The organism is Ralstonia condita, from assembly GCF_958405655.1.
GTDB lineage: Bacteria > Pseudomonadota > Gammaproteobacteria > Burkholderiales > Burkholderiaceae > Ralstonia > Ralstonia condita.
In genome coordinates, this window is sequence record NZ_CATYWO010000005.1 from 55288 (window position 1) to 168042 (window position 112755).

Here is a 112755-nt window from a genome sequence, read left to right on the forward strand (position 1 = left end):
CCTGCTCGTCGCCATATTGCGCGGCGGTTTCGGCCTTGTTCAGGCCCGACAGCGCGCCGTAGTGGCGCTCGTTCAGGCGCCATTCGTTGCGTGTCGGGATCCACATCAGATCCATTTCATCCTGCACGTGCCACAGCGTGCGGATCGCGCGCTTGAGCACCGAGGTGTAGGCCAGGTCGAACGTAAAGCCGGCCTCGCGCAGCAGGCGGCCGCCTTGCCGGGCCTGGGCGATGCCCGTGTCGGTCAGGTCGACGTCGACCCAGCCAGTAAAGCGGTTCTCCAGGTTCCACGTTGATTCGCCGTGGCGGATAAGGACGAGCTTATGCATGACTGCCATGATGAGAAGTGAGAAAAACTGCGTGCCGGGCCTGCGCCGATGTGTGGAGGCTTTATCGTGTGGCCGTCGAAACCGACTATTTTATAATGCCGCCGGCGCGAGGCGCCCGAACCGTTCGGATGACGCCAGCCCGACTCCTCCAGGAAACCGATACCGTGAAGTTCTTCGCCGATTACAACAACCTTGCACTGCTTGCCGTCGCTATCGTTTCGGGCGGGCTGCTGGTCTGGTCGTCCGTCCAGCGCCGCATTGCGGGCGGCGGTGGCGCCAAGCTGAGCGCCTCCGCGGCAACCCAGCTCATCAACCGCCGCAATGCCATCGTGGTGGACGTGCGTGAAAGCGGCGAATACGCCGCCGGTCATTTGCCGCAAGCCAAGCATGCACCGCTTGGTGAACTGGAAGGCAAGGCCGGCAGCCTTGCAAAGAATAAAGAGACCCCCATCATCCTCGTGTGCCAGACCGGCCAGCGTGCCGGGCGGGCTCAAGCGGTCCTGAAGCGGGCCGGTTACAGTGAGGTCTATTCGCTCGAAGGTGGATTGGCCGCCTGGCAGCAGGCCGGTCTTCCGGTCGTCAAATAAGACAGCGAGGATTGATGTATGGCGCACGTGGTCATGTACAGCACCACCGTCTGCCCTTATTGCGTGGCAGCGGAAAAACTCCTGAAGCAGCGCGGTGTCGAGCAGATTGAAAAGATCCTGATCGACCGCGAACCCGGCAAGCGCGAAGAGATGATGACGCGTACCAACCGCCGTACCGTGCCGCAAATCTATATCGACGATCGCCACATCGGCGGCTTCGACGATCTGTCGGCACTGGATCGTGAAGGTGGGCTGGTGCCCCTGCTCGCCGTCTGATTTCGCGGCAGGGCACTCCATGAAAACGCCCGGCTTCGACCGGGCGTTGGACTTTTGGGCCGACTCGCGTGGTGGGCCCGATTGCGTCATGTACCATACGCGTTTCGCGCGCCGGGCAGGTTCCGCAGCGCACCGATCACACCCCTATTTCCAAGGCGAGTCATGAGCGACCAGCAACAGCAGCAACCGGGCCAGGACGGCCAGCCATTCTTCAACATTCAGCGCGTCTACCTGAAGGATCTGTCGCTGGAGCAGCCGAACTCGCCGCACATCTTCCTCGAGCAAGAGCAGCCGACGGTGGAAGTGCAGGTGGACGTCTCCGCCTCGCAACTGGCCGAAGGCGTGTTTGAAGTGACCGTCATCGGCACGGTGACGACCAAGGTGCAAGAGAAGGTTGCGTTCCTGGTGGAAGCCAAGCAAGCGGGCATCTTCGATATCCGCAATGTGCCGGCCGAGCAGATGGACCCGCTGCTGGGCATCGCCTGCCCGACCATCGTGTACCCGTACCTGCGCTCGAACATTGCCGACACCATCGGTCGCGCCGGGTTCCAGCCGATCCACTTGGCCGAGATCAACTTCCAGGCACTGTACGAGCAGCGCCTGGCAGCCGCCATGGAGCAGGCACAGGCCGCAGGCGGTAGCGGTCTGGTGATGCCGGACGGCTCGAAGGCGACCCATTAAGCACGAGGCGCCCTGCGCCAGAAGCCCGCGCCGGCCACACGCTTGCGCGGGCATTTTTTCGTCTGATCGATAGTGAACAAGCGCATGCGAATTTCCGTTCTGGGCGCCGGCGCCTGGGGTACCGCCCTGGCCAGCCATGCCGCGCAATCGCACGATGTCGTGCTGTGGGGCCGCGACGACAGTCTCGTCGCGCAGATGGCCGCCACACATGTCAATGCGACGTATCTGCCCGGCATTGCGCTGCAGGCGCCGCTGCGGTTCGATGCCAACCTGCAATCAGCGCTCGACCATGCCGCAGGAGACGATGCGCTCGCCGTCATTGCTTCGCCTGTCGCCGGGCTCGCGGATCTGACGCGTGCGATTGCGGCGCACAGCGGTGTGCGCAACGTGATCTGGCTGTGCAAGGGTTTCGATCCCGAGACTGGTGCGCTCCCGCACGCCATCGTCGCCGAGGTGCTGGCGCAGACCGGTCGCACCGACCTGGCCGTGGGCGTGCTTTCGGGCCCGAGCTTTGCCAAGGAGGTGGCGCAGGGGCTGCCGTGCGCGATGACGGTCGCTTCCACCAGTGAGGCGCTGTGCAAGCTCACCCAGCGCGCCTTTCACCATCACGCGATGCGCGTCTATGGGAGCGACGACCTTGTCGGCGTGGAGGTCGGTGGCGCGGTCAAGAATGTGCTGGCCATCGCGACGGGTGCGGCCGATGGCCTGGGACTCGGCCTGAATGCGCGCGCTGCGCTCGTCACGCGCGGTCTGGCGGAGATGACGCGCCTGGGGCTGGCGCTCGGCGGCCGTCCGGAAACGTTCATGGGTCTGACGGGCATGGGCGACCTGCTCCTCACCGCCACCGGTGATCTCTCGCGCAATCGCGCCGTGGGTATGCAGCTCGCCCAGGGCCGGACGCTGGATGACATCCTGCGCAGCCTCGGCCACGTTGCCGAGGGCGTGCGCTGCGCTCGGGCTGTTGCTGCGTTGGCGCGCGCAAGGGGCGTCGACATGCCCATCACCTTTACGGTGTGCGAAGTCCTGTTCGAGGGCCTCGCGCCGGCGCGTGCGGTTGAGCGCCTGCTGCAGCGCGACGCCAAGTCGGAGTCGGCCCGCTAGGACAAGTGGTCCGGCTGGAGGCGGGCGGCATCCGGCTCAGGCGCCGCCTGCGAACCCGTGTTGCCGCCAGGCTTCAAAGACCACGACCGCCACGGTATTCGACAGATTCAGGCTGCGGTTGTTGGGCCGCATCGGCAGGCGGATGCGTTGCGACGGCGGAAAGGATTCGCGGCGCGCTTCCGAGAGGCCACGGGTTTCCGAGCCGAACACAAACCAGTCGCCCGGCTGGAACGCCAGGCTCGCGAACGGTGTCGAGCCACGCGTGGTCAGTGCGAACATGCGTGCCGCATCCGGTTGCGCGTCGCGCAGAAACGCCTCCCAGTCGGCGTGCACGCGCATCGTTGCGTACTCGTGATAGTCAAGACCGGCGCGTCGCATGCGGGCATCTTCGAGCGGAAAGCCCAGGGGTTCGATCAGGTGCAACTGTGCGCCGGTGTTTGCGCACAGGCGGATCACATTGCCGGTGTTCGGCGGGATTTCGGGCTCGACGAGGACGACGTTGAACATGATGGCGGCAAGAGAGCTTGGGCGGCGAGCTTATCCAGATTGCAAAGGGTTGTCATCCCGCCACAGCCTTCCGGCAAGCCTGCGACACAATGCCGCATAAGCATGCAGTCAGGGCGTACGCAAGGCGACCACATTGGTGACGCATGCCGCGCCCGCGCGCTTGAGTTGCGTGGCGATTTCACCGAGCGTGGATCCCGTGGTCATGACATCGTCGACGACCCCGATGTGCTGCCCCGCCACGCGTGCCGGGTCTGTTACTTCAAAGGCGCCGCGCAGATTGGCCAAGCGTTCCGCCCGGTCCAGCGTGACTTGCGCTGGATTGTCGCGTACCCGGCGTAGCCCGTCTGCATGTGCAGGAATGCCAAGCCGCTTGCTCAAGCGGCGGGTGATCTCCCACGCCTGGTTATAACCGCGCGAGCGCAGGCGGGCTGCCGAGAGCGGCACAGGCAGGAGCAGGTCCGGCATGCGGCCAGGCGCGGCGACGAGCACGTCGCTCAAGCGCGCTGCCAGCCAGCTCGCAAGCGGCAATTCGGCCCGAAACTTCAATCCCGTGATGAGATGGTCCAGAGGCCAGGTGTAGTCGGCGATGACGACCGTAGTGTCGTAATCTGGCGCGCCGGCCAGGCATGTCGGGCAATGCCGGGCGCGCAGACGCGCTTCGAGGGGGGTGGCGCACTGCACGCAGCGGCGCCGATGCAGCAGAGGGGCGAGGTCCTCCGTACAGCCTGCGCACACCAGCTCTTGTTGTACCGCGCCGCACAGCGCACAGGCACACGGGAGCAGATGCCGCAGACGGGCGTGAAGCCACGCATTCAACCGGGAGTGGGGCATGGAAAAAGCCACTATCCAAGCCGGTTTCCAGCACTGGCGCCATCAGACAACGCCCAAAACAACCGGCCGGTATACTTGCGAGCCGCAGCTCCCGCCCTGTCTTGCTGATGTCCGATCCCATCCTCACCCGTCCTGCCGCTTTGCGGCGCGCCTTCGATCGTCGCGCCAAGCGCTTTGCCGACGTGGATTTCCTGCTGCGCGAAGTGGGGGCTCGGATGCAGGACCGGCTCTCCTACATCAAGATGGCGCCAGGGCGTGCGCTAGACATCGGCTGCGGCCTGGGGCAAGGGCTGGCGGTGCTGCGAGCCCAGTACCCGGACGCGCAGATCTGCGGTGTGGACTGGTCGGCCGCCATGCTGGCGCGGGCGCGGCAACTTGATCCGCAGCGAACCGATGCCGGCTGGCTTGGCCGGCTGCTCAAGAAACGGCCCGTGTTCGACTTCGTTCAGGCCGATTTTCGTGCCCTGCCGTTTGCCAGCGCCTCGTTTGACCTGCTGTGGTCGAACCTTGCGCTGCATTGGGACCCCGCCCCGCACGCGATCTTCCCGGAATGGCACCGTATTACGGCCGAGGGCGGTTTGCTGATGTTCAGCCTGTTCGGTCCCGACACCCTGCGCGAACTGCGCAGTGCACTGGCGGGTATCGACGGGGACGTTCACACGCTGCGCTTCGTCGACATGCACGACATTGGCGACATGCTGGTCCATGGCCGCTGGTCCACGCCCGTGATGGACATGGAACAGCTCACCATCACTTACGAGTCGCCGCAGGCGCTGCTGGCCGACGTCCACCTGCTGGGCGGCATGGCCGGCCTCACGGATGACGATGGCCGGAATCTGGCCGGCGCGGGCCTGCACACGCCGCGCTGGCGCCAGCGGCTATTCGACGCGCTTGACGCACAGCGCAACGCCGACGGTGTGATTCCACTGACCTTCGAAGTCGTCTACGGCCATGCCTGGAAGCTGGCACCCAGTCCGCGTCAGGCGCTGGACGAGCACGGCCGCGCCATGATTCCGGTTGATCAGATCGGACGCAAACCGCGCGCCTGAGGCGCATTTCGGCCCGGCAACGGCATCGGCGCCACCTTGTCAAGCCGGGACTTGCATAAAGGCGCTTCACCTTGTTTGGGGTCAATGGCCGTGCCTATAATGCGCCAGTTTGTCGCAGCAGTCCCCCAAAGGCCTTTCCCGTTTTTTGCCACGGGCGAACCGACCGGGTATGCATCCGAGGCAGGAGTGGTTCTATGCAGGACATTGGAATCGCGCTCCAGCCAGCATGCGGCGCCTCCACCATCCCGGAATCGCCGCGGAAGAACTGGCTCTTGAAGCGAAACTGTTCGCTTTCACCCCGCCAGGTCGGCTGGTTCTACCTCTCGATTGTCATTCTCTCGTTCGCGATCGCTACATTCTTTACGTGGCAGGGCGCGTGGTTTGTGCTGCCTTTCTCCGGACTCGAGGTGGCATGCCTGGGCTGGGCGTTGCTGTACCATGCCCGGCATGCCTCCGATTACGAGCACATCCGGCTGGACGCGGACAGGTTGGTGGTGGAACAGGTCTCTGCAGGCCGGAAGGCATGCCACGAGTTCAACGCACGATGGGTACGCGTTGAACTGAAGGGACCGCTGCGGGAGCAGGTCGCGCTGTGTTCGAGCGGCCGCGTCGTTCGGATAGGACGGTATCTCGATCCTGCCGGGCGGCGGCGGCTCGCAGACGAGCTTTCCCGGTGTTTGGGACTTGGGTCGCCACCCCATGTTCCGTGAGTCTCGCGCCGGGGCAGAGTGGAATCTGTAAATTGTGGGACAACGAAAAATGAAAATGTTGAATAAGACATTGGCAAGTTTGCTGGCGGCAGGTTCCCTCCTCGCCCTCAGTCAAACGGCCCTGGCAGTGGAAGACATGCCGGGCGGCCCCGCAGTGCGCCAACTCAATCTCGCGCCCCCGGTCACCAAGATCGCCGCCGAGATCCACTGGCTGCACTGGATGATGCTGATCATCTGCATCGTGATCTTCATCGGCGTGTTCGGGGTGATGTTCTACTCCATTTTCAAGCACCGTAAGTCAGTCGGTCACAAGCCCGCGACATTCCACGAAAGCACCACGGTTGAAATCATCTGGACCATCGTGCCGTTCCTGATCGTGATCGGGATGGCACTGCCGGCCACCAAGGCCGTGGTCGCAATGAAGGACACCACCAACTCCGACCTCACCATCAAGGCCACCGGCTACCAGTGGAAGTGGGGTTACGACTATCTGAAGGGCGAAGGCGAGGGCATTTCGTTCCTCTCTACGCTGACGACCCCCCGCGACCAGATCAACAATCAGGCGCCGAAGAGCAATACCTATCTGATCGAGGTCGACAACGAACTGGTCGTGCCGGTCAATCGCAAGGTGCGTATCGTCACGACTGCCAACGACGTGATCCACTCGTGGATGATTCCGGCATTCGGCGTGAAGCAGGATGCGATTCCGGGCTTCGTGCGGGACACCTGGTTCAAGGCCGAAAAGGTCGGCGTGTACCGAGGTCAGTGCGCAGAGCTTTGCGGCAAGGAGCACGCGTTCATGCCGATCGTTGTGCGCGTACTGTCCCAGGACGATTACACCAAATGGGTCGACGGCAAGAAGAAGGAAATGGCCGCCAAGGCGGACGACCCTAACAAGACCTACACGCTGGAAGAACTCAAGTCGCGCGGCGAGAAGGTCTACACCTCGAATTGCGCGGTCTGCCACCAGCCTAACGGCAAGGGCGGTGGTCCGTTCCCGGCGCTTGACGGCTCGAAGATTGCCAATGGCCCGCTGGCTGACCACGTCAACATTGTGCTGCACGGCAAGAACGCGATGCCGCCCTGGGCTTCGGCACTCAACGATGTGGAAATCGCCTCCGTCATCACGTACGAGCGCAATCACTGGGGCAACCACACGGGTGACCTGCTGCAGCCGACGCAGGTAAAGGATGCGCGTGGCGGCAAGATGCCCGAAGGCGGTGGCGCCAAGACGGCGGCCGCTGAATCCACTGGCAAGGTAACCGCCCAACAAGCCAATGCGGCCCAAGACCGCACCGCTGGCTGATTGATCGTCTGCGTGACGAAACGAATCCAAGGAGTTCTGCGATGAGCACCGCTGTTACGCACCCGCAAGATCACGCGCACGGTCATGGAGACGACCATGCGCACGACCACCCGCATGGCTGGCGCCGTTGGCTGTTTGCGACCAACCACAAGGACATTGGTACGCTGTACCTGCTGTTCTCTTTCACGATGCTGCTCTCGGGCGGTACGTTGGCCTTGTTGATCCGCCTCGAGCTGTTCCAGCCGGGTCTGCAGTTCTTCCGTCCCGAGCTGTTCAACCAGTTCACGACGATGCACGGCCTGATCATGGTGTTCGGCGCGATCATGCCGGCCTTCGTGGGCTTTGCGAACTGGATGATCCCGCTGCAGGTTGGCGCGTCCGACATGGCGTTCGCGCGGATGAACAACTTCAGCTTCTGGCTGCTGCCGCCTGCTGCAATGCTTCTCGTGGGCTCGTTCTTCGCACCGGGTGGCGCCACGGCTGCCGGCTGGACGCTCTACGCGCCGCTGTCGGTGCAGATGGGCCCGGGCATGGACATGGCGATCTTCGCGATCCACATCATGGGTGCATCGTCGATCATGGGCGCGATCAACATCATCGTGACCATCCTGAACATGCGCGCGCCCGGCATGACGCTGATGAAGATGCCGATGTTCTGCTGGACGTGGCTGATCACGGCGTACCTGCTGATTGCCGTCATGCCGGTGCTGGCAGGGGCGATCACCATGGTGCTGACCGACCGCCACTTCGGCACGAGCTTCTTCTCGGCTGCCGGCGGTGGTGACCCGGTGATGTACCAGCATATCTTCTGGTTCTTCGGGCACCCCGAGGTGTACATCATGATCTTGCCGGCGTTCGGCATCATCAGCCAGATCGTGCCGGCCTTCGCGCGCAAGCCGCTGTTTGGCTACAGCTCGATGGTGTATGCCACGGCTTCCATCGCCATCCTGTCGTTCATCGTGTGGGCCCACCACATGTTCACGACCGGCATGCCCGTGACCGGCCAGCTGTTCTTCATGTACGCAACGATGCTGATCGCGGTTCCGACCGGCGTGAAGATCTTCAACTGGGTGGCCACCATGTGGCGCGGCTCGATGACGTTCGAGACGCCCATGCTGTTCGCCATCGGCTTCATCTTCGTGTTTACGGTGGGCGGCTTCACGGGTCTGATCCTGGCCGTGGCCCCGATCGACATCCAGCTGCAGGACACGTATTACGTGGTGGCGCACTTCCACTACGTGCTGGTGGCCGGTTCGCTGTTCGCGCTGTTCGCAGGCTTCTACTACTGGGGTCCGAAGTGGTCGGGCTACATGTACAGCGAGACGCGCGGCAAGATCCACTTCTGGGGATCGATGATCACCTTCAACCTCACGTTCTTCCCGATGCACTTCCTGGGCCTGGCTGGCATGCCGCGCCGCTATGCCGACTACCCGCAGCAGTTCGCCGACTTCAACGCCGTGGCGTCGATCGGTGCGCTGGGCTTCGGCCTGATGCAGGTGTATTTCTTCTTCTTCGTGGTGCTGCCGTCGTACCGCGGTGGCGAGAAGGCCGCCGACAAGCCGTGGGATGGCGCTGAAGGCCTGGAGTGGACCGTGCCGTCGCCGGCGCCGTTCCACACCTTCGAAGAACCGCCCCAAGTCAAGTAATGCAGGGGTCGCGAGGCCGGTCATCCCCGGCCTCGCGCACTGCCGGACAACGATGTCGAATCCAGACAAAAACCCGACGCCCGAGCAACGTGCCGCGAATCGCCGCCTGGGATTCATCCTCGCGACCATCGCGTTGGTTTTCTTTCTGGGTGTGATTTTCAAACGCGTGGCGTTCGGCGGCTAGCTAGGTATGCCGCGCGTCGATCGCTAAACCGAGACCGTATATGAGCCAGACGCCAGCCGGGCCGAACACGACACAAGACGGCCGCGACGAGCAGGCTGCCGAGCGCGGCCTGAACCGGTCCATGCTCGGCAAGCTGGCCGTTGTGGTCGTGTTGATGTTCGGTTTCGGCTACGCAATGGTGCCGCTCTACAAGAAGATTTGCGAAGTCACGAACATCAACGTGCTGAATACGCGTGATGAGGACGGCGGCGCTTTGCGGAACACGCAGGTCGACAAGACGCGCACGATCACGGTGGAATTCGATTCGAACAGCCAGGGGCCGTTCCGCTTCCGCCCGGTGAAGAACAGCATGGACGTGCACCCCGGCGAGATCAACCAGATCGTCTACGAGGTGGTGAATAAGGAAGGGCGTACGGTGCAAGCGCAAGCCATTCCCAGTTACGCCCCCAAGCAGGCGACCGAGTTCTTCAAGAAGATCGAGTGCTTCTGCTTCAAGCAACAGACCCTGACGGCCAACGAATCGCGCGAAATGCCGGTGGTGTTTGTGATTGATCCGGATCTCCCCAAGGACGTGAAGACCATCACCTTGTCCTACACTTTCTTTGAAATCCACGCGCCGTCGTCCATTGCGCCGACGATGCCGGGCAAAGGAACGTGAGGACATGGACGAACTGAAAGACGCGACCAAGCGACGCGCGTCGTTTGCACAGACGATGAAGGCGGTGTTCTGGTCTTTTTTCGGGGTGCGCAAAGGGCGCGATCATGATCGCGACATGGCGCAGTTGAACCCTGTGCACGTGATCATCGCGGGCATTCTGGCGGCGGTGTTGTTCATCGTCACGTTGTTGATGATCGTACGCGCGGTGGTGGGTTGAGGAGACGGCCTACGCAGGACGGGCCGGGCAACACCGAATGGATTCCTAAAAAAATAGAGCTGGAGAAAAAGAGATGAGTGCGAATCGAGCGAACGCTCCGTACTACTTCGTGCCCGGACCGTCGCGGCATCCGATTACGGCCAGCATTGGTCTATTGATCGTGCTGCTGAGCGCTGCGGCGTGGGTCAACGCGCAGCCGTGGGCACCGTGGACATTCCTGATCGGCCTGCTGTGGTTCCTCTTTGTGCTGCGTGCGTGGTTTGCCGATGCCATCTCCGAATCCGAGGGCGGCAAGTACGGTGAACGCGTGGATGCTTCGTTCCGCTGGTCGATGAGCTGGTTCATCTTCTCGGAAGTGATGTTCTTCGCGGCATTTTTCGGCGCGCTGTTCTATGCCCGCACCATTTCCTTGCCTTGGCTCGGCGATCTGAACAACAAGCTGTTGTGGCCCGACTTCAATGCCATGTGGCCCAACGCGGGTCCGGCGGGTACCGTGGCGCCGTTTACCACGATGGGCCCGTGGCCGATTCCGACCATCAACACTGCGCTGCTCCTGACGTCCGGCGTGACCCTCACATGGGCACACCACGCGCTGCGTGAAGGCAAGCGGGCTCAGGTGATCCAGGGCCTGCTGCTGACGATCTTGCTGGGCGTCACGTTCATGGGCTTCCAGGCGTTCGAGTACATCCACGCGTATCACGAACTGAACCTGAAGCTCACCTCGGGCATCTATGGTTCGACGTTCTTCCTGCTGACGGGCTTCCACGGTTTCCACGTGACGATGGGCGCGATCATGCTGTCCGTCGTGCTGGGCCGCGTCATCAAGGGCCACTTCACCGCCGAGCATCACTTCGCATTTGAAGGCGCCGCGTGGTATTGGCACTTCGTGGACGTCGTCTGGCTGGGTCTGTACGTCGTGGTGTACTGGCTCTAAGGTGGTCGATGCGGGGTGGCGTGTCTTGCGCCCCGCAGTTCCTCAAAAATGCCGCAGTCGGGACACCGCTGCGGCGTTTTCGCTTTCTGGCACGGCGAGTGGGCCGATGGCGTTGCCGCGGCTAAGGACCTGTGGGAATGCCCGTACTGTGTATCCACCCCAGCCGGTTCGCTACCAGGATGAAGATGAACAGCGCAATCGAAAAGCCGACGCGGAACATCAGCGAGCGAACGGTGCGATTGCTCTGCCCCTTGTCCCGCATGAGAAAAAACAGCGCGGAGGCAAGGCTGCCGAGGATCAGCAAAAATGCGATGGCAACGAAGATGCGCATGGAGGGTTGACGGGTTGGAAGTCGATGCTGTGCATTATCTCACTCGGGGTGCGCAATGAACGCGCGGGTGCCACTGCGCCAATGGTTTGCGCCCGTGCCGATGCTGGCGGGCATCGTTCTGATTGCGCTGACGTGTTCGCTGGGCCGCTGGCAGCTCTCCCGGGCGCATGAGCGCATCGACCAGCAGACACGCATCGAGGCGTTGCAGCATGCGCCGGCGCAGCGAATCACTGCACAGCCGGTGTCGGCTGATGCCGTGCTGTATCGGCCGGTGATCTTGCGTGGCACCTTCGACGTGGCCCACACGGTACTGCTCGACAATCGACCGCACACCACGCATGGCGTATCCCGCCCGGGGTTTGAGGTGCTGATTCCGCTGATACTGGAAGGAGCCGGAGCGCGTGCTGTGCTGATCAACCGGGGCTGGCTGCCGCGTGACCCGATGGACCGCACGCACATCGCGCCGTACGCCACGCCGGCGGGCGAAGTCCAGGTGGAAGGGATCGCTGTGCCACATGCGAGCCGCGTCTTCAGCCTGGGTCGCCATGACGGCGCAGATGAAGTCGGCCACCGACTTAGGCAGAATATCGACCTTGACGGCTTCTCGCGCGAAATCGGCATGCCGCTCCAGCCATTCGTGGTCGAGCAGCAATCCGACGCGCCGGACGGTCTGGCGCGGGATTGGCCTCGCGCAGACCTGGGTGCCGACCGCAATTACGGCTATGCATTCCAATGGTTTTCGATGGCGGTGGCGGTGCTCGCGTTGATGATCTTTTATAGTGTGCGGCGCTATCGGCACTTGAGCCGCGCGGCCACCTCCTCCGACGCGGCCTGAACAGGAAACACACGTTGCGGCTTAGTGCCGCAGATGAAAGTATTAAGGATCACATGTTGAATCAGGAATCCGCGCCCGGCACGCTTCAGGCTGCAGTCGACCCGCGCATCGACGCACGCACCCGCCGGGGTCGCTTGATGATGTTGTTCCTGCTGCTGGTCTGCGCGTCGCCGGTGATCGCGTCGTATCTGGCGTATTACGTCTTCACGCCAGCCGGCGGCAAGGCGGCGTATGGCTCGCTTGTCGATCCACAGCGCCCGATCCCCGCCGGTTTGATGGTGCAGGACGAGCACGGCGCCGAGGTGCCGCTCGCCAGCCTCAAGGGCAAGTGGCTGATGGTCTCGGTGGATGGCAGCGCCTGCGCCGACAACTGCGCGCGCAAGCTTTTCACGATGCGCCAGTTGCGCATCGGCCAGGGGCCGGACCGTGATCGTATCGTGCCCGTCTGGCTCGTGACGGACCGCGGGCAGATCGATTCCCGCCTGACCACTGCGTACAACGACGACTACGCTGCCGTGCGTTTCTTGCGCGCGCCCGACCTGCCGAAGGATTGGCTTGGCGATGGCAAGACACCCGCTGCCGACCACATTTTCCTGATTGATCCGCTCGGCAACCTGATGATGCAGTTTCCGAAAGACCCCGACCCGAAGAAGGTGCGCGGCGACCTCACGCGGCTGCTCAAGTACTCGCGCATCGGCTAAACCATGTTGCTGCAACTCGCCTCCATCGGCATCCTGATCGCGCTGATTCCGCTCTGCTACGTGCTGGTCAAGGGAGATCGAAACAAGTACCGCAAGCTGGTGTGGATCACGGCGTTTCTCACGCTTGACCTGATCATGTTCGGCAGCTTCACGCGGCTGACCGATTCGGGTCTTGGCTGCCCGGATTGGCCCGGCTGCTACGGTACGTCGAACCCGTTCCATGCCCGTGACGACATTCATGCTGCGCAGGTGGCCATGCCCAGCGGTCCCGTCACATGGATGAAGGCATGGATCGAGATGACGCATCGCTACCTTGCGCTCGCACTGGGTGTGCTGATCATCACGCTGGTCGTTCTGGCCTGGGTCAAGCGCAAGGAGCTGAAGCAATCGCCTTGGTACGCCACGGCTGTGCTGGCGTTGGTGTGCGTGCAGGGCGCGTTTGGCGCATGGACCGTCACGCTCAAGCTCCAGCCTGCGATTGTGGTGACACATCTGCTGCTCGGCATGTCGTTGCTGGCGTCGCTGATCTGGCTCGGCAGCAAGAATGACGCACCGCGCATGGTCGACAGCCGAGGGGCGTCGCTGCGCACCGCCGCGATCATCGGGCTGGCGTTGCTGGTCGCGCAGATCGCACTGGGTGGCTGGGTCAGCACCAACTATGCCGTGCTGGCGTGTACGGATTTCCCGTTGTGCAATGGGCAGTGGGTGCCCCCGATGGACTTCGCGCATGGCTTCACCTTCTGGCGGCAGCTCGGCAAGACGGCCAGCGGCGATTTCATTTCGCATGACGCGCTGGTGGCCATTCATTGGACGCATCGCGTCTTCGCTGTGGTCGTGCTGAGTTACCTTGCCTGGCTTGGTGCGCGCGCGCGGCGCATTGCCGGCATGGGCGGTGTCGCGACCGTACTGCTGCTTGTGCTGGCGGTGCAACTGGCGACGGGCCTGTCGAACATCGTGCTCGGCTGGCCCTTGTTGGCCGCGGTGGCGCACAACGGCGGGGCGGCGGTGCTGCTACTGCTGATGGTGCGTCTGCATTACCTCATCGGGCTTGCGCAGGCACGCGCACCGATACCTGCGGCGGTGGCCGCCGTCTGATCGAATTTCTATGAATACCGTGGCTTCTCCCTCGACCTCTACTCAACTCTCGGGCTGGCGACATACGGCGTCGCAGTATGCGGCGCTCACCAAGCCGCGCGTGACACAGCTCGCGGTCTTTTGCGCTGTGATCGGCATGTTCCTGGCGACGCCGGGCATGGTGCCGTGGTCGGTTCTCATTGGCGGCGCGGTCGGTATCTGGCTGTTTGCCGGTGCCGCATTTGCCGTCAACTGCCTGGTCGAGCGCAAGATCGACGCAATGATGCGCCGCACCGCATGGCGCCCGTCGGCCAGTGGCGAGCTCGGTACGCGGCAGATTCTGTTGTTCTCGTTCGTATTGGGCGGCGCAGGCATGTGGACGCTCCACGTGTTCGCCAACGACCTGACGATGTGGCTGACGTTCGCCACCTTCATCGGCTACGCGATCATCTACACGCTGCTACTCAAGCCCGCCACGCCGCAGAACATCGTGATCGGCGGCCTGTCAGGCGCGATGCCGCCGGCCCTGGGCTGGGCCGCGGTGGCCAACAGCGTGCCGGCCGAGGCGTGGATCCTCGTGCTGATCATCTTTACCTGGACGCCGCCGCATTTCTGGGCGCTCGCGCTGTACCGCCGCGCCGATTACGCCAAGTCCGGCCTGCCGATGCTGCCGATCACACATGGCGAGAAATACACGCTGCTGCACATCCTGCTGTATACGCTCATCCTGATCGCCGCGACGATCCTGCCGTTCGTGTACGGCATGAGCGGCTACATCTATCTGGCCACGGCGCTGGTGCTCGGCTTGGGTTTTCTGGCCTATGCATGGCGCATGTATCGCAACTATTCCGATGCGCTGGCACAGAAGACCTTCCGTTACTCGATCGTCTATCTGTCGATCCTGTTCGCAGCGCTGCTGGTGGACCATTACTTCAAGTTCGGCCCGGCGATGCCGCAGGTCGCGGCGCTCTGACACACGCGACCGGCCGCAGTCACGTGCGGCTGGCGATACCCTACAGCGGCCTGTCTTCAACACGATGACCATGCATTCTTTCCGACATTTCCGCACCGTCCTGCTGGCCGCGTTGGCCGCCGCCGTCCTGATGCTGGGCGGTTGCAGTGACAAGCCCGCCTTCAACAATCTCGACATCACCGGTTCGAAGAGTTTTGGCACCGATTTCTCACTGACTGACCACACCGGCAAACGCCGCACGCTTGAAGATTTTCGCGGCAAGGTCGTCGTGATGTTCTTCGGCTACACGCATTGTCCTGATGTCTGCCCGACCACGCTGGCCGAGCTGCGCGCCGTGATGGACACGCTCGGCAAGGATGCCGACCGCGTGCAGGTGCTGTTCGTGACCGTTGACCCTGAGCGTGATACGCAAGACCTGCTGGCCAAGTACGTGCCGGCATTCGACCCGCGCTTCATCGGTCTGCGGCCGGCCAACGAGGGCGAATTGCAGAAGGTCGCGAAGGACTTCAAGGTGTTCTACAGCAAGGTGCCGGGCAGCTCGCCCGACAACTACACGATGGACCATACGGCCGGCAGCTACATGTTCGATCCGAAGGGCAACCTGCGACTGTTCATCAAGCACGGTCAGGGCCCGGAGCCGATCGCGCACGACATCAAGCTGCTGCTCGATTGATCCGTACGGTAACCGTCCAAAGAAAAAGCCCGCCGATTGGCGGGCTTTCTCATTCGATGAGGGCAGCTTAAGCAAAAGCCTGCAACGCACCCTTCATCTTCTTCATCGCGGCCGCTTCGATCTGGCGGATGCGCTCGGCCGATACGCCAAACTCGTCTGCGAGTTCGTGCAGCGTGGCGCCGCCCGATCCGTCATCGTTCACGTTCAGCCACCGGGCCTCGATGATGCGGCGGCTGCGGTCATCCAGCTTGGCGAGGGCGGTTTCGATGCCTTCGCTTTGCATGCGATCCTGACCGCGCGATTCCAGCACGCGCGTCGGCTCGTTATGCGTGTCGGCCAGGTATGCGATCGGGGCGAAGGACTCCTCGCCATCGTCCATCTGGCCTTCGAGCGCAATGTCGCCGCCCGAGAGGCGCGTTTCCATCTCGCGGACCTCGGCGCCCTTGACGTTCAGTTCGGCCGCGACGGCGTCGATCTCGTCTGACGTGAAGGTCGCCTGCGCGTCCTGTTTGTGGCTGCGCAGGTTGAAGAACAGCTTGCGCTGGGCCTTGGTGGTCGCCACCTTGACCATGCGCCAGTTCTTCAGGATGTACTCATGCATCTCGGCCTTGATCCAGTGCATCGCGTACGAAACGAGCCGCACGCCCTGGTCCGGATCGAAGCGCTTGACGGCTTTCATCAGGCCGATGTTGCCTTCCTGGATCAGGTCGGCATGCGGCAGGCCGTAGCCGAGGTACTGGCGCGCGATCGACACGACCAGCCGCAGGTGCGAAAGCACGAGACGGCGTGCCGAATCGAGGTCGTCGTGGTCGCGGTAGTTGCGGGCGAGGCGCTGTTCTTCTTCGGCCGACAGCATCGGCACCCGATTGACGCTCTGGATATAAGCGTCGATGTTCCCCAGGTTGCCAGGGAACGCCAGGGCCCATCCGTTGCCGGACGGCTGGGTGGCGATAGCGGAAGTGGTGCTCACGGGAATGACTGCGTTCACTCAGGACTCCTGTCGAAATCCAGTGGAGATTTGAAAAAGCATCTTAGCACTCCAACTGGAAGAGTGCTAATAAGACCTTTTGGGTCGATTGATAGTTCCCGTAAATCGCATGTGATGAATCAATAGTGTGATGTTTGCGCCGCAACATTGCCGGCATCGCACCTCTTCATAGACCGCTCATTCGGGGATGCGTTCGCTGCTAGGCAGCCGTGTCGCGCCCGCGCGATTTGGCCCAGTAGAGCGCGCGGTCCGCCTCCCGTAGCGCCACGTCGGCATCGCGGATGTCGGGCCCAGGACACGACACGCCAATGCTCGCAGTCACGTGCAATACCGCTCCGCCCGGCAGGGTCATGGGCGAGCGAATGGCGTTGACGGCCTTCTGCGCGATGCGCAGCGCATCATCGGGCGCATCGATTGGATCGAGCAGAATGACGAATTCGTCACCCGCGAGTCGGGCGACGGTGTCCGTGCGGCGCATGGCGCGCTGCAGGCGCTGGGCGACCTCGACCAGCACAGCGTCGCCTGCGGCGTGGCCATAAGTGTCGTTGATGTGCTTGAAGTGATCGACATCCAGATACAAGACACCCATGGCCGCAGGCAGGCGCGCACGTCGCTCCAGCCCGGCGCGCAGGCGCTCATAGAGCTCGTAGCGGTTGGGCAGCCCGGTCAGGGCGTCGAAGCGCGCCATGCGCGAAAGTTCCATCTCGCTACGTTTGGCTTCAGTCACATCCTGCACAAAGGCATAGACGCCGCAGCGCCCCGCAGCGGTGTCCACATCCGAGGTGTCCGGAACGAGCTGGCCCCGCAGATAGCGCGTACGGTCGCGCGGGGCGTCGGGATGCGGTCTTTCATACCACGGGGCGTTGATCTCGAAGTCCACTGATTCGCCTGCCACCGCGCGTGCCAGATACGGTGCGAGTTGCTTGTAAGTATGTGGGGTGAAGATGTCCTCGGCATGCTGCCCACAGACCGCCTCTGGCGGGCGCTGCAGCCAGCGCGCATGCGTGGCGTTGCAGAACGTGAAGACGCCATCCGCGCTGATGTGGGAGACCAGCAGCGGTGCATTGTCGAGCACCAGCTTGAGCGCACGTTCGCTGCGCGCCAGGGCCCGTTCGGCGGTGGTGCGCGCGGTCAGGTCTTGCAGTACCGAGAAGTAGCCGCGCAGGGTGCCGCGATCGTCGTAATCCGGAAAGTAGTGGCCGCTCAGGTAGCGCGGCGAGCCGGTGCGCAGGGAGGTGATCTCGAACTGCACCGGATAGCCGGCCAGCACCTCGGTCATGTAGGGCAGCAGCGTGCGGTAATCCTCGGCGGTGTAGATGTCGCGCACGTGATGGCCGAGCATCTGGCCCTCCGTGCGGCCGAAGGCTTCAAGCAGGGTACGGCTGGCGAAGCGGAGGATTCCGTCGGGGTCGACGTAGCTGAGCTGCGCGGGCACGTTGTCGGCTACCAGGCGAAGTTGCTCGCGGCTGGCGCGCAGGGCATCCCGGCGTCGCTCGAGGCTCTTGTTGGCGGTGCGCAGCGCACGCTCGGACTCGGCCAGGCGGTTGGCGAAAGGCCGCACCATCAGCCGGATCACGAGCACGCTTCCGATCATCAGGCAGAGGATGAGTGCGGCCAGCCGCTCGAACTGCGCGCGCATGGGGGCATACAGCTCGGCACTGGCGATCTTGCTGATCAGCGCCAAGCCCGTATCCCCGATGGGGGTGTAGCTGAACGACGTTGGCATGCCGTGGATGTCCTGCCACTGGCCAAAGCCTGACTGGCCGGCCAGTGCAAGGCGCGACGGTAATGGCCGGTGGTCGAACGTGAGACGCGGCAACTCGAACACGGAGGTATCGAAGCGTTGCGGGTACGACATTGCGCGCCCGTGTGCGTCAAAGCCGGACATTGCCAACGTCTCGGTCAGTCCAGCGCCGCGTGCGCTGGCGTACCGGGCCGTCAGATGCGCGAGCGGCTGCTCCGTGACGAGCCAGCCGAGCGGCACGCCGTCCGCCACCACAGGGGTTTCGGTACGCATGGCGAACCCGCCTACCCATTGCAGTTGAGTCCGTTCCGACGCACGACCGATATGCAGCGTGACCGCCAGGTCGGGCTGCAGCGCTTGCGTCCCCAGGCTGACGATGCCTTCACCCTTCAGCGTACGCAGTTGCAGGTACGAAAACCCTTGTGCACGGTAGGCTTCCAGCGCGCTGGCGCCCCGCAGACGGCTCGCATTGTCATCGGGGTGGCGCAGGAGATCCTGGATGCGGCTGGCAGCGGCAATCAGCCGCGGGCGCTCAGCGCGCAGGGTCAGCACCTGGTTGAACTCCTCCGCGTAGGCAGACAGCGCGCGCGACCGTGTGTTGCCGAACAGCTTGCTGGCACTGTCGACCTGGATGATGAACGCGGTGATGGTGGCGCCGAGCCCCGCCAGCACCACGCAGCCGCCGGTGATCCACACGATGGTGTCTTCTGGCGACAGCCGCAAGCGTAACGCCCCGGGATGCCTCGCCAGCGCCACGCACAGCACGCCTCCACCCAGCAGCAGCGTGCAAGCGGCTGCCACATCGGGGGCACGCCACGTCAGCCAGGCCGGGTACAGGTACTCAAGCGCCATGGCCTGGCCGAGCAGATCTCCGGCACAGAGCAGCAGCGCTGCACCAACGAGCGCCCACAACCAGTGCGCGCGACGGGGTGTCTCCAGCGTCGGCACGCAATAGAGCGCCATCGCAGCCATTGCGAGCGCCAGCGCGTGGCTCGCATGCATGCCACCGATCCATCCTGTCAGCCAATGGTGATCCAGCCACACATGCACCTCAGGAAAGTCGAGCGCAACCGGCCAGTCGGTGATCCACTCCAGCAGGCTCAGCGTGCAGAGTGCTGCGGTAACGCCTCCCGCCGCGCGCGCGATCCGGTCCGGCCAATGTGCCGAGGGCCGCAGCGTACCGAGCGCCAGCGCGCTCAAGCCGGCGCCCAGCAACGCCCAGTCCAGGCCGGTGGCGAACACGCTCGGCAGCCGGTCACTGCCCAGCCTGACCGCCCAAGGCCAATGCCGCAGCCAGCCGGCCATGACAGTCAGCCCGAGGAGCGCGAGAAGGGAGCCGATGCCGCCAGCAGCGGCGGCAAGCGGGCGGCGAGAAACCATGCAGGTGATGTATCCGTCGGGCCGTCCGGGACGAACATGTCCCATCCGGAAGATCGGCGTAAAAGCGCGCCGCTTGAGCGTTTTGGGGCAGGTGTGCACGCAAAATTGCCATGTCGCGCGTGCGATGTGACGGATGCATCGTGGCATGCGATGCACCGCGCACCTCACGTGGCGTCACGCAACTTGGCTACACTGCCCGGATATCGTCGAACCGCTATCAGGAGCCGCCATGACCATCGTCGTCAGCAAAGACACCGAGGGACTCTTCCGCCACAGGATCACGTTTCCGGAAGGCGTCGTCTATGCCGATGTACCCAAACCGGCCGGCGAGGGCAGCGCCCCCGACCCGCATGCCTACTTCGACGCCGCCTTGGCAAGCTGCAAGGCCCTGACTGTCTCGCTCTATGCCCGCCAGCGCAAATACCCGCTGGAGTCGATCGACGTGGCGGTCGAGCATGACGGCAGCCAGGAGCGCCAGGGCCGCTACAAGCTGCGCACGGTTCTCACGCTGCATGGCGACCTGACCGACGAGCAGCGCGCTGACCTCCTTCGCGTGGCGGGCAAGTGCCCCGTCCACAAGCTGATGACCGAGGTCGAGATCAGCATCGATACCGAACTCGCCGAACGCACCTGAGCGGGATTCACGCCATGACTTCGATCCAGCACATCATCGGCCCCCACGTCCGCGACCTGGGTGGATTCTCCGTCAAGCGCGTGCTGCCCTCGGCGGCGCGCCAGACGGTCGGGCCGTTCATCTTCTTCGACCACATGGGCCCCGTCGATTTCGCCCCCGGCGAGGGGATCGACGTGCGCCCGCACCCGCACATCGGGCTGGCCACCGTCACGTATCTGTTCGACGGCAGCATGGTCCACCGCGACAGCCTCGGCAGCGTGCAGACCATCACGCCTGGCGACGTGAACTGGATGACGGCCGGCAACGGCATCGTCCACTCCGAGCGTTCCTCGCCCGAGGGGCGCGAAAAAGGCGCGCGCGTGCATGGCATCCAAACCTGGGTGGCGCTGCCGAAGGATCAGGAAAAGGTGAACGCCAGCTTCGCCCATCACGCCGCCGACACGCTGCCCAAGCTCGAATGCCCCGGCGTGCAGGGCGTGGTCATCGCGGGGGATGCATTCGGGCTGACGTCGCCGGTGAAGGTGAGTTCGCGCACGCTGTATGTGGCGCTGGAGCTGGCGGCCGGTGCATCGCTGGTGATTCCGCCCGAGCATGCAGACCGTGGGCTGTATCTCGTCGAGGGCGCCGTCACCATCGACGGCGAGGCGCTCGACCCGCACCACCTTGCCGTGCTGGAACCCGGCGGCGACGTGACGCTTACCGCGCAGGCATCGTCACGCGTGATGCTGCTGGGCGGTGACCCGACCGACGGCCACCGCCACATCTACTGGAACTTCGTCGCCAGCGACAAGGCCGACATTGAAGACGCCAAGCAGCGGTGGGAGGCCGACGCCTTCGCCCACGTGCCGGGCGAGACGGAGCGGATTCCGCTGCCGTCCAAGTAAGACCAATCGATCAATCAGGCAGCCTGCGCCGGTCGTGCACAGCGCACGATCGCGCGGACCTGCTTGGCGATCGGCTCCGGCACCGGTTGCGTGCCGTCGAGCACCGCGTCAATCCACCGCGCTGTAGCCGCCACGTCCGTCCCCACAGGCAATTCAGGCGGCGCATCGCTCGAACCTTCCACCGCCTCAATCACGGTTTCATGCGCGCCGTCGTGCAGCCACTCTACCGCGCTGCCGCGCCGCGCATCGGCCACCGCCTCGCCTTCGGTGCCGCGCGCGAGCAGCACATTGGCCGGATGGCGCAGGAAGTAATCGGTGAGCGTGTCGCGGTATTCCGGGTGCGTATAGCTCACCAGCCGCAGCGCCTCGTGCGGCGCGTGCCCGCCGATGGGCTGCAGCATCTTCACCACCGTATGGGCCGAATTGCGTAGGCCGACGATCTCGCGCTTGTCCAGCAGCGACGCCAGCTCGGGCGAGAGCACGTCGATCGGCACGAACGCCAGGCGGTCGCTCTCCAACCGCTCGCGGGCGTCATCCATGTGTTCGCAGACGGGCCAGCCGAGCGCTTCAAAGAGCGCCGCCGTGGTGATGCGGCCGTCGAAGCGGCGGATGCCGTGCACCAGCACCGGCACCCCTTCGCGCGCCAGCAGCTTGGCCAGCAGCGGCACGAGGTTCGGCTGGCGGCGGGCGCCGTTGTAGCTCGGGATAACGACCGGCAGCGCGTGCTCGGGCGTGTCCGGTGCCGGCAGCGGCCGGCAGTGCGCATGCGTGGCTTCCAGCATGCCGTCGAGTTCTTCCGGGGTCTCGCCTTTGATGCGGTAGGCCATGAGGATGGCGCCGAGCTGCACGTCGGAGATGCGGCCTTCCAGCATGGCGGTGAAGAGCGCCCGGGCATCGTGCTTGACCAGTGCCCGCGCACCGTCTGCGCCGCGGCCGATCTCCTTGATGAAGCGGGCGGCGGGGAAGGGGCCGTTGGCGAGGGCGTCTTCAGTGGCGGTGTCGGGGAGGATGGGGGGAGCGGGCATTGTTCATGGCGCGGGTGATTGGCTTGGGGTTGATCATAGCGCCGTGGGTTGTGTGCTGGCGCCGTGGGTCGGTGCTTTTTTGGGACTGGTGGTGCATCCCTTGTTTCATCCCCTGCCGGGGCGGGCGGTTGTGGTCCATCCCTTTTTCGTACCCTGCCGGGCACGACCTACTTTTCTTTGTCTTGCCAAAGAAAAGTAGGCAAAAGAAAGGCGCGCCCGAGATGGCGACCCCTTCCTTGAATTTGTGTAAGCGGGCGGAGGCGGGGAAAACTCGCTGCGCTCAGACAGTTCCCCGCCTTTTTTCCGCCCGCTTACAAAAATTCAAGGCGCCATCAAGGGCAGGAACGTCAAAGGCCAAACACACAGCTTGCTGAGCTGAGCGCCGAAACTTGCGCCGAGTGCGGAGCGACAAACGGCGGAAACGACGGGTTCGGCGCGCAAGACGAAGTGCCGCCCAGGCAATAGATGGTTTGCTTTCCCCTTGCCCTAGATGGCGCCTTGAATTTCTGTTGCAGGGAGGAAAAAGAGGGGAGGCCTGTCTGAGCGCAGCGAGTTTGCCTCCCCTCCCTCCCTGCGACATAAATTCAAGGGGAAGTCGCCATCTCGGGCGCGCCTTTCTTTGCTTACTTTCTTTGGCAAGACAAAGAAAGTGAGTCAGCCCCGGCAGGGGATGAAACAGGGGATGGACCACCAAGCAAAAAACAACAAAGCCATCCCCACAGCCAATCAAGCAGCTTCCGCCACCGGATGCCTCTGCTTCCGATACAGAAAATCCAACACCGCCGTCCGACAAGCGTGATAAGTCGGGTCTTCCGCCAACGCCATCCGATCCCGCGGCCGAGGCAGATCCACAGTCATCACCTCACCAATCGTCGCAGCCGGCCCATTCGTCATCATGACAATGCGATCTGCCAGCAGCACCGCTTCATCCACATCGTGGGTCACCATCACCACCGTGCTGCCGGTCGCCGCAACGATCTTCAGCAGTTCATCCTGCAGATGCGCCCGCGTGAGCGCATCCAGCGCGCCAAACGGCTCATCCATCAGTAGCACCTTCGGCTCCATGGACAGCGCCCGCGCAATCCCGACGCGCTGCTTCATCCCGCCAGAGATCTCATGCGGATGCTTCTGCTCGGCATGCGACAAGCCGACCAGCGCCAGCGCCGCATGCGTGCGATCACGCAACTGCGCCTTAGTCTCGCTCTTGCCGAAGACGCGCTCGACGGCGAGATACACGTTGTCAAAGCACGTGAGCCACGGCAGCAGCGAGTGGTTCTGAAACACCACCGCGCGATCCGGCCCCGGCCCCGCAATCTCGCGCTCGGCCAGGATCAGCCCACCCGTGGTCGAACGCGTGAGCCCGGCAATGAGATTGAGCAACGTCGATTTGCCGCAGCCCGAGTGCCCGATCAGCGCGATGCACTCGCCGCGCGCAACTGTCAGGTCGATATCGCGCAGGGCGACGAACGGACCGCGCTTGGTCTTGAACGTCTGCCCGACGTTTTCAATGCGCAGGAATTTGTCTGTCATGGCGCTCCCCCCAATGTCCTCAAACCGCGTCGTACGAGAAGCGCCGCGCAATGGCCAGCAGCGCGTGCTCCAGCAGCAAGCCCACCACCCCGATCACGAAGATCGCGATGACGATGTGCTCGACCTTCAGGTTGTTCCATTCGTCCCACAGCCAGAAGCCGATGCCGACACCGCCGGTGAGCATCTCCGCCGCCACGATCACCAGCCATGCGGTGCCGATGGACAACCGCACGCCCGTCAGCATGTACGGCAGCACCGCCGGAAACAGCACGCGCGTGAACACCTTCCACTCCGACAGGTTCAGCACGCGCGCCACGTTCAGGTAGTCCTGCGGCACGCGCGTGACGCCCACGGCGGTGTTGATGACCATCGGCCAGATCGAGCAGATGAAGATCGCCCAGATGGCCGCCGGGTTGGCCGACTTGAACAGCAGCAGCCCGATTGGCAGCCACGCCAGCGGCGACACCGGCCGCAGCAGGCTGATGATGGGCGAGGCCATTGCATTGAGAAACGCAAACCGCCCGATCAGGAAGCCCGCCGGAATGCCGATGACCGCCGCCATGCCAAAGCCCGCGCCCACGCGCGCCAGCGACGCCAGCACGTTCCAGCCCACGCCCTGATCATTCGGGCCATTGCGATAGAACGGATCGGCAAACAGCGCGACCGCCGCTTTCCACGTCACCGCCGGCGTCGGCAGAGCGGGGATGGCCGTGGCGATGCCCTGCCATGCCAGCACAAACAGCACGAAGCCCAGCACGGGCGGAAAGCCGCGCACCACGGCGGCGACAAACCAGTCGCGCGCAACAAACCGGCGACCTTCATGGGCGGCATCGGACTGCACGCCGGACAACGTTTTGACGAGCGTGTTCATGTCGGACTCCATCGACGTGAGGAACCGCAATCAGAAATTCGGAAGTTCAGGAGGACAGCGGCGTCAGGCTTTCAGCTTGAAGCCGTCGGCATACGCGGCGGGGTTCTTCGCATCCCACACCACGCCGTCGATCAGCTTGGCCGTGCGCATGTCGCTCTTGGGCAGCGGCGTGCCCGTGGCGGCGGCCGCCTGCTTGTAGATGTCGATGCGGTTGATCTGCTTGGCCACGGCCAGGTAATCCGGATGCGCTTTCAGCAGGCCCCAGCGCTTGTGCTGCGTGAGGAACCACATGCCGTCCGACAGGTACGGGAAGTTGACTGCGCCGTCGTGATAGAAGCGCATCGGGTCCGGGTCGTCCCAGGTCTTGCCCAGGCCATTCGAGTAACGGCCCAGCATGCGGTCGAGAATGATGTCCATGTCGGTGTTGACGTAGGACTTGGCGGCGATGGTCTCGGCCGTCTTGCGGCGGTTCGACGCGGATGCATCGATGAACTTGCTCGCCTCCAGCACCGCAGCCGTGAGGGCACGTGCGGTGTTCGGATACTTCTGCACAAACTCCGCTGTGGTGCCGAGCACCTTCTCGGGGTGGTCTTTCCAGATGGCCTGTGTGGTCTCGGCGGTAAAGCCGATGTTGTCGGCAATCGCGCGCGCGCCCCACGGCTCGCCCACGCAGAAGCCGTCCATGTTGCCCACGCGCATGTTGGCCACCATCTGCGGCGGCGGCACGGTGATCGCCTTCGCATCCTGCAGCGGGTGGATGCCGTGCGCGGCCAGCCAGTAGTACAGCCACATCGCGTGCGTGCCGGTCGGGAAGGTCTGCGCGAAGACGTATTCGCGCTTCTCCTTGGTCATGACCGCACGCAGCGATGCGCCGTCCTTGACGCCTGCTGCCTTGAGCTTGTTCGACAGCGTGATCGCCTGGCCGTTGTTGTTGAGCGTCATCAGCACGGCCATGTCTTTCTTCGGGCCGCCAATGCCGAGTTGCACGCCGTAGATCAGGCCGTAGAGCACGTGCGCCGCATCCAGGTCGCCCGACGCCAGCTTGTCGCGCACGCCGGCCCAGGAGGCTTCTTTCGACGGCGTGATCTTGATGCCGTATTTCTTGTCGATGCCGAGCGTGGACGCCATGACCACCGAGGCGCAGTCCGTGAGCGGGATGAAGCCGACCTTCAGCTCCGTCTTCTCGGGCGCATCGGAGCCGGCGGCCCAGGCCCCGGCACGCACCAGCGGATCGATCAATGCCACGGCACTGCCTCCTGCAATCGTCGCCGCGGCTTTCATGATGCTGCGGCGCTTCGGGTTGATCGGGTTGACGAGAGCGTCGGTCTTGTCTGGCGCGGCCATCCATGGCTCCAAAGAAAAGGCGTCCCGACGCGCGCCATCGCCCATCGCCAAGGAAGGGTCGCAGAGCCGTGCGTCGGGACGCCGTTGTCCCATGCCGGTACCTACGTTGGCACCGGCTTCGCAGCGACACTTGCAAGGGGTATGCCAACGTTGAGCAAAGGGTTTCGGCGATCCGGATTCAGAACGCCACGCGCCGAGCTTTTTTCTCGGTGTTCCGAGCTCGGAGCTCGGCATGCGTGGCTTTTTGCTCGGCGAATGGAGCTCAGAGCTCGGCACGTGAGGCTTTTTGCTCGGTGGTTGAGGCCCAGAGCTCGGCGCGTGAGACTTTTAGCTCGGCGGTTGAGGCTCGGAGCTCGGCGCGTGAGGCTTTTTGCTCGGCCATTGAGGCTCGGAGCTCGGCGTGTGAGGCTTTTAGCTCGGCGGTTGAGGTTCAGAACTCGACGTGCGAGGCTTTTAGCTCGGTGATTGAGGTTCGGAACGCCGCGTGTGAGGTCCGGAACACCGCGCGCGACTGGTGCGTTTCCAGCGCCGGAGTTGTGCGGCGCACCAAAGCTGGGCGGTGGCCCGGCCGCTCAACTGGCCATCACATCGATCACCCGTTGGGCGGCTTCCACTAGCTTGATGTTGCGGTCCATCGCCATCTTGCGCAGGCGTTTGAAGGCATCGTCTTCCGACAGGTTCATCTGCTTCATCAGCAGGCCCTTGGCGCGCTCCAGCACCTTGCGTTCGGCCAGTTGCGTCTTGGCGGTGTCCAGCTCTGCGCGCAACGCACTTTCGTGCTCGAAGCGAGCATAGGCCACGTCCAACACCGCCTTGACGCGCGTGGGCTTGATGCCGTCCACGATGTAGGCGGTGATGCCCGCAGCAAACGCGGTTTTGATCCGCGTGGCGTCGTCGTTGTCGGTAAACAGCACGATCGGGCGCGGCGCATGCTGTGTGGCCACGCAGACGTGTTCGATGGTGTCCCGCGCGGCCGATTCGGACGCGACGATGACCATGTCGGGCTGGGTCTCGGCAATGCGCTCGGGCAGCGTCAGGTCGGCATCCGCGAGCCCCACATCGACAAAGCCCGCCTCAGCCAGACCGGCGCGGATCAACTCGAGGTTGATCTGTTCCGCATCGAGCGGATCGCGCACCAGCAGCACGCGCATCGGCGCGGCCGGGTGGGGTGCGGCGGGCGAGGCGGACGGGGCGGGCGATTTCGATTGCATGGCGCAAAGTGGGGCAGTGTGCACGCCACTCATGCAAGAACCGCGCCGGGCCGGTGCGGGTGTATTCTCGCAAACTCGTCGGTCGCCGGGGGGCGGTGGCCGCAGTGTCCCCACCTGTTCTGATCCAGCTTAGCCTCAGGAGACCCGCATGACCGAGTTCGTCGTCACCCCGCCCGCCGTCAACGGCATTCCCGTCCGTGGTGGGCAGGGTCAGTTTCCGGTGCGCCGTGTGTACTGCGTCGGCCGCAACTACGCCGCCCACGCCCGCGAGATGGGCTCCGACCCCGACCGCGAGCCGCCGTTCTTCTTCTGCAAGCCGGCCGACGCCGTGCGCTACATCCCCGACGGCGAGACCGGCCAGTTCGTCTACCCGACTGAAACCAAGGATTGCCACTACGAGATCGAACTCGTGGTCGCCATCGGCACGGGTGGCCGCGACATCTCCGTGGAAACCGCTGCCAACCATATCTACGGTTACGCCGTCGGCCTGGACATGACGCGCCGCGATCTGCAGAACGCCGCCAAGAAGGGCGGCCGCCCGTGGGAAACCGGCAAGGCGTTCGACGGCTCCGCGCCCATCGGGCCCATCGTGCCGGCCAAGGATGTGGCGCACCCGGACAAGGGCGCCATCACGCTGTCGGTCAATGGCCGCGAGCATCAGCGCGGTGATCTGTCCGACCTGATCTGGTCGGTGCCGGAAACCATTGCGTATCTGTCGCGCCTGTTCGAACTGCGCCCCGGCGACCTGATCTACACCGGCACGCCGGAAGGCGTTGGCCCGGTGGTCGTCGGCGACCTGATGGTCGGCAAGATCGACGGCGTGGGTGAGCTGCACGTGAAGGTCATTTGATAGACCCGACAGAAGAGTCAGAAGCCATGTCGATCAAGCTGTACAACTATTTCCGCAGTTCGGCGTCGTTCCGCGTGCGCATCGCACTGGAGGTCAAGGGCCTGTCGTACGACTATGCGCCGGTGCACCTGCTCAAGGGCGAGCAGATGGCGCCCGACTTCGTCAGGATGAACCCCGATGGACTCGTGCCCGTGCTGTGCGACGGCACCGACGTGCTGAACCAGTCCCTGGCGATCGTCGAATACCTGGAAGAGACGCACCCCGAGCCCACGCTGCTGCCCGGCTCGCCAAGCAACCGCGCGCACATCCGCGCGATTGCGCTCGCCATCGCGTGCGAGATCCATCCGCTGAACAATCCGCGCGTGCTGAAGTACTTGAAGAACACGTTCAACGTGGAAGAAGAGGCGCGCAATGACTGGTATCGCCACTGGGTGAAGCTGGGGTTTGCAGCGTTGGAGACGCGGCTATCACAGTCGCCGCTCACGGGCGCCTACTGCGTTGGCGACACGCCGACGCTGGCCGACGTGTGCCTGGTCCCGCAGGTGTTCAACGGCAAGCGGGTTGATGTGGCGGTGGAGAATTACCCGACGCTTGCGCGCATCTTTGAGCACTGCATGGCGCAGGAGGCGTTTCAGAGGGCTGCGCCTGGGGTGCAGCCGGATGCGGCGTGATTGAGAGGGCGGGGGCGCTAGCAAGTCCCCTGTCACTATCTGAACGCAGGAGCACGCTGGCCGGCTTCAGTTGCCGTTACTCCTGAATCTCGAATTGAAAGGGGACTTCCGGGTGCGTGAATCGCACTCGAACCTCTTTCTGGATTGGCACGAAACGCCGGCGCTCAAAGGTGTAATACGACAGCAGTAACCCTGTTCGGTTTTCTTGCTGTGCGTCGAGCAGATATGTGTTCTTCGGGAAGGCAATCTTCCCATCGTCGGTCACCCTGACCGCCCTGCACGACGAGAGCAAGCTCGGTAGGTGCAGGAACGTCGCTTTGCCTCGCAGCGACAATGGGTTGAGCAGCAGATAGATCTGTGTATGTCGGTTGGCTTCGCCTGAGCCTGAGCTTGCCCCTTCCACGCAAAGCGCGGCTGGATGGACAGTGGTCCTTGGAACCAGGAACACGCTTGCGCCCGGGGGATAGATGTCTGAGGGGTACTCTCCCGGGAAGGTCTTCGCTCGGCCAAAGCGATGGACGGCGCCATTGATGGTGATGCGATCTTGTGCAATTTCAACGCGCAAAGGCGTGCCTTCCAGAAACGCCCGAAGCTTCACATAGCTACCGGGTTGTCCCTGCACAGCATAGGTGGAGTTGTGATCGAATTCGATTGGCGCACCGAAAAGTCTGTGAGGTCGCGAGACGTAGAAGCTGTCGTAGTCTTCGAACATCTTGGCAGCGCTGGCATTCGTCATTACGGCAATCGCTGCCGTAGCCAAGATCACGGAAACTTTCATCGGTATGCCTTTGCCGCTGTGGCGCTGAACTGGGCTGGAACGTGAGGCGAATATCAGACGACTCACTGAGTGTTGATGGAGATGATCTTGATCGTCGGCTTACTTCGACCCCGTTCCGTGATGCCGCTGATCCAGACCTCGCCGCTCCCGATCATGATGCCCCGGTAGCTCACGAACACATCCTCAAATCGTTGTGCTTCGATCGCGTCCTTCACGCGTTGGTTGAAGATCGACGGGTGCTCCTTTCTAAATGCTGCCGGCGTCGCGATGCTGCTTGCTCCGTTTAGAGCATGGATGCGCAAGGGGTATTGGACGAGCCGACTGAGGGTATTCTTGTCATCGCGCTTGGTCGCGTCCTTCAAGCAGTCAAAGAATAGTTTTGCCTCGTCAAAGTCCAAGCCAGCTTGTTCGCTCAATGCTCTACGAAACACATCTTCCGCTGATCGCGATGGAGCAGAGAGTGAGGTTTCAGCTTCATAGCTCGGCTTGCCCGTGAGCAAGTGCGGGCAGCTGGCGTACGTTGTGCCGGGCGGTATTGCAAAAGACAGGGCTGTGATGGCTTGCAAATAGAGCAAGGGATGGGTGCGCAGATCCATAGCCATGTTTGGAGGAGGCGTCTTCATAATCAGTCCGTTGACGACGACGTGGGGTGCTGCTCAGCCCCAGATCTGATGCGGGCTGGCTGGATATCAAAATTCTGCCTGTCGATGACCCAGCCACGCCCCTTCTTGCACTGAATCTCGGTGTGGAGATAGACCTTCATGACCACGCTGCGCAGTGGGGTGCATGTGTCGCCGGGCACCAAGGTGAACAAGACCTGGTCTTCGGTGTCCTCTTCTGAGGCATAGACGGAGGTACTTTGCTTCGCTGTCCACACTGCAGCTGCATGTTCTCCTGAGCATGCGGTGGCTACCAGGGCATTCAGTAGAAGCATTGGGACAGAAATCCTCATGGACTCTCCTTGGCGTCAAACCGTTTTTCACCGTGCTTGACCGGATCTTTCGTCTCGAGAAGCCATAACTCCTGAATCTCGAATTGAGAAGAAGGAAAAATCCCGCTGAGAAGCGTATTTTGCTTTTATCTATGTTTTTATTTTGCCTCTTCTTTAACATTGCGACATTTCTAAAAGATTTTTAAGAAATGAATTTTGTGCCTTCCTGAGTTCATAGAGACATTCCTCATAAATTGCAGGATACATAGTTCCGTCTGAATTATTTTCCCATTTTGCGCCCGCATCTCGTTGTAGTGTGCAAAATTTCTCGGCGTGCGATTGCGAGGTCATGTATTCGTCCAATAGTCGAGCATGAGAATTTCCATGGGGAATTGATTTGGAAACGCTCTTGTAAATTCTCGCGTTCTCTTTGGTGAGATTAATTTTTAGTGCTTGGTAACATTGTGCATCCCCATATCCACCCCCAAGATGTTTCAGGCAATCGGATTTGTTATCCGAAGCCGAAAAAGCGAAACCCGATACGGTTACCACGATTGGTGCGATTATTTTAGTGAGATGCATCATAAACGCCGGTCGTGAAAAGTCGTGGCTCCGAAGCGCGCCTTGCGCGGACTCGGGTGTTGCTCCCGACGCGCTAGGTCGGCAAGAACGCCCTTCTTGTCACGTAGTCAGCCGCGGATGCGGCCGCTATATGCAGAACCGCGGAGGAGGGGAGCTTGCGCATTGAGGACAGCCAAGTTCGCCTATCTCTTGGTAGGCATGTCGCCGTCAGAGCAGCACGGGTTGGGGCACGCTGGCAAGATCGATATCTCGACTCGCCGTCCGTTTCCTACATCATCTGACCGGTAGACGCCGTAATGTTCATCCACCGGCACTTGGTTGAAGTGTTGGGTTTTCAGGATGGACACGACGGCTTGTAAGCGTGCTTTTGCCAGCGCACGCGCGTTACGCTCATGGTCTTCTGCCCGCCCATCGACCTGAAGCACCTCTTGCGTCGGATACTTGATGCGCTGATCTACCATCCAATTCGCTAGGCGAAGTATTTCCGACGAAGATACCGCAGCGGAATCCGAAGAAAAGTACACATCAAAATTCTGACCCGGCATGCAGGCATACGAGACGCCGGCACTCAAGAGCAGAAATGCCGCCAGCGTATTTCTAATCTTCATAGATGACATAACCGGCGATGCTATCGGCGTTATGGAGCGTGATCTCCGGGTTGGATTTCGCAAGGTCTCGGCACTTCCTCATGAAGTAAACAGGATCTCCGGTGTTCATGGTGTCGTGGAAGTGCGATACCTCATGAATTAGCGTAGATACCTGCGAGTCCATGCTGTAGGCGAAGTCTCGTAGCGCGCAGAAATCCAAATGAATGGCGATCGTATGTGTCGCCGTATCGGGTGCGCATACCTCTGCGACAACCCCGAGTTTTCTCTTTGAGTCTGAAACGCAGCCGACATGCGCCATGGCCACCCCAGAATAGCGAACAAAATTGTTTGGAGTTAGCCCAGCGAGTATATGACGTATGCGGGTAAGTCCACCGGCTAGATAGTCCCGCGTTACACCGTCGCTATTACCGAACCACTGGCCGACGCGAACCCGGGCGGCGGTAGACCATCCTGCTAATTCGGTTAGGCGCTTATCGATAAGCGACAAAGCTTTGTCTCGTCGCTGCATGACCATCTGAGCGAACTCCGCGTTACTCATGTTGGGGCAGATCAATTGGGGATCGTCTTCAAGCGTCGATTTCTGATCTGTCTCTTTGAGCGACGATGAGGGCAACGACACCCGGTTTTGGCCTCCCAGCGGCGCGGTGAAGGCTGATTTCGTACTCACCGAAACAGGCATTCCACTCCCCGCTCGATTCACCGCAACCCGAAACTTGTCCGTCGAAGCAATCGCGCGAGGGGGATTGGCGCATTTGCAGAAGATCCACGCACCTTGAATGGCGAGCTGGCGACCGCCCGGAAGCCCGAACGCTGGGTAGGCGTCATTGACTAGGCGGCCCATGGATTTGCAGGCTGGACAAGTTGCCAGATCCCCTTCCGCAGCCACCTCTTTGCCGTGGAACCGCATCCTGCCGGTGGCTATGATGACGCCACCCGTCGTTGTTAAGTCACCATGCCTGAGGCCGGGGCGCATGTCTTCCATGATCGGCCCCCTCAGATCACGCTGCCGGTCGCCGGCTCCGGACGGTACGCCGGGTCAAGCAGGCCGATGATGGGCGCGTCCGCCGGTTCATCGAAAGTCAGGGCCGTGATTGGCGACGAAACAATGGTGTCGCCGTTGCTCAGTGGGCTGCCAATAATCGCAACGGGACGATCGTCGTCCACCATCGCCATGCCCGCACCCGCGGTAATGGCAGCCACGCTGCCGTCTGGGTAGACAGCTTCATCGCCCACGAGCAGAGGAGCGTGTGTCCGCTATCTTGGATGCTGCAAGAGCCCTGAATGACCTCGCCGCCGTTGGCTGTCTTCGCGCCGTTGAACGCCGCAACGTAGACCTTGCCAGATTGTGTGTCTTGCATCTGCTATCTCCAATGGAGCACTTCGCTGAAGTGCTCCATTGGAGCAGCGCCATGCGCTGAGTCTCAATCAGACAATTCCAATTCAATGGGTGCTTGAAATCAGCGCAGGGTGCATGCTGGCCGGAGGCTGCTAGTTGAGCCTTAATACGCGCGAGGTGCTGGTAAATGCAGAGCGCCGACAGGTTCGGCCGCAAATAGAAACGCCCTGAACAATTCAGGGCGTTTCTGTGCAACAAGGTTTCGCAGGACGTTATCCCAACAGCGCATCCGCAAATTCACGCGCGGAAAACGGCTGCAGATCCTCCACCTGTTCACCCACGCCGATGAAGTACACCGGCACCGGCCGCTGCCGTGCGATGGCGGCCAGGATGCCGCCCTTGGCAGTGCCATCCAGCTTGGTGACGATCAGGCCCGTGAGGCCCAGCGCTTCGTCAAAGGCTTTGACTTGCGCGAGGGCGTTCTGCCCCGTGTTGCCGTCGATCACCAGCAGCGTTTCGTGCGGGGCTGTGGCCATGGCCTTGGCGGTCACGCGGCGCACTTTCTTGAGCTCTTCCATCAGGTGCAGCTGCGTCGGCAGGCGGCCGGCGGTATCGGCCATGACGATGTCGATGCCGCGTGCGCGTGCGGCGTTCACTGCATCGAAGATCACCGCAGCCGGGTCGCCCGATTCCTGAGCCACCACTGTGACGTTGTTGCGCTGTCCCCAGACTACGAGTTGCTCTCGCGCGGCGGCGCGGAACGTGTCGCCCGCGGCCAGCAGCACCGACTGGCCGTAGGTCTGGAAGTGCTTGCACAGCTTGCCGATGCTGGTCGTCTTCCCGGCGCCGTTGACGCCCGCGATCATGATGACCATCGGCTGTTCGCGGCCAAGCACCATGGTTTTTTCCAGGGGGTGCAGCAGCTCCACCAGCAGGTCGCGCAGGGCGGTTTTCACGCCTTCGGCGGTTTCGATGCGCTGGGCCTTGATGCGGCGGCGCAGTTCCCCCAGCAGGTATTCGGTGGCGTCGACACCGGCGTCGGCCATCAGCAGCGCGGTCTCCAGCTCTTCGAAGAGCGCTTCGTCGACCTTCACGCCAACGAACAGGGTGGTCAGACCCTTGCTCGTCTTCGACAGGCCGGAGCGCAGGCGCGACATCCAGCCCTTGCGGGCCTGTTCGATCACGGCGGGCGTGGGCACGGTCTCGACGTCGTCGGCTTGCACGTCGAGCGCGGGCTGCACGGCAGGTGTGTCCGGCACGGCAATGTGGGCCGGTGGTGCAGCAGGGGCGGGTGCGGGAACGAGGGCAGCGACGGGCTGGGATGCCGCAACCGGGGCAGGAACGGGCGCGGGGACAGGGATGGCAGCCGGGGCAGGTGCCGGCACGGCTTCGGGCGCCGCTGCGGGCGTGGGTTCGGCGGCCGGTTGGGGCTCTGCCTTGCGCTTCTTCCAGAAACTAAACATCGTAAAAGGCAGTCTATTCGCCGTTAGAATCAAGTGTCGAATTTTATCAGAAGGCCCTTATGCGCTCTTCCATGCGAAACGTTTCAAACCGGGCCCGGCCGGGTGCCTGGCAAATGGCCGCGATGGCCTTGGCGGCGAGCCTGCTGGCTGGCCACGTTGGCGCGCAGGAACTGGCCGCTGCGCCGGCCCCTGCGGCGACGACCCCGGCCACCGCCAAGGTCGGTGCGAGCCAGTCCGACACGCACGAGTACAAGCTGCCCAATGGGCTGCAGCTCATCGTCAAGGAAGACCACCGCGCCCCCACCGTGGCGCACATGGTCTGGTATCACGCCGGCAGCATCGACGAGCACAACGGCACCACGGGTGTCGCCCACATGCTCGAGCACATGATGTTCAAGGGCACCAAGGCGGTCGGCCCCGGCGAGTTCTCCCGCCGCGTGGCGGCCATGGGCGGCCGCGAAAACGCCATGACCACGCGCGATTTCACGATGTACTTCCAGCAGATCGAGAAGTCGCATCTGGGCGACGTGATGGCCCTTGAGGCGGACCGCATGGCCAATCTCCAGCTGACCGACAAGGAGTTCAAGCCGGAGATGAACGTGGTGAAGGAGGAGCGCCGCATGCGCATCGACGACTCCGCCCGCTCCACCGTCTACGAGCAGATGCTCGCCACGCTGTTCAACGCCGCGCCGTACCGCAACCCGACCATCGGCTGGCCGGGCGATCTCGACACGATGACGGTGCAGGACGCGCAGAACTGGTACCACGCCTGGTACACGCCCAACAACGTCACCGTCATTGTCGCGGGCGATGTGAAACCCGACGATGTCTTCCGCCTGGCGCAGCGCACCTACGGCAAGCTCAAGCCGCATGCACTGCCGCGCCGCTATGCGCAGGAAGAGCCCAAGCAGATCGGCGTGAAGCGCATCTGGGTCAAGGCGCCGGCCGAGAACCCGTACGTTGTGCTGGCGTACAAGGTGCCGCGCCTGATCGATGTGGAAAAGGACGTTGACCCGTACGCGCTGGAAGTCCTGTCGGCCGTGCTCGATGGCTATGACAACGCGCGCCTGTCGAGCCAACTCGTCAAGGGCGAAAAGCGCATTGCCGACGATGTCAACGCCGGCTACGACGGCCTCAACCGCGGCCCGTCGATCTTCCTGATGGACGGCACGCCCGCCGACGGCCACACCACCGCCGAGATCGAACAGGCGCTGCGCGCGCAGATCGAGCGCATCGCCAAGGAAGGCGTGACGGATGCCGAACTGAAGCGCGTGAAGGCGCAAGTCGTGGCCGCGCAGATCTACAAGCGCGACTCGGTGTTCGGGCAGGGCATGGAGATCGGCATGAACGAGATGAGCGGTCTGTCGTGGCGGTCCATCGACCGCCAGCTTGAGAAGATCAAGGCCGTGACGTCGGCGCAGATCCAGCACGTTGCGCAGACGTACTTCAGCGAAGACAACCTCGTCGTCGCCACGCTGCTGCCGCAACCGATCGATCCCAACAAACCGGCGCGCAAGCCTGTTCCGGGCATGCGCGAAGAAGGAGGGCTGCGTTGATGCGCGCCATGTCCCTGACCCTCAAGACGGCGCTGGTCGCCATTGTTGCCGCCGCGGCGCAGAGCGCACTCGCGGCGCTGCCCATCCAACACTGGACGGCCACCACCGGCGCGCGCGTGTATTTCGTGCCGAGTCCGTCGATCCCGATGCTGGACATCAACCTCGACGTGGATGCCGGCTCGCGTTATGAGCCGACGGCCAAGGTCGGCCTTGCGTCGCTGACGGCCGGCATGCTCGACAAGGGCGTAGCCGCGCAGGGCAATGCGCCCGCCCGTGACGAGGCGGCAATCGCCGATGCGTTTGCTGATGTAGGCGCCAGCTTTGGCGGCGGGGCGGGCGGCGATCGCACGAGCCTGCGCCTGCGCACGCTGTCAGACCCTGCCGAGCGCGGCCCGGCCATCGCGCTGATGACGCAGATCGTCTCTGCGCCGACGTTTCCCGACGCGGTGCTCGCGCGCGACAAGCAACGCCTGGTTGCGGCCATCCGCGAATCGCTGACGAAGCCGGGGGTGCTTGCCGAGCGGGCATTCGGGCAGGCCATCTACGGGACGCATCCGTATGGTCAGACGGCGTCGCCCGAGACGGTGGAGAGCATCACGCGCGATGACATCGTGCATTACTACCAGGCCAATTACACGGCCAAGCGCGCGGTGGTCACGCTCATTGGCGCGATCAGCCGCCCGGAGGCCGAGGCCATCGCCGAGCAGATCACGCGCGGCCTGCCCGCTGACGGCGCCACGCCGCCGGCGCTGCCCGACGTGAAGATGCCGCTGGCCAAGGCGGAGACGATCCGCATTCCGCATCCGGCGCTGCAGGCCACGATCATCCTCGGACAGCCGGGCATCGCGCGCGGCGACAAGGATTACTTCCCATTGCTGGTTGGGAACTATGTGCTGGGCGGCGGCGGTTTCAGCGCGCGGTTGACCAACGAAGTGCGCGAGAAGCGCGGCCTGACGTACAGCATCGGCAGCTATTTCGCACCGGCTGCGCAGCCCGGGCCGTTCGAGCTGGAGCTGCAGACGCGCAAGGACCAGACCGAGGAAGCGCTGACGGTGGTGCGCGAGACCGTTTCCAAGTTCGTCGCCGAGGGGCCGACCGATGCCGAACTCAAGGCGGCCAAGGACAACCTCGTCAATGGTTTCCCGCTGCGCCTGGACAGCAACCGCAAGCTCCTGGACAACGTGGCGAACATCGGTTGGTACAACCTGCCGCTCGACTATCTGGACACCTGGACGCAGCGCATCGCCGCTGTCACGCGCGATCAGGTGCGCACTGCCTTCCAGCGCGTGCTGCAGCCGCAAACCATGGCGACCATCGTGGTGGGCGGTCCTGCCAGGAAATGATGCGTCGGGCTCTCCCGTGAAAAAACCGGCGGTCGTCCGCCGGTTTTGCTTGGTGCTGGCTCTACAATCGCGCCCATGGCATCCCGAACTCCTAGCTCAAGAGGCCCCAAGGCCAAGACCGCCACGTCGCACGCGCGCGCGCCGCAGCAGGTGCGCATTATCGGCGGGCAGTACAAGCGTACCCCGCTGCCGGTGGTCGACGCCGAGGGCCTGCGTCCGACCAGCGACCGCGTCCGGGAGACCGTCTTCAATTGGCTCGGGCAGGATCTGACTGGCTGGCGTTGTGCCGACATTTTTGCTGGCACGGGTGCGCTCGGTTTCGAGGCCGCTTCGCGTGGCGCCGCTCACGTCACGCTGGTCGAGAGCCATTCGCCGGCCGTTCGTGCGCTGCATGCCGTGCGGGACAGGCTGGGTGCCAGCATGGTGGAGATCGTTTCCGGCGACGCGTTCACGTGGCTTGCTCGCCAGCCGGATCGCACATTCGATGCGGTGTTCATCGACCCGCCGTTCGCGCAGGATTGGACGCTTCGGGCGCTGGATGCTGCCATACGCATCGTCAAGCCAGGCGGAGTGATCTACCTCGAGGCCGCGAAGCCCTTGGTGGATGTGAGCACTGATTCACGTAACGAGGCTCCGGTAGACGGTATTTCATTGCCGGCCGATCTGGTGCTGCACAAACATCTGCGCGCAGGCGCGGTGCACGCCCATTTGTTGCTGCGCAAAAACGGTTAAACTACGCCGCTCGCAACCGGTGCATGGGCATCGGGCGGCACCTGCAGGGCAGGCGCTGGCCCGGCAATGCAGGTGGTGTGCAGGCGGCAGGCTCGGGATCTGCCGCGCTCGATAACGCAACGGTATCCGAACGCAGGAATGGCGCGGCCATGTCCCACGCCGCGCTGACGGATGCTCCTTTCCCCTTGGTGGAGGAACCATGGTGATCGCGGTTTATCCCGGCACTTTTGATCCGTTCACGCGCGGCCACGAAGACCTCGTGCGGCGCGCGTCCAACATCTTCGACGAACTCATCGTCGGCGTGGCGCAAAGCCCCAACAAGCGCCCGTTCTTTGCGCTGGAAGAGCGCATCGAGATCGCGCGTGAAGTGCTCGGCCACTATCCGAACGTCCGGGTGGAAGGGTTTTCCGGCCTCTTGAAGGATTTCGTCCGCAAGAACGGCGCACGCGTCATCGTGCGGGGTCTGCGCGCGGTGTCCGACTTCGAGTACGAATTCCAGATGGCCGGCATGAACCGCTACCTGCTGCCGGATGTGGAAACCATGTTCCTCACGCCGTCGGATCAGTACCAGTTCATTTCCGGGACGTTCGTTCGCGAGATCGCCGTTCTTGGCGGCGATGTCAGCAAGTTCGTGTTCCCGTCGGTGGAGAAATGGCTCCACGAAAAGACCGGCAAGACCGAAGGGTCTGAGAAATCGGCATAAAATGATGCTTTGGTGAGCAGTAGCCCGCCAGTCATTTCAAGGAAAGCATCATGGCGCTCATAATTACCGATGAGTGCATCAATTGCGACGTGTGTGAGCCCGAGTGCCCCAACGGCGCGATTTCGATGGGCCCGGAAATCTACGTGATCGACCCGGGCAAGTGTACCGAATGCGTCGGCCACTTCGACGAGCCTCAGTGCCAGCAAGTGTGCCCTGTGGAGTGCATTCCCAAGGACCCGGCCCACGAGGAAACGCACGAGCAGTTGATGCAGAAGTACATCCAACTCACCTCCACCCAACGCGCAGCGTAAAAAAAGAGACGGCCCTGGCCGTCTCTTTTGGTTGTGGCTGCCACCGCGTTCATCGGATGGGCAGCAGATCTTCCGGCCCTTCATACGCATAACCCGGCTCGCAGATGATGCGGTAGTGAGGATGATGCGGACGTGGCGGCCGCGGGGCGATCGGCGCGGGCGGCGCCACGGGGGCTTGCGCGAAAGGCCTGGAGCCGTTACCGGGCTGGCGTAGCGCGCCTGCCGAGGGTGCAGAAGGGTAAGGCTGCCGGATCACTGGCATCGGCGTCGGGTAGGGTTGTGTGTAGGGCGGAAACCCCACGTACACGCGGTGACAGTAGCGAACACCCTCCTGCCCAATCACCACCTGTTGGCGCTGCTCGCGGCCTGCCTGTTCGGCGATCTGCGCAGCCGCTTGCGCCTGGCGAGCCTCTTCTGCCGCCTGGGCCTTGCGGCGGGTGGTTTCCATCTCGCGCACCTCGGCGGCTTCGGCGCTTGCGCGTTCGCGGGCGGCCTGCTGGTCGGCGGCGCTTGGTGTGTTGTCAATCAGGGGCACCGGCACGGCGCGCGTACCGCAAGGGTGGTCCGAATACACCGTCTGCCCGTTTTCATTGCAGCGATAGACCTGCGCCTGCGCGGGCTGCGTTGCCAACAGCCCCAATGCCAGACACCCCGATGCGGCGGCGAGCAAGATGCGCGTGTCGAGCAGTGTCATGACGATGTCCTCGGTAGGTGGCGGATCAGCTCGCAGTGTGCAGCCGCATCATGGCTTTCTCCGCGTTCCCGGCAATCAGCTCTGGCAGAGCGTCCAGGCTCCGGTCGATGGCGCGGTCGATCAGTTCCTGCTCTTCCTTGCGCGGCGGTTTCAAGACGAAGTTGGCGACATCATGCTGACCGGATGGCGCCGTGCCCGGCGGCAACAGGTTGCGCGGGTGGCCGATGCCCAGCCGCAGCCGCCAGAACTGTTGCGTGGTCAGGTGTGCGGCAATGTCCTTCAGGCCGTTGTGACCGCCCGAGCCGCCACCGAGTTTGAGCTTGACAGCGCCGGGCGGCAAATCCAGTTCGTCGTGCACGACCAGGATTTCATCGGGCATCACCTTGTAGAAGCGGGCCAGCGCCACGGTGGCCAGGCCGGAGCGGTTCATGAAAGTCTGCGGCTGCAGCAGCCACACCTCGTTGCCCCACAGGCTGGCGCGGGCAGCGTGCCCGTGAAAGCGTGTCTCATTGCGCAGCGTCACGTTACCGACGCGTGCGAGCTGATCGATGAGCCAGAAGCCGGCGTTGTGCCGCGTCGCTGCATATTCAGCGCCCGGATTGCCGAGCCCGACGATGAGTTTGATCATGCGATTCGTATCAGGATGAGGTGCCGGAAGCGCCCCGTGATCGTAGAAGGATAGCTGCTTTCCACTGTGCGGGCGCCGGGACGGCGATGATAGAAAAAAAGCCCGGCGAGACCAGCTCGGCGGGCTTTTTTTTGCCGTGCCCGAGGGCACGACGATGCGGCAACTTAGGCTGCCGGCTTGTCTTCGCCTGCGGCAGCAGCGCCTTCTTCGGCGGCAGCGGACTTCTCGCCAGCCGGCACGCTGATGTTGGCAACAGCCGGGTTCTCATCGCCACCGTGGGTGAGGATGGTCACGCCCTTCGGCAGCTTCAGGTCGGCGATGTGCAGGGTCTGGCCGATTTCCAGGTTGCCCAGGTCCACCTCGATGAACTCCGGCAGGTCGGCCGGCAGGCACGACACTTCAACGTCGTTCAGGATGTGGTTCACGATGCCGTGGCCCAGCTTCACGCCAGGAGCGCTTTCCTGGTTCATGAAGTGCAGGGGCACCTTCACGTGGATCTTTTCCTTGGCCGACACGCGTTGGAAATCGACGTGCAGAACCAGTTGCTTGAACGGGTGCAGTTGGAAGTCGCGCAGCAGCGCCTTTTCCACCGTGCCGGCCACTTCGATGTCGAGGATCGACGAATGGAAGGCTTCCTTTTTGAGCGCGTGGTACAGCGCGTTGTGATCGAGTTCGATCAGCTTCGGCTCAGCACCGCCACCGTAAATGATGGCCGGGGTCTTGCCGGCATTGCGCAGGCGGCGGCTCGCACCAGTGCCCTGAACGCTACGCTCGAAAGCGACTACTTTCATGATTGCTCCAAACGAAAAAGACGACTCGCGACCAAGCCGTCTGGTGAACGGGGCACCATATTGCGCCCCGCAGACATCGCAGAAGTGCCGATTAGTCGACGTTTTCTGCGGTAAAGCCTTGAATTATAACAGTAAGCCGCTTGGGTGCCGAATCATTCAGCAAACAGCGACATGATCGAGTCACCGCGCACGATGCGGGTGAAGGTCTCAGCCAACAGGGGGGCCGTCGACAGTTGACGGATCTTGCCGCACTTGATGGCGTCTTCACGCAGCGGGATGGTGTCGGTCACGACGACTTCGTCCAGCGCCGAATCGGCGATGCGGGCGGCCGCGCCACCCGACAGCACGGGGTGCGTACAGTACGAGAACACTTGCTTGGCACCGCGCTCCTTGAGCACCTGGGCCGCTTTGCACAGCGTACCGCCGGTGTCGATCATGTCATCCATGATCACGCAGTTGCGGCCGTCAACTTCACCGATGATGTTCATCACCTCGGCCACGTTGGCCTTCGGACGGCGCTTGTCGATGATCGCCAGATCCACACCGAGTTGCTTGGCGAGCGCACGTGCGCGCACCACGCCGCCGACATCCGGCGACACCACCAGCAGGTTGTCGTAGTTCTTCTTACGCAGGTCCTCGAGCAGGATCGGCGACGCATAGATGTTGTCGACCGGGATATCGAAGAAGCCCTGGATCTGGTCGGCGTGGAGGTCCATCGTCAGCACGCGCTCGACGCCGGCGACTTCCAGCATGTTGGCCACGACCTTGGCCGAGATGGCTACCCGCGCCGAACGGGGGCGGCGGTCCTGGCGGGCATAGCCGAAGTAAGGGATGGCAGCCGTGATGCGACGGGCGGATGCGCGCTTGAGCGCATCGACCATGACCATCAGTTCCATCAGGTTGTCGTTGGTCGGGGCGCAGGTGGATTGCAGGATGAACACGTGCTTGCCGCGCACATTTTCCTGGATCTCGACCTGGACTTCTCCATCGGAGAATCGGCCGACGAGGGCCTTGCCCAGCGGAATGCCTAAGTGCTTGACGACAGCTTCTGCGAGTTTCGGGTTGGCGTTGCCGGTAAAAACCATCAAGCCTTCGCTGCTCATCGGGGCACCTGTTTTGACTTCAGACGCGCCGGCCGGCTAAGGCGCCAACCGGGCTATTGCTGGGAACATGAGGAAGAAAATGGCAGGGGCGGAAGGATTCGAACCTACGCATGCCGGAATCAAAATCCGGTGCCTTAACCAGCTTGGCGACGCCCCTACACAACCTATCGGTTACCGCCTCCATTGCAGAAGCGATAACTGCAAACCTTACACAGCAAATCTTGCGAGCGGGTGATGCGCCAGACCTGCCGCACACCGACCTTCCCATTCGGAAGGCATCTGATCCGCCACCGCTTGCGCATGCTCAACGTTGTCGAACGGAGCAAACACGCAGGCACCGGATCCGGTCATTCTTGCCAAAGGACTGGATTGACGCAGCCAGGCAAGTGCTCGGGCGATTTCGCCGTATTTCCTTTCCGCCACCGCTTGCAGGTCGTTGCGACCGTAAGCGAAAACAATTTGTTGGTCAGGAAAGTCCGTAATTATGGTGAGCGGCGTATCGCGTGTCAACCCTTCATCCGAAAAAATTGCAGGGGTGGGCACATGCACGCGCGGGTTGATGACGACGAATGTGGCAGGCGGCAGCGTGACAGGGGTCAGCGCTTCGCCGATGCCCTCCGCGAAGGCGTTCTGGCCGAAGACAAAGAACGGCACATCGGCGCCGAGCTTCAACCCGAGTGCCATCAGTTGCGTGCGCGGCAGGTCGAGTCCCCACAGGCGGTTGAGCGCGAGCAGGGTGGTGGCCGCGTCGGACGAGCCGCCACCGATGCCACCGCCCATCGGGAGGCGCTTGTCGATGGCGATGTCGACGCCGTAGGTGCAGCCCGTCTCGGCCTGCAGCAGGCGCGCGGCGCGAATCACGAGATCGTCTTCGGCCGGTACGCCGGCAATGTCGGTGGTGCGCACGAGGCGGCCGTCCGTGCGGCGCCCGAAATGCAGGGTGTCGCACCAGTCGATCAACTGGAAGACCGTCTGCAAGAGGTGGTAACCGTCAGCCCGGCGGCCAACGACGTGAAGGAACAGGTTGAGCTTGGCAGGCGCGGGGCAGTCGCGCAGCTCGACAGGCGTGGAAGACATGGCGGCAGTGATGACGGTGTCAGGGGTCCAGCACGAGCCGCACCGAGAGCGGGCCTTGGCTGCCCTGGGGGCGGTCGAGATCGAGCCGGCGGATGTGCGCGTCGGTGGAGGCATCATCTGTCCAGGCGACGTAGTGCACCGTCCAGCCATTCTGCTCGATGGTCTCGGGGCGCGATTGCGCGTCGCGTTCCACTCGGGCCGGAGTGCCGGGGGCAGGACGGGCACGCAGCCAGTCCCGCAAACCGGACACCGGCAGCGAGAAGCCCAGCGCGTCCTGCATGAGGGCGTCGACTTCGGGAGCGCGTTGCGGGGCCCGGTTCGGCAATTCGAGCGTGGCGCCTTGCTGGCTCTGGCTGACCACGGCCATCGTCTGGCCAAGCGGTGACATCAGTTCCAGCTGCACGTCGGTGCCCCGCTCGCGCCAAAGGAAGCTGCCCACCACGCTCTGCTCGGCATTGCCCTGCATGTAGCGGGCCGAGAAGCGCCCCTGGTAGCGAGTGATGGCGGTGTCGCCATCCTGCGCGCCGGCAAACAGATCATTGGCCGGCCGCACGGTCGCGCACCCGGCAAACACCGCGCAACTTGCACCCAGCACCGCCGCGCGCAAGGCACGGGAAACCCACTGCGTCATCAGTTCGCGCTCACGGGGGCATTGGGGAGCGGTTGGCCGAAACGCTGCAGCGTTGCACGAAGCGTGGCGTCATTGACATCGAGCTTGGCCGCCTCCGTCCAGATCTTGCGCGCATCGTCCTGCTTGCCTGCCTGCCACAGCACTTCGCCCAGGTGCGCGCCGATCTCGGCCTGCGGGGCGGCCGCCCATGCCTTGCGGAGGATGTCCGTGGCCGCAGGCAGGTCGCCGCGTCGGTATTTGACCCAGCCCAGGCTGTCGGCGATGTAAGGGTCTTCCGGCGCCAGCGAGACAGCCTTCTCCAGCAGCTCCTGCGCCTCCTGGAGGCGGACGTTACGATCGGCCAGCGAGTACCCAAGTGCGTTGTAGCCGATGGCCTGTCCCGGGCGCAGGTCGATTACCTTGCGCAACAGCGTTTCCATGTTGTCGTAGTGGCCATCGTGCTCCTCTAGCATGGCCAACTGGTACGTATATTCAACGTTGTCCGGGTCGTTCTGCAGCAGTTCGTTGACCCGGGCGCGGGCGCGGCCATAGGCTTTGGCGTCCATCAGCATGCCGATCTCGGCCTGGCGGATGCCATCCATCAGGGCCTGGCGGCGCGGACCGTCGGGAATGTCTTCTGCGTCCGCGACGAGCTCGTCGAAGGTCTGTTGTGCCTCGTCGATGCGGCGCAGCTTGCCGAGCAACTGACCGCGCTTGATGCCGGCCGCCAGCGCGGTCTGGCCGTCGGCTTCGCCGTTGGCTGATCCGGTGATCTTGTCCACCCAGGCCAGCGCGCCGGCGTAATCACGTTTCTCTTCGGCCAGCTGTGCGAGACCCTGATAGCCAGGTTCCGGGCTCAATGAAGGGGACTTGGCCGTGGCCGCGACGTACTCCTTCAGATAGCGCTCAGCCGTGTCGTACTGATGCTGCTGCAGGTTCAGCAGGCCCAGCGCGAGCGTGATCCGCGCGTCGTTGGGTGCAATCTTCTTGAGTGCTTCGAATTCGGCGCGGGCCTTGTCCTGCTGATTGCGCACGAGGTACAGGCGCGCAAGCGCAAGGTGGCCGTCGAGGGAGGCCGGCGCCGCTTTCAGGAACGTACGCAGGCCCGCAATGGCGGCGTCAGGATCGTTGTCCGCGCGCAGTTCGGCCGCAAGAACGGCCGCATCTTCGTAGCCGGGGCGCAATTTGAGCGCCGTGTCCAATTCGGCCAGCGCACCCGGCGCGTCCTTGGCTGCCACCTTGGCTCGGGCCAGCGCCAAGTGTGTCTCGGGACGCTGCATGTCATGGGCGGCGAGATGCTGCAGCGCCGTCACGGCACCGGCAGGGTCTGTACTCTTGGACATCTGCTGCTGCAACTGGAGCAGGGCATCCGCACGCTGCCCCGGCGAAACCTTGTTCAACTGCGCCTGCAGCATGGGCTCGACTTCAGACCACTTGCCAGTCGCCACCAGCAGGAGCTGCTGCACCTGGCGCGCAGGCATGGATGTCGGTGACAGTTCGACCCACGTCCGCGCGGCGGTCAATGCTTGCGTGGGGGAGCGGGTCAGGAAGGCGATTTCAGTGGCGCGCTGGGCGAATCGGGGGTCCCGCGTGTCCTGTGCGAGGTCGAGGTACGTGCGATAGGCTGGCTCGACCAGGCCGCGCTGCAGCGAGATTTCCGATGCGAGTACGCGGTACATGATGTCTGCCGTGAGTGCGACCGCCGGCAAGTCGGTGCGCTCGGTATTCAAAAGGCTTCGTTGCGGGCGCGAGCGCTCGAGCTGCACGGCCGCACGGGTGCCGGTGCCGCCCTCCTGCCCGACCTGGGCAAACTGCCCTCCCGCCGGGGCGCTGGCCGACGTTGCCGCCCACACAGGCAAGCCTGCAAGTCCTCCTGCGACCAGCGAGGCGAGCAGGATTGCTCGGCTACGCGGGAATCGCCGCGGGCGTTGCGTCGCAGGCGAATGGGAGTGGGCGTGGGGCATGGCTAAGAAGCTCCGGTAAGCGTTCGGGGAATTGTAGCCTGACCGCTACAATCGTCCGCATCTGTCAAAAAGATTGGAGCGTCACATGCGACGGAGGTTCGATGCCTGAACTGCCGGAGGTGGAAGTCACCCGTCTGGGTCTGTTACCGCATATCACGGGGCGACGTATCGTGCGCGCGGTGGTGCGCCACCACGGCCTGCGCTGGCCGGTCGACCCCGCATTGCCAGCGCTGCTCAAAGGTCTGACCGTCACGCGCCTGCTGCGCCGGGGCAAATATCTGCTCATCGAATGCATGCCGGATGATGGTGCGGCTGGGGGTAGCGGCGGCTGGCTGCTGATCCACCTGGGCATGACCGGGACGCTGCGCGTGCTGGAAGCCCCCAGACCTGCGGAGCCGCACGATCATATCGACATTGAACTGGCGGCTGCCACCGGCGCGCCGGTCACGCTGCGGTATCGCGATCCGCGCAGGTTCGGTGCGGTGCTGTGGCATCCGGGCGACGAGGCCGGCTTGGCCGAGCACCCGCTGCTGCGCAACCTCGGCATCGAGCCGTTCGACCCCCGCTTCGACGGCGACTGGATGTACAGCCGCACGCGCGGGCGCCGCGTTGCCATCAAGCCCGCGCTGCTGGCCGGTGACATTGTCGTGGGCGTGGGCAACATTTACTGCTCGGAAAGCCTGTTCCGCGCCGGTATACGGCCCACCACAGCTGCCGGCCGCGTCAGCCGGCCCCGCTATGCGGCGCTGGCCAATGCCATTCGCGCCACGCTGGCCGACGCCATCGCGCGCGGGGGCAGCACGCTACGCGATTTTGTCAGTTCGGATGGGAAGAGCGGCTATTTCCAGCTCGAAGCCTTTGTATACGACCGGGCAGGCCTGCCATGCCGCGTGTGCGGCACCCCGATCCGCCAGATCGTCCAGGGTCAGCGCTCGACTTTCTACTGCCCGACCTGCCAGCGCTGAGGCGTGCGGCGCGGCACCCGCAGGCGACTGCTGGAGCGATTTGCCCGCCAATTCGCAATCTTTTCGAAGTGGGGTGTCCGGCTGCCGATGGCATCCCGCAACACTTGCTCGGCCGGCCCCCGCAAGTCGGTGGAAAGTTCCACCGGTTCTGGGCCGTTCCCTGTATCGTTTCACCTAAATTTGTGCATTTCTGTGCCGTTATGGGGCATAAGCCATCGGCCTTGGCGATGCCGGGAAAGCGCGTTTTCGGGGCGCGCGAAAAAAATCTAGAACGATGAACAACACACTGAGCACACAGTTCGAGCAGTACAGCGCCTGGCGCGCTTCGGTACTGCAGTCGGTGGGGGATTTCCAGGACTGGCTGCAAGCGCAGGAGCTGTACGACGCGCAAGCGGACATGCGCGCCCAGCGCATCCGTGGCGTGCTGCGCAGCGACAAGCTCAAGGTCGCCTTCATCGCCGAGTTTTCCCGCGGCAAGAGCGAGTTGATCAATGCGATCTTCTTTGCAGACTTTGGCCGCCGCATCCTGCCGTCGTCGGCGGGCCGGACCACGATGTGTCCGACCGAGCTGATGTATGACGAAAGCTATCCGCCGTCGATCCGTCTGCTGCCGATCGAGACGCGCCTGCATGATGCGTCGACGGCCGATTTTCGCGATGCGGGCAGCCACTGGCTGTCGGTGCCGCTCGATCCGTCTTCGCCCGAGGGGATGCTCGAAGCGTTCCGCCACGTGGTGGAAACCGTGCGCGTGCCCAAGGAAGAAGCCGAGCAGTTGGGCCTCTATAACGACGCCGATCCGGACGCCGCGTTTTCGGTGGATGCCGCGGGCACGGTCGAAGTGTCGAAGTGGCGCCACGCGATCATCAACTTCCCGCACCCGATGCTCAAGCAGGGGCTGGTGATCCTGGATACGCCGGGTCTGAACGCGATTGGTACGGAACCGGAGCTGACGCTGCGCCTGATTCCCGATGCGCACGTCGTCGTGTTTGTGCTGGCGGCCGACGCGGGCGTGACCAAGAGCGATCTCGAACTGTGGCGCTCGCACGTGGGCGGGGGGCAGCGCAAGGGCTGCATCGCCGTGCTCAACAAGGTCGACGGTCTGTGGGACCCGCTCAAGACCGAGCGCGAAATCGAGAACGAAGTCAGCCGACAGATCATGACCACCGCGCAGGTGCTCGATATCGACGTCGAGCGCGTGTACCCGGTATCAGCCCAGAAGGGGCTGCTGGCCAAGGTCAGCCATGACCATGAACTGCTGGTCAAGAGCCGGTTGCCGGAGCTGGAGTCGGTGCTGTCGGATCAACTGATTCCGCAGCGACGCGAGATCGTGACCGAGCAGGTTCAGTTGGCGGTCAAGGACATGGCAGCAGGCGCGCAGCAGCTGCTGCAGATGCGCCGTCGCGACATCGTCGAGCAGTTGTTCGAACTGCGCGGCCTGCGCGGCAAGAACCACACGATGGTCAAGCACATGCTGATGCGCGTGCAGGGCGAGAAGGAAGAGTTCGAGCAGAGCATCGCCAAGTTCCAGGCGCTGCGCACGGTGTTCGGCCGCCACAGCGCGGAGATCATCAAGAGCGTGCAGCTCAAGCAGATCCGCTCGACGATGCGCGAGGCGCGCGAGAAGATGAAGGAGCGCGTGTTTTCGCGCGGCCTGCGTGACGACATGGACAAGCTGTTCGCGCATCTGACGGGCCTGGTGCGCGACGCCGCAAACCGGATCGACCAACTGCACCAGATGGTCGACGGCATGTACAAGAAGTTCAATGCCGAGCACGGCTTCACGCTGTCGCCGCCGCTGCGCTTTTTGGGTACGCGCTACGATGCCGATCTGAAAGAAACGCTGATGCTTGCGCACAACCACTTCGGCGCATTCAGCTTCTTGACGCGCCCGAAGCCGCAGCTTGTGCACGGCGCGTTCTCGACGGTGGCCAGCCGCGTGCTGGATACCTTCCAGGACATGAACCGCGACATCGAGATCTGGCTGAAGTCGGTCATGACGCCGCTCGAAGCGCAGGTGCGCGATCACCAGAAGCAACTGCGCAAGCGCGTGGATTCGATCGAGCGCATCCACGAGGCGACCGACACGCTGGAGGCGCGCATTGCCGAGCTTGAGGCGTTGCTCAATACGCTCGATGAGCGCAGCGGCACGATCGCCCAATATACCGATCGCATCCTCGCAGCCGGCACGATCCTGGAAGCCCAGTCGGCTGCGGCCTGAGGCGCGTCACTGCCCACGGAGAAGGCGCCTGCGGGCGCCTTTTTCGTTCTGGTAGGATCGCCGCCAGCGGGCTTCTCCCGTGCATCGTTCCTTTCCCACACGCATGACCGCCATTCCTCGCCGCACGCGCCGCACCGAGCGGCCCACCCCCGTCTTGCCGACACTTCCCGACGATTTCGCCGTACGGGTGATTGCCTGGCAGCAGCGTTACGGCCGTCACCATCTGCCCTGGCAGAACACGGGTGATGCCTATCGCACGTGGCTATCGGAAATCATGTTGCAGCAGACCCAGGTCAGCGCGGTGCTGGGCTACTACGCTCGCTTCATCGAGCGCTTTCCGACTGTGCAGGCGCTGGCGGCGGCCCCTGCCGATGACGTGATGGCAGCATGGGCTGGCCTGGGTTATTACACGCGTGCGCGCAATCTGCATCGCTGCGCGCAGATCGTGGTGGCGGAGCATGGTGGCGTCTTCCCGCGCGACCCCGACGTCCTGACTACCCTCCCGGGCATCGGGCGCTCGACCGCCGCAGCCATCGCCGCGTTTTCATATGGCGTGCGTGCGGCGATTCTCGATGGCAACGTCAAGCGCGTATTCGCGCGTGCGTTTGGCATCGACGGTTTCCCGGGCGACAAGCCTGTCGAAGAAACGATGTGGCGCATCGCAGAGGCCGTACTTCCACCGGCTGGCGGTATTCAGCCGTACACGCAGGGTTTGATGGATCTTGGGGCTACCGTCTGCACGCGGGGCAGGCCCGCCTGCCTGACCGGCGAGCGCGCCTGCCCGCTTGAATCGCTATGCGAGGCGCGCAGGACCGATCGCGTCATGGAACTGCCCCTGCCTCGTCCGCGCAAGGCCGTACCCGAACGCGCCGCGACGGTGATGATGGCGCTGCATGATCATGCCGTGCTGTTGCACCGACGCCCACAGCGTGGCATCTGGGGCGGGCTGTGGTCGCTGCCGCTCGTCGGAGACATGGACGACGCGCTCAACGCGCATCCGAAGGATGCTGCTACTGTGCGCGATGCGGCGCAGACCTACGGTACAGTCGGGGCGGTGGAGCCAGCCGGTGAGCTGACGCACACCTTCACCCACTTTCGCTTGCACATGCACCTGCTGCGTGTGGACATGACCGAGCCGGCGGCGCTTGAAGATGACTGGCGCTGGGTGTCGCTCACGCAGCTCGGTACCGTCGGGCTGCCGGCGCCCGTAAAGCTGGCCCTCGAGACGCTGCTACAGCCGAGCCTGGTCTAGACTCGGCGCGGCCGCGGCATCACAGGATGTGATGCTGCTTCATATAGCGATGGACGATCTCGATGCGCATGCCGGCATCCATCAGTTCCATCAGTTTCTGTTTGGCCTTGAGCGGGACCGGCAGCAATTCGCACAGCCGGTTGGCCACCCAGCTGGGACTGTTCCAGTCATAGGGCTCGGCCATGGGCACGTTGCCGTCTTCTCGCGCGCCCAATGTAGCAACGATGCGGCGCAGCGCACCGACGCAATCGTCGAAGAGTTCGCTCTTGCAGTCCTCCACGTCGCCGCCCATGGGCTCGACCGTACCGCGCATCAGGCCATCCGGGGTCGTATCGAACGACAGGACCTTGAAACGCTGCGTGCCGCGCACCTTGATCATCAGCAGGCCAAGCTGCTCCATGTCGCATTCGACGATGTGGGCGATGCAGCCCACGTCCACCGGCACGGTTGGCGCGTCGACTGTTGCTACTTCATTGCCACGCTCGATCAGGCAAACGCCGAAGGGCGTCTGGTCGCGCAGACAGGCGCGGATCATGTCGATATAGCGGGCTTCGAAAATCCGCAGCGGCAGCAGACCGCCCGGAAACAGCACCGTGTGCAGCGGAAAGAGCGGCAGCTCCGTGGGGAGTGGCGGCAGTGGCGAAAACCGCGAGAGAGCGATGTCTTCTTGCATGAGCGGACCGGTCGGCTTCAAGACTTTCGCATGGCGCCGCGAGCCGTTCTGCTCAGAACGCTGCCCGGCGCCCATGGCGCGCGGTTCAGCCGTCTACGGCCAATTCGCGGTGGCGGACCAACACATTACCATGCGCACGGAAGTACGTGGCGAGGCGTTCGGCGATGTACACGGAACGATGCTGGCCGCCCGTGCACCCAATCGCAACGGTGAGGTAGCTACGGTTGTCGGCAATGAAACTGGGTAGCCACTTTTCTACATAGGCGCGGATGTCTTCTGCCATGGCCAGCACCATCGGTTGACTCTGCAGGAAGTCGATAACGGGCTGGTCACGCCCGGTGAGCGGGCGCAGTTGCGTGTCGTAGTACGGGTTGGGCAGCGAACGCACGTCGAAGACGAGGTCGGCGTCGGTCGGTACGCCATGCTTGAAGCCGAACGATTCGAACATCAGCGTGATGTCGTGCGGTTCGTCGCTGATGAATTCCTTGATGTACGCGCGCAGGGCGTTGGTGCGCAGCGTGCTGGTGTCGATGCGATGTGCCGGATCAGCCAGTGGGCTGAGCAGCTCACGCTCCATCTCGATGGCTTCGATGAGCGACGTGTCCACGCCCTTGGCATCGGTGGGCACTGGCGCTATGTCGGGTCTTCCATTGCGGATCGACAGCGGGTGACGGCGACGCGTTTCGGAATAACGCTGCACCAGGGCATTGGTGCTTGCCGTCAGGAACAGCATGCGCACGTCGTGTTCCTTGCGCAGCGCGGTAATGGTCTCGGGCACCTTCCGCAGCGATTCGCGGCTACGGATGTCGGTGGCGACGCCCAGGTGCGTGTAGCCCTGGTCCGCAAGATAGCGCGCCAGTTCTGGAAGAAACTGCGCGGGCAGGTTGTCGACGCAGTAGTAGCCCGCGTCTTCCAGCACGTTCAGGGCGACCGATTTCCCTGAGCCGGACATACCGGTGATGAGAATAATGCGCATGGCGCGAGGATAGCATCCCTCTGTGGCAAACCAGCGACCAAACAAAAAGGCGGCCGGAGTGGCCGCCTTCCTGGTACCGGGTCCGGCGCAGGCTCAGTTCTTGTTCGAGAGGCAGTCCTTCATGAACGCCTTGCGTTCGTCGCCCTTCTTGCCGGAAGCATCCTTGTTACACATCTTCATGCGCTCTTTCGGGTCGGCAGGCTTGGCGGCCATTGGCTTGTCCGACAGGCAGCTCTTCATGAACGCCTTGCGCTCGTCGCCTTTCTTGCCGGCGGCGTCCATGTTGCACTGCTTCATCTTGTCTTGCTGTGAATTCTTGGCTGCCGGGGCTGCCGGGGCTGCGGCAGGCGCGGCCGGCGCGGCGGCAGGGGCGCTGCCTTGGGCAAAGGCCTGGCCGGCGAGGAACGGGAGCGCCAGGGCGCAAGCGGCAATCAGTTGTTTCATCGTGGTTTCTCCTTGGGTACCAACAGATGAGCGGGCGGATCCGTTGCCGCGCTCGCAATGAACGGCGCCGCGTGCGTGGCCGGCGCATTCCCATCCACAACGGCGACGCCGCATGCTGGGTTGACGTTTCACAACGAAAACTAGGGTAAAACCCGTCCGATTGCGAAACTTTGTAACGGCTTTGTTAAAGCAAGCGACCTTGTGGCGAGTGCGAAGCGGCTTCGGCCTGCATGGCAGCACGTTGGCGGTCCATGAAGTCGCGCAGCGTGTCGATGCCACGCAGACGAAGGATCGTGTTGCGAACGGCCGCCTCGACAAGGACGGCCAGGTTGCGGCCGGCTGCCACCTGGATCTTCACCATGTGGATCGGCAAACCCAGCACATCGAGGTATTGGGAGTCGAGCGGCAGGCGTTCGAACTCGCCGTCGTTGCGGCGGACGAGCTGGACGATCAGCTTGATCTTCATCTTTCGGCGCACTGCCGTCTCACCGAAGATCGTCTTGATGTCGAGCAGGCCCAGGCCCCGCACTTCCAGCAGATTCTGCAGCAGCGGCGGGCAGCGGCCTTCGATGAAGTCCGGTCCCAGGCGGACGAAGTCGACCGCATCGTCGGCGACCAGGCCGTGACCGCGCGAAATCAGCTCCAGACCCAATTCGCTCTTGCCCAGGCCGGAATCGCCCATGATGAGCACGCCCATGCCGAGGATGTCGAGAAACACGCCGTGCATCGTCACGCGCGGCGCGGAGATGCGCGACAGATACAAGCGCAGATGGTCGATGACCGCAGCCGACGAAATCGGCGACGTAAACAGCGGCGTGGAGGAGCGCGTGCAGCGCAGTTCCAGGTCGGGCGGCGGATCGACGCCATCGGCCACCACCAGGAACGGCGGCTCGAGCAGGATCAATTCGCCCATCTGGCGCTTGCGGTTCTCCTCGGACAGGCGCTGGTAGTAAGTAATCTCGGGCTTGCCGAGCACCTGGATGCGGTTCGGGTGGATGAGGTTCAAGTGCCCGACGAGATCCGCCGCGGAGGTCGCCTCCTTGGCAAAATCGAGGTCGAACGCGCGGTCTGCGCCTTCCAGGCCGGCGACCCACGACAGCTTCAGGTCGGCTGCGTTGTCGTCAAAGATCGATTGGGCGGTAACGCCGGTCAGTTCCATAGCAGGGCGGGGCGGGCGGTGGACGATCGCAATCGGTTGCGCAGGGCACCGACCGCGCCAGGGTCAAGGCCGCCAGTCGGTCAAGAGCTGGTGAATCGCCTCGGGCGACGGCAGGGTGGCGAGGCCTTCGCGCATGTCACGGTCGGACAGCAACTGGGCGATTTCGGACAGGATTTCCAGATGCTGCTGCGTGGCCTGTTCGGGCACCAGCAGGAAGATCAGCAACGAAACGGGCTTGCCGTCGGGGGACTCGAACGGCACCGGTTCGGACAGACGCATGAAAGCCGCCAGCGGTTGCTTCAGGCCTTTGATGCGGCCGTGCGGAATCGCCACCCCGGCGCCCAGCCCCGTTGAGCCGAGCGATTCGCGTGCGAACAGATTGTCGGTGACGACGGCGCGCGCCACGCCGTGATTGTTCTCGAACAGCAGGCCGGCCTGTTCGAACACCCGCTTCTTGCTGGTTACGCTGACGTCCAGAGCAATATTCCCGGGCGGCAACAGTTTGGCCAAGCGATTCATGTGCAATGCGTGAAATGAGCGGCGTCCTTCTGCACCAAGTTGGCGCGCGGACAATCGGGCCATTATAGACCACGCGTCACGCGGCTTTGTGCGACGCACCAGCGGTGCGGCGCGCAGGGCAGAGAGGCGAATCCCCCAGGGGCTGTGATCGGCCGGTGCGGGCGAACGTCGCCTGCGCATCGACCCTGTTTTTGCCGGCATCGCGCGAAGATGCGCGCCACGCCAAGCATTCATACTTTCGTCAGATTTTAGCCCGACTTAATTCGGATGCAATCGGAATCGTGGGGAATGCACCACGACATAAAAAAACCGCGCCATCCGAGGGCGCGGTTGCATGTGGTGCCGTTGCCTATTGCTGCATCTGCACGGCCTGCAAGGCCTGGTGCTTCAAGCTGTCGCGATCGTGTCCCTGCACGCGGTCCTTGTATTTGATGACCTGTCGATCCAGTTTGTCGACGAGCAGATCGATGGCCGCATAAAGATCTTCATGGTGTGATTCGACGAAGACATCCTTTCCCTTGAGGTGCAGGTTGATTTCCGCGTACTGGCGGCGGTCCTTCTCCTTGTGGTTATCGACCGATAGCAAGACGCTGACGCCAATCACCTGATCGAAGTGCCTGATCACACGCTCCAGTTTCGTTTCCACGTACTCACGCAATGGCGGCGTGATATCCAGGTGGTGTCCACTGAGTTTGAAGTTCATAGCGGTTCTCCTTCTCACGGATGGGCCGCACCGGAACTGCCCGCGATGCGGCTATAAGGACTTGCGCAGATTCACTGCAGGGATCTTGAGGGCTTCGCGGTACTTGGCCACCGTCCGACGGGCCACCACGAATCCTTGTTCGCCTAACAGCTCGGCAATTCTGCTATCGGACAGAGGATTCTTCGGGTCTTCGGCTCCTACAAGTTGCTTGATGAGCGCGCGTATCGCAGTGGACGATGCGGCTCCGCCGGTTTCCGTCGATACATGGCTGCCGAAGAAGTACTTCAGCTCGAACGTCCCCATCGGGGTCGCCATGTATTTGTTGGTTGTCACACGGGAGATCGTGGACTCGTGTAGACCCAGTGTATCGGCTATTTCCCGCAAAACCAAGGGGCGCATGGCGATTTCGCCGTGCGTGAAAAAGCTCTTTTGACGCTCGACAATGGCTTGCGAGACACGCAGGATCGTGTCGAAGCGCTGCTGGATGTTCTTGATCAGCCAACGCGCTTCCTGCAGCTTCTGCTGCAGATTGGCGGCGCCGGCCTCGCCGCGGCTGCCGCGCAGGATCTGCGCGTACATGTCGTTGATGCGCAGGCGCGGCATGACCTCGGGATTCAGTTGCGCCATCCAGCCGGCCGCCGTTTTGCGCACGACCACGTCGGGTACGACGAAGTCAGCTTCGGCGCGGCCGAAGGCATGGCCGGGGAACGGCGCCAGAGACCGGATGAGTTCATGCGCAGCCTTCAGTGCGGGCTCGTCGACGGACAGCGCTTTCTTCAGCCGCGTGTAGTCGCGCGCGGCCAGCAGCTCAAGATGTTGATTGACGATGACGAGCGGCAGCGCTTTTGCGGGTGAGTCGAGGCGCTGCAGCTGCAGCGTCAGGCATTCGGCGGCCGAGCGCGCACCGATCCCTGGTGGATCGAAGCTCTGCAGCATGCGAAGTGCGGCTTGCAGTTCATCGAGTTCGATCTCGAGTTCGGCGGGCAGGTCGGTGAGGATCTCATCCAGCGTGGCCGAGAGATAGCCCTCGTCATCGAGCGACTCGACCAGGAAGATCACCAGGCCCTTGTCGCGCATCGAAAGCTTGAGCGGCGCGAGTTGTTCCATGAGGAATTCGCGCAACGTCGGCTCGGCTTCACGCAATTGCATGGGGGCGCGGTCGTCTTCGTCCGATTGAGGCTTGCGGGCGAAATCGTCGAGGCTCCAGTCGGACCGGTCGGAGCCATAGTCGGTGTCGAAATCTGCGCCGTTTTCGTAGCTGGTATCGGGGGCGTCGCTGCTCTCGGTACCGTTGGACGCAGGCTGTGGCGATTCGGTGGATGGCGGCGTGGCGCTGTTGCTTTGCAGCGCGTTGATCGAGCCGTCCGCGCCAATCCGCGCAGAGGTGTCGAGCCACTCGTTTTCGCGCTCCAGCAGCGGGTTCTCGGTCAGCGCCTGCTCGACTTCCTGTTGCAGTTCGATGGTGGATAGCTGCAGCAGACGGATGGACTGCTGCAACTGCGGCGTGAGCGCCAGATGCTGAGAGAGGCGGAGCTGGAGCGACTGTTTCATGCGGGCTATTCTATGCCCAACAGTCGCTCGATGGAACGGATTTTGCTTGATGGTGCGGCTTCGCCACGTCCCGACTGCGTAGACGCGGCGTGCGGCTTACATCCGGAAGTTGTCGCCCAGATACACCTTGCGTACCTCCTCGTTTTCGACGATCTGCGCGGGGCTGCCGGCGGCCAGCACCGTCCCCTCGCTGATGATGTAGGCGTGATCGCAGATGCCCAGGGTTTCGCGCACGTTGTGGTCGGTGATCAGCACGCCGATGTTGCGTTCTTTCAGGAAGCTGACGATGCGCTGGATTTCGCCCACGGCGATCGGATCGACACCTGCAAACGGTTCATCAAGCAGGATGAAGCGCGGCGACGAGGCCAGCGCACGGGCGATTTCCACGCGGCGGCGTTCTCCCCCCGAAAGCGACAGCGCGGGGTTGTCGCGCAGGTGCGCGATCTGCAGATCGTCGAGCAGCGCATCCAGGCGCCGGTTGACTTCGGCTTGCGTGAGTTTCTTTCCGTCCTGCTCCTGCAACTCGAGCACGGCGCGGATGTTTTCCTGCACGTTGAGCTTGCGGAACACCGAGGCTTCCTGCGGCAGGTACGACAGGCCCATGCGCGCGCGCTGGTGGATCGGCAGGCGGCTGATGTGCTCACCGTCGAGCACGATGTCGCCGGCATCCAGCGCCACCAGACCCACGATCATATAGAACGAGGTGGTCTTGCCGGCGCCGTTCGGGCCGAGCAGACCCACCACTTCGCCGCTCTTCACATCGAGCGATACATCTTTCACCACCGTGCGCGTGCCATAGCGCTTCTTCAGGTGGCGGACGACCAGCGTGCTGGAGGTCGTAGCCTGCGGCGCGACGGTTTTGGGAGCGAGGGTGGTGGCAGACATAGGCAATCAGGAAACGCGGACGTGGCGGAACGAATCAGGGCTTGGCTGCCGGAGCCGATGCAGCAGGCGCAGCCGGTGTGCTCGTGCGGGGGGCGAGCACGGCGCGCACACGCCCCGACGGATTGGCGGCAGTGGTGTTCTCCGCGCCGCCCGATGCGGTGTAGAACTCCTTCTGGCCGTCGTAAGTAATGACCGCGCCACGGATCTCGTCGAGTTGCGTCGCACCCTGCAGGCGCTCCATGCGTGCCCGGCTGATCAGCTTGGAAATCTCCTGCTTGCCGTCGTACTCGATCCGCTCGCCCCAGCCTTGGATGTATTCGTCGACGTTGTCGCGCTTCTGGCGGATGAAGGCGAGGTTACCAGGCTTGGAGGTCGCCACGGCGTAGTTGTAGCCCTCAGGGTCCGTGCGCAGATCCGCTTCATCGGAGCGCAGCACCATGGTGCCCTTGGTCAGCACCACGTTGCCCGTCAGGTGATAGACCTGCTTCAGATCGTCGTAGCTGGCATTGTCGGCTTCGAGCACCAGCGGCTTGTCGCGGTCGGCGCGCTCGGCGTGTGCGGACAGGGCCGGAAGCAGCAGCGCGGCGGCGAGGGCAAAGCCGGCGGCACGGAAAGTGTGGGTCATGGAGGTCACGTCGAAGAGGGGCGCGGTCGGTAGGCGGGATAGTGCGATAGGGTCGGGTCGAACGTTACGGCTTCGGCGCCCCCAGCCCTTCGATCCGGCCGCGCACGTTGCCCAGCAATTGTACTTGGCGCGTCACGTTATTGAAGACGAGGCCGTTGGCGTTCATGATCGACGGCCCGCGGTGCAGTTCGACCGGTTTGTCGGTGCGCACGATGTCGTCGTTGAGCAGCACCTGGAAGTACGTCGAGTCGGCCGTCATCAGCGGATCCTGGCGCGGGTCCAGGCCTTGCGCGCGGATGACCTTGGCGTTGTTGTACAGATCGATGATGGTGCCTTCGCCGTTCATCTTTCCCAGATCTGCCCGGGCCGTGACCTGCGGTCGGTCGGGCGCATAGACGCGCAGCGCCGGATACGTGACGTCGTAAGTGAGGTCGTCCTCGTAGTGGTTCATGTGGACGCCGGTAAAGCGGTATTTGGTGGTGCCAGTCTCGTCCAGCGCCGTGGCCGAGATGCCGTCCATCGTGTAATCGGCGACGTGGCGCTTGGGCTGATTGGCGGTGGCATCGGTCTGCGGCGTGTTGACCTGAACGAGCAGGAACGTGACACCGCAAACGATCGCCATCAGCAGGATCGGCAGCCCGCGCAGCATGACTTGCAGCGCGGTGGAGACGAGGCGTTGAGAGCGTTCGCTGGCCATGAGGTCAGAAGGGTTGCGGAGCCTGCAGCAGTTGCGCGAGCAGGGCGTCATAGGCGCCCTGGGCCTTGAGGATGAGGTCTGCGACCTCACGCACGGCGCCGCGTCCTCCGGTCGCCTGGGCGACATAGTGGGCACGGTGGCGCAGTTCAACGTGGGCCTGAGCCGGACAGGCGGCAAAGCCGACCTGTGCCATCACCGGCAGATCGGGCCAGTCGTCGCCCATGTAGCCGGCGTCCAGCGCCTGCAGGCCGGTGGCGCCGAGCAGATGGGCAAACGCCTCGCGCTTGTCTGCCACGCCTTGGTACAGATGATCGATGCCGAGTTCCCCTGCGCGCCAGGCCACGATCTCGGATTCGCGCCCGGTGATGATGGCAGGCGTGACGCCCGCCTGCGCCAGCAGCTTGATGCCGTGGCCGTCGAGGGTGTCGAAGGCCTTGCTGATCTCGCCCTCGGGCCCGACCAGCAGGCGGCCGTTGGTCAGCACCCCATCAACGTCGAACACCATCAGACGCACGCGGGCGGCGCGTTCCATCGCCTGCGGAAAGCGGGCGTCGATGTTGCTGTGGACGGTGGAGTCGGGGGTGGGCATGAGCGGAATCTCAGATGACCTTGGCGCGCGTCAGATCGTGGATGTGCAAGGCGCCTACCAGCATGCCGGCGGCATCGACCACCAGGAGCTGGTTGATGCGATGCGTTTCCATCACTTCGACCGCTTCGACGGCGAGTTGGTCCGGCCCCACGGCGCGCGGGTTGCGGTGCATCACCTCGGCAATCGGTACGGTACGCCAGTCGCGCGGGGTTTCCAGCAGGCGGCGCAGGTCGCCGTCGGTGAAGACGCCCACGGCACGGCCGTCGGCGTCGACCACCGCCGTCATCGCCATGCCCTTGCGGGTGATTTCCATCAGGGCCTGCGACAGCGGCGTGTCTTCCATCACGCGCGGGATGGCGTCACCGGCGCGCATGACGTCGCGCACATGCGTGAGGAGCTTGCGACCGAGCGATCCGCCCGGGTGCGAGCGGGCGAAGTCTTCGGCGCCGAAGCCGCGTGCATCGAGCACCGCCACGGCGAGCGCGTCACCCAACGCGATCTGCGCGGTCGTGCTGGCAGTGGGCGCGAGGTTCAGCGGGCAGGCTTCGACGTCGACGTGGGAGTTGAGTACCACGTCGGCATGCTTGCCGAGCGAGGATTGCGGGTTGCCGGTCACGGCGATCAGCTTGGCGCCGAGCCGCTTGATGAGCGGCAGGATGGCGTTCAGCTCCGACACCTCGCCGGAATTGGAAAAGCCGATGAAGACGTCGTCGCGCGTGACCATGCCGAGATCGCCATGGCTGGCTTCGGCCGGATGCACGAAGAAAGCCGGCGTGCCGGTGGAGGCCAGCGTGGCCGCGATCTTGCGCGCAATGTGACCGGATTTGCCCATGCCCGAGACGACCACGCGCCCGGTGCAGCCGAGCACCATTTCGACCGCACGCGCGAAGTCGGCGGACACCTGGGATTTGAGGCCGAGCACGGCTTGCGCTTCGATGTCGAAGGTTTGCTGCGCCAGCGCAAGCGCTCGATCCGGATTGAAGTTCGCTATCATGGCGGCGAAGTATAACAACGATTGACACTCGTCCCCGGCCGCAAGCCACGCGTTGGGACGTGGCTTGCGGGGGAGCGGCGGAGCGTGCGGGCGCTCCGTTTTGCTGCGCCGCGGCAACCTGTCTTCCACCGACTTTTCCGCCCGTCGCCACGCCGCCAGATCATTCTGCGGCGTCTCGCGCACCGTGTTCTTCGCTGACACCCTGGCATTGGTCTTGCAATGCGGAGCGTGCTTCCTCCTGCACGCACCATCCTGATGCGGGGTGTCCGTCACCAACCTATTGGCACTGGCTTTACGCGCTGCATGCATTCGCCGCTGGAACTCGCCCTTGTTTTGCTGGCCGCCGCCGTGATCGGCGTGGTGGTGTTCCGCATGCTGCAACTGCCGCCGATGCTGGCCTATCTGGTGATGGGGGTGCTGATCGGCCCGAAGGCGACGGGACTGGAATCCGATTCGGCGCAGACGCGCTATCTGGCTGAATTCGGGGTGGTCTTCCTGATGTTTTCGATCGGGCTCGAGTTCAACCTTTCCAAGCTGCGCTCGATGCGGCGGCTGGTGTTGGGCCTCGGGGCATCGCAGGTCGTGCTGACCATGCTGCTGACGATTCCGGTGTCACTGTTGTTATCCCACTGGTATCCGCTGTCGTGGCAGGCAGGGTTGGCGCTGGGCGGCGCGCTTGCGATGTCGTCCACGGCCATCGTCTCGAAGATGCTGGCCGAGCGGCTGCAACTCGAGACCGAGCATGGCCGCAACATCATCAGCGTGCTGCTGTTCCAGGATCTCGCGGTGGTGCTGCTGCTGATCGTCGTGCCGTCGCTGGGCAAGAACCCGACAGACCTTGTGCTGGCGCTGTCGATCGCGGCCTTGAAAATCACCGTTGCGCTGGTGCTGATCCTGTTCCTGGGGCAGAAGCTACTGTCCCGCTGGTTTCACATGGTGGCGGCGCGCCGGTCGCAAGAGCTGTTCATGTTGAATCTGCTGCTTGTCACGCTGGGCATGGCTGCCCTGACCGAACGGCTGGGCCTGTCGATGGCGCTGGGCGCCTTCCTGGCCGGCATGCTGGTGTCGGAAACGCCCTACAGGCTGCAAGTGGAAGAAGATATCAAGCCGTTTCGCGACGTGCTGCTCGGGCTCTTCTTCGTGACGGTGGGCATGCTGCTGGACCCGCGCGTGGTGGTCGATCATTGGGTGCTGGTGTTGGTGCTGGTGATCGGCCCGGTACTGTTCAAGTTCGTGCTGATCGCGCTCTTGGCGCGTGCCTTTGGCTCGGGTGGAGGCGCCGCGATCCGGACGGCGCTGGGGCTGGCGCAGGCTGGCGAATTCGGCTTCGTGCTGCTCAATCAGATTGACGGGATGCGGCTGATCGATCCGGTGCTCGGACAGGCCATCCTGGCGGCGATGCTGCTCTCGATGCTGTTGGCGCCGTTCCTGATCCAGTACAGCGATGCGATTGCAATGCGGCTCTCGCGCACGGACTGGCTGATGCAATCCCTGGCAATGACGAAGATCGCCGCGCAGAGTATCGCCACCGAGCGTCACGTCATCATTTGCGGCTACGGCCGCAGCGGCCAGAACCTGGCGCACATGGTGGAGCAGGAGGGCATCGGCTATGTCGCACTCGATCTGGACCCCGACCGCGTGCGCGAGGCGGCGGCCGCGGGTGAGCACGTCGTCTACGGCGACGCGGCGCGGCGCGAGTCACTGGTGGCGGCGGGTATCCATCGCGCTGCGGCCGTCGCCATTACCTATGCGGACACCCCATCGGCGCTGAAGGTCCTGCACCACGTGCAGGCGCTTGAGCCGACGCTGCCGGTGATCGTGCGCACGATCGACGATGCCGACCTGGACCGCCTGCAGCAGGCTGGCGCCACCGAGGTCGTCCCGGAAATCATCGAAGGCAGCCTGATGCTGGCCTCGCACGCCCTGGTGCTGCTCGGTGTGCCGCTGCGTCGCGTGGTGCGGCGTGCCCAGGAGATGCGCGACGCCCGTTACAGTCTGCTGCGTGGCTACTTCCACGGCCAGGATGATGAGGAAGACATGCTCGAGCGCGATGCCGTGCGCCTGCATTCGGTGCCCCTGGCCGAGGGCTCGCCCGGGATCGGCCGCAAGCTCGGCACGATGGGGCTGGAGACGTTCAATACATCGGTGACGGCGATCCGCCGGCAGGGCATCCGCGCGATCGATCCGGATCCGGATACCGTCTTGGAGCAGGGGGACATCGTCGTGCTGCGCGGCACGCCCGAGGGCCTGCAGATGGCGGAGGAGCGCCTTTCCCCGCGTTGAGGCGCGCGTGCGCGGCGGCTACTTGGCCAGCGCCTCGAGGAGCGGCCCGCGTGATCGGCGCGGCGGCGGGGCATCCGCCATGCTCGACGGCAGCCCACTCAGTACGGCTGCGGCATCGAGCGAACGGATCGGCACACGCGTATCGGCGGGGATGCGGCCGCCCTGCTGCAGCATCAGGTAGCGCAGGCAGCAGACGCGCAGGAACGAGGCGAAGTTGGCCACTTCGCCATGCCGCTCGAACAGCTCGTCGTAGAGCTTGGTGATGAGTTGGTTCACCGTCAGACCATCGCGCTGGCCGATCTCTTCCAGCACCTCCCAGAACAGGCATTCGAGCCGCACGCTGGTCGCTACGCCGTGCAGGCGCAGCGAGCGTGCGAGGCTGTCGTACGAGTGGGGGTTGGCGCGGATGAAGATTTCGCACATGGCCGGGCTCCAGAAGGCGCCCGGCGAGCGGGCAACGCCGTCTAGTGTAGGACCCGCGTGCCCAGGACTTCAAGGAACTGCGCGAGCCACGCCGGATGTGCCGGCCAGGCGGGCGCTGTGACCAGCTTGCCATCGGTATGGGCCTGGTCGACCGCGATGTCCTTGAAGGTACCGCCGGCGGCGGTGACTTCCGGTCCACATGCTGGATAGGCGGAGCAGGCCCTGCCTTCCAGCACACCCGCGGCCGACAGCAACTGCGCGCCGTGGCAGATGGCGGCGATGGGTTTGTCGGCGCCGGCGAAGTGCCGCACGATCTCCAGCACGCGGGCGTTCAGGCGCAGATATTCGGGCGCGCGGCCGCCCGGGACCACAAGTGCGTCATAGCCCGCCGGGTCGACGTCGGCAAACGACGCGTTGAGGGTGAAGCGATGGCCCGGCTTCTCGGAGTAGGTCTGCGCACCCTCGAAGTCGTGCACGGCGGTCGCGACGGAATCGCCGGCACGCTTGTCCGGGCAGACGGCGTGCACCGTGTGACCGACCATCTGCAGCGCCTGGAAGGGCACCATGACTTCGTAGTCTTCAACGTAGTCGCCCACCAGCATCAGAATTTTCTTGGCCATCGCCGTGTCTCCTGTATGGTTTCGGTCTGGCCATTGTGGTTCGGTGTCTCGCGGCCCGGGTGGTAGCCCATTACCGCATGACGGCTTGTCCAGCTTCCTTGTCTTCTGCCATGACTCAAGTACCTCCTCCGGCGGCACCGCTGACGCCGTCGTCCGTTCCCGCCTCGACCGAACTGGGCGACGTGTCGCGCTACCTGCGTGACCGCATCCGCACCGTACCCGACTGGCCGCAGCCTGGGGTGATGTTCCGCGACATCACGCCGCTGCTGCAGGACCCGAAAAGCCTGCGCGTGCTGGTGGACGTATTCGTGCATCGCTACATGGGGCAAGGGCTGAATCTGGTGGCCGGCATCGACGCGCGCGGGTTCATCCTGGGATCGATCGTGGCGTATGAGCTCAATCTGGGTTTTGTGCCGATCCGCAAGAAGGGCAAGCTGCCGTTCACCACGGTGGCCGAGGAGTACATGCTCGAATACGGCAGCGCCACGGTGGAGATCCACGCTGACGCCTGCAAGCCCGGCGACCGCGTGCTGCTGATCGACGACCTGATTGCCACCGGCGGCACCATGATGGCCGGCAAGCGCCTGCTCGAACGCCTCGGGGCGACCGTGGTGGAGGGTGCGGCGATCGTCGACCTGCCTGAACTGGGCGGCTCGCGCCTGCTGATCGAAGGTGGGCTGCCGTTGTTTACGGTGTGCCGCTTCGACGGACACTGACCGGCCCCCGGGCCATTGCCGGCGGCGCATACGCCATGTGACAAAAATATGACGCTGCGCTGCTGCACGCAGTAGCATGCTTCCTTCCTTTTTCGTTTGGCAGGGAGACGCCGATGCCACATGTGCTGCTGTTTTTGCTCACCTCGATCGCCATGACGGTGATGCCTGGACCGGACAACCTCCAGGTCATCGCGCGTGGCGCGAGTCAGGGCCGCAAGGCGGGGCTGGCGGCGGCGGCCGGCTTTGCATCGGGTTGCCTGTTCCACACCACGCTGGCAGCGCTCGGGCTGGCAGCGGTGCTGCAGTCCTCGCCTGCCGCGTTCCAGGCCATTCGCTGGATGGGCGCCGCTTACCTCATCTGGCTGGGCATGCGGGCGTTACGCAGTCAAGGTGGCGTCGGCCCGAAGCATGCTGATCGACAGGCGGAACCCGACCTGTGGCAGGTGTTCCGCCAATGCGTACTGGCCAATGTGCTGAACCCGAAGGTCACGCTGTTCTTCGTGGTGTTCCTGCCGCAATTCGTCGATACGCAGGTCGGACATGTGGCCCTGCAGATGCTGTTGCTGGGCGCGATCTTCATGGCACAGACCATTGTCGTCTTCGGCATGTACGGCTGGTGTGCGGCAGCGCTGGGTGGCTGGATGCGTCGGACGCCGCGCGCTTCGTCCTGGCTCGACCGTGTCAGCGGCTGCATTTTTATCGGGCTGGGCGTGCGCGTGGCGCTGACCAAGTAAGCGCAGCGGAATTCGATGTACACGCTTCTCAAGCTGCTTTCGGGTGTGGCCCTGCTGGTGTGGGGTACGCAGACCGTCAAGGTTGGCATGCTGCGGCTGTACGGCGCGGACTTGCGCCGGCTGCTGTCGCGCAGTGTGTCGAACCGGTTCTCCGCGCTGCTCGCCGGCATTGGCGTCACATGCCTCGTGCAGAGCAGCAACGCGACGGCCACCATCGTCGGTGCGTTCGTCGCGCAGGGCCTGATGGGCGTGTCGTCTGCGCTGGCGATCCTGCTGGGTGCCAATGTGGGCACGGCCATCATGGCGCAGGTGTTTGCGCTGGACCTGTCGTGGCTGTCACCCTTGCTGATCTTCTTCGGCGTGATCCTGCACCTGTCGCGCAAGGGCAGCGCGGTCGGGCATTTCGGGCGTGTGCTGATCGGCCTTGGGCTGATCATGATGGCGCTGGAGCTGATCTCGGTGGCATCAAGCCCGATGGTTGAAGCCAATGCGCTGCGCGTGTTGCTCGGCTCCATCTCGTCGGATACCGGGCTGAACATGCTGATCGGTGCGGTGCTGACGCTGCTCTGTTATTCGAGTCTCGCTGTGGTGCTGTTCTGCGCCACGCTGGCGACATCGGCGGCGGTGTCGGTCAAGGTGGCGTTTGCGATCGTGCTGGGCGCCAACATCGGGAGTGCCGTGGCAGCGCTGGCGACCACGCCGTCATCGAGCCAGGCAGCACGCCGCGCCACGCTCGGCAACCTGCTTTCGCGCATGCTGGGCGCGGCGCTTGCGCTGCCATTCCTGGGCGAACTGGCCGACCTGGCACCGCATGCTGGGGTGGCGCTGCAGCACGTGGTGGTGGGCTTCCACGTGGTCTTCAACGTGGTGCTGGCCGCACTGCTGATCGGCCTGACCGACCACATGGCGCGTCTGTGCGCACGCATCCTGCCGGGTGGGGCGCATATCGATGACCTTGTGGCGCCGCGCTATCTCGATCCTTCTGCGCTGGCCACGCCAACGTTAGCGCTGGGCAATGCCGCACGCGAAGTGCTTCGTATCGGCGACCGCGTCGAACACATGCTCGACAACACGCTGCGCGTGCTGAAGACGAACGATGTGCGTTTGCTGCAGGCGACCCGCGCCATCGACGATGAGGTTGATGCGCTGTACACCGCCATCAAGCTCTATCTCACACAACTGAGCCACGAGGCACTGGACGCCCGCGAAGGCAAGCGCTGGGCCGACATCATCTCGCTGACGATCAACCTGGAGCACGCGGGCGACATTCTCGATCGCCTGCTCCAGGACGTGCGCGAGAAGAAGATTGCGCACAAGCTGGCCTTTTCAGAGGCCGGCATGGAAGAGCTGGAGGACATGCACGCGCGCCTCGTCACGAACCTGAAGCTGGCGCTGTCTGTGTTCCTGACGGGGGACCTGCGCAGCGCGCAGAAGCTGATGCTGGAAAAAGCGCACTTCCGCGATCTGGAAAAGCGCTATGCCCGCAGCCACCTCACGCGCGTGTCCGCCCAGACGGCCGAGAGCATCGAGACCAGCTCACTGCACCTCGACATCATCAGCGATTTCAAGCGGCTGAATTCGCTGTTCTGTGCCGCAGCGTACCCGGTGCTGGATGAGGCCGGGGCGCTGAACCGCAGTCGCATGAAAGACGCGGATGAGGTGGAATCAGGCACGGAAACGGCTCCGCTCAGTCAGTAAAGAGCGCAGCCGAAGCGGTGCGCCTCCTGCCCGGTCGCGCCCCTCACCGGCGCTTGAGCAACGGTGCCAGATACTTCCCGGTAAAGCTCGCCTTGCTCTTTGCCACGTCTTCGGGCGTGCCCTTGGCGATGATCTGGCCGCCGCCCGCGCCGCCCTCCGGCCCGAGATCGAGCAGCCAGTCCGCCGTTTTGATCACGTCCAGGTTGTGCTCGATGATGACGACCGTGTTGCCCTGGTCGCGCAGCTTGTGAATGACTTTGAGCAGAAGCTCGATGTCATGGAAGTGCAGGCCGGTAGTTGGCTCATCGAGGATATACAGCGTGCGGCCGGTGTCGCGCTTGGACAGCTCAAGCGACAGCTTCACGCGCTGCGCCTCGCCGCCCGACAGCGTGGTCGCCGATTGCCCCAGGCGGATGTAGCCCAGGCCCACATCCAGCAGCGTCTGCAGCTTGCGGCGCACCACCGGCACCGGCGCAAAGAACTCGTGCGCCTGCTCGACCGTCATCTCCAGCACTTCGGTGATATTCCTGCCCTTGTAGAGCACTTCCAGCGTCTCGCGGTTGTAGCGCTTGCCGTGGCAGACGTCGCACGGCACGTACACGTCGGGCAGGAAATGCATCTCGACCTTGAGCACGCCGTCGCCCTGGCAGGCCTCGCAGCGGCCGCCCTTGACGTTGAACGAGAAGCGGCCCGGGTCGTAGCCGCGTTCCTTGGCCGACGGCACACCGGCAAACAGCTCGCGGATCGGTGTGAACAGCCCCGTGTACGTGGCCGGGTTGGAGCGCGGCGTGCGGCCGATGGGCGACTGGTCGACGTTGATGACCTTGTCGAAATGCTCCAGCCCGTCGATGCGGTCGTGCGCGGCCGGCTCGGGCGTCGAGCCATACAGATGGCGCGCCACCGCGTGGTACAGCGTGTCGTTGATCAGCGTCGACTTGCCCGAGCCCGACACGCCCGTGATGCACGTCAACAAGCCGACCGGAATGTCGGCCGAGACGTTCTTCAGGTTGTTGCCCGTCGCGTTGAGGATGCGCAGCCAGCGCTCGTCATCGGGCGCGGTGCGTTGCTTGGGCACCTCGATGCGGCGCTTGCCCGAGAGGTATTCGCCCGTGAGCGACGTGGGCGACTGCTCGATCTGGCTCGGCGTGCCTTCTGCAATGATCTGGCCGCCGTGCACGCCAGCGCCGGGGCCGATGTCGACCACGTAGTCCGACGCGCGGATCATGTCTTCGTCGTGCTCCACCACCAGCACGGAGTTGCCGAGGTCCCGCAGATGCTTGAGCGTACCGATCAGACGATCATTGTCACGCTGGTGCAGACCGATGGACGGTTCATCGAGCACGTACATCACGCCCGTCAGGCCCGAGCCGATCTGCGAGGCCAGCCGGATGCGCTGCGCCTCGCCGCCCGAGAGCGTATCGGCGCTGCGCTCGAGCGACAGGTAATCGAGCCCGACATTGTTCAGGAAGTTCAGCCTGGCCGTGATTTCCTTGACGATCTTGTCTGCGATCTCGCGCTTGGCGCCATGCATGTTGAGCGTGAGGAAATACGTGAGCGCGTCGCGCAGCGGCCAGCCATTGATCTCGTAGATGCCGCGCGCCTGGTCGTCATCGCCAATCTTGACGAAGCGCGCCTCGCGGCGCAGGCGTGTGCCGTGACACTCGGGGCAGGCCTGGTTGTTCTGGTACTTGGCGAGCTCCTCGCGCACGGCGATGGAGTCGGTCTCCTTGTAACGCCGCTCGAGGTTGGGGATGATCCCCTCGAACGCGTGTTCGCGCACCGTCGTGCGCCCGCGCTCATTGATGTACGTGAACGGGATCTGCTGCTTGCCCGAACCGTGCAGCACGATGTGCTGGATCTCCTGCGGCAGTTCTTCGAACGGCACGTCGATATCGACGTCATAGAACGCCGCCAGGCTCTGCAGCATCTGGAAGTAGAACTGGTTGCGGCGGTCCCAGCCCTTGATCGCGCCCGAGGCCAGCGACAGGTTCGGGAAGGCCACCACGCGCTTCGGATCGAAGAACGTGATCTGGCCCAGGCCGTCGCAGTGCGGGCATGCGCCCAGGGGGTTGTTGAACGAGAACAGCCGCGGCTCCAGCTCCTGCAGCGAATATGAGCAGATCGGGCAGGCGAACTTCGAACTGAAGACGTGCTCCTTGCCTGTCTCCATCTCCACGGCCACGGCGCGGCCGTCAGCCAGACGCAGCGCGGTCTCGAACGATTCGGCCAGACGCTGCTTGAGTTCCGGGTTCACCTTGACGCGGTCGACGACCACGTCGATGGAGTGCTTGTCGTTCTTTTTCAGCTTGGGCAGATCGTCGACGTCATAGACCTTGGCCTCTGCCTCGTGCGCGGTACCGCCGCCCGAGCGGACGCGAAAGCGCACGAAGCCTTGTGCCTGCATCGCCTCGAACAGATCGACGTGCTCCCCTTTGCGGTTGACGACCACGGGCGCCAGGATCATCAGCTTGGTCTCGGCCGGCAACGCCAGCACGGCGTCCACCATTTGCGATACGCTTTGCGCCTCGAGCGGCTGGCCGTGATCGGGGCAGTAGGGCGTACCGGCGCGCGCATACAGCAGACGCAGGTAGTCGTGGATCTCGGTGACGGTACCGACCGTGGATCGCGGATTGTGGCTCGTTGCCTTCTGCTCGATGGAAATGGCCGGCGACAGCCCTTCGATCAGGTCCACGTCCGGCTTTTCCATCAGTTGCAGGAACTGCCGGGCATACGCCGACAGCGATTCCACATAGCGCCGCTGCCCCTCCGCATACAGCGTATCGAACGCGAGCGACGATTTGCCCGACCCCGAAAGCCCGGTGATCACGATCAGCTGGTTGCGCGGCAGATCGAGGTTGATGTTCTTCAGGTTGTGGGTACGGGCCCCACGAATCTTGATTTCGTCCATGTGCGGCTGAATGCGGCTGAATGCGGCGTCGGGCTGCGAACCGCCTGCGGCAATCGGCGGGAGGGGTCAAAAAGGTAAGCCTGCTAATATACCGAACTTCGGTTTTGCAGGTATTTGCCCCCGGACGGGGCAATCCGTATAACCGGCCGAGTGTTCTTTCCGTCGCTTTTTGCGGCGGTTTTCGCACCATGTCTTCCGCCTCCCCATCCATGACTTCCACTTCCGGCCGCATGACCGGCCTTGAGCTGCGCGCAGCTGCATCGTTGGCCGGCATCTTTGCGTTGCGCATGTTGGGTTTGTTCATGATCATGCCGGTCTTTGCGGTGTTCGCAAAAACGCTGCCCGACGGCAATAACACCCAGCTCGTTGCGTTCGCGATCGGCGTGTACGGCCTGACGCAGGCAATGCTCTATATCCCCTACGGCTGGCTATCGGACCGCTTCGGGCGCAAGCCGGTCATCGTGACGGGGCTATTGATCTTTGCGGTCGGCAGCCTGGTGGCGGCCTTCTCACACAGCGTCGCGGGCATCGCGGTAGGACGGGCCATCCAGGGAGCGGGCGCGATTTCATCCGCCGTGATCGCTTTCGTGGCCGACCTCACGCGAGAGGAGCACCGTACCAAGGCCATGGCGATGATCGGCGGCAGCATCGGCGTGTCGTTTGCCGTAGCCATCGTGAGTGCGCCCATCATCTTCCGCTGGGTGGGCATGCCGGGCATGTTCCTGGCGATCGGCGTGCTGGCCCTGGTCGCCATCGGCGTGGTGATCTGGGTGGTGCCGAATCCGCCGCGCCCGCCCGAGCACGTGAAGGCACCCTTCCGGGAGGTGCTGCGCAACCCTGAACTGCTGCGCCTGAACTTCGGCGTATTCGCCCTGCACGCCACGCAGACGGCCCTGTTCGTCGTGCTTCCGCACATGCTGGAGACCGCCGGGCTGCCCGTCGATTCGCACTGGAAGATCTACCTGCCGGTGATGGGCGTGTCGTTCGTGCTGATGGTGCCGGCCATCATCGCTGCCGAAAAGCGCGGCAAGATGAAGCTGGTGCTGCTGTCCGCCGTGGCATTGGTGATGGTGGCGCAACTGGCGCTCAGTGAGGTGCACCCCACGCTTGCTGCATTGGCCATCGCGCTGCTCGTGTACTTTCTCGGCTTCAACGTGCTGGAGGCGTCGCAGCCTTCCCTCGTATCGAAGTACGCGCCGGGTGTGCGCAAGGGCGCGGCCGTGGGCGTGTACAACACGACGCAGGCGTTGGGCCTGTTCTCGGGAGGGGCGGGGGGCGGCTGGATCTTGCTCCATGCCGGCCAGCACGCGGTGTTCCTGACCTGTGCGGCGCTGGCCCTCGCGTGGCTTATAATTGCGAGCCCCATGCAAATGCCGGCGCTGCGCCGTCACTGAGAACCCCTTCACGATCCAACTGCGCAGCCCGACCTTGGCTCTGTGATGCGCGTCGTGCTGCGGTGCGGCTGCGCTCCCCGAGCCCATCTCGGACCGACTGCGACGGATCGTGAACCGGCTCTGGCCCGGGCCAACGGCGGCATCACTCAATTACTCTTCGGAAACTCATCATGGCGTCCGTCAACAAAGTCATCATCGTCGGCAATCTCGGCGCCGATCCTGAAACGCGCTACATGCCCAGCGGCGACGCCGTCACCAACATCCGCGTGGCGACCACCGACCGCTACAAGGACAAGGCCAGCGGCGAAATGAAGGAAGCCACCGAATGGCACCGCATTGCCTTCTTCGGCCGGCTGGCTGAAATTGCCGGCGAATACCTGAAGAAGGGTTCGCAGGTCTACGTCGAAGGCCGCCTCAAAACCCGCCAATGGGAGAAGGACGGCCAGAAGCAATACAGCACCGAGATCGTCGCAGAACAAATGCAGATGCTTGGCGGCCGCCAGGGTATGGGCGGTGAAGGTGGCGGTGGTGGCGGCGGCTACTCGCGCGGCGGCGAAGGCGGTGGAGGCTACGGCGGTGGCCGCAGCCAGGCCGGTGGCGGTGGCATGAGCCGCGGCGAAAGCGGTGGCGGCCAGGGCGGCGGTGCACGCCGTCAGCCGGCACCGTCGAACGGCTTTGAGGACATGGACGACGATATTCCGTTCTAGAACCTACTTAGTGTGTTTTTTGTTGATTGAAGCCCGTGTGCCCTGTGTCCACGGGCTTTTTTCATATGCCGCGTGTCGGCGTGCCCGTTCGTGGGCACCCGTGGGTGGATACAGCCCGCCCTTGATCTGGCGCCGAGCTGGGCGGATCAGTCGTTATCGCAGGGTTTGTTGAATACGTGCTTCACGCCGCACTTGGTCGCGTGGGCCGCGTCACGGAAACCGTGGCCGATCGCGCGGGCACCGTTGGCGGTGGCATGGCCGACCGCCCGTGCGCCGTTTGCCGTGGCGTGGCCAGCGTCTCGCGCGGCGTGCCCGGTTTTCCTGGCGGCGTCTTTCGTACCCTGCTTGATATCCTGCTTCATCTCGGACAGGTCAGCGTGGGCGGCAGGACTGAGAAGCGCGATCACTAGCGCGGCAGGCAGGAACAGGCGGCTCTTCACGTCGGCAATCCTTTCTGGCGGGTTCATACGGCAGCGGCATCGAGCACGACAGTGGCTCGGCCGGTCAACAGCATGCCTGCGCCGTTGCGCACGGTAAAGCGATACAACACGTTGTTACCGTCACCGCCGATGCGCTCGGCTTCAATGTCGAGCGCCCCCTCCACCGTATCGAGCCGGCTGACAAACGCCTCGACATTCCGCACGCTGGCGAGAAACCCCGCGCGCGGCCGCGCCTGCGCCGCATCGCACAGCGCGCCATGCACTGCCATCGCCTGAGCGGCGTACTCGATGCCGCACACTGCTGCGAGTTGCCCGTTCGACCGCAGCGGGTTGGTCGGATCCCGATGGCTGGTGGCGGTGCAGTGGATGCGCGACGCGTCCCAGCCCAGCACGGTGTCGAGCAGACACATCGCCCCGCTGTGCGGAATGCGCTCGGCGATCCAGCTTCGGTCGAGTGGCGGGGTGGCGCTCAGGGTCATGGCGCGCTCAACCGAAGGTGCCTGAACCGTCGGGCAGGCGGATGTCGATCCGTAGGGCGGTATCGGGCAGGTAATCGAGCACCACGCTCGATGCGCCGCGTGTCGCCAGCGCTTCGAGCAGCGGAAGCACGCGGGCGGCTGGATTGCCGAGCCGCAGCGGTTCCAGCGCGCTGCGTGCCAAGGCCGTCGGTGGCGCGGTGGTGAGCTCGACATCGATGCGCGCCAGGGTGCGCGCGCTTGCCTGCGGAGCCAGCACGAGGGCCACGGCGAATGCGCCGAGCATTGGGCGGGTGGCATGCAGCGGCTCGGGGTATTCGCTGTCATATGCGATCAGCAGGGTCGGGGTGGCATCGACCGTGACCTGGCACAGGCTGTCGAGCAGCCCGGCTGCAAAGCTGCCGTCGTGTGCGCAAAGCACGTTGGACGGCGCCGTGGCGTGCGTGGCAATGCTCCAGTAGCCCGCCGGCGCGTTGTGCACGGAGTTGTGGAAGCGGGTGGGGGAGAGCTTGCGGTCGTCGCTTGCCAGCGTTTCGCAGATCACGTGGCAGTTCTGCCCATCCCCGCCGGATGAGGTGAATACGGTGGCGAGTGTGGCGGCGTCGAACCCGCTGCTGGCGACGGCTTCATGGCCGACCGCCATGGCAAGCTTGACGACGGGCCCGGTGCGGCGACGTTCGACCGGCGGTAAGCCGGCCGGCGGCGGCAAGGTGGTCGGCTCGTGCAGGTAAGGCGCGCGTCCGGCCAATACGTCCGCGGCGCGCGGCCAATCCGCCAGGCCGGGGCCCAGCAGGCCAATGCTTTCGATGAATGCGCTGAGTCGGGTCATGGCGCGGTGTCAGTTCCGGACGTGAGCTGCGCGGCCGAAGACCAGACTGCAATTCGTGCCGCCAAAGCCGAAGGCATTGCTGAGCGCAGCGTGGATGCGGGCATCCTGGCTGGTCGTTACATAGTTGAGTGGAAGTGCCGGGTCGGGCTGCGTGGTGTTGATGCCCGCGGGCACGAACTGGTGGCGCAGCGCCAGTGCGGTGATGACGGCTTCCAGCGCGCCGGCCGCGCCCAGTGTGTGACCCGTTGCGCCCTTGGTGGAGCTGCACGGCGTGCCCTCGAACAGGGGGGCCATGGCGCGACCCTCCGCCGCGTCGTTGCTGGGCGTGCCGGTGCCATGCAGATTGACGTAGTCGATGTCTGATGCGGACAGGCCGCTGGTGGCCAACGCCTGGGCCATCGCCGTGCGCGCGCCCAGGCCTTCCGGATGCGGTGATGACATGTGGTGCGCATCGCTCGATTCGCCAATGCCGAGCAGCAGGATGGCATCCTCCCGGACGGTCTGATCGGGCATGCGCTCAAGCAGCGCGAACGCGGCAGCCTCGCCGATCGAGATGCCGTCCCGGGCAACATCGCAGGGCCGGCAGGGCTGCGGCGAGAGCAATTCGAGCGAATTGAACCCGTACAGCGCGGTCAGGCATAGCGAATCCACTCCGCCCACCACCGCCGCGTCGATCAAGCCTGCCTCCAGCATGCGCCTGGCGCTGGCAAAGACCTTGGCGCCGGACGAACAGGCAGACGAGATCGCCATGGCAGGGCCGCCCAGTCCAAAGTACGCGCGCACGAATGCGGCGGGCGAGTAGATGTTGTGCGTCTGCGTGTAATGAAACCCGGCAGGCAGGGCGCCCGTCAGCGCGTCGCGGTGCTGGTAGGCGTGCTCGGTCTCCAGGATGCCCGACGTGCTGGTGCCGATGAAGACGCCGATGCGCCCGGCGCCGTAGCGCGCCTTGGCGGCCTCGACCTGCTCGGCGAAGCCGTCCTGCACGAGACCGATTTGCGCCAGTCGGTTGTTGCGGCAGTCAAAGTCCGCCAGATCGGCGCGCAGGGCCTCAGTGTCCACACCCGCGACGGCACCAATCCAGGTGTCGAGATCCGCTCGCGGGAAGTTGCACGGCACGAGGCCGCCGCGCGCCGCGCGCAGTGCTTCCAGCGTGGCGTCAAGGCCACGTCCGAGGCAGCTTGTGGCGGTGAAATGCGAAACCAATAGGGACTTCACGGGGGCGGGGTCGGAGGGGTTCAGGCGGGAGCAGAGCTTGGCAGCTTGGACGCCGATAGTGGGCAAATGTTATCAAATGGCAGCTTGCCGCTCGTCCACCTGGCCACACTCCTGCGCAAGTGCCGCCCGCAGCGTCGTACAGCGCAGCTGTGCCTGCGCGGCTGCCTGCAGTACGCGCGGCAGGACGGTCAGGAGAACGGGTTCGCCACGCTCGTCGCGGGCCGCGTGGCCGTCGTGCAGCAGAAGGATGTCTTGCGGCGCCAGGTTGTGGAGCAGTCGCCTCGCGACGGTTTCGGCGCTGCTTGTGCGCGTGTCGAACGCCCTGCGGGTCCAGCTCGCCAGTTGCAGTCCGAGCTGGCACAACACCGGTTCAAGGAACGGGTTGCGCAGCCCCGCCGGCGCGCGGAAGAAGAGCGGACGCGTGCCGGTGATCCCGGCGAGCGTGTCCTGCGCGGCTTCGATCTCGCGCCGCAGTGCCCACGGCCCGCGTAGCGAAAACGTGTGGTGATGGCGCTGGCTATGGTTTTCCACGGCATGTCCGCGCGCAACGATGGCTTCCACGCAGCGCGGGTGCCGGCGCGCCTGTTCGCCGATGCAGAAGAACGTGGCCTTGGTCCCGTAGTGGTCCAGCACATCAAGCACCCGCGGCGTGACATCAGGGTCGGGGCCATCGTCGATGGTCAGCGCGATCTGCCGGCCAGCCATGGCAGGCAGGCGCGTCCAGTTGGGCCCGAGCAGGGTGCTGCGCGGCCACAGCCCGGCGGCCACCACCGCCAGATGCGATGCGACCACGGCGCCGCCGGCCCATGGCCATGTCGAGGGTTGTGCAAGCAGCGCCGCAGCCGCGCCGGCGTGCAGCGCGAGCGTGCCGCTGATCAGCGGGGTCGGCTGCCACCTGCGCGCGGAGCCAGGCGTCTGCGAAAGCGGAGTGTTCATGCGGTTGGGAGACGATCGAAACGGGCTGCGGGAGCCAGGATGGCAGCCAGCACCAGAGCCAGCATGGCACCTGGGCCGACCGTCATGCCGAAGGTTTCCAGCATGGGGACGTGCGAAAACGCCAGCAGACCGAAGCCGGCCACTGTCGCAAGGTTTGCCACCAGCAGCGACACCAGCGTCTGCGGAGCGAGACGCGGCTCGTGCGCATCGCGCCGGTTGAAGAACAGCGCATAGTTCGAGCCGACTGCGACAATGAGCAGCATCCCCACCAGATGCAGGATGGTGAGCTGCACGCCAGCCAGGGCAAAGCCGGCCGTCACCATCAGCACCGCCGCCACCAGCGGGGCAAGCGCGAGCAGCATCCGCCGCGGCGAGCGCAACGCCACGAGCAGTAGCAACGCGATGGCGGCAAGGCCGGCAAGCGACAGTCGAATGTCTTCCTGCACATAGTTGATATACAGGCGGTCGGCTTCGGCCTTCATGTCGACGAAGAGTGCGCCGGGCACGCTGGCACGTCCCACGGCGGCACGGATCGGGCCGGCATCCAGGCTGGGCTGGTTTGCCGCGCTCGGGGCCGCTGCGGGAGCGCGCAGTGGGAGCATGGCGCTCCATTGGCCGGCGCGTTCGGTCAGCAAGGCATCCACGGCCAGCGCCATCGACGTGCCCTGCAGATCGGCCCGTCGCAGCAGCGGTTGCGTCCGGGCGGCATTCACATCCGAGAGGAAGGGGGCGAAGCGCTCCGGCCTGACACGGATGGGCTGATCCTGGACGGCGCTGCGCATGCGCTGGGCAAGCACATCGGCAGGCGGCAGGCTGGCGAGGCGCGCGCGTTGGGTGGCATCGCTCGGCAGGTAGCGGGCGGGGCTCTCGAACCCGGCGAGCGTGCCGTCATCCACCAGCGGCTGCAACCGTGCCGCGACCTTTTCGGCGCCTTCCAGCGCGGCCTGCGCCGTGGCGCCCGGGATGACCACCAGATAGCGCACGTCCGGCGCGCCGATATCGGCGCGCAGGCTGGCGTCGAGCGCCTGGCTTTTCGCAGGCACCGGACTGAGCGCAGCGAGTTCGCGGCTCCACAGCGCATGGCGATGCACGGCGAGCACGGCGCATGCGCCTATCAGGACGAGCAACACCAGCCCGCGCAGGCGAGGCGCCGCCTGTGTTGCCCGCGCCAGCCACGCGCCGAGCCATGAGACATCGCGCACGGCCACCCGCGTTCCCTGCAGGTGCGGCAGCACGTAGCGTGTCACCGCAGCGGCCGTGCACAGCCCGACGATCGAGTACAGCCCGAGTTGGACGAGACCGGGAAAGCCCGAGAACAGCATCGATGCGAAACCGCATACCGAGGTGAGCACGCCCAGGCGGACGGTGGGCCAGACCTCGGTGATCCAGGCGCGGACGGCCTCGGCCGGACGGGCATCGCGCGAGCGGGCGGATTGCACGAACAGGTAGATCGAATAGTCCACCGCCTCGCCGATGAGCGTGGTGCCGAACCCGAGCGTGAGCCCGTGCACCGTGCCGAACGACAAGCTGACCGCTGCGAGGCCAGCCGCCACGCCCGACAGCACGGGCAGCAGCCCGAGCGCCAGCGTGCGCGGCGAGCGGTACACCATCAGCAGCAGCGCGACCACCAGCGCAAGGCTCAGGGTCGAAAGCCGCTCGACGTCATGCTTGATGGTGTCGCGCGCGTCGACGGAGAACACCCCGGGCCCCGTCAGCAACAGCCGCGTCGGGGCAGCGTTGGGTACCTCGTGCGCCGCCGCTTGGAACGCGCGCCGCACGGTGTCGATGGCGCGCGCCTGCGCATCGGTATCGGAGCCCGCCGCCGCGGTTTGCGCCACCAGTACGGCGCGCTGGCCATCGCGTGACGCCCACACACCATGCATCGATGCGGGGAGCGCGGTGCTGTCGAGCTGGCCGAGCAGCGTCGCCACTTCGCCGGTCGGGTCGCGCGGTAGCAGATTCTTGGCGACCATGCCGGCGGAAGAACTCAGTAAGTCCAGGCTCTCGCCGAGCGCGGCGTGCAGCCCCTCGGCGGAAAAGCGCTGCGGCGTGACGCCGGGGCTCAGCACATAACGGTGTTCAAAGATGAACTGCTGATCGCGCGCTTCGCTCACCGGCTCGCCATTGTTGACGGCGCTGAACTGCGCATCGGCACGCAGCGTGGCCGCAAGTTGGCGTGAGAGCGCCGCCCGCGTGGCGGCATCGCCGCCTTCAATGCCGACGAGGATCATCCGCGACACCAGCCCCTCGCGCAGTTGGTCGACCAGCACGCGCTGCTCTGCGCTCGGCGAGCGCGGCAGGAAGGCGGACAGGTCCGCCGTGAAGCGCGTGCGGCCGATCACCACCGCGCACAGCAGCAGACCGAGCAGCCATGCCAGCACTGCAGGCTGACGCAAGGCAGGTGTTCTGTCCATGTGGGACCTAGTTGGCGGAAACGCGCTGCAGCCGCATCAGCGAATGGTCGCCGTCGGCCTGGCGGATCGTGACGGTGCGCAGCATGTCACCGGTGCCATCCAGCGTGACGGTGCTGATGACCTTGCGCATGCGCGCGTCGATCGGTGTGAGCGTCAGCGTCCAATCATCGCCATGGCCTGCGATAGCGACCGTGTAGACCGCTTCGAGCGCAAAGCGGTTGCCTGCCAGCGTGGCGCGGATGCTCTCGATGAACGCGCCGAGTTCGGGGTACTGCGTGAGCGGCATCGTGAACTTGCGCTGGTTGCGCTCGACGGTGAGTTTGTCGCCGTCGATGATCATGTGCTCGGGCTTGGGGCGCAGCGTGCGTTTCTCCAGATGATCCGGGGCGATGAACACCAGCTCCCCGGAGGATTCGACTGGCTGCTCGGCAATCGAGAGGTATTTGGTTTCCGTAAAGGTGGCGCGGCCCGATTTGTTGCGCGCAAGGGTCGACATCAGGCGGTCGAGCGTCCATCCGCCGTTGCTGCCGTGGGCATCGGCGGTACCTGCCAGCAGACTTGCGGCCAGCAAAGCTAGGCAGATGCGGAGGAATGGGCGCATGGCGATCATGGTGTCAGGGTCTCGCGCGGGTCAGTCGGCGCATGCTGGCGCGGCGGGACAGCGCCGGCATCGTGCCAGAAATCGAAGTAATTGAACCAGTTGTACGGCGCCGCGCGGCAGTAGTGCTCGACGCGTTCCACGTAGCGCGACAGTGCAGCCTGCACGGCTTCGGCGCGCTGCTCGCGCCTGAGGTGGGTGAAATCGGCCAACAGGTCGAAGTGGACGGCGTAGCGGTTGCCTCCCTGGTGCAGGCCCGTCATGAACAGGACTGGCCGCTTGAGGATGGCCGCCATGTGCAGCGGCCCGAGCGGAAACGCAGCGGGCGTCCCGAAAAACGCCATGTACCGTGTCGAGCCGGCCGCCTCCCGCAGCAGTGTGCGATCGGCCAGCATGCCGACCAGGCGGTTGTCATCCAGCGCCTCGCGCACGTGAAGCATCGCATCGACACGCCCCAGCGAAATGACCTCTGGGGCAGCGGCCGGGTTGATGGCTGCGATGGCGGCATTGATATTGCGCGCGTTCTCTTCGTACATCGCCACGGCCACACGCAGGTCCGGGACCGTCCGGCCAAGCGCACGCACGACCTCGAAGCTGCCCAGGTGCGCCCCCAGCAGGAAAGCCCCGCGTCCCTGGGCGAGCACATCATGCACATGGGCCTGCCCCTGCAACTCGATGTCGAACAGGTCAAAGCGTCCGTTGATCAGGTAGATCCGGTCGTGGATGGTGGTGGCAAACGTGAACATGTGCCGAAAGACATCGCCCATGCCGACGGGCCGCCCAAGCGCGCGGCGCAGGTAGTTGCGCGAGGCCCGGCAAGCCGCCGGAGAGAACAGCACGAAATACACGGCGATCAGCCTGAGCACGATGCGCCCGAACCGTCGACCAAGCCGCAGCGAGATCCACGTCATGACGCGCAGGAGCAACGCGTTGCTGCGCTCGGGGCGCTCCGCCCATTCGGTGCGCTTCATGTCCGGACCTCGTCCTTGGCCGACAGCACGCCGCTCGCCACGTCCCGGTCGCCCGTGCGGATCGTGAAGCGGATGGTGCCGCTGGCCGCCGTGTCGAATGCCACGTCAAGCTGGTCACCGGGCGCTGCGGGGCTGAGGAATTTGGCCGAGCTGATCTTGCACGCATCGAACGAGCGTCCCAGCGCTGCGCCGATGCGTTGCAGCGCATGATCGAGCAGCACCACACCCGGCACGATCGGGTGCCCCGGGAAGTGGCCCGGCAGGGCCGGATGGTCAGGCGGAATGCTGAAACGCATGGCGGACGCGTCGCGATGGTGTGGCCAGTGCCGCGCAACCAGTCTCGCGAGCGCATCCCGCGCGAGCTTGCCGGTGCCGTCGCGCGGCAGCGCGTCGACCATCAGCAGCGGGCGCGGCAGGAAGGCGGCATCGATGTGGTCATGCAAGGCATGCAGGATGTCTGCGGGGCGGAGGCCCGGCGCAACCGCCAGGGCAACGAGTCGCGTCACGGGCGCGCCCCCGTTGGCGCGCGAGGCCGCTGGCACATCGTCCGGCATGAAGAACACGCCGTCCTCCACGCCCGGAATCGCGTTGAGCTGGTGATTCAGATAGGCCACCGAGCAACGCTTGCCGGCGATGTTGACGAGATCGGCTTTGCGCCCATGCAACAGGAACTGCGTGTCGTCCAGCAGTTCGATGGCGTCGCCCATCGGTACAGGTGTCTCGACGTGTCCGCCGGATACCCATACGGTTGTGCCCTCGCCGTCCGGATCGTCCACGCTTGCGCGCGCCTCCATCCGCAGTGACGGGTACAGGCGCCAAGCCGTTTCCTGCGCGGTGCGCCGCGTCGCAATCTGGCCGGTTTCAGTACTGCCGTAGATTTCGATCAGCGGTGCCGCCAGGCGCGCCTCGGCTTCACGGGCAAGCCCTGCTGACAGCGGCGCCGTCGCCGACAGGACCAGCGCTGCGTCCGGCAACGCTGCATCCGACGCCAGCAGCGCGCGCAGGTGCACCGGCGACGTCACCAGCACGCGCGGCTGCGGCACTTCCGCAAGCGCATCGCGGATGTCCGCCGGGTAGAACGGCTGCCGGTTGCTGAACGCCAGGCCGCCTTGCAGTGCAAGCAGCACGGTGACCTCGAAGCCGTACATGTGCTGTGCGGGCACCGTGCCGACCACCGTGTACGCGCGTCCGTCATCCAGCCCAAGCCGTGCCACTGCCAAGTGCATGCACCGCACGAGGGCGCCCCACGTCTTGCGATGCGGCACGGGCGTCCCGGTCGATCCCGAGGTGAACAGGATGGCCATGGTGCGGGAGGCATCGATCTGTGGCACGTCAGTGGCGGCGGGCGCCTGCACGGCGTCGGGGTAGCGAACGCCAGGCAGATCGACCGGACAGGCGTGCGCGTCGTGCAGGCAAAACACCTCGGGCGCGAACGCCGCGAGCTGGCGCACCATCTGCGGCGTCTGCATGGGCGGCAGCAGGCTGACCTTGCCGGCGACGAGCGCGGCACACAGGCCGACCGCGAAGCGGTAGCGATCAGCGCACGCGTTGAAGACGTGCCCGCCCGGTGGAAGCATCGCGGCGAGGCCCAGCACGTCGGCAAGGAAGGCGCGCACCGTGACCGGCGCACCGTCGCGCCAGGCGAGCGTGTGTTCGAGCGAGGGATGGGAGACCAGCGGGTAAGTCGGCATGAGAGGTACGGAACGGCGTCGTCGGGTGGGTCAGCGGGCCCGGCTTGCAGTTGCGTTCGATTGCCGGTAGGCGCGCACGGCATCGAGCAGGCTGGAGCGGGGCTCCCCGCGCAGCGCGATGCACCTGCACAGGTATTCCACCACGAACATCGCGCCCACCAGGGGCAGCGACAGGTAGTTGGCAAACGACGACCATGTGACGATCGATGCCGCGGCAAACAGCAACGTGGAGGCCATCGCGGTTGCCACGAAGAACAGCGTCCACGCCACCGTAACCTGCCGCGAATAGCGCGCAATGCGTGGTGTGAGGGTGCCGTGCACCAAGGCAGCGAAGTGCGTGCATAGCGGCTCACGCCCCGCGACGAGCGTGCGGCCGAACACGTAGGCCAGCAGCAGGTTGAAGCTGACATGTTCGAGGTACAGGCCCCATTCGAAATGGCGGGCCAGCGGTTGGCGTGCCATCCAGAGCACGATGCAGGCAAGCGCCCACAGCGGCAGCAACCATGCGCGCCGTGCCGACCGTGCCGCCACGCCCAGCACGATCCCGAGCGCAGGCACAAGCGCCATCGCCAGACCAACGCCATGCGCGTCTGGCGTGGCCACTGCGTAGTGCGCAATGACCTGGTAGGCGACGATCCCGGCGATGCCGGCTGTGCCCCGGACGATGCCGGTCAGTCGATCCATGTAAGCGTACGAGAGGTGCAGGCGGCGCGGCGCTGCCTTGTTGCGACGTTGTCTTGGTCTGGGTGTGCCCGGCGCGGCCGGACGATTGCATCATACGACCCGGGGTGGCCCGGGAAGCGGTTCAAGCGGCCACATTCTAGGGCCCGGCACGCACCGCGCCCGCTTCGCCGAAGCCGTGTTTGTAACCGGATGTACGACGCAGGGGGCTGCCGGTGCGCAGCTTCGGGGCGCGCAGCGGCACCGCGCAAGCCGTTGAATCGTTTGCGTCACCCCGAAAGGCCGCCGCGCCATGCGGTCTTTGTCACGGTTTCGCGCTATACGATGTGTAACCCTTCGTCTAGAATCCGCCTAGCTTAAACGACCCCCGACCACACGGGCGGGGGCGGGGCTTCGCGCGAGGAGGACGTCGTCGTTTCTGGTCGCATTCCCTCGCCGCGGGCCGCCTGTGTACGCAAGACCGATGAACGATCTGGAAAAAGAGCTCGCCGCGCTGATGATCGGCGAACTGAACCTCGAAGACATTCAACTCGATACGCTCACGGCGAACACGCCGCTGTATGGCGAAGGGTTTGCGCTCGACTCCATCGACATCCTCGAAATTGCGCTGCTGATTTCCAAGAAGTACGGCTTCGAGCTGCGCTCGGGCAATCCGGACAACGAACAGATCTTCGCCTCGCTGGGTTCGCTGGCAGCCTACGTGGCTGCGCACCGCACGCGCTAGTGCCCGACGACACTCCGCTGCACTGACGCGACGCCATGCCGATGATGGCTGCTTCATCCACGCACCTGGTCCTGATCCCCAGTTACAACCCGGGCATCAAGGTGGACGAGACCGTGCGCAACGCGCGGGCGCAGTGGAACCCCGTGTGGGTCGTCGTGGATGGCAGCACGGATGGCAGCACCGAACGCCTGCAGGCAATGGCGGCACACGATGCAGGACTGCGCGTGATCGTGCTGCCGCGCAACCGTGGCAAGGGCGTGGCCGTGCTGGCCGGGCTCAAGGCCGCCGCTGCTAGCGGCTTCACGCACGTGCTGACCATGGACGCCGACGGCCAACATCCCGCTCACCTCATTCCCGCCTTCATGGCTGCCGCGCAGGCCTCGCCCGGCGCGATGATCCTCGGCCAGCCATTGTTCGACGCAAGCGCGCCGCGACTGCGCGTGCAAGGTCGGCGCCTGTCCAACTTCTTTGCGGAGGTGGAGACCCTTGGCGCCGGCATCGGCGACACGCTGTTCGGCTTTCGCGTGTACCCGATCGCGCCGCTGGTTGCCATCATGCAGCGGCGGACGTGGATGCGCGGCTTCGATTTTGACCCCGAGGCGGCCGTGCGGCTGTGCTGGGCCGGCGTGCGGCCCATCCGGATGGATGCGCCCGTGCGCTACTTCCGTGCGGACGAGGGCGGCGTGTCGCATTTCCAGTATCTGCGCGACAACGTGCTACTGGTCGGGATGCACCTCCGGCTCCTGGCGGGCGGCGTGTTGCGGTTGCCCCGGATGATTGCCCGCCAGGTGCGTCAGGGCTGGTGATCGGCGGCGTCAATGGTAGCGAACCACTCGTCGCGTTGAGCGGGTAGCTACGTCGGCTGCGTGGGGGCAGGGTGCCCCGGTTCCACGACCGGGCGTCCTGTGCGACGTGTGCGCGCCAAGCGCTGAGCCGCTCGCCTCGGAGCATGACGATCAGCGTCGCGCAAATCGCGCCGATACCGCGCAGAGCCCGGTCGCACCCCGGTCAAACAGGGGTGGTCACCCATTGTTCCGGAGGCGCATCCCCGCTAGGCTCGGGTTTTCGAGCGGAGGGCTGCACGATGAGCTGGCAGAACTGGGTCATCTCGCGGATGGTCCGCAACCAGGTCAAGAGAGCGACCGAGCGGGAATCATTCGATCCGATCGCGACACGACTGCACGCCGAGAAGCGCACCATGCCTTCCCCGGTCAAGTTGCCGCCGGACTGGCGCATCGTTCCGGCCGAGGACGGCCTGACGGGCGAGTGGATCGAACCTGCCGACCCTGCCCTGCACGCCGCCGCGCCGATCGTGCTCTACCTGCATGGGGGCGGCTATTTTTTCTGCAGCCCCCGCACCCATCGCTCCATCACCATTGGTCTGGCCACGCACGCCCGCTCGCGCGTGTGTGTCCCCGACTACCGGCTCGCGCCCGAGCACCCGTTTCCCGCTCCGGTGGAAGACGCACTGTTCACGTACCGCGCGCTGCTGGCGCAGGGTGTGGCGCCATCGCGCATGGTGGTGGCGGGCGATTCTGCTGGCGGTGGGTTGGCCTTGGCCCTGCTGGTGGCGTTGCGCGATGCGGCCGAACCGCTGCCCGCCGGGGCGATCCTCTATTCTCCATGGACGGATCTCGCCGCCACCGGCCAGAGCCTGATCGATAACGATGAATCCGACGTGATGTTCCGCGGCGCGTGGATGGCGCACGGCGCGGCCCTCTACCTGGGGGATTCGGGCGCGCCGGTGGATCATCCGCTCGCCTCGCCGCTCTATGCCGATTTCGCGGGGCTGCCGCCGCTGCATTGCTATGTCAGCACCAGCGAGGTCCTGCTGGACGACACCCTCCGAATGGCCGATCGTGCGCGCGCGGCTGGGGTAGCCGTTTCGGTAGAAATGGGCCGACGGCTTCCGCACGTCTGGCCGATCTTCTATCCTTTCCTACCAGAGGCGCGCAGTGCGCTGAAACGATCGGGCGAGCAGATCAGGCAACTGGTCGCCGCCTGCACAGAACCGGTGGAACGGACGCCGGCGTGACTCGCCCGGCGCCCCAGTGCGGACGGGCCGGGAGGCGTGAGTGGGGAGCACAGCATGCGTCGGGTGGTGGTCTTGGGGTTGGCGCTGGCCCTGGCGGCGGGTGCGTGGCATTGGAGCCGCCAGTATCGTGCGCGCCTGGCCGACGTGCGGTTTTCGCCGATCGAATCCGTCGCCGCGGCCACTGCCGCATCGGCGGGCGCATCGGGCAAGGCTCACTGGCTCAAGATCTGCGACGAGGCCCTCGGGCCCATGCAGGTGGATGTGCGGGCCACCGAGACGCCGCTGACCTTCTCCAACAACCGTACCGTCGATCAGCTCACCGCCGAGGCGCCGCCTTATGACCGCGCGGCGCGCGTGCTGGGCAAGACCTATGCGACGCTCGTCGCGCGCTTCGGGGTGACAAGCCGCTACATGGCGATTCCCACGCAGCCACCCACCACGTGCCTGCGGCCGTCCATCGAGGTGGAGCTGGTGCTGAGCGACTTCCGGGTGACGGTGGCCCAGGAGTTTGCGCCGGGCACCTGCGCCTACAACGCCATCCGCGCACATGAACTGCGGCACGTGGCCGTCAACCGGGCAGTGCTGCCGCATGCCGCCGAGCGGATCCGCAAGGAGATCGAGCGGGAGTATGGCGGCCGCCTGTACTTTGGCGATCCGGACCGGATCGCCGCGGATCTGGAATCCGCCCTGACGCGGCATTGGCTGCCGCGCGCGCAATCGCTGATCGAACTGGGCCTGCAGGCGCATGAACAGATCGACACGCCGCAGGAGCAGGACCGCATGAGCCGCGTCTGCAACGGCGATGTGCAGGCCGTACTGCAGCATCTCCCGGGCAGCTAGCGCAATATGCCCTCAGGCTGCCGGGCGATGCGCGGCGCGGGCCCGCAGTTGTTCGACGGCCTGATCGACGATGGCTTCGGGCGGCAGCGCGATGTCGACGATGATCGCGTCAGCCGGCTCTTCGAGCGCCTCAAACTGACTGAGCAGCAGCTTCGGATTGAAGAAGTGATCCTTGCGGGCGGCCAGGCGGCTTTGCAGCAGCTCGAAATCGCCCTTGAGGTAGACGAATTCGGCATTGCCGGCGGGGCCGCGCAGCACGTCGCGGTAGCGCTTCTTGAGCGCGGAGCACGCCACGACCAGCGAATTGCCGCTGCCGGTCACCTCGTCCATGTAGGCGCGGATGGCTTCCAGCCAGGGCTTGCGATCGTCATCGTTGAGCGGGATACCGGCGTGCATCTTCGCGCGGTTGGCGTCGCTGTGGAACTCGTCGCCGTCACGGAACGCGCAGCCGAGCCGCTCTGCAATCTTCTGGCCCACCGTCGACTTGCCGCAACCCGAAACACCCATCACCACTACGATCATCGCCATTCCCGCATGCAAAAACGTCAGGCCGGCATGTTAGCGCGTTGACAGCGCTGCCCGACGATTTTTGCTGCTGCGGCGCAGCAATTGTTCCGCGTCATTGTTCGTCCCGGAGCGGATTGCCAAATGTGTCAAGCTGCGTCAAATTGCGGACAAAGCAGTGGTGGCAACATCATGTAGAACAAGGCCCCGACAGGGTCACCGTTGATTGGAGGAGACATTCATGGCTGGTGAAGGATTCGACCCGCGCCCGCGCGGCGGTGCGTCGTACGTGGTGGGCGATACCTCGGTGCCGCTGGCACATGTGTCGGTTTCGGCATTGCTGGCGGACACCGTGCGCCGCTATCCGGACGCAGAGGCCGTCGTGTTCCGCGAGCAGGGCGTGCGCTGGACGTGGCGCGCCTTTGCCGAGCAGGTCGATGCGTTGGCTGCCGGGCTGCATGCACTCGGCCTGCAGCGAGGTGACCGCATCGGCATCTGGTCGCCCAACCGCTTCGAATGGGTGCTCACGCAGTTCGCGACGGCACGGCTTGGGCTGATTCTCGTCAACATCAATCCGGCCTATCGGCTCTCGGAGCTCGAGTACGCGCTCAACAAGGTCGGCTGCAAGGCCATCGTGGCAGCCGAGGCGTTCAAGACGTCGCGCTACCTCGAGATGTTGCAGACGCTCGCGCCCGAGCTGGCGACTGCGCAGCCCGGCGCATTGAATGCCGCCAAACTGCCCGCACTGCGCTGGGTCATCCGCATGGGCGAGGCCGCCACGCCCGGCATGATCAACTTTGCCGATGTGATCGCCCGGGGCACGGGCGTACCCGTCGATGCGCTGGACGCCATCACGAACGCGCTGTCGCCGGACGACGCCATCAACATCCAGTTCACCAGCGGCACCACGGGCGCGCCCAAGGGCGCGACGCTCACGCACGTCAACGTGGTCAACAACGCGCGGTTCGTCGCCATGGCCATGAACCTGCGCGCGGGCGACCGGCTGTGTATTCCCGTGCCGCTGTATCACTGTTTCGGCATGGTGATGTCGGTGCTCACGTGCACGGCCACCGGCGCCTGCATGGTGTTCCCGGGCGAGGCGTTCGACCCGTTGGCCACGTTGCGCACCGTGGCGGAAGAACGCTGCACCCAACTGCACGGCGTGCCGACGATGTTCATCGCGCAGCTCGATCACCCGGAGTTCAGGACCTTTGATGTGTCGAGCCTGCGTGGCGGCATCATGGCCGGCTCGCCATGCCCGATCGAGGTGATGAAGCGCGTGGTAGCGGAGCTGAATCTGGGGGAGGTCACCATCGCGTACGGCATGACGGAAACGAGCCCGGTGTCGTTCCAGAGCGCGGTGACGGACCCGCTGGACAAGCGCGTGACGACCGTTGGCCGCATCCAGCCGCATCTGCAGGTCAAGCTGGTGGACGGCGCGGGCGAGACCGTGCCGGTCGGCGAGAAGGGCGAGCTGTGCACCAAGGGCTATTCCGTCATGCTGGGCTATTGGGACGACGAGGCCAAGACAGCGGAGTCCATCCAGGATGGCTGGATGCACACCGGCGACCTCGCCACGCTCGATGCCGAGGGCTATTGCAACATCGTCGGCCGCGTCAAGGACATGCTCATTCGCGGTGGCGAGAACGTGTATCCGCGCGAGATCGAGGAATTCCTTTTCCGCCATCCCAAGGTGCAGGCGGTCAATGTGTTCGGTGTGCCCGACCTGAAATATGGCGAAGAGGTCTGTGCGTGGATCGTGCTCAAGCCGGGCCAGCAGGCCACGGAGGACGAAATCCGCTCGTTCTGCCAGGGCCAGATCGCGCACTACAAGATTCCGCGCTACATCCGCTTTGTCACGGAGATGCCGATGACGGTGACGGGCAAGGTGCAGAAGTTCGTGATGCGGGATCGCATGATCGAAGAGCTCAAGCTCACGGTGGCTGCCACGGCCTGAGTTTCTCCCCTGAAATGCCAATCGGTTGCGCGCGGCATGTCGTCGCCATGACGATGACGGCCGCGTGCCGTTGCGTGCCGCCGACCTGTGTGGGTTGGCATGCGGGCCCCGAAATGCCGGGCCAGCCTGGCTCTTGCCGATAGGAAGCGCTCGCAGTCAGCGGGCGCGCCGCTGCGTGCGGCGCGGGGCCGGCGTCGTTCGGTCCAGTTCAACACGTGCGTGGGGGGATGCACGTCTTCCAGATTCGGCGGCGCGCGCGATACGCGTCGCCATGCGCCGATGTACCGATGCTGAAACTTCCAACGCATGCCGCGCCTTGAACAGGGTCGCAGGGGCGAATGCGTGATCGCGTCATCGTCTTGCGTTGATTCTGCAACGGGGTCCCGCACCGGCACGAAGGACCGTGTGTTTCAGCCATGCAACGGGATCGCGCGAAACACTCCGCCGAAATGACGAGGTTTTGACAAGGTCACACGCGGCTGACTTCTCCCCTTTTGTCTTTTCATCGCGTTTTCAACCGCTTAGCAATGCGGGGCGTCTGCGCACCGCAACATGGCATTGAATATGCGAACGACGCGCCCCGGGGTGGGTGATGTTTTTTTCCCACGAGCAGAGCGCGGCGAGCCCATTGGTCGCGCTTCCAACCGCCCCTCTCAACTTTATGGAGTGCGTTATGAAGAAGACCTTACTGGCCACCGCGATCGCCATGGGATTGGGGGTCTCTGGCGTTGCATTGGCCGATATCGGGAATTCGGCGTCCGGTGCGGGTGACAAGACCCAAACCAACACGTCGACCATCACCAACAACAGCACCAGTACCACCACGGACACCAGCACCACCACGGCCAACAACACCAGTACCCGCACGAGCACCCGCAACACAGACAATTCGAATCAGCACAACGATCAGAGCCAGGGCAATAACCGCGACAACAGTGGCGGATCGAGTGCCACGGGCTATGGGACCGCAGACGCCAACAACGGCGGCACCGCGGTCTCCACCTTCAGCAATGCGTTCAATACCAGTAAGGCCATCGCCATCTCCAAGCTTGAGGGGGCGGTCACCAACATCCGCGTCTGGGGCATCGGCAACACCGCCACCAATAGCGGGACGGCCAACGGCGGCGGCGGTGGTCGTGGCGGCACCGGCTATGGTGGCCTGGGGGCCGGCGGTAATGGCGGCAACGGCGGCAACGGTGGTGCCGGCGGCTCGGGCGGCAATGCCAGCAACGGCAGCGCCACGGCGGGCAATTCCACCAACGGCAGTGCCACCAACGGCAGCGCCGTCGCAGGCACGGGCGGCACGGGCGGTAACGCGCACGGCAATGCGGGCGCAGGCGGCGCGGGCGGCTCCAGCGGCACGCTCTCGGCCAGCCTTGGCGCGGGCCTGGGCGGCAGTGCGGGCGCTGGCAGCCTGGCAGGCGGTGGCAGCGGCGGTAGCGGCGGCAGCGGTGGTGGCGTCAGCAGCGGCGGCGGCAATGCGCACGCCAATAGCGGCGGCGCGACGGCGGTCGGCGGCACCGGTGGCGGGACGGGCGGAGCAGGCGGCGCGGGCGCTGCCGGCGGGGCAGCCACGGCCGGCGCATCAACGTCTACGGCTGGCATGGGCACCGGCTCCGGCACATCCGCTGGCACGAGCACGGGTGGCACGGCGGGTGCCGGTGGCGCGGCCACCAACCTGGCCGGTAACGGCGGTGCTGGCGGGAGCGCCACCAATGGCAGTGCCACCAACGGCGGCTCCTCCACATTGGCGACCAACGGCAGTGCCACGGCCGGCAACGGCGCGCTCGGTGCGGTGGGTGGCGCGGGCGGTCAGGGCGGCGTCGGCAACGGCGGCGTCGGCAACGGCGCGATCGGCGGCGCAGGCGGCAATGGCGGCGCAGTGGCGGTGGATGCGGGCACGTTCAACATGTCCAATGCCATGGCCAGCGTCGGCCAGTCTGCAGCCGGGGTGATGATTGCGAACCAGAACAGCGGCTTTGCATCCCTCGTCCAGCAAAGCGTCAATGTGCAAGCCAACCTGAATGTCGGCCACTGAGCCGGTATCGGGCGTGAGCGGGGAAGCGCCGCTGCCGGTGCAATGACGCGATTGCGTGCGGGCAGCGGTTGATCGGCCGGGCTGCGTTTGCGGCCCGGCCCTGGTCGGAACGTGAGGGAGACATTCGATGCGATCCGACAGAATCACAGCAGGAAGGGCGGCGTGTCTGTTGGCATGCAGCCTGGCAGCTTGGCCGGCAGCGGTGGCGATGGCGTCGGATGATGTGCCGATTGCGGACAGTCCACAGGCAGCCAACACGGAAGCGGTGCGTCCCCCGGTCGCCGCCTCTGTGTCGGTGCCTGGGTTCGGTCATGCGGTGGGCGCAGACAGGCTCGACGGCTATCGCGGCGGAACGCAGGACCTGTACCAGACCGTCAACGATGCACGCCTGTCGGGCACCGTGAGCGACAACGCCGCCGTCAATGTGGCGACGGGGTCGAACATCGTGCGCGACGGCTCGTTTACCAACGCGGCCGGGATCCCCACGGTCATCCAGAACAGCGGGGCCAACGTGCTGATCCAGAACGCCACCATCGTCAACGTGCAGTTCCGGCCTTGAGGAAACAGCCATGCGCACGAGGTGCTGCGCGGCGCTGATGGTACTTGCGTGGGGGCCCGCGTCTGCGGGCTCCATCGACATGCTCGGCACGGGCGGCGGTACGTACAGCGTGCCGGTGACGAGCATGAAGGAGGCGCGTTTTCTGCGCACGCTGCATCAGCGTTACGACTTCAGTTGCGGCTCGGCCGCAGTCGCGACGCTGCTCACTTACCAGTACGGCTATCCGGTGAGCGAGCAGGCGGTGTTCCAGGCCATGTACCTGCATGGCGATCAGGAGAAGATCCGGCGCGAAGGTTTCTCGCTGCTCGACATCAAGCGCTACCTGGAGTCACAAGGCTTCGACGCTGACGGTTTCGAACAGCCGCTGGAAGCGCTGGACACGGCCCGCCTGCCGGCCATCGTGCTGCTGAGCGAGAACGGCTATCACCACTTCGTGGTGGTCAAGGGTATGCAGGATGGGCGCGTGCTCGTCGGCGATCCCGCCATGGGCACACGCGCCATCGCGCGTGCGAGCTTCGAGAGCATGTGGGACAACCATCTGCTGTTTGTCATCCACAACCGCGAAGCCAGCGCGACATTCAATTCGCCATCGGACTGGCGGGTTGCGCCGCGCGCGCCGCTGGCGGAGGGCATCGATCGCAGCGGCCTGGGGAACATCGTGATCCCCAAGCACGGCCCGAGCGATTTCTGAGCGTGCCAAGGGCATGCAGGAGGGCATCATGGGGTGGCTTGGTGGAGCGATGCGGGTCGTGGGGTTGTGCGCGCTGGCGGGGGCGACGCCCGCGTGGGCAGCAGGCATCGATGACAACCCTGTGCATGCATGGCGGGCAGTGTCGGAAGACCGGCTCGACGACATGCGCGGCGGGTTTGATGTGCCTTCGGCTGCGGGGCTGCGCATCTCGTTCGGCATTGACCGTGCGGTCTATATCAACGGCGACCTGGTGGCGAGTGCGTCGGTCAACATTCCCGACGTTGCACGCATGACCGCTGCACAGGCGCAGCAGCTTTCAGCCGTCGTCAATACCGGCAATCTCGTGCAGAACGGGCCGAACAATATCGCGCCGCCCGAAGTGACGTCGGGTGCGGCAGCCGCCGCCACGGTCATCCAGAACAGCCTGAACAACCAGACCTTGCAGGCCATCACGACGATCAATGCCGCGGTGAACAGCTTGCCGCAATATCGGCAGCTCAATCTCGCCAACGTGCTGCAGGGGGCGCTCGCCAACGTGGCCACGATGATGCACTGAGGCTGCGGCGCGACGCTGCACCGCGAAGATCAGAACTGGATCGGTAGCCGCAGCGTCACGGTGAGGTCGGGCGTGTCACGCGTCAGTCCCGCCCCAACCGAGAGGTTGAGCGTCATCTTTGGTGAGATACGGTAGGAGTAGCCCACCAGCAGCGTGCCCAGGATGGTACGCACCGAGCCGGGAACGCGCTCGCCATTCTGCTTGGTCGGTCCGATGATGCTCTGGTCGTAACCGATCGAGAAGGACGCGCGCTCGTTCAGTGCAAGGCCCATGCCGAAGTTCAGGCCGATGATGTCGCCCGCCTTGACGTTGCCGAGGAACTGCTGCGAGCCGTCGACCAGGTTGAGGCTCACATCCTTGCGCTCGAAGTTGTGCAGGTAGCTGATGCTGCCGAAGAACACGGCTGGATCGGTCGGATACAGCCATGTCAGGCCGGGCTGGACGGCGAAGAAGCCAGAGCCTGTGGGCTGCTGCAAGGGCAGGCCCGTGCCGGTGGTGTTGCTGACACAGCGCGTGACGCAATCCGTGGTGACTTCGAACGGGTCTTTGCCCGTGCGCGTCTTGAAGCGCAGCCACCCGATGGTGAATGGCTTGTCGATGCCGCCGGCGCCGATCTGGTAGCGCGCCGTCAACTCGACGTCGCCGATGCCGTGGCCGTGCGAGCTGAAGGCGTTATCCGTGGCGGTACCGGTGAAGAGCTCGCGGCTGACCGTGTCGCTCGTGCTGTACACGTAGGGCACGCGTGCCTCGAGTTCCCAGCGCTTGGCCAGGCCATAGCGCATGGCCACCGTGCCGGTGAGCGTGGTCGTCTTGACCTGCCGTACGTCGATCAGCCCGATGAGCAAGGCGGGGATGATGGTGTAGCCCACCAGCGCCACGCGGTCCGACGACGAATACGCCATCTGGAACGACGGCTCGACAACGACCTTGCCCGGCGGCGTGAGGGCGCTCGGTTCATCAAAGATCTGTGCGATGCGCGGCGGCTGGTCGGGCGGGGCGGGCGGTTTGCCCACGGGGGTGCTGCCGGGCTGACCGTTCTGGGCGACTTGCGCCGCGCCGCCGGCGGTGTCCTCGCCAGCGCCCGGATTGCCGGTGCCGCGCACGGTGTCGAGTTGGCCCTCGCTCATGCCGAGCGCGCGCCGCATGCCTCTCAAATGGGCTTCCTGCTGCTGGATCGATCGTTTCAATTCCTGCAGACGCGCCTGTGCATCGGCAAGCTGCCGCTGAAGCGTTTCCAGGCTGGGTGGTTTGTCATCCACCGGCTCGTTGATCTGCGCAAGTGCCGGACTGCCGCAAAGCAGAAGGCATGCACAAGCAACCGCGCGTAGCGGCCACCATGGCGTGTTCGTCATGGCAATGTCCCCCGTCGAGAGTGTCTTGTCCGCAACGAGCGGACTGACCCTTCACGATTCCCCCGGGTGGCGTACAGCGGATACCACTATAGGCGAGCGAACGCGAAACGATAGGGCGTTGGCGTCCTCAAAATGGACGAGGCAGGAATGCCCGTTTGGTGGATCGCTCCGGCCAAGAAAAAAGGCGCCGGAAGGCGCCTTGGATGGCTTGCGTCGCGTCAGCGCTCACTGACGTTCCTCATTGGCGTGCATTGCGGAGGTTATCCGGCCACGGCGTGTTGTAGTTTGTGCGGAACGGGTTGATGTCCAGCCCGCCGCGCCGCGTGTAGCGCGCATACACGGCCAGCTTGACGGGCCGGCACTGGCGCAGGATGTCGGTAAAGATCCGCTCCACGCATTGCTCGTGAAACTCGTTGTGCTCGCGGAACGAAATCAGGTACTTGAGCAGCCCTTCCTGGTTGATCGGCGCACCCACGTAGCGGATTTGCACGCTGCCCCAGTCCGGCTGGCCCGTTACAAGGCAATTGGACTTCAGCAGGTGCGACACCAGCGTTTCTTCGACCGGGCTTTCTTCCTCATCGGCATGCAGCAACTCGGGCGTGGGCTGGTAGACGTCGGTTTCGATGTCCAGGCGGTCGAGCAGCAGGCCATCGAGCTCGCCCATCTTCTGCCGGGCAAATTCCTCCTGCGGCACGATGCGCACCTGCACCGGCGCGCCGCACGCCTCCGACAAATCGTGGTGAATCAACTGCTGCAGCGCTTCGTGCGACGCCACCTTCGTCTGGTTGAACGAATTCAGATACAGCTTGAACGATTTCGATTCAACGATGTTGGGCGAGTCCGCCGGCACGATCACGGTACCGACAGCCACCTGCGGCTTGCCGCGAAGGTTCAGCCACGACAGCTCGTACAGGTTCCAGAGATCCACGCCGAAGAAGGGCAGGGGCGTACCGGCGGCGAGGCCGATCTCGTCGCGCTTGCCCTGGCGCGGAATCGGAAACAGCAGGCTCGGGTCGTACTCCGTCTTGTAGGCGGAGGTCTTGCCCAGCGGCGAATGTTCGGGTTGGTTGCTCATCACAAAAACAGGCTGTAGACGGGGTTCTCGCTTTCGTCCCAATAGGTATAGCCCAGCGTGGCGAGGAACGCCTTGAACTCGCGCTTCTCGTTCTTCGGTACCTGGATGCCGACGAGGATGTTGCTCGAATCCGCGCCCTGATTCCGGTAGTGGAACAGGCTGATGTTCCAGTTCGGGCTCATGCTCGAGAGGAACTTCATCAGCGCGCCTGGCCGCTCCGGAAATTCGAAGCGGTACAGCAGTTCGTTCTCGGCCAAGGGCGAACGCCCGCCCACCATGTAGCGGATGTGCTGCTTGGCCAGTTCGTCGTTGGACAGGTCCAGCGTTGGGAAACCGTGCTTGCGGAAGTTCTCGGCGATCTTGTCGCCCTCCGCGCGCGACGCAATCTGCACACCCACGAAGATATGCGCGGCGTCCTTGCTGGCAATGCGGTAGTTGAACTCGGTCACGTTGCGCGACCAGCCGACCAGCTCGCAGAAGCGCTTGAAGCTGCCGCGCTCTTCCGGAATCGTCACGGCAAACACGGCTTCACGCGCCTCGCCCACTTCGGCGCGCTCGGCCACGAAGCGCAGGCGGTCGAAGTTCATGTTCGCACCGCTGGCCACGGCCACCAGCGATTCGTTCTTCAGCTTGTGCGTCTCGGCATACTGCTTGAGGCCGGCCAGCGCCAGCGCGCCGGAAGGCTCCAGCAGGCTGCGTGTGTCCTGGAACACATCCTTCAACGCCGCGCAGATGGCATCCGTATCGACGGTGATGATCTCGTCGACCAGCTCCCGCGTGATGCGGAAGGTTTCCTTGCCCACCAGCTTGACCGCGGTGCCGTCGGCAAACAGGCCGACGTCTTTCAATTCGACGCGCTTGCCGGCTGCCACCGAACGCGCCATGGCGTCGGAATCCACACTCTGCACGCCGATGACCTTGACGTCCGGCCGTACGGCCTTCACGTAGGCCGCTACGCCGGAGATCAGCCCCCCGCCGCCGATCGAGCAGAAGATGGCGTGAAGGGGCTGCGGATGCTGGCGCAGGACTTCCATGGCGATGGTGCCTTGGCCGGCAATCACGTCGGGATCGTCGAACGGGTGCACGAAGGTGTAGCCGTGCTTTTCCTGCAGCTTGGCGGCGTGGTTGTAGGCGTCGGAATAGCTTTCGCCGTGCAGCACGACCTCGACCCACTCGCCGCCGCGCGAGCGCACGCCGTCGATCTTGAGCTGCGGCGTCGTTACCGGCATGCAGATGACGGCCTTGCATTCCATCCGGGCCGCGCTGAACGCCACGCCCTGCGCGTGGTTGCCCGCCGATGCCGTAATCACCCCACGCTTGCGCTCGGCCGGCGTGAGCGTGGCCATCTTGTTGTAGGCGCCGCGCAGCTTGAACGAGAACACCGGCTGGTCGTCCTCGCGCTTGAGAAAGACGCGGTTGCCGGTGCGCGCCGACAGGTTGGGCGCGAACTTCAGCTCGGTTTCCACCGCGACGTCATAGACCTTCGCGGTCAGGATCTTCTTGAGGTAATCGATGGCCATGGTGCGGACCGGGTTGAGCGTGAGGAGAGCCCGTAAGCCTATCATGCGGCGCCTTGCCGGATGGGCTGGCCGGTCGGTACACTGCCGCGGCCGTGTACCGGTGGCGCGGCACGTTTTCGGCGCGAGGCCCCCATGCATACCCCGTCGTCTTCCCCTCAGCACAACCCGCGCACGCGCCGGGGCCGCAAGGTCTGGTCCGGCACGCAGCATGTCATTGCCTACGGCATGCCGCCGCTCGGCTGGCGCGATCTCTATCACCACGCGCTGGAGGTCAACTGGCCGACTTTCTTCGCGCTGCTGGCCACGCTGTTCCTGGCGCTCAATGCGGTATTCGCCGGGCTGTATTCGCTGGGCGAGGCGTCCATCGCGAACCAGTCGCCGCCGGGCTTCGTGGGCGCATTCTTCTTCAGCGTCGAGACCCTGGCCACGGTCGGCTACGGCGACATGCACCCGCAGACGCTCTACGCCCACGTCATCGCCACGCTGGAGATCTTCATCGGCATGTCGGGCATTGCCATGGCGACGGGGCTTGTGTTTGCGCGCTTCTCGCGCCCGCGCGCCAAGATCCTGTTCGCCCGCAACATCGTGGTGAGGCATCTCAACGGCAAGCCGACGTTGATGCTGCGCGCAGCCAACGCCCGCCAGAATGTCATCGCCGAGGCCACGGCCCGCCTGCGCCTGATGCAGGACGAGCGCACGCCGGAGGGCTACCTGATCTACCGGATCCGCGACCTGAAGCTCGAGCGTAGCGAGCACCCGATCTTCCTGCTCGGCTGGGTCATGTTGCACGTGATTGACGAAACCAGCCCGCTGCATCAAGCCACCGCGGAGTCGCTGGCGGCGGGCGATGCCTTGCTGCTGCTGACCATCGAGGGCGCCGACGAGACAGCCGCGCAGACCATTCAGGCGCGCCACTCATGGCGGCACGACGAGATCCGCTGGAATCATCGCTATATCGATCTGATCCAGGACGAAGGCGGTGTGACCACCGTCGATTACGACAACTTCCACAAGATCGAGCCGGTCGCGCCTCCACCGCAGGCACAATGAGCGCCTTGTCGGATTCCAACGCTCGACCTCCGTGGCTCTGAACCTCGTTTGGCTGGCCTTTTTCCTTGTTGCCTTCGTCACCGCCTGCGTGCAGGTGGTGCAGGGCGACATGGAAGTTTTCTCCCGCATGCTCACCGCGATGTTCGATGCGGCGCGCACCGGCTTCGAGATCGCGCTCGGCCTGACGGGCATGATGGCGCTGTGGCTGGGCATCATGCGCGTGGGCGAGCGCGCCGGCGTGGTCGATCTGTTCGCGCGGCTCGTGAATCCGCTGATGCGGCACCTGTTTCCCTCCGTGCCAGCCGGCCATCCCGCCAACGGCGCGATGATGATGAACGTCTCGGCCAATATGCTCGGCCTGGACAACGCCGCTACGCCGCTCGGTCTGCAGGCTATGCGGGAGTTGCAGGAGATCAACCCGCAGCCGCAGCGTGCCAGCGATGCGCAGTTGATGTTCGTGGTGCTCAACACGGCAGGCGTGACGCTGGTGCCGACGTCCGTTATCGCCATCCGCCAGGCGCTGGCGGTCAAGCAGGGCCTGGTCGGTTTCAACGCAGCGGACATCTTCCTGCCGACCTTGCTTTCCACGTTCATCGGCTTCTGTGCAGGCATTGCGGCGGTGGCGTGGTATCAACGCATCAACCTGTTCAAGCCTGCGCTGCTGGCGTATTTCGGGGGCTTTGTCGCGCTGATGGGGCTGCTGTTTGCGTGGTTGCGTCAATTCCCGCCGCAGCAGATGGCGGCGTGGATCGGGCTGATCGGCGCGGGCGCCATCCTCACCATCGTTGTGGCGTTCCTCGTATGCGGGGCCATGCGCCGCATCAACGTGTACGAAACCTTCGTCGATGGCGCCAAGGATGGCTTTCAGGTGGCGATCGGCATCGTTCCGTACCTCGTTGCCGTGTTGGTCGGCATTGCGGTGTTTCGCGCAGCGGGCTGCATGGATGCGCTGATGCACGGACTCTCCGCGCTGTTCGCGCACCTGGGCATCGACACGCGCTTTGTGCCCGCGCTGCCCGTGGGGCTCATGAAGACGTTATCGGGCGCAGGCGCCCGCGGCCTGATGGTCGACGTGATGACCACCTACGGCGTCGACTCCTTCCAGGGCAAGCTGGCGGCCATCATCCAGGGGTCTACCGAGACCACCTTCTACGTGCTGGCGGTGTACTTCGGCAGTGTCGGCATCAAGGACACGCGCTATGCGCTGGCCTGTGGGCTGTGGGCGGACCTGGTCGGGCTGATCGGTGCCGTGCTGGTCGCTTACCTGTTCTTCGGCTGATACCCAGGCCGAAAAGCGGGTGCCCGCCAGCTCGCCGCTACAATCGACCGCATGGAACCGTGGATCGATTGGCTTCTCACCACCCTGGCCCTGCCCAATGTCGGGCTGCCCGCCATTTTCATCGTCAGCTTCGTCTCGGCGACGCTGCTCCCGCTAGGCTCCGAGCCGGCGGTCTTTGCCTATATCAAGCTCAACCCGGAGATGTTCTGGCCGGCCATCATCGTCGCCACGATCGGTAATACGCTGGGGGGCGCGGTGGACTGGTGGATGGGGTACGCCGCCAAGCTCGCGCTGGTCCGATACCACCTGGCGCGCCGCCGCCGCGAGCACGATGCCGAGCACGTCGGTCACGCCCCGCATCCGCAGCGTCACCACGCGCCGCCTCTCGACAAGAAGTATTTCCGCTGGATGCGCCGTATCGGGCCGGTGTCGCTGCTGGTGTCGTGGCTGCCGGGCATTGGTGATCCGCTTTGTACGTTGGCGGGCTGGCTGCGTCTTCGGTTCTGGCCCAGCGTGATGTACATGGCGATCGGCAAATTCCTGCGCTACCTCGCCATGACGGCGGCCCTGCTGACGCTGCCCGACGGCTTCTGGCACGGCATCCTGGGATGGATCAAGACGGCCCTGATGTGACGTTTGCGTGATTTATGCACCACTTTTACAGCAGCCGACTTTTCGCAAGCCATTGAAAACGCGGCGATTTTTCCGCCCATGCGACCGGCAGGGATACCGTTGCTGCAACGCATCAACGCATCACCTTGCAGTACAATCGCGCTTTAAAGACCGCGCGGCCAGGACCGTCTTTGCCGCGCCCCTCCCCGCGGCTCGCCATGAATGCCCCACTTCTGATCGACGCCAAACTCGCGGCGCAGGACGCTGCGCCCCGGCTGCGCGAGATTCCCTACAACTACACCTCGTTCTCGGATCGGGAAATCGTCATCCGTCTGCTGGGCGAGTCTGCGTGGCAGATCCTCGACGGGCTGCGCGCCGAGCGCCGCACCGGCCGGTCGGCCCGCATGCTGTACGAAGTGTTGGGCGACGTCTGGGTGGTGCGCCGCAACCCCTATCTGCAGGACGACCTGCTCGACAACCCGAAGCGCCGGCAGATGCTGATCGACGCACTCAATCACCGCTTGGCGGAGATCGAGAAGCGCCGCGTGGCCGACCACGACTCGCATCACGACCCCGAAGGCGACGAGCGCGCCAGCAAGGTCGAGCAGCTGGTCGTGCATGCCCGCCGCGCCGTGAAGGCGTTCCAGGAAGAATTCGCCCAGGTGTATGACCTGCGTCGCCGTGCGCAGAAGGTGCTCGGCCGCGTCACCGCCAAGGACAACATCAAGTTCGATGGCCTGTCGCGCGTTTCGCACGTGACGGATGCCACCGACTGGCGAGTCGAATACCCGTTCGTGGTGCTGACGCCCGATACCGAAGAAGAGATCGCCGGCATCGTCAAGGGCTGCTTCGAGCTGGGTCTGACCATCATCCCGCGCGGGGGCGGCACCGGCTACACCGGCGGCGCCGTGCCGCTGACGCCGTTCTCGGCCGTCATCAATACCGAAAAGCTCGAGCGCCTGGATGCGGTCGAGATGACCGACCTGCCGGGCGTCGACCATCCGGTCGCGACCATCTATTCGGGCGCCGGCGTGGTCACGCGCCGCGTGGCGGAAGCCGCCGAGAAGGCCGGCCTCGTCTTCGCCGTGGACCCGACGTCGATCGACGCCTCGTGCATCGGCGGCAACGTCGCCATGAACGCGGGCGGCAAGAAGGCCGTGCTGTGGGGCACCGCACTGGACAACCTCGCCTGGTGGCGCATGGTTGATCCGGACGGCAACTGGCTGGAGGTCACGCGCCTGAACCACAACCTCGGCAAGATCCATGACGCGCCTGTCGTCACGTTCGAGCTGAAGTGGTTTGACGGCAATGCGCCGATGGGCAGCAAGCTGCTGCGCACCGAGACGCTGACCATCGAAGGCCGCAAGTTCCGCAAGGAAGGCCTCGGCAAGGACGTCACCGACAAGTTCCTGGCCGGCCTGCCCGGCGTGCAGAAGGAAGGCTGCGACGGCATCATCACGAGCGCGCGCTGGATTCTGCACCGCATGCCCAAGTCGATCCGTACCGTGTGCCTGGAGTTCTTCGGCCAGGCGCGGGATGCGATCCCTAGCATCGTCGAGATCAAGGACTACCTCGACGCCGAGACCAAGAAGCCCGGCGGCGCGATCCTCGCCGGTCTGGAGCACCTGGACGAGCGCTACCTGCGCGCGGTCGGCTACGCCACCAAGAGCAAGCGCAACGCGTTTCCGAAGATGGTGCTGATCGGTGACATCGTCGGCGATGACGATGACGCCGTGGCGCGCGCCACCTCAGAGGTGATCCGCCTGGCCAACGGCAAGAGCGGCGAGGGCTTCGTCGCTGTCAGCCCCGAGGCGCGCAAGAAATTCTGGCTCGACCGCTCGCGCACGGCGGCCATCGCGCGCCACACCAACGCCTTCAAGATCAACGAGGACGTGGTGATTCCGCTCAACCGCATGGGCGAGTACACCGATGGCATCGAGCGCATCAACATCGAGCTGTCGATCAAGAACAAGCTCAAGCTGGCCGACGCGCTGCTGGAGTTCTTTGCCGGCAGCAACCTGCCGCTGGGCCGCACCGACGACGCCAACGAAATTCCGAGCGCCGAACTGCTGGAAGACCGCGTGCAACAGGCGCAGCAACTCCTGCGTGCCACGCGCGCGCGTTGGCAATACCTGCTCGATCATCTCGATACGCCGGTCAACACCGCCCGCGCAAGCCTGATCGGGCTTGGGCTGGGCTATCTCGCACAGACGATCGACGAGCGTCTGCTGATCCAGCCCGACGCCAACCTGTTCCACCTGCTGCAGGACCGCACGATCCGCGTGTCGTGGAAGGCGGAGATTCGCGCCGAGCTGCGCAAGATCTTCAACGGCGGCGAGTTCAAGCCGATCCTCGACGAGGCGCAGGCAATCCACAAGAAGGTGCTGCGCGGCCGCGTTTTCGTGGCGCTGCACATGCACGCCGGCGACGGCAACGTGCACACCAACCTGCCGGTCAACTCCGACGACTACGACATGCTGCAGGATGCCCACAAGGCGGTGGCCCGCATCATGACGCTGGCGCGTTCGCTGGACGGCGTGATCTCGGGCGAGCACGGCATCGGCATCACCAAGCTGGAATTCCTCACCGACGAAGAGATCGCCGACTTCGCTGCCTACAAGCGCCGCGTCGATCCGAACGGCCGCTTCAACAAGGGCAAGCTGCTGCGCGACATCAATGATCCGCAAGGGCTCGCTGCCGATCTGCGCAATGCCTATACGCCGTCGTTCGGCCTGATGGGGCACGAGTCGATCATCATGCAGCAGAGCGACATCGGCGCGATCTCGGAGTCGATCAAGGACTGCCTGCGCTGCGGCAAGTGCAAGCCGGTGTGCGCCACGCACGTGCCGCGCGCCAACCTGCTGTACAGCCCGCGCAACAAGATCCTGGCCACCTCGCTGCTGATCGAGGCCTTCCTGTACGAAGAGCAGACACGCCGCGGCGTATCGGTCAAGCACTGGGAAGAGTTTGCCGATGTGGGCGACCACTGCACGGTCTGCCACAAGTGCGTGACGCCGTGCCCGGTCAAGATCGACTTCGGCGATGTGTCGATGAACATGCGCAACCTGCTGCGCAAGATGGGGCAGAAGAAGTTCAACCCCGGCACCGCTGCGTCGATGTTCTTCCTGAACGCGACCAACCCCGAGACCATCAACCTCACGCGCAAGGTGATGATCGACTGGGGCTACAAGGCGCAGCGCCTGGGCAACGACGTGCTGAAGAAGTTCGCCAAGAAGCAGACCGCGCATCCGCCCGCCACGGTGGGCAAGCCGCCGGTGCGCGAGCAGGTGATCCATTTCATCAACAAGAAGATGCCGGGCAATCTGCCCAAGAAGACGGCGCGCGCGCTGCTGGACATCGAGGACAACGAGATCGTCCCGATCATCCGCAATCCGCAGACGACCACGCCCGACAGCGAGGCGGTCTTCTACTTCCCGGGCTGCGGCTCGGAGCGTCTGTTCTCGCAGGTCGGACTGGCCACGCAGGCGATGCTGTGGCACGCCGGCGTGCAGACCGTCCTGCCGCCGGGCTACCTGTGCTGCGGTTATCCCCAGCGCGGCAATGGCCAGTACGACAAGGCCGAGAAGATCGTCACCGACAATCGCGTGCTGTTCCACCGCGTGGCCAACACGCTCAACTACCTCGACATCAAGACGGTGGTGGTGAGCTGCGGCACGTGCTACGACCAGCTCGCCGGCTACGAATTCGACAAGATCTTCCCCGGCTGCCGCATCATCGACATCCACGAATTCCTGCTCGAGAAGGGCGTGAAGATCGACGGTGTGCAAGGCACGCGGTACATGTACCACGACCCCTGCCACACGCCGATCAAGAGCATGGACCCGACCAAGCTGGTCAACCAGCTCATGGGCGGCAACATGGGGGCGGATGGTCAGATGAGCGCCATCGAGAAGAATGACCGCTGCTGCGGTGAGTCCGGCACGCTGGCGGTCTCGCGCCCAGACATCTCGACGCAGGTTCGCTTCCGCAAGGAAGAGGAAATGCGCAAGGGCGCCGACAAGCTGCGAGTGGATGGCCCGAGCGGGCAGGCCTTCCAGGGCGATGTGAAGATCCTCACCAGCTGCCCGTCGTGCCTGCAGGGGTTGTCGCGCTACAGCGAGGACGCTTCGGTGCAGGCCGACTACATCGTGATCGAAATGGCCCGTCATGTGCTCGGCGATACCTGGCTGGAAGACTATGTCGCCCACGCCAACGCCGGCGGCATCGAGCGGGTGCTGGTGTGACGACCGGTGAACGCGCGCCTGGCTGCGCACTGTGCGAGACCGATGGCGGCGAGCCTGTCTGGCGCAATGCGCGGGCGCGCGTGGTGCTGGTCGAGCACGGGCGGTTTCCGGGCTTCTGCCGCGTGATCTGGAACAACCATGTGGCCGAGCAGACGGATCTTTCGGATGCCGACCGTCACTGGCTGATGGAGGTCGTCACGCGCGTGGAGCGCGTGCTGCGTGCCGAGCTGGCGCCCGACAAGATCAACCTCGCCAGCTTCGGTAACTTCGTGCCGCATCTGCACTGGCACGTCATTCCGCGCTATCGGTGGGACACGCATTTCCCGGAAGCGGTATGGGGCCCGGCCCAGCGAGAGGCGGATGCCGGGCGCATGGCGGAAGTCAGCGCCAGGTTGCCCGCGTTGTCTTACGCGCTGCAATCGGCGCTGGCCGACGTCTGAACGCTCGCTGCGGTCATGCGGCGCGGCGGCCTGCGCGGAACCTCAGGGGCGCCCGGGCCGTCAGATTGTCTCCTGTCCGCCTTTCTGTCGTGCTACAGCCCTCGCCATGACGACACCGCGCACTGCCGCTACACCTGATTCCCACAAGGATTCGATTGCCGAGCTGAACGTTCATCACGGCCGGCTGAATCTGTCCGAGACGTGGCGGCTCATCAAGCCCTACTGGGTTTCCGAAGACCGCTACAAGGGCCTTGGCTTGCTCGCGCTGGTGATCGCACTCAGCCTGTTCGTGGTCTACATGAACGTGCTCTTCACCGACTGGAACCGGCTCTTCTACAACGCGCTGGAACAGAAGGACAAGACCGCGTTCTGGCACCAGCTCGGACGTTTTTCGTGGATTGCCGCGCTCATCATCGTGGCCTCGGTGCTGCGCCAGTACTACAGCATGATGCTGCGCATCCGCTGGCGGACATGGATCACGGGCAGCTTTCTCGATGATTGGCTGGGCAAGCAGGCGTTCTACCGCTTGGAGCAAACGCACACCGCCGATAACCCCGACCAGCGGATTGCCGACGACCTGCGCAACTTCACCGATGCGACGCTCACCCTGGGGCTCGGCTTCCTGAATTCAGCGGTGACGCTGGTGTCGTTCTTCGGAATTCTCTGGGCGGTGTCCGGGCCGCTGGCATTTGCGCTGGGTGGGCGGGATGTTGTGATCCCGGGCTACATGGTGTGGTTCGCGCTGCTGTATTCGGTGCTCGGGTCGGTCATCATCCACTTTGTCGGGCGGCCTCTGATCGGGTTGTCGTTCCAGCAGGAACGCTATGAGGCTTATTTCCGGTTCCTGCTCATGCGCGTGCGTGAGAACAGTGAAAGCATCGCGCTGTACCGCGGCGAAGCGACCGAGAAAGCCATCCTGCGCGGCCGCTTCGAGCGTATCCGCGCCAACTGGAACCAGTTGATGGACTACACCCGGCGGCTGAGCTTTGCCTCGTCGGGCTATGGGCAATTCGCGATCATCTTTCCGTTCCTGGTGTCCGCGCCGCGCTATTTTGGCGGCACGCTCACGCTGGGCGGCATGATGCAGGTGGCGACGGCATTCGGGCAGGTGCAGGGCGCGATGTCCTGGTTTGTCGACAACTACAGCACGCTCGTGAGCTGGAAGGCGTCCACCAACCGTCTGATCGAGTTCCAGCGCGCCATCCGGGCTGCCGAGCGTGAAGACGAGCGCCGTGCCGGCGTACGCGACGTCGAGGTCGCAATGGCTGACGTGCCCGCCATCGAGGCGCGCGGCTTGGCGCTGAACCTGCCCAATCGCAAGCCCGAGGATCTGCTGGTTGAGCCATTCGATATGACGCTCGCGCCTGGCGAGCGCGTGCTGGTCAACGGGCCTTCCGGATGCGGCAAGAGCACGCTGGTGCGGGCCGTGGCCGGCATCTGGCCGTACGGTACCGGCCGTATCGAAATTCCCGAGGAAGCCCGCGTGCTCTTCCTGCCGCAGCGCAGCTACCTGCCGTCCGGCACGCTGGCCGACGCGCTGTCGTACCCCGATCTGGCGACCCAGTACACGGCCGAGCGCCTGAGGCAGGTGCTGGTCGCGTGCCATCTGCCGGCGCTGGTCGAACTGCTGGACGAAGTGAGCAACTGGAGCCTGCGCCTGTCACCGGGCGAGCAACAACGGCTGGCCTTTGCGCGCGCCTTGCTGCAGTGCCCCGACTACCTGTTTCTCGACGAGGCTACCAGCGCACTCGACGAAGACACCGAGGCTTTCATGTACAGCCTGATGCTCGAATCCCTGCCCGATGTAACCATCGTCAGCGTGGCGCACCGCAGCACCGTGGCACGGTTCCACCATCGCCGCCTGCGCTACATCCCCGAGGGTGACCCGTTGACTGCGGTAAGCTATCGGGTGGTGGAAGACCCGGCGCACATCGCGCTCGCGGCTTCCTGAAGCACCGTTTTCACGCAATCATCGAGACGTTTCCATGGCCGGACTTTCCGCCGATACCCCGCACCCGACCGGCTTGACCGTGCACACGCAATCGCGCGTGCTGGAGATCGCCTTTGCCGATGGCAAGCAGTTTCGCCTGCCGTTTGAATACCTGCGCGTGCTGTCGCCATCGGCGGAAGTGCAGGGGCACGGGCCGGGGCAGGAAGTGCTGCAGACGGGCAAGCGCGATGTGGGCATCGTCGGCGTCGAGCCGGTGGGCAATTACGCCATCCGCCCGCTGTTTTCCGATGGGCATGACTCCGGTATCTACGATTGGGCGTACCTGTACCGCCTCGGCGTGGAGCACGACGTCCTGTGGCAGGCCTATCTCGACCGGCTGGCCGCAGCTGGCCTTGACCGTGACGCCCCGATGGCGGCAAATGCGGGCCACGCCTGCGGCCACAGCCACTGATTCCAATTCACACGTGGCGCGTGTGCGCCGCGTCCGTATCCTTTCTGTCATGAGCCAAACCCACTTCGGATTCCAGCAGGTCGATGAGCGCGAGAAAGCCGGCAAGGTTGCCGGTGTGTTCCATTCCGTTGCCAGCAAGTACGACGTCATGAACGACCTGATGTCGGGCGGCCTGCACCGGATCTGGAAGATGTTCACCATCGCCCAGGCGGCGGTGCGTCCTGGCTACAAGGTGCTGGATATCGCAGGCGGTACGGGTGATCTGGCCAAGGCATTCGCCCGCCAGGCCGGCCCGACCGGCGAGGTGTGGCTGACCGACATCAATGAATCCATGCTGCGCGTCGGCCGCGATCGCCTGCTCGATGCTGGCGTACTCACGCCGACCTGCCTGTGCGACGCCGAGCACATTCCCTTTCCGAACGCTTACTTCGACGTGGTGACAGTGGCCTTCGGGTTGCGCAACATGACGCACAAGGATCGTGCACTCGCCGAGATGCGTCGTGTCGTGAAGCCGGGTGGCAAGGTCATGGTGCTGGAATTCTCCAAGGTGTGGCAGCCGTTGGAGAAGGCTTACGACGTCTACTCGTTCAAGGTGCTGCCGTGGCTGGGCAGCAAGGTGGCGGGCGACGCCGAGAGCTATCGCTATCTCGCGGAGTCCATCCGCATGCATCCCGATCAGGAAACGCTCAAGCGGATGATGGAACAGGCCGGGTTGGACTCGGTCGAATACTTCAACCTGACGGCGGGGGTGGTGGCACTGCACGTGGGTCGCCGGCTCTGATCGGCGATCCGCCGGATGGGCGATGCAGCGCCATGCGACGATATGCCACGATCCCCGACATTGAATTTCGGCATTGACGTCTTCATCTGAAGGCGTCACTGCCTATTGGAGAGAAGACAGCGATGAGTTTGCACTGGGGTGGAAAATTGATGGTGGGCGCGCTGGTCGCGACGCTCGCACTGGGCGCGGCACTGGATGCCAACGCCAAGCGCATGGGCAGCAGCCGCAGCATCGGCAAGCAATCGTCCACCGTTACGCAGCGTCAGCAAACGGCGCCCGCAACCACGCCGTCCCCCACGCAGCAGGCGGCACCCGCCGCGCAGCCTTCGCCGAGTGCACCGGCGCCGCTGCCGGCTCAACAGCCGCGCCGCAACTGGGGTGGCATGCTGGGCGGTCTCGCCGCAGGTCTGGGTCTTGGCTATCTGCTTTCAAAGTTCGGTCTCGGCGCGGGCTTGGCCTCGCTCCTGTCAAACCTCATCCTGATCGCACTGGTGGCGTTTGTGGTGATGTGGATCATCCGCAAGGTGCGCGGCAGCCGGCCGCAGGGTCCGGCCTATGCAACGGGCGTCCCGTCGCTGGGCGGTGAGCGCGAGCCGTATGTGCCGCAACCTGTCTCCCCTGCGCCGCAAGCGGCGGCACCGGCCGCATCGGCACTGAACACGGGCAACACGTCCGGGCTGGGCGCTGGCGCGCCTACCGCGGCCCAATCGTGGAATCTCGGCGGCCCGGCTGCACCGGCTGCCGCGGTCACCCCGCAACAACCGTGGGGCGTGCCCGCAGACTTCGATACGCAGGCTTTCCTGCGCAACGCCAAGGTCTATTTCATCCGCCTGCAGGCCGCGTGGGATGCCGGCAACCTGAACGACATCCGTGAGTTCACCACGCCGGAAATGTTCGCCGAGATCAAAATGGACCTCGCTGATCGTGGCGCCGCGCCCAACAAGACCGATGTGGTGTCGGTCGACGCGGAAATGCTCGGCATCGAGACGCATCCCACCGAGTATCTGGCGAGCGTGCGCTTCTCGGGCATGATCCGCGAAGAAGCCAACGCACCGGCGCAGCCGTTTGCCGAAGTGTGGAATCTGTCCAAGCCGACCCAGGGCAGCGGCGGTTGGGTACTCGCCGGGATCCAGCAACTGCAGTGATGCGGTAACGGCGGAAGCAGCACCCTGCGGCCGTTTCGACATTCCCCGTAAAATAGGGCCCGACCATCAGGTTCGGGCCCTTTTTTGTTGCCTCCGGCTGGCCTGTAGCCCGCTTCTCGCGTTTCTTCTTCGCATGCCTTCGACAGCCAACTCGTCTCCGTTCCCACCTGTGCTGATGCAGCCGCTGCTGCTCGCGCTCAACCATCTGCTGCGTCAGGAGCCCTGGGCGAAGGAGACCCTGCTTCCGTTCGCGGGCCGCGCCGCGCGCTTCGATCTTGCGCCGTTGTCGGTGACGCTGCAGGTAGGCCCGGAGGGCCTTGTCGCAGCGCACGATCCTGGCACCGAGCCAGCCGTGACGGTGGTCGTGCCGCTCGCGGCTGCCGCACGGGACTACGCCACCGGCGGGCAGGCCGCCGTACTCAAGCATGTGCGGATTGAGGGTGAGGCGGAGTTCGCCAACGTCTTGTCGACATTGCTGCGCAATCTGCGCTGGGACGCTGCAGAGGATCTGTCGCGCGTATTCGGTGACGTCGTCGCGCAGCGGATGGTGAACGGCGCGCAGGCCGCCCGTACCGAGGTCACGCGGGTCGGCCGTTCGCTGGCGGAATCCGTGGCTTCCTATCTGACCGACGAACAGCCTGCGCTGGTGCGTCATGCGAGGCTCGCGCAGTTCGCCGCCGACGTTGCCGCGCTGCGCGATGCCGAGGCCCGTCTCACCAAGCGCCTCGAGCGCCTGGAGAAGCGCGTGAGCCCTGCCACCTCGACTGCACGGGCGGGCTCCGTATGACGCGCTTGTTACGCCTTGGCAAGATCCTTTTCGTCATCCTGTACTACGGGCTGGACCAGCTCGCGCTGTCAGGCTTCAAGAGCCGCCGCATCCGCGCGCTCGTGTGGGTGCTCACATTGGGCCGCAAGCCGACGCGCCCGCGTGGCGAGCGGCTGCGGCTCGCGCTTGAAAACCTTGGGCCGATCTTCGTGAAGTTCGGGCAGGTGCTGTCGACGCGGCGCGACCTGCTGCCGCCCGATGTCGCCGATGAGCTGGCCAAGCTGCAGGACCGAGTGCCGCCGTTCGACCCGAAAATTGCCGCTGCCATCGTCGAGAAATCGCTGGGCAAGCCGCTGTCGGCGTTGTTCCATCGTTTTGACCATCATCCGGTGGCCAGCGCGTCGATTGCGCAGGTGCACTTCGCCACGCTGCGCGGCGGGCCGTACGACGGCCGCGAGGTGGCGGTGAAAGTGCTGCGCCCCGGCATGCTGCCCATCATCGACAGCGACCTCGCGCTGATGCGCGATCTGGCGACGTGGATGGAGAAGCTCTGGGCCGATGCCAAGCGCCTGAAGCCTCGCGAGGTGGTCGCCGAGTTCGACAAGTACCTGCACGACGAGCTCGACCTGATGCGCGAAGCCGCAAACGCCAGCCAGTTGCGGCGCAATTTCGCCAACTCGGATCTGCTGCTGGTGCCCGAGGTGTTCTGGGACTGGTGTACATCCGACGTGTTCGTCATGGAACGCATGCACGGCTTGCGCATCTCGCACACCGAAGAGCTGCGCGCGGCCGGCGTCGACATGCACAAGCTGGCACGCGACGGCGTGGAGATTTTCTTCACGCAGGTGTTCCGTGATGGTTTTTTCCATGCCGACATGCACCCGGGCAACATCCTCGTGAGCGTTGCGCCCGAGACCCTTGGGCGTTACATCGCGCTGGATTTCGGTATCGTCGGGGCGTTGTCGGAGTTCGACAAGAACTACCTCGCTCAGAACTTCCTGGCGTTCTTCCAGCGCGATTACCACCGCGTGGCGGTGTTGCACATCGAATCCGGCTGGGCGCCGGAGGAGACGCGCGTGGAGGAGCTCGAAGGCGCCATCCGTGCCTGCTGCGAACCGTATTTCGATCGCCCGCTGGGCGAGATCTCGCTGGGGCTGGTGCTGATGCGCCTGTTCCAGACTTCGCGCCGCTTCAACGTGGAGGTGCAGCCGCAACTCGTGCTGCTGCAAAAGACGTTGCTCAACGTTGAAGGCTTGGGTCGCCAGCTCGATCCGGATCTGGATCTCTGGAAGACCGCCAAGCCCTTCCTCGAACGGTGGATGCACGAGCAGATCGGCTGGCGCGGCTTTGTCGAGCGCCTGAAGGTGGAGGCGCCGCAGTGGGCCAACAAATTGCCCGATTTCCCGCGTCTGGTGTATCAGATACTGGACCGCGACGCCCGCGATGGTGGCAAGGCGCAGACTGCCGCCTTGACCGCGCTGCTCGCCGAACAGCGGCGGACGAACCGGCTGCTGTCCGCAACGCTGTTGTTCGTAGGCGGATTTGCTGCCGGCATCGTCGCCACGCATGTTCTGGCGTGGGTGGTCCGTTACTGATCCCTTGAATGTTGCGCACCATGGCACAGCCCCCCGTCTTCCAGTCCCGTGACGCCGCCGATCCCGCCTTTTGGGACGAGCGCTTCAGCCATGACCACACACCCTGGGATGCGCACGGCGTACCCGTCGCGTTCCAGCGGTTCTTCGAAGCCCAGCCGGCACCGTTGTCCACGCTGATTCCCGGTTGCGGCAACGCTTACGAGGCGGGTTGGCTCGCCGAGCGTGCCTGGCCCGTCACCGCCATCGATTTCGCGCCGAGCGCTGTCGCGTCAGCCAAAGCCATGCTCGGGCCGTATGCCGACGTGGTGGAGCTGGCGGATTTCTTTCACTTTGTGCCGCGTCGCCCGGTGCAGTGGATTTACGAACGCGCATTCCTGTGTGCCATGCCGCGCCGCCTCTGGCCAGACTACGCCGCGCGGGTGGCGCGGCTGTTGGCGCCTGGCGGCTTGCTTGCCGGTTTCTTCGCCGTGGTGGAGGGCAGGGAGGCATCACCCAAGGGGCCCCCTTTCGAAGTCACGCAGGCTGAGTTGGATGCGCTGCTCTCGCCGGCGTTTGAACGGCTCAGCGACACGCCGATCGCCGAGACCGATTCGATTCCGGTCTTTGCCGGGCGGGAGCGCTGGCAGGTCTGGCGCCGGCGCGACGGCTGATCGCGAGCGGCGGCGACAGCGGTGGTGTTGGTGCGAAGCAACATCCCCCCGCAGCCCCCAAAAAGCCTGCCGACGCCGGTTGCGGGCCGCCGTCGGGAAAACCGGCAGGCTGACGGCGATTCGAGGCCGTACCAATGCCCAGGGGCGGAGTCCCATGGCTATAATCGCGCCATTTCGCCCGGCGTCCGGCGTGGCCGCCATGGGGTTTCTCAGCTTCTTTCCGCGCTGCCATGCTGATCTGGTTCGTCATAATTTACTGGGTGATTTCGGTTGGGATCGGCCTTTGGGCCGCGCTGCGCGTGCGCGATACCGCTGATTTTGCGGTGGCCGGCCGCGGCCTGCCGTTCTACGTCGTGACCGCGACGGTGTTTGCCACCTGGTTCGGCTCTGAAACAGTGCTGGGCATTCCCGCCGTGTTCCTCAAGGAAGGCTTGCATGGTGTGGTGGCCGATCCCTTCGGTTCTTCCCTGTGCCTGATCCTGGTAGGTCTGTTCTTCGCCCGGCCGCTGTACCGGATGAACCTGCTCACCATTGGTGACTTCTATCGCAACCGCTTCGGCCGCCTGGCCGAAGTGCTGACCACGCTGTGCATCGTCGTGTCGTACCTTGGCTGGGTGGCGGCACAGATCAAGGCGCTGGGCCTGGTGTTCTATACCGTGTCAGACGGTGGGCTGTCCCAGGAGACCGGCATGATGATCGGCGCGGCCAGCGTGCTCGTGTACACGCTGTTCGGCGGCATGTGGTCGGTTGCCGTCACCGACTTCATTCAGATGATCATCATCGTGATCGGCATGATGTACATCGGCTGGGAAGTCTCGGGGCAGGCCGGTGGCGTGAGCACGGTGGTCGCGCATGCCGCGGCCTCGGGCAAGTTCTCGTTCTGGCCGGCCTTCAACCCGATCGAGGTGATCGGGTTCGTCACTGCGTGGATCACCATGATGCTGGGCTCGATCCCGCAGCAGGACGTATTCCAGCGTGTCACGTCCTCGCGCACCGAGCGCATTGCCGGCACGGCCTCTGTGCTGGGAGGCGTGCTCTACTTCCTGTTCGCGTTCATCCCGATGTTCCTGGCGTACTCGGCCACGCTGATTGATCCGGCAATGGTCCAGAAGTACATCAACACCGATTCGCAGCTCATCCTGCCCAAGCTGGTGCTCGAACATGCGCCGATCGTTGCGCAGGTCATGTTCTTCGGTGCGCTGCTGTCGGCCATCAAGAGCTGCGCGAGTGCGACGCTGCTGGCGCCGTCCGTGACCTTTGCGGAAAACGTGCTGCGCCCGCTGCTGCCCCGCATGGACGATAAGCGGTTCCTTCGCGTCATGCAGGCGGTGGTCCTGGTTTTCACCGTGCTGGTGACGCTGTTTGCCCTGAACTCGCACTTGTCGATCTTCCACATGGTGGAGAACGCCTACAAGGTGACGCTGGTCGCTGCCTTTGTGCCGCTGGCGTTCGGGCTGTTCTGGAAACGCGCGACCAAGCAGGGCGGTCTGCTGGCCATCATCCTGGGGTTGGCAGCCTGGATCTGGTGCGAGGCGTTCCTGCCAGAGGCGGCGTTGCCGCCACAATTGGTGGGCTTGCTGGCCAGTCTGGGCGCGATGATCTTCGGCTCGCTTGGGCCGCAATGGATCGAAAACCGCGCGCCGACCACCAAGGCCGCTACGCAGGCCTGAACGTGCGTGCTTGGCGTGCCACTTTGTGGCGCGCCACTATCGCGCACTTTGATCGACGCCCGGGAATTCCCTCAAAAGGGTTTATAATTCAAGGCTTTGCGCGCCAGCTCTTGTATTGCGCGCGGTTGCCCCGATCTGACGCGAGCCGGCGCGCATTACGTGCGCGGACATCGCAGCGTGCGCGGGCACTTCCATCGCTTTCTCGAAACTCGTTTGTTCTAGGGTGAGGACACCATGCCGATCTATGCTTATCGATGCGACGCCTGCGGCCACGCCAAGGATGTGCTGCAGAAGATGAGCGACGCGCCGCTCACGGATTGCCCCGCCTGCGGTGCGCCGGCG

General features: G+C 64.4%; 112 protein-coding genes and 1 tRNA gene (2 of these 113 cut by a window edge). 58 read left to right on the top strand and 55 right to left on the bottom strand.

Annotated features, from left to right (window positions below; translation table 11 throughout):
- On the bottom strand, window positions 1–328 hold the 5' end (the start) of the coding sequence (gpmA, locus tag R2N03_RS15995) for a 2,3-diphosphoglycerate-dependent phosphoglycerate mutase (RefSeq protein ID WP_316658681.1). The gene continues 419 nt to the left of window position 1, outside the view; only the first 328 of its 747 coding nucleotides appear in the window; the start codon lies at window positions 326–328; its stop codon lies beyond the left edge, outside the window.
- A 164-nt stretch (window positions 329–492) separates the two neighbouring features.
- Here gpmA and R2N03_RS16000 point away from each other — a divergent pair, with 164 nt between their 5' ends.
- The 4 genes from R2N03_RS16000 to R2N03_RS16015 all read left to right on the top strand — a co-directional run bounded on the left by R2N03_RS16000 (window position 493) and on the right by R2N03_RS16015 (window position 2973).
- Window positions 493–915 carry a rhodanese-like domain-containing protein gene (locus R2N03_RS16000; RefSeq protein ID WP_316658683.1) on the top strand — a complete coding sequence of 141 codons (423 nt, stop codon included), beginning with the start codon at window positions 493–495 and terminating at the stop codon, window positions 913–915.
- An 18-nt stretch (window positions 916–933) separates the two neighbouring features.
- The gene (gene grxC, locus R2N03_RS16005; protein ID WP_316658684.1) at window positions 934–1191 is read left to right on the top strand and encodes a glutaredoxin 3; all 258 of its coding nucleotides are present in this window, start codon (window positions 934–936) and stop codon (window positions 1189–1191) included.
- Window positions 1192–1353: 162 nt separating this feature from the next.
- On the top strand, window positions 1354–1872 hold the full coding sequence (secB, locus tag R2N03_RS16010; RefSeq protein WP_316658685.1) for a protein-export chaperone SecB: 519 nt from the start codon (window positions 1354–1356) through the stop codon (window positions 1870–1872).
- 84 nt (window positions 1873–1956) lie between these two features.
- The gene (locus R2N03_RS16015; protein ID WP_316658687.1) at window positions 1957–2973 is read left to right on the top strand and encodes an NAD(P)H-dependent glycerol-3-phosphate dehydrogenase; all 1017 of its coding nucleotides are present in this window, start codon (window positions 1957–1959) and stop codon (window positions 2971–2973) included.
- Window positions 2974–3009: 36 nt separating this feature from the next.
- Here R2N03_RS16015 and trmL read toward each other — a convergent pair whose 3' ends face one another.
- Window positions 3010–3480, bottom strand: coding sequence for a tRNA (uridine(34)/cytosine(34)/5-carboxymethylaminomethyluridine(34)-2'-O)-methyltransferase TrmL (trmL, locus tag R2N03_RS16020; RefSeq protein ID WP_316658688.1), 471 nt, complete (start codon window positions 3478–3480; stop codon window positions 3010–3012).
- 108 nt (window positions 3481–3588) lie between these two features.
- A complete protein-coding gene (locus R2N03_RS16025) occupies window positions 3589–4311 on the bottom strand; it encodes a phosphoribosyltransferase family protein (protein WP_316658690.1) in 723 nt (240 codons plus the stop codon).
- A gap of 107 nt (window positions 4312–4418) precedes the next feature.
- On the opposite strand from R2N03_RS16025, the gene R2N03_RS16030 reads away from it, so the two are divergent.
- The 8 genes from R2N03_RS16030 (at window position 4419) to R2N03_RS16065 (ending at window position 11015) form a co-directional block, all read left to right on the top strand.
- Window positions 4419–5360 carry a methyltransferase domain-containing protein gene (locus tag R2N03_RS16030; RefSeq protein ID WP_316658691.1) on the top strand — a complete coding sequence of 314 codons (942 nt, stop codon included), beginning with the start codon at window positions 4419–4421 and terminating at the stop codon, window positions 5358–5360.
- Window positions 5361–5554: 194 nt separating this feature from the next.
- Complete coding sequence (locus R2N03_RS16035; protein ID WP_316658692.1) at window positions 5555–6070, top strand: DUF2244 domain-containing protein; 516 nt, start codon at window positions 5555–5557, stop codon at window positions 6068–6070.
- 49 nt (window positions 6071–6119) lie between these two features.
- Window positions 6120–7376, top strand: coding sequence for a cytochrome c oxidase subunit II (gene coxB / locus R2N03_RS16040; protein WP_316658694.1), 1257 nt, complete (start codon window positions 6120–6122; stop codon window positions 7374–7376).
- Window positions 7377–7417: 41 nt separating this feature from the next.
- Entirely contained in the window at window positions 7418–9022 is a 1605-nt protein-coding gene (ctaD, locus tag R2N03_RS16045; protein ID WP_316658696.1) for a cytochrome c oxidase subunit I, read from the top strand.
- Between the two features lie 52 nt (window positions 9023–9074).
- Window positions 9075–9206, top strand: coding sequence for a cytochrome oxidase small assembly protein (locus R2N03_RS16050; protein WP_316658697.1), 132 nt, complete (start codon window positions 9075–9077; stop codon window positions 9204–9206).
- Between the two features lie 40 nt (window positions 9207–9246).
- On the top strand, window positions 9247–9864 hold the full coding sequence (locus R2N03_RS16055) for a cytochrome c oxidase assembly protein (RefSeq protein WP_316658698.1): 618 nt from the start codon (window positions 9247–9249) through the stop codon (window positions 9862–9864).
- Window positions 9865–9868: 4 nt separating this feature from the next.
- Window positions 9869–10081, top strand: coding sequence for a DUF2970 domain-containing protein (locus R2N03_RS16060; RefSeq protein ID WP_316658699.1), 213 nt, complete (start codon window positions 9869–9871; stop codon window positions 10079–10081).
- Between the two features lie 73 nt (window positions 10082–10154).
- Entirely contained in the window at window positions 10155–11015 is an 861-nt protein-coding gene (locus R2N03_RS16065; RefSeq protein WP_316658700.1) for a cytochrome c oxidase subunit 3, read from the top strand.
- A gap of 121 nt (window positions 11016–11136) precedes the next feature.
- On the opposite strand, the gene R2N03_RS16070 is transcribed toward R2N03_RS16065, so the two are convergent.
- On the bottom strand, window positions 11137–11346 hold the full coding sequence (locus R2N03_RS16070; protein WP_316658701.1) for a twin transmembrane helix small protein: 210 nt from the start codon (window positions 11344–11346) through the stop codon (window positions 11137–11139).
- Window positions 11347–11401: 55 nt separating this feature from the next.
- Between R2N03_RS16070 and R2N03_RS16075 the strand changes: the two genes are divergently transcribed.
- The 5 genes from R2N03_RS16075 (at window position 11402) to R2N03_RS16095 (ending at window position 15602) form a co-directional block, all read left to right on the top strand.
- Window positions 11402–12181: an SURF1 family protein gene (locus R2N03_RS16075; protein WP_316658702.1), complete on the top strand. Its 780-nt coding sequence runs from the start codon at window positions 11402–11404 to the stop codon at window positions 12179–12181.
- A 53-nt stretch (window positions 12182–12234) separates the two neighbouring features.
- The gene (locus R2N03_RS16080; RefSeq protein WP_316658703.1) at window positions 12235–12882 is read left to right on the top strand and encodes an SCO family protein; all 648 of its coding nucleotides are present in this window, start codon (window positions 12235–12237) and stop codon (window positions 12880–12882) included.
- 3 nt (window positions 12883–12885) lie between these two features.
- Entirely contained in the window at window positions 12886–13977 is a 1092-nt protein-coding gene (locus tag R2N03_RS16085; RefSeq protein ID WP_316658705.1) for a COX15/CtaA family protein, read from the top strand.
- 10 nt (window positions 13978–13987) lie between these two features.
- On the top strand, window positions 13988–14929 hold the full coding sequence (gene cyoE / locus R2N03_RS16090) for a heme o synthase (protein WP_316658707.1): 942 nt from the start codon (window positions 13988–13990) through the stop codon (window positions 14927–14929).
- A 70-nt stretch (window positions 14930–14999) separates the two neighbouring features.
- Window positions 15000–15602, top strand: a complete 603-nt coding sequence (locus R2N03_RS16095; protein WP_316658708.1) for an SCO family protein — start codon at window positions 15000–15002, stop codon at window positions 15600–15602.
- Window positions 15603–15669: 67 nt separating this feature from the next.
- On the opposite strand, the gene rpoH is transcribed toward R2N03_RS16095, so the two are convergent.
- Together rpoH and R2N03_RS16105 are read right to left on the bottom strand one after the other, a co-directional pair.
- Window positions 15670–16590: an RNA polymerase sigma factor RpoH gene (rpoH, locus tag R2N03_RS16100; protein WP_428984421.1), complete on the bottom strand. Its 921-nt coding sequence runs from the start codon at window positions 16588–16590 to the stop codon at window positions 15670–15672.
- Window positions 16591–16789: 199 nt separating this feature from the next.
- A complete protein-coding gene (locus R2N03_RS16105; protein ID WP_316658709.1) occupies window positions 16790–19714 on the bottom strand; it encodes a diguanylate cyclase domain-containing protein in 2925 nt (974 codons plus the stop codon).
- 229 nt (window positions 19715–19943) lie between these two features.
- On the opposite strand from R2N03_RS16105, the gene R2N03_RS16110 reads away from it, so the two are divergent.
- Window positions 19944–20348, top strand: a complete 405-nt coding sequence (locus R2N03_RS16110; RefSeq protein WP_316658710.1) for an OsmC family protein — start codon at window positions 19944–19946, stop codon at window positions 20346–20348.
- Between the two features lie 14 nt (window positions 20349–20362).
- Entirely contained in the window at window positions 20363–21232 is an 870-nt protein-coding gene (locus R2N03_RS16115) for a pirin family protein (RefSeq protein WP_316658711.1), read from the top strand.
- A 14-nt stretch (window positions 21233–21246) separates the two neighbouring features.
- Here R2N03_RS16115 and ybiB read toward each other — a convergent pair whose 3' ends face one another.
- From ybiB to R2N03_RS16140, 5 genes are all read right to left on the bottom strand, one after another.
- On the bottom strand, window positions 21247–22257 hold the full coding sequence (gene ybiB, locus R2N03_RS16120; RefSeq protein WP_316658712.1) for a DNA-binding protein YbiB: 1011 nt from the start codon (window positions 22255–22257) through the stop codon (window positions 21247–21249).
- A gap of 726 nt (window positions 22258–22983) precedes the next feature.
- A complete protein-coding gene (locus R2N03_RS16125; protein WP_316658713.1) occupies window positions 22984–23787 on the bottom strand; it encodes an ABC transporter ATP-binding protein in 804 nt (267 codons plus the stop codon).
- 19 nt (window positions 23788–23806) lie between these two features.
- Window positions 23807–24658 (bottom strand): nitrate ABC transporter permease, encoded by an 852-nt coding sequence (ntrB, locus tag R2N03_RS16130; RefSeq protein WP_232041863.1) that lies wholly within the window; start codon window positions 24656–24658, stop codon window positions 23807–23809.
- Window positions 24659–24721: 63 nt separating this feature from the next.
- Window positions 24722–26002, bottom strand: a complete 1281-nt coding sequence (locus R2N03_RS16135) for a CmpA/NrtA family ABC transporter substrate-binding protein (RefSeq protein WP_232041864.1) — start codon at window positions 26000–26002, stop codon at window positions 24722–24724.
- Window positions 26003–26574: 572 nt separating this feature from the next.
- Window positions 26575–27213: an ANTAR domain-containing response regulator gene (locus tag R2N03_RS16140; protein ID WP_316658714.1), complete on the bottom strand. Its 639-nt coding sequence runs from the start codon at window positions 27211–27213 to the stop codon at window positions 26575–26577.
- Between the two features lie 148 nt (window positions 27214–27361).
- On the opposite strand from R2N03_RS16140, the gene R2N03_RS16145 reads away from it, so the two are divergent.
- Together R2N03_RS16145 and maiA are read left to right on the top strand one after the other, a co-directional pair.
- Window positions 27362–28063 (top strand): fumarylacetoacetate hydrolase family protein, encoded by a 702-nt coding sequence (locus tag R2N03_RS16145; RefSeq protein ID WP_316658716.1) that lies wholly within the window; start codon window positions 27362–27364, stop codon window positions 28061–28063.
- 26 nt (window positions 28064–28089) lie between these two features.
- Window positions 28090–28734, top strand: coding sequence for a maleylacetoacetate isomerase (gene maiA / locus R2N03_RS16150; protein WP_316658717.1), 645 nt, complete (start codon window positions 28090–28092; stop codon window positions 28732–28734).
- Between the two features lie 76 nt (window positions 28735–28810).
- On the opposite strand, the gene R2N03_RS16155 is transcribed toward maiA, so the two are convergent.
- From R2N03_RS16155 to ftsY, 7 genes are all read right to left on the bottom strand, one after another.
- Window positions 28811–29512 carry a hypothetical protein gene (locus R2N03_RS16155; RefSeq protein WP_316658718.1) on the bottom strand — a complete coding sequence of 234 codons (702 nt, stop codon included), beginning with the start codon at window positions 29510–29512 and terminating at the stop codon, window positions 28811–28813.
- Between the two features lie 62 nt (window positions 29513–29574).
- Window positions 29575–30114 carry a hypothetical protein gene (locus tag R2N03_RS16160; RefSeq protein WP_316658720.1) on the bottom strand — a complete coding sequence of 180 codons (540 nt, stop codon included), beginning with the start codon at window positions 30112–30114 and terminating at the stop codon, window positions 29575–29577.
- 23 nt (window positions 30115–30137) lie between these two features.
- On the bottom strand, window positions 30138–30464 hold the full coding sequence (locus R2N03_RS16165) for a hypothetical protein (RefSeq protein WP_316658721.1): 327 nt from the start codon (window positions 30462–30464) through the stop codon (window positions 30138–30140).
- 743 nt (window positions 30465–31207) lie between these two features.
- The gene (locus tag R2N03_RS16170; protein ID WP_316658722.1) at window positions 31208–31633 is read right to left on the bottom strand and encodes a hypothetical protein; all 426 of its coding nucleotides are present in this window, start codon (window positions 31631–31633) and stop codon (window positions 31208–31210) included.
- The gene (locus R2N03_RS16175; protein ID WP_316658724.1) at window positions 31623–32615 is read right to left on the bottom strand and encodes a M35 family metalloendopeptidase; all 993 of its coding nucleotides are present in this window, start codon (window positions 32613–32615) and stop codon (window positions 31623–31625) included. The genes R2N03_RS16170 and R2N03_RS16175 overlap by 11 nt, the downstream gene beginning before the upstream one ends.
- An 11-nt stretch (window positions 32616–32626) precedes the next feature.
- Window positions 32627–32833, bottom strand: a complete 207-nt coding sequence (locus R2N03_RS16180; RefSeq protein WP_316658725.1) for a hypothetical protein — start codon at window positions 32831–32833, stop codon at window positions 32627–32629.
- Window positions 32834–33241: 408 nt separating this feature from the next.
- Window positions 33242–34432, bottom strand: coding sequence for a signal recognition particle-docking protein FtsY (gene ftsY / locus R2N03_RS16185; RefSeq protein WP_316658726.1), 1191 nt, complete (start codon window positions 34430–34432; stop codon window positions 33242–33244).
- 59 nt (window positions 34433–34491) lie between these two features.
- Between ftsY and R2N03_RS16190 the strand changes: the two genes are divergently transcribed.
- The 5 genes from R2N03_RS16190 (at window position 34492) to R2N03_RS16210 (ending at window position 39077) form a co-directional block, all read left to right on the top strand.
- Window positions 34492–35988 (top strand): M16 family metallopeptidase, encoded by a 1497-nt coding sequence (locus R2N03_RS16190; RefSeq protein WP_316658727.1) that lies wholly within the window; start codon window positions 34492–34494, stop codon window positions 35986–35988.
- Window positions 35988–37331, top strand: a complete 1344-nt coding sequence (locus R2N03_RS16195) for a M16 family metallopeptidase (RefSeq protein ID WP_316658728.1) — start codon at window positions 35988–35990, stop codon at window positions 37329–37331. The genes R2N03_RS16190 and R2N03_RS16195 overlap by 1 nt, the downstream gene beginning before the upstream one ends.
- Before the next feature lie 75 nt (window positions 37332–37406).
- Complete coding sequence (gene rsmD / locus R2N03_RS16200) at window positions 37407–38063, top strand: 16S rRNA (guanine(966)-N(2))-methyltransferase RsmD (RefSeq protein WP_316658974.1); 657 nt, start codon at window positions 37407–37409, stop codon at window positions 38061–38063.
- A gap of 199 nt (window positions 38064–38262) precedes the next feature.
- Window positions 38263–38766: a pantetheine-phosphate adenylyltransferase gene (coaD, locus tag R2N03_RS16205; protein WP_316658729.1), complete on the top strand. Its 504-nt coding sequence runs from the start codon at window positions 38263–38265 to the stop codon at window positions 38764–38766.
- A gap of 50 nt (window positions 38767–38816) precedes the next feature.
- Entirely contained in the window at window positions 38817–39077 is a 261-nt protein-coding gene (locus tag R2N03_RS16210; RefSeq protein ID WP_316658731.1) for a YfhL family 4Fe-4S dicluster ferredoxin, read from the top strand.
- Window positions 39078–39126: 49 nt separating this feature from the next.
- Here the strand turns inward: R2N03_RS16210 and R2N03_RS16215 are convergent, their stop codons facing one another.
- From R2N03_RS16215 to R2N03_RS16250, 8 genes are all read right to left on the bottom strand, one after another.
- The gene (locus tag R2N03_RS16215) at window positions 39127–39771 is read right to left on the bottom strand and encodes a DUF4124 domain-containing protein (RefSeq protein ID WP_316658732.1); all 645 of its coding nucleotides are present in this window, start codon (window positions 39769–39771) and stop codon (window positions 39127–39129) included.
- Window positions 39772–39796: 25 nt separating this feature from the next.
- Window positions 39797–40399, bottom strand: coding sequence for an aminoacyl-tRNA hydrolase (pth, locus tag R2N03_RS16220; RefSeq protein WP_316658733.1), 603 nt, complete (start codon window positions 40397–40399; stop codon window positions 39797–39799).
- 164 nt (window positions 40400–40563) lie between these two features.
- Complete coding sequence (locus R2N03_RS16225) at window positions 40564–41190, bottom strand: 50S ribosomal protein L25/general stress protein Ctc (RefSeq protein WP_316658734.1); 627 nt, start codon at window positions 41188–41190, stop codon at window positions 40564–40566.
- Between the two features lie 152 nt (window positions 41191–41342).
- Window positions 41343–42293, bottom strand: a complete 951-nt coding sequence (locus tag R2N03_RS16230; protein WP_316658736.1) for a ribose-phosphate pyrophosphokinase — start codon at window positions 42291–42293, stop codon at window positions 41343–41345.
- Between the two features lie 80 nt (window positions 42294–42373).
- Window positions 42374–42450, bottom strand: a tRNA-Gln gene (locus R2N03_RS16235).
- A gap of 50 nt (window positions 42451–42500) precedes the next feature.
- On the bottom strand, window positions 42501–43370 hold the full coding sequence (ispE, locus tag R2N03_RS16240; protein ID WP_316658737.1) for a 4-(cytidine 5'-diphospho)-2-C-methyl-D-erythritol kinase: 870 nt from the start codon (window positions 43368–43370) through the stop codon (window positions 42501–42503).
- 19 nt (window positions 43371–43389) lie between these two features.
- On the bottom strand, window positions 43390–44001 hold the full coding sequence (gene lolB, locus R2N03_RS16245; protein ID WP_316658740.1) for a lipoprotein insertase outer membrane protein LolB: 612 nt from the start codon (window positions 43999–44001) through the stop codon (window positions 43390–43392).
- Window positions 44001–45944 (bottom strand): tetratricopeptide repeat protein, encoded by a 1944-nt coding sequence (locus tag R2N03_RS16250; protein ID WP_316658743.1) that lies wholly within the window; start codon window positions 45942–45944, stop codon window positions 44001–44003. The genes lolB and R2N03_RS16250 overlap by 1 nt, the downstream gene beginning before the upstream one ends.
- Window positions 45945–46045: 101 nt before the next feature.
- Between R2N03_RS16250 and mutM the strand changes: the two genes are divergently transcribed.
- The 3 genes from mutM (at window position 46046) to mutY (ending at window position 50379) form a co-directional block, all read left to right on the top strand.
- Window positions 46046–46909, top strand: coding sequence for a bifunctional DNA-formamidopyrimidine glycosylase/DNA-(apurinic or apyrimidinic site) lyase (gene mutM, locus R2N03_RS16255; protein WP_316658745.1), 864 nt, complete (start codon window positions 46046–46048; stop codon window positions 46907–46909).
- 274 nt (window positions 46910–47183) lie between these two features.
- Complete coding sequence (locus tag R2N03_RS16260) at window positions 47184–49127, top strand: dynamin family protein (protein ID WP_316658746.1); 1944 nt, start codon at window positions 47184–47186, stop codon at window positions 49125–49127.
- A 103-nt stretch (window positions 49128–49230) separates the two neighbouring features.
- Entirely contained in the window at window positions 49231–50379 is a 1149-nt protein-coding gene (gene mutY / locus R2N03_RS16265) for an A/G-specific adenine glycosylase (RefSeq protein ID WP_316658747.1), read from the top strand.
- Between the two features lie 19 nt (window positions 50380–50398).
- Here the strand turns inward: mutY and R2N03_RS16270 are convergent, their stop codons facing one another.
- From R2N03_RS16270 to R2N03_RS16325, 12 genes are all read right to left on the bottom strand, one after another.
- Entirely contained in the window at window positions 50399–51052 is a 654-nt protein-coding gene (locus R2N03_RS16270; RefSeq protein ID WP_316658975.1) for an LON peptidase substrate-binding domain-containing protein, read from the bottom strand.
- Window positions 51053–51137: 85 nt separating this feature from the next.
- On the bottom strand, window positions 51138–52028 hold the full coding sequence (rapZ, locus tag R2N03_RS16275) for an RNase adapter RapZ (protein ID WP_316658749.1): 891 nt from the start codon (window positions 52026–52028) through the stop codon (window positions 51138–51140).
- A gap of 93 nt (window positions 52029–52121) precedes the next feature.
- Window positions 52122–52472 carry a PsiF family protein gene (locus R2N03_RS16280; protein WP_316658751.1) on the bottom strand — a complete coding sequence of 117 codons (351 nt, stop codon included), beginning with the start codon at window positions 52470–52472 and terminating at the stop codon, window positions 52122–52124.
- A gap of 184 nt (window positions 52473–52656) precedes the next feature.
- The gene (gene hprK, locus R2N03_RS16285) at window positions 52657–53631 is read right to left on the bottom strand and encodes an HPr(Ser) kinase/phosphatase (RefSeq protein ID WP_316658753.1); all 975 of its coding nucleotides are present in this window, start codon (window positions 53629–53631) and stop codon (window positions 52657–52659) included.
- 63 nt (window positions 53632–53694) lie between these two features.
- The gene (ptsN, locus tag R2N03_RS16290; RefSeq protein WP_004633390.1) at window positions 53695–54150 is read right to left on the bottom strand and encodes a PTS IIA-like nitrogen regulatory protein PtsN; all 456 of its coding nucleotides are present in this window, start codon (window positions 54148–54150) and stop codon (window positions 53695–53697) included.
- Window positions 54151–54499: 349 nt separating this feature from the next.
- Window positions 54500–54853: a ribosome hibernation-promoting factor, HPF/YfiA family gene (hpf, locus tag R2N03_RS16295; RefSeq protein ID WP_316658761.1), complete on the bottom strand. Its 354-nt coding sequence runs from the start codon at window positions 54851–54853 to the stop codon at window positions 54500–54502.
- Between the two features lie 51 nt (window positions 54854–54904).
- Window positions 54905–56404, bottom strand: coding sequence for an RNA polymerase factor sigma-54 (locus tag R2N03_RS16300; protein WP_316658764.1), 1500 nt, complete (start codon window positions 56402–56404; stop codon window positions 54905–54907).
- Between the two features lie 96 nt (window positions 56405–56500).
- Window positions 56501–57289: an LPS export ABC transporter ATP-binding protein gene (lptB, locus tag R2N03_RS16305; RefSeq protein ID WP_316658765.1), complete on the bottom strand. Its 789-nt coding sequence runs from the start codon at window positions 57287–57289 to the stop codon at window positions 56501–56503.
- Between the two features lie 34 nt (window positions 57290–57323).
- Entirely contained in the window at window positions 57324–57914 is a 591-nt protein-coding gene (lptA, locus tag R2N03_RS16310) for a lipopolysaccharide transport periplasmic protein LptA (protein WP_316658766.1), read from the bottom strand.
- 64 nt (window positions 57915–57978) lie between these two features.
- Entirely contained in the window at window positions 57979–58611 is a 633-nt protein-coding gene (gene lptC / locus R2N03_RS16315) for an LPS export ABC transporter periplasmic protein LptC (protein ID WP_316658769.1), read from the bottom strand.
- 4 nt (window positions 58612–58615) lie between these two features.
- Complete coding sequence (locus R2N03_RS16320) at window positions 58616–59200, bottom strand: KdsC family phosphatase (protein WP_316658772.1); 585 nt, start codon at window positions 59198–59200, stop codon at window positions 58616–58618.
- Between the two features lie 10 nt (window positions 59201–59210).
- Entirely contained in the window at window positions 59211–60194 is a 984-nt protein-coding gene (locus R2N03_RS16325) for a KpsF/GutQ family sugar-phosphate isomerase (RefSeq protein WP_316658773.1), read from the bottom strand.
- Window positions 60195–60497: 303 nt separating this feature from the next.
- On the opposite strand from R2N03_RS16325, the gene R2N03_RS16330 reads away from it, so the two are divergent.
- On the top strand, window positions 60498–62477 hold the full coding sequence (locus R2N03_RS16330) for a cation:proton antiporter domain-containing protein (RefSeq protein ID WP_316658775.1): 1980 nt from the start codon (window positions 60498–60500) through the stop codon (window positions 62475–62477).
- Between the two features lie 18 nt (window positions 62478–62495).
- Here R2N03_RS16330 and R2N03_RS16335 read toward each other — a convergent pair whose 3' ends face one another.
- Together R2N03_RS16335 and R2N03_RS16340 are read right to left on the bottom strand one after the other, a co-directional pair.
- The gene (locus R2N03_RS16335; RefSeq protein ID WP_316658776.1) at window positions 62496–62900 is read right to left on the bottom strand and encodes a ribbon-helix-helix domain-containing protein; all 405 of its coding nucleotides are present in this window, start codon (window positions 62898–62900) and stop codon (window positions 62496–62498) included.
- A gap of 41 nt (window positions 62901–62941) precedes the next feature.
- Window positions 62942–63520 carry a DJ-1/PfpI family protein gene (locus tag R2N03_RS16340; RefSeq protein ID WP_316658777.1) on the bottom strand — a complete coding sequence of 193 codons (579 nt, stop codon included), beginning with the start codon at window positions 63518–63520 and terminating at the stop codon, window positions 62942–62944.
- Between the two features lie 110 nt (window positions 63521–63630).
- Here R2N03_RS16340 and R2N03_RS16345 point away from each other — a divergent pair, with 110 nt between their 5' ends.
- The 3 genes from R2N03_RS16345 to R2N03_RS16355 all read left to right on the top strand — a co-directional run bounded on the left by R2N03_RS16345 (window position 63631) and on the right by R2N03_RS16355 (window position 66668).
- The gene (locus R2N03_RS16345) at window positions 63631–64236 is read left to right on the top strand and encodes an adenine phosphoribosyltransferase (protein WP_316658778.1); all 606 of its coding nucleotides are present in this window, start codon (window positions 63631–63633) and stop codon (window positions 64234–64236) included.
- 113 nt (window positions 64237–64349) lie between these two features.
- Entirely contained in the window at window positions 64350–64970 is a 621-nt protein-coding gene (locus R2N03_RS16350; protein WP_316658779.1) for a LysE family translocator, read from the top strand.
- 15 nt (window positions 64971–64985) lie between these two features.
- Window positions 64986–66668, top strand: a complete 1683-nt coding sequence (locus R2N03_RS16355; RefSeq protein ID WP_316658781.1) for a Na/Pi cotransporter family protein — start codon at window positions 64986–64988, stop codon at window positions 66666–66668.
- A gap of 43 nt (window positions 66669–66711) precedes the next feature.
- Here the strand turns inward: R2N03_RS16355 and uvrA are convergent, their stop codons facing one another.
- On the bottom strand, window positions 66712–69576 hold the full coding sequence (uvrA, locus tag R2N03_RS16360; RefSeq protein WP_316658783.1) for an excinuclease ABC subunit UvrA: 2865 nt from the start codon (window positions 69574–69576) through the stop codon (window positions 66712–66714).
- Window positions 69577–69806: 230 nt separating this feature from the next.
- Here uvrA and R2N03_RS16365 point away from each other — a divergent pair, with 230 nt between their 5' ends.
- Together R2N03_RS16365 and R2N03_RS16370 are read left to right on the top strand one after the other, a co-directional pair.
- A complete protein-coding gene (locus tag R2N03_RS16365; protein WP_316658976.1) occupies window positions 69807–70970 on the top strand; it encodes an MFS transporter in 1164 nt (387 codons plus the stop codon).
- Between the two features lie 170 nt (window positions 70971–71140).
- A complete protein-coding gene (locus tag R2N03_RS16370; protein ID WP_316658784.1) occupies window positions 71141–71677 on the top strand; it encodes a single-stranded DNA-binding protein in 537 nt (178 codons plus the stop codon).
- 146 nt (window positions 71678–71823) lie between these two features.
- On the opposite strand, the gene R2N03_RS16375 is transcribed toward R2N03_RS16370, so the two are convergent.
- From R2N03_RS16375 to R2N03_RS16420, 10 genes are all read right to left on the bottom strand, one after another.
- Window positions 71824–72117 (bottom strand): hypothetical protein, encoded by a 294-nt coding sequence (locus tag R2N03_RS16375; RefSeq protein WP_428984423.1) that lies wholly within the window; start codon window positions 72115–72117, stop codon window positions 71824–71826.
- Between the two features lie 23 nt (window positions 72118–72140).
- Window positions 72141–72596 (bottom strand): hotdog family protein, encoded by a 456-nt coding sequence (locus R2N03_RS16380; RefSeq protein ID WP_316658787.1) that lies wholly within the window; start codon window positions 72594–72596, stop codon window positions 72141–72143.
- Between the two features lie 7 nt (window positions 72597–72603).
- A complete protein-coding gene (locus R2N03_RS16385) occupies window positions 72604–73422 on the bottom strand; it encodes a beta-ketoacyl synthase chain length factor (RefSeq protein WP_316658789.1) in 819 nt (272 codons plus the stop codon).
- 9 nt (window positions 73423–73431) lie between these two features.
- Entirely contained in the window at window positions 73432–74637 is a 1206-nt protein-coding gene (locus R2N03_RS16390; RefSeq protein WP_316658790.1) for a beta-ketoacyl-[acyl-carrier-protein] synthase family protein, read from the bottom strand.
- Window positions 74638–74709: 72 nt separating this feature from the next.
- Window positions 74710–75573 carry a polysaccharide deacetylase family protein gene (locus tag R2N03_RS16395; RefSeq protein ID WP_316658791.1) on the bottom strand — a complete coding sequence of 288 codons (864 nt, stop codon included), beginning with the start codon at window positions 75571–75573 and terminating at the stop codon, window positions 74710–74712.
- Window positions 75570–77987 carry an MMPL family transporter gene (locus R2N03_RS16400; RefSeq protein WP_316658792.1) on the bottom strand — a complete coding sequence of 806 codons (2418 nt, stop codon included), beginning with the start codon at window positions 77985–77987 and terminating at the stop codon, window positions 75570–75572. Before R2N03_RS16400 ends, R2N03_RS16395 begins: the two co-directional genes overlap by 4 nt.
- A 7-nt stretch (window positions 77988–77994) precedes the next feature.
- A complete protein-coding gene (locus R2N03_RS16405; RefSeq protein WP_316658794.1) occupies window positions 77995–78597 on the bottom strand; it encodes an outer membrane lipoprotein carrier protein LolA in 603 nt (200 codons plus the stop codon).
- A complete protein-coding gene (locus tag R2N03_RS16410) occupies window positions 78594–79556 on the bottom strand; it encodes a lysophospholipid acyltransferase family protein (RefSeq protein ID WP_316658795.1) in 963 nt (320 codons plus the stop codon). Before R2N03_RS16410 ends, R2N03_RS16405 begins: the two co-directional genes overlap by 4 nt.
- The gene (locus tag R2N03_RS16415; RefSeq protein ID WP_316658796.1) at window positions 79553–81247 is read right to left on the bottom strand and encodes an AMP-binding protein; all 1695 of its coding nucleotides are present in this window, start codon (window positions 81245–81247) and stop codon (window positions 79553–79555) included. The genes R2N03_RS16410 and R2N03_RS16415 overlap by 4 nt, the downstream gene beginning before the upstream one ends.
- Window positions 81248–81277: 30 nt before the next feature.
- On the bottom strand, window positions 81278–81931 hold the full coding sequence (locus tag R2N03_RS16420) for a COG4648 family protein (protein ID WP_316658799.1): 654 nt from the start codon (window positions 81929–81931) through the stop codon (window positions 81278–81280).
- A 460-nt stretch (window positions 81932–82391) separates the two neighbouring features.
- Between R2N03_RS16420 and R2N03_RS16425 the strand changes: the two genes are divergently transcribed.
- The 4 genes from R2N03_RS16425 (at window position 82392) to R2N03_RS16440 (ending at window position 85527) form a co-directional block, all read left to right on the top strand.
- Window positions 82392–82652, top strand: coding sequence for a phosphopantetheine-binding protein (locus tag R2N03_RS16425; RefSeq protein WP_316658800.1), 261 nt, complete (start codon window positions 82392–82394; stop codon window positions 82650–82652).
- A 35-nt stretch (window positions 82653–82687) separates the two neighbouring features.
- The gene (locus R2N03_RS16430; RefSeq protein WP_316658802.1) at window positions 82688–83458 is read left to right on the top strand and encodes a glycosyltransferase family 2 protein; all 771 of its coding nucleotides are present in this window, start codon (window positions 82688–82690) and stop codon (window positions 83456–83458) included.
- A 278-nt stretch (window positions 83459–83736) separates the two neighbouring features.
- Window positions 83737–84687 (top strand): alpha/beta hydrolase, encoded by a 951-nt coding sequence (locus tag R2N03_RS16435; protein ID WP_316658805.1) that lies wholly within the window; start codon window positions 83737–83739, stop codon window positions 84685–84687.
- Window positions 84688–84741: 54 nt separating this feature from the next.
- Entirely contained in the window at window positions 84742–85527 is a 786-nt protein-coding gene (locus tag R2N03_RS16440) for a hypothetical protein (protein ID WP_316658806.1), read from the top strand.
- Window positions 85528–85539: 12 nt separating this feature from the next.
- On the opposite strand, the gene R2N03_RS16445 is transcribed toward R2N03_RS16440, so the two are convergent.
- Window positions 85540–86049 (bottom strand): gluconokinase, encoded by a 510-nt coding sequence (locus R2N03_RS16445; RefSeq protein WP_316658977.1) that lies wholly within the window; start codon window positions 86047–86049, stop codon window positions 85540–85542.
- A 223-nt stretch (window positions 86050–86272) separates the two neighbouring features.
- Here R2N03_RS16445 and R2N03_RS16450 point away from each other — a divergent pair, with 223 nt between their 5' ends.
- From R2N03_RS16450 to R2N03_RS16470, 5 genes are all read left to right on the top strand, one after another.
- Window positions 86273–87988 carry an AMP-binding protein gene (locus tag R2N03_RS16450; RefSeq protein WP_316658807.1) on the top strand — a complete coding sequence of 572 codons (1716 nt, stop codon included), beginning with the start codon at window positions 86273–86275 and terminating at the stop codon, window positions 87986–87988.
- A gap of 673 nt (window positions 87989–88661) precedes the next feature.
- On the top strand, window positions 88662–90026 hold the full coding sequence (locus R2N03_RS16455; protein ID WP_316658808.1) for a hypothetical protein: 1365 nt from the start codon (window positions 88662–88664) through the stop codon (window positions 90024–90026).
- Between the two features lie 127 nt (window positions 90027–90153).
- Window positions 90154–90585, top strand: a complete 432-nt coding sequence (locus tag R2N03_RS16460; protein WP_316658810.1) for a hypothetical protein — start codon at window positions 90154–90156, stop codon at window positions 90583–90585.
- A 10-nt stretch (window positions 90586–90595) separates the two neighbouring features.
- The gene (locus R2N03_RS16465) at window positions 90596–91276 is read left to right on the top strand and encodes a C39 family peptidase (protein ID WP_316658812.1); all 681 of its coding nucleotides are present in this window, start codon (window positions 90596–90598) and stop codon (window positions 91274–91276) included.
- A gap of 28 nt (window positions 91277–91304) precedes the next feature.
- A complete protein-coding gene (locus R2N03_RS16470; RefSeq protein WP_316658814.1) occupies window positions 91305–91832 on the top strand; it encodes a hypothetical protein in 528 nt (175 codons plus the stop codon).
- A gap of 29 nt (window positions 91833–91861) precedes the next feature.
- Here the strand turns inward: R2N03_RS16470 and R2N03_RS16475 are convergent, their stop codons facing one another.
- The 3 genes from R2N03_RS16475 to ilvA form a co-directional block, all read right to left on the bottom strand.
- Window positions 91862–93184 carry an acetate kinase gene (locus R2N03_RS16475; protein ID WP_316658815.1) on the bottom strand — a complete coding sequence of 441 codons (1323 nt, stop codon included), beginning with the start codon at window positions 93182–93184 and terminating at the stop codon, window positions 91862–91864.
- Between the two features lie 238 nt (window positions 93185–93422).
- Window positions 93423–94259, bottom strand: a complete 837-nt coding sequence (queF, locus tag R2N03_RS16480; protein WP_232041918.1) for an NADPH-dependent 7-cyano-7-deazaguanine reductase QueF — start codon at window positions 94257–94259, stop codon at window positions 93423–93425.
- Window positions 94259–95779 carry a threonine ammonia-lyase, biosynthetic gene (gene ilvA, locus R2N03_RS16485; protein WP_316658817.1) on the bottom strand — a complete coding sequence of 507 codons (1521 nt, stop codon included), beginning with the start codon at window positions 95777–95779 and terminating at the stop codon, window positions 94259–94261. Before ilvA ends, queF begins: the two co-directional genes overlap by 1 nt.
- 132 nt (window positions 95780–95911) lie before the next feature.
- Between ilvA and R2N03_RS16490 the strand changes: the two genes are divergently transcribed.
- The 14 genes from R2N03_RS16490 to R2N03_RS16555 all read left to right on the top strand — a co-directional run.
- Window positions 95912–96829, top strand: coding sequence for an ion channel (locus tag R2N03_RS16490; protein WP_316658818.1), 918 nt, complete (start codon window positions 95912–95914; stop codon window positions 96827–96829).
- A 31-nt stretch (window positions 96830–96860) separates the two neighbouring features.
- Window positions 96861–98108, top strand: a complete 1248-nt coding sequence (locus R2N03_RS16495) for a nucleoside recognition domain-containing protein (RefSeq protein WP_316658819.1) — start codon at window positions 96861–96863, stop codon at window positions 98106–98108.
- Between the two features lie 51 nt (window positions 98109–98159).
- On the top strand, window positions 98160–98741 hold the full coding sequence (locus tag R2N03_RS16500; protein ID WP_316658821.1) for a YqaA family protein: 582 nt from the start codon (window positions 98160–98162) through the stop codon (window positions 98739–98741).
- A 197-nt stretch (window positions 98742–98938) separates the two neighbouring features.
- Window positions 98939–102964: an FAD/FMN-binding oxidoreductase gene (locus R2N03_RS16505; RefSeq protein ID WP_316658822.1), complete on the top strand. Its 4026-nt coding sequence runs from the start codon at window positions 98939–98941 to the stop codon at window positions 102962–102964.
- On the top strand, window positions 102961–103404 hold the full coding sequence (locus R2N03_RS16510; RefSeq protein ID WP_316658823.1) for an HIT family protein: 444 nt from the start codon (window positions 102961–102963) through the stop codon (window positions 103402–103404). The genes R2N03_RS16505 and R2N03_RS16510 overlap by 4 nt, the downstream gene beginning before the upstream one ends.
- 106 nt (window positions 103405–103510) lie before the next feature.
- On the top strand, window positions 103511–105355 hold the full coding sequence (locus tag R2N03_RS16515; protein WP_316658824.1) for an ABC transporter ATP-binding protein/permease: 1845 nt from the start codon (window positions 103511–103513) through the stop codon (window positions 105353–105355).
- A 34-nt stretch (window positions 105356–105389) separates the two neighbouring features.
- Window positions 105390–105806, top strand: a complete 417-nt coding sequence (locus tag R2N03_RS16520; protein WP_316658826.1) for a gamma-butyrobetaine hydroxylase family protein — start codon at window positions 105390–105392, stop codon at window positions 105804–105806.
- 49 nt (window positions 105807–105855) lie between these two features.
- Complete coding sequence (ubiE, locus tag R2N03_RS16525) at window positions 105856–106587, top strand: bifunctional demethylmenaquinone methyltransferase/2-methoxy-6-polyprenyl-1,4-benzoquinol methylase UbiE (protein ID WP_316658827.1); 732 nt, start codon at window positions 105856–105858, stop codon at window positions 106585–106587.
- 122 nt (window positions 106588–106709) lie between these two features.
- Window positions 106710–107732 carry a Tim44 domain-containing protein gene (locus tag R2N03_RS16530; RefSeq protein WP_316658829.1) on the top strand — a complete coding sequence of 341 codons (1023 nt, stop codon included), beginning with the start codon at window positions 106710–106712 and terminating at the stop codon, window positions 107730–107732.
- Window positions 107733–107865: 133 nt separating this feature from the next.
- Window positions 107866–108519, top strand: a complete 654-nt coding sequence (locus R2N03_RS16535) for a ubiquinone biosynthesis accessory factor UbiJ (protein ID WP_316658830.1) — start codon at window positions 107866–107868, stop codon at window positions 108517–108519.
- On the top strand, window positions 108516–110093 hold the full coding sequence (gene ubiB / locus R2N03_RS16540) for a ubiquinone biosynthesis regulatory protein kinase UbiB (RefSeq protein WP_316658831.1): 1578 nt from the start codon (window positions 108516–108518) through the stop codon (window positions 110091–110093). The genes R2N03_RS16535 and ubiB overlap by 4 nt, the downstream gene beginning before the upstream one ends.
- A 20-nt stretch (window positions 110094–110113) precedes the next feature.
- Window positions 110114–110743, top strand: a complete 630-nt coding sequence (locus R2N03_RS16545; protein ID WP_316658832.1) for a methyltransferase domain-containing protein — start codon at window positions 110114–110116, stop codon at window positions 110741–110743.
- 230 nt (window positions 110744–110973) lie between these two features.
- Window positions 110974–112413 carry a high affinity choline transporter 1 gene (locus R2N03_RS16550; RefSeq protein WP_316658833.1) on the top strand — a complete coding sequence of 480 codons (1440 nt, stop codon included), beginning with the start codon at window positions 110974–110976 and terminating at the stop codon, window positions 112411–112413.
- A 234-nt stretch (window positions 112414–112647) separates the two neighbouring features.
- Window positions 112648–112755, top strand: partial view of an FmdB family zinc ribbon protein gene (locus R2N03_RS16555; RefSeq protein WP_316658834.1) — the start only. The gene runs 228 nt beyond the window's last position; the window shows 108 of its 336 coding nt (coding positions 1–108); the start codon lies at window positions 112648–112650; its stop codon lies off the right edge, out of view.

Coding starts and splice junctions, on each gene's coding strand:
- grxC (WP_316658684.1), top strand. CDS start 934: ATGGCGCACGTGGTCATGTACAGCACCACCGTCTGCCCTTATTGCGTG.
- secB (WP_316658685.1), top strand. CDS start 1,354: ATGAGCGACCAGCAACAGCAGCAACCGGGCCAGGACGGCCAGCCATTC.
- R2N03_RS16015 (WP_316658687.1), top strand. CDS start 1,957: ATGCGAATTTCCGTTCTGGGCGCCGGCGCCTGGGGTACCGCCCTGGCC.
- trmL (WP_316658688.1), bottom strand. CDS start 3,480: ATGTTCAACGTCGTCCTCGTCGAGCCCGAAATCCCGCCGAACACCGGC.
- R2N03_RS16025 (WP_316658690.1), bottom strand. CDS start 4,311: ATGCCCCACTCCCGGTTGAATGCGTGGCTTCACGCCCGTCTGCGGCAT.
- R2N03_RS16030 (WP_316658691.1), top strand. CDS start 4,419: ATGTCCGATCCCATCCTCACCCGTCCTGCCGCTTTGCGGCGCGCCTTC.
- R2N03_RS16035 (WP_316658692.1), top strand. CDS start 5,555: ATGCAGGACATTGGAATCGCGCTCCAGCCAGCATGCGGCGCCTCCACC.
- coxB (WP_316658694.1), top strand. CDS start 6,120: ATGAAAATGTTGAATAAGACATTGGCAAGTTTGCTGGCGGCAGGTTCC.
- ctaD (WP_316658696.1), top strand. CDS start 7,418: ATGAGCACCGCTGTTACGCACCCGCAAGATCACGCGCACGGTCATGGA.
- R2N03_RS16050 (WP_316658697.1), top strand. CDS start 9,075: ATGTCGAATCCAGACAAAAACCCGACGCCCGAGCAACGTGCCGCGAAT.
- R2N03_RS16055 (WP_316658698.1), top strand. CDS start 9,247: ATGAGCCAGACGCCAGCCGGGCCGAACACGACACAAGACGGCCGCGAC.
- R2N03_RS16060 (WP_316658699.1), top strand. CDS start 9,869: ATGGACGAACTGAAAGACGCGACCAAGCGACGCGCGTCGTTTGCACAG.
- R2N03_RS16065 (WP_316658700.1), top strand. CDS start 10,155: ATGAGTGCGAATCGAGCGAACGCTCCGTACTACTTCGTGCCCGGACCG.
- R2N03_RS16070 (WP_316658701.1), bottom strand. CDS start 11,346: ATGCGCATCTTCGTTGCCATCGCATTTTTGCTGATCCTCGGCAGCCTT.
- R2N03_RS16075 (WP_316658702.1), top strand. CDS start 11,402: ATGAACGCGCGGGTGCCACTGCGCCAATGGTTTGCGCCCGTGCCGATG.
- R2N03_RS16080 (WP_316658703.1), top strand. CDS start 12,235: ATGTTGAATCAGGAATCCGCGCCCGGCACGCTTCAGGCTGCAGTCGAC.
- R2N03_RS16085 (WP_316658705.1), top strand. CDS start 12,886: ATGTTGCTGCAACTCGCCTCCATCGGCATCCTGATCGCGCTGATTCCG.
- cyoE (WP_316658707.1), top strand. CDS start 13,988: ATGAATACCGTGGCTTCTCCCTCGACCTCTACTCAACTCTCGGGCTGG.
- R2N03_RS16095 (WP_316658708.1), top strand. CDS start 15,000: ATGCATTCTTTCCGACATTTCCGCACCGTCCTGCTGGCCGCGTTGGCC.
- R2N03_RS16105 (WP_316658709.1), bottom strand. CDS start 19,714: ATGGTTTCTCGCCGCCCGCTTGCCGCCGCTGCTGGCGGCATCGGCTCC.
- R2N03_RS16110 (WP_316658710.1), top strand. CDS start 19,944: ATGACCATCGTCGTCAGCAAAGACACCGAGGGACTCTTCCGCCACAGG.
- R2N03_RS16115 (WP_316658711.1), top strand. CDS start 20,363: ATGACTTCGATCCAGCACATCATCGGCCCCCACGTCCGCGACCTGGGT.
- ybiB (WP_316658712.1), bottom strand. CDS start 22,257: ATGCCCGCTCCCCCCATCCTCCCCGACACCGCCACTGAAGACGCCCTC.
- R2N03_RS16125 (WP_316658713.1), bottom strand. CDS start 23,787: ATGACAGACAAATTCCTGCGCATTGAAAACGTCGGGCAGACGTTCAAG.
- ntrB (WP_232041863.1), bottom strand. CDS start 24,658: ATGAACACGCTCGTCAAAACGTTGTCCGGCGTGCAGTCCGATGCCGCC.
- R2N03_RS16135 (WP_232041864.1), bottom strand. CDS start 26,002: ATGGCCGCGCCAGACAAGACCGACGCTCTCGTCAACCCGATCAACCCG.
- R2N03_RS16140 (WP_316658714.1), bottom strand. CDS start 27,213: ATGCAATCGAAATCGCCCGCCCCGTCCGCCTCGCCCGCCGCACCCCAC.
- R2N03_RS16145 (WP_316658716.1), top strand. CDS start 27,362: ATGACCGAGTTCGTCGTCACCCCGCCCGCCGTCAACGGCATTCCCGTC.
- maiA (WP_316658717.1), top strand. CDS start 28,090: ATGTCGATCAAGCTGTACAACTATTTCCGCAGTTCGGCGTCGTTCCGC.
- R2N03_RS16155 (WP_316658718.1), bottom strand. CDS start 29,512: ATGAAAGTTTCCGTGATCTTGGCTACGGCAGCGATTGCCGTAATGACG.
- R2N03_RS16160 (WP_316658720.1), bottom strand. CDS start 30,114: ATGGCTATGGATCTGCGCACCCATCCCTTGCTCTATTTGCAAGCCATC.
- R2N03_RS16165 (WP_316658721.1), bottom strand. CDS start 30,464: ATGAGGATTTCTGTCCCAATGCTTCTACTGAATGCCCTGGTAGCCACC.
- R2N03_RS16170 (WP_316658722.1), bottom strand. CDS start 31,633: ATGAAGATTAGAAATACGCTGGCGGCATTTCTGCTCTTGAGTGCCGGC.
- R2N03_RS16175 (WP_316658724.1), bottom strand. CDS start 32,615: ATGGAAGACATGCGCCCCGGCCTCAGGCATGGTGACTTAACAACGACG.
- ftsY (WP_316658726.1), bottom strand. CDS start 34,432: ATGTTTAGTTTCTGGAAGAAGCGCAAGGCAGAGCCCCAACCGGCCGCC.
- R2N03_RS16190 (WP_316658727.1), top strand. CDS start 34,492: ATGCGCTCTTCCATGCGAAACGTTTCAAACCGGGCCCGGCCGGGTGCC.
- R2N03_RS16195 (WP_316658728.1), top strand. CDS start 35,988: ATGCGCGCCATGTCCCTGACCCTCAAGACGGCGCTGGTCGCCATTGTT.
- rsmD (WP_316658974.1), top strand. CDS start 37,407: ATGGCATCCCGAACTCCTAGCTCAAGAGGCCCCAAGGCCAAGACCGCC.
- coaD (WP_316658729.1), top strand. CDS start 38,263: ATGGTGATCGCGGTTTATCCCGGCACTTTTGATCCGTTCACGCGCGGC.
- R2N03_RS16210 (WP_316658731.1), top strand. CDS start 38,817: ATGGCGCTCATAATTACCGATGAGTGCATCAATTGCGACGTGTGTGAG.
- R2N03_RS16215 (WP_316658732.1), bottom strand. CDS start 39,771: ATGACACTGCTCGACACGCGCATCTTGCTCGCCGCCGCATCGGGGTGT.
- pth (WP_316658733.1), bottom strand. CDS start 40,399: ATGATCAAACTCATCGTCGGGCTCGGCAATCCGGGCGCTGAATATGCA.
- R2N03_RS16225 (WP_316658734.1), bottom strand. CDS start 41,190: ATGAAAGTAGTCGCTTTCGAGCGTAGCGTTCAGGGCACTGGTGCGAGC.
- R2N03_RS16230 (WP_316658736.1), bottom strand. CDS start 42,293: ATGAGCAGCGAAGGCTTGATGGTTTTTACCGGCAACGCCAACCCGAAA.
- ispE (WP_316658737.1), bottom strand. CDS start 43,370: ATGTCTTCCACGCCTGTCGAGCTGCGCGACTGCCCCGCGCCTGCCAAG.
- lolB (WP_316658740.1), bottom strand. CDS start 44,001: ATGACGCAGTGGGTTTCCCGTGCCTTGCGCGCGGCGGTGCTGGGTGCA.
- R2N03_RS16250 (WP_316658743.1), bottom strand. CDS start 45,944: ATGCCCCACGCCCACTCCCATTCGCCTGCGACGCAACGCCCGCGGCGA.
- mutM (WP_316658745.1), top strand. CDS start 46,046: ATGCCTGAACTGCCGGAGGTGGAAGTCACCCGTCTGGGTCTGTTACCG.
- R2N03_RS16260 (WP_316658746.1), top strand. CDS start 47,184: ATGAACAACACACTGAGCACACAGTTCGAGCAGTACAGCGCCTGGCGC.
- mutY (WP_316658747.1), top strand. CDS start 49,231: ATGACCGCCATTCCTCGCCGCACGCGCCGCACCGAGCGGCCCACCCCC.
- R2N03_RS16270 (WP_316658975.1), bottom strand. CDS start 51,052: ATGCAAGAAGACATCGCTCTCTCGCGGTTTTCGCCACTGCCGCCACTC.
- rapZ (WP_316658749.1), bottom strand. CDS start 52,028: ATGCGCATTATTCTCATCACCGGTATGTCCGGCTCAGGGAAATCGGTC.
- R2N03_RS16280 (WP_316658751.1), bottom strand. CDS start 52,472: ATGAAACAACTGATTGCCGCTTGCGCCCTGGCGCTCCCGTTCCTCGCC.
- hprK (WP_316658753.1), bottom strand. CDS start 53,631: ATGGAACTGACCGGCGTTACCGCCCAATCGATCTTTGACGACAACGCA.
- ptsN (WP_004633390.1), bottom strand. CDS start 54,150: ATGAATCGCTTGGCCAAACTGTTGCCGCCCGGGAATATTGCTCTGGAC.
- hpf (WP_316658761.1), bottom strand. CDS start 54,853: ATGAACTTCAAACTCAGTGGACACCACCTGGATATCACGCCGCCATTG.
- R2N03_RS16300 (WP_316658764.1), bottom strand. CDS start 56,404: ATGAAACAGTCGCTCCAGCTCCGCCTCTCTCAGCATCTGGCGCTCACG.
- lptB (WP_316658765.1), bottom strand. CDS start 57,289: ATGTCTGCCACCACCCTCGCTCCCAAAACCGTCGCGCCGCAGGCTACG.
- lptA (WP_316658766.1), bottom strand. CDS start 57,914: ATGACCCACACTTTCCGTGCCGCCGGCTTTGCCCTCGCCGCCGCGCTG.
- lptC (WP_316658769.1), bottom strand. CDS start 58,611: ATGGCCAGCGAACGCTCTCAACGCCTCGTCTCCACCGCGCTGCAAGTC.
- R2N03_RS16320 (WP_316658772.1), bottom strand. CDS start 59,200: ATGCCCACCCCCGACTCCACCGTCCACAGCAACATCGACGCCCGCTTT.
- R2N03_RS16325 (WP_316658773.1), bottom strand. CDS start 60,194: ATGATAGCGAACTTCAATCCGGATCGAGCGCTTGCGCTGGCGCAGCAA.
- R2N03_RS16330 (WP_316658775.1), top strand. CDS start 60,498: ATGCATTCGCCGCTGGAACTCGCCCTTGTTTTGCTGGCCGCCGCCGTG.
- R2N03_RS16335 (WP_316658776.1), bottom strand. CDS start 62,900: ATGTGCGAAATCTTCATCCGCGCCAACCCCCACTCGTACGACAGCCTC.
- R2N03_RS16340 (WP_316658777.1), bottom strand. CDS start 63,520: ATGGCCAAGAAAATTCTGATGCTGGTGGGCGACTACGTTGAAGACTAC.
- R2N03_RS16345 (WP_316658778.1), top strand. CDS start 63,631: ATGACTCAAGTACCTCCTCCGGCGGCACCGCTGACGCCGTCGTCCGTT.
- R2N03_RS16350 (WP_316658779.1), top strand. CDS start 64,350: ATGCCACATGTGCTGCTGTTTTTGCTCACCTCGATCGCCATGACGGTG.
- R2N03_RS16355 (WP_316658781.1), top strand. CDS start 64,986: ATGTACACGCTTCTCAAGCTGCTTTCGGGTGTGGCCCTGCTGGTGTGG.
- uvrA (WP_316658783.1), bottom strand. CDS start 69,576: ATGGACGAAATCAAGATTCGTGGGGCCCGTACCCACAACCTGAAGAAC.
- R2N03_RS16365 (WP_316658976.1), top strand. CDS start 69,807: ATGACCGGCCTTGAGCTGCGCGCAGCTGCATCGTTGGCCGGCATCTTT.
- R2N03_RS16370 (WP_316658784.1), top strand. CDS start 71,141: ATGGCGTCCGTCAACAAAGTCATCATCGTCGGCAATCTCGGCGCCGAT.
- R2N03_RS16380 (WP_316658787.1), bottom strand. CDS start 72,596: ATGACCCTGAGCGCCACCCCGCCACTCGACCGAAGCTGGATCGCCGAG.
- R2N03_RS16385 (WP_316658789.1), bottom strand. CDS start 73,422: ATGACCCGACTCAGCGCATTCATCGAAAGCATTGGCCTGCTGGGCCCC.
- R2N03_RS16395 (WP_316658791.1), bottom strand. CDS start 75,573: ATGAACACTCCGCTTTCGCAGACGCCTGGCTCCGCGCGCAGGTGGCAG.
- R2N03_RS16400 (WP_316658792.1), bottom strand. CDS start 77,987: ATGGACAGAACACCTGCCTTGCGTCAGCCTGCAGTGCTGGCATGGCTG.
- R2N03_RS16405 (WP_316658794.1), bottom strand. CDS start 78,597: ATGATCGCCATGCGCCCATTCCTCCGCATCTGCCTAGCTTTGCTGGCC.
- R2N03_RS16410 (WP_316658795.1), bottom strand. CDS start 79,556: ATGAAGCGCACCGAATGGGCGGAGCGCCCCGAGCGCAGCAACGCGTTG.
- R2N03_RS16415 (WP_316658796.1), bottom strand. CDS start 81,247: ATGCCGACTTACCCGCTGGTCTCCCATCCCTCGCTCGAACACACGCTC.
- R2N03_RS16420 (WP_316658799.1), bottom strand. CDS start 81,931: ATGGATCGACTGACCGGCATCGTCCGGGGCACAGCCGGCATCGCCGGG.
- R2N03_RS16425 (WP_316658800.1), top strand. CDS start 82,392: ATGAACGATCTGGAAAAAGAGCTCGCCGCGCTGATGATCGGCGAACTG.
- R2N03_RS16430 (WP_316658802.1), top strand. CDS start 82,688: ATGCCGATGATGGCTGCTTCATCCACGCACCTGGTCCTGATCCCCAGT.
- R2N03_RS16435 (WP_316658805.1), top strand. CDS start 83,737: ATGAGCTGGCAGAACTGGGTCATCTCGCGGATGGTCCGCAACCAGGTC.
- R2N03_RS16440 (WP_316658806.1), top strand. CDS start 84,742: ATGCGTCGGGTGGTGGTCTTGGGGTTGGCGCTGGCCCTGGCGGCGGGT.
- R2N03_RS16445 (WP_316658977.1), bottom strand. CDS start 86,049: ATGATCGTAGTGGTGATGGGTGTTTCGGGTTGCGGCAAGTCGACGGTG.
- R2N03_RS16450 (WP_316658807.1), top strand. CDS start 86,273: ATGGCTGGTGAAGGATTCGACCCGCGCCCGCGCGGCGGTGCGTCGTAC.
- R2N03_RS16455 (WP_316658808.1), top strand. CDS start 88,662: ATGAAGAAGACCTTACTGGCCACCGCGATCGCCATGGGATTGGGGGTC.
- R2N03_RS16460 (WP_316658810.1), top strand. CDS start 90,154: ATGCGATCCGACAGAATCACAGCAGGAAGGGCGGCGTGTCTGTTGGCA.
- R2N03_RS16465 (WP_316658812.1), top strand. CDS start 90,596: ATGCGCACGAGGTGCTGCGCGGCGCTGATGGTACTTGCGTGGGGGCCC.
- R2N03_RS16470 (WP_316658814.1), top strand. CDS start 91,305: ATGGGGTGGCTTGGTGGAGCGATGCGGGTCGTGGGGTTGTGCGCGCTG.
- R2N03_RS16475 (WP_316658815.1), bottom strand. CDS start 93,184: ATGACGAACACGCCATGGTGGCCGCTACGCGCGGTTGCTTGTGCATGC.
- queF (WP_232041918.1), bottom strand. CDS start 94,259: ATGAGCAACCAACCCGAACATTCGCCGCTGGGCAAGACCTCCGCCTAC.
- ilvA (WP_316658817.1), bottom strand. CDS start 95,779: ATGGCCATCGATTACCTCAAGAAGATCCTGACCGCGAAGGTCTATGAC.
- R2N03_RS16490 (WP_316658818.1), top strand. CDS start 95,912: ATGCATACCCCGTCGTCTTCCCCTCAGCACAACCCGCGCACGCGCCGG.
- R2N03_RS16500 (WP_316658821.1), top strand. CDS start 98,160: ATGGAACCGTGGATCGATTGGCTTCTCACCACCCTGGCCCTGCCCAAT.
- R2N03_RS16505 (WP_316658822.1), top strand. CDS start 98,939: ATGAATGCCCCACTTCTGATCGACGCCAAACTCGCGGCGCAGGACGCT.
- R2N03_RS16515 (WP_316658824.1), top strand. CDS start 103,511: ATGACGACACCGCGCACTGCCGCTACACCTGATTCCCACAAGGATTCG.
- R2N03_RS16520 (WP_316658826.1), top strand. CDS start 105,390: ATGGCCGGACTTTCCGCCGATACCCCGCACCCGACCGGCTTGACCGTG.
- ubiE (WP_316658827.1), top strand. CDS start 105,856: ATGAGCCAAACCCACTTCGGATTCCAGCAGGTCGATGAGCGCGAGAAA.
- R2N03_RS16530 (WP_316658829.1), top strand. CDS start 106,710: ATGAGTTTGCACTGGGGTGGAAAATTGATGGTGGGCGCGCTGGTCGCG.
- R2N03_RS16535 (WP_316658830.1), top strand. CDS start 107,866: ATGCCTTCGACAGCCAACTCGTCTCCGTTCCCACCTGTGCTGATGCAG.
- ubiB (WP_316658831.1), top strand. CDS start 108,516: ATGACGCGCTTGTTACGCCTTGGCAAGATCCTTTTCGTCATCCTGTAC.
- R2N03_RS16545 (WP_316658832.1), top strand. CDS start 110,114: ATGGCACAGCCCCCCGTCTTCCAGTCCCGTGACGCCGCCGATCCCGCC.
- R2N03_RS16550 (WP_316658833.1), top strand. CDS start 110,974: ATGCTGATCTGGTTCGTCATAATTTACTGGGTGATTTCGGTTGGGATC.